The organism is Micromonospora sp. BRA006-A, assembly GCF_033433935.1.
In the GTDB taxonomy this organism is placed as follows: Bacteria; Actinomycetota; Actinomycetes; order Mycobacteriales; family Micromonosporaceae; genus Micromonospora; species Micromonospora aurantiaca.
Map to the genome: position 1 here is coordinate 2,837,603 of NZ_JANCLW010000001.1, position 115,343 is coordinate 2,952,945.

Consider the following 115,343-nt stretch of genomic DNA (forward strand, 5'->3'; position numbering starts at 1 on the left):
ATCGCCGGCATCGCCGGGGACGGCGGCATGGTCTCGGTCGCCACCACCGCCGACGAGGCCACCGCGACGATCGCCCGCTGGGCCGGCCGCATCGCCCTGGCCGCCGTCAACGGACCCACCTCCGTCGTGGTCTCCGGCGACGGCGTCGCCCTCGACGAGCTCGTCGCCCACTACGAGTCCCGCGAGGTGCGGGTACGCCGCGTCCCCGTGGACTACGCCTCCCACTCCGCCCACGTCGAGCAACTGCGCGAACAGCTCCTGGAACTGCTCGCCGGACTGCGGCCCCGCACCGGCGAGGTCCGGTTCCGCTCCACCGTCGAGGGGGACTGGCTCGACACCGCTGCCCTCGACGCCGACTACTGGTACCGCAACCTGCGGCAGACCGTCCGCTTCGACGAGGCGGTACGCAGCCTCGTCGCCGCCGGCTACCAGACCTTCGTCGAGGTCAGCGCCCACCCCGTGCTGACGATGGCCGCGCAGGAGAGCGTCGAGCTGGCCGCCGCCGACCCGGACGCGGTCACCGTCACCGGCAGCCTGCGCCGGGGCGAGGGCGGCCTCGGCCGCTTCCTGCGCGCCCTGGCCGAGGTCTGGGCCGGAGGTACGGCCGTGGACTGGCGGCCCGCCTTCGCCGGCCTCGCCGGGCGTCGCCTCGACCTGCCCACGTACCCGTTCCAGCGGCAGCTCTACTGGCCGCAGCCGTCCGCCGCGCCCGCCCCGGCCGCCGGCGTCGCCGGTCCGGTGCAGGACGACGAGGTCGACGCCCGGTTCTGGGCGGCCGTCGAGGCGGAGGATCTGACCGCACTCACGGCCGAACTCTCCGCCACGACCGAGCCGAGGCCCGTCCCGGAGACGGCGTTCGCCGACGTGCTGCCGGTGCTCGCCGCCTGGCGTCGCCGGCACCGCGACCAGGCCACCGTGGACTCGTGGCGGTACCGGGACAGTTGGACGCCCGTCGCCCCCGACGCCTCCGGCGAGCCGGCCGTCACCGGCACCTGGTGGCTGCTCACCGGCCCCGACGACACCGGCGCGGCCGAGGCCGACTTCTGCGCCGAGGCGTTGCGGCGCCACGGCGGCACCGTCGTACCGCTGGGGCTGGACGCCGACCGCACGGACCGCGCGGCGCTCGCCGCCCGGCTGCGCGACCTCGCCGACGGCGGCCCTCGCCCCGCCGGGATCGTGTCGCTGCTGCCGCTCGACGAGACGCCCGCCCCGGCGCACCAGTCGGTGCCGGTCGGTTTCGCCGGCACCGTCACCCTCGTGCAGGCGCTCGGCGACGCCGGCGTCCGCGCGCCCCTGTGGTGCCTCACCCGGGGCGCCGTCGCGACCGGCCCAGCCGACCCGCTGCCGCACCCGCTCCAGCAGCTCACCTGGGGCTTCGGCCGGGTCGCCGCGCTGGAGCACCCGGACCGCTGGGGCGGCCTCGTCGACCTGCCCGACGAGCTCGACGATGCGGCCGGCCGCCGGCTCGTGCGCGTCCTCGCCGGTGCCGACGGGGAGGACCAGGTCGCGCTGCGGTGGGCCGGCGCGTTCGGCCGGCGACTGCTGCACGCCCCGCTCGGCGACACGCCCGCCCCGCGCGCCTGGCGGCCCTCCGGCACCGCCCTGGTCACCGGCGGCACCGGCGCGCTCGGCGGGCACATGGCCCGCTGGCTCGCCGCCAACGGCGCCGCCCACCTGGTGCTGGTCAGCCGGCGCGGCCGGCAGGCCGAGGGCATCGCCGACCTCGAGGCCGAGCTGGTCGCACTGGGCGCCCGGGTCACCGTCGCCGCCTGCGACGCCGCCGACCGCTCGGCGCTCGCCGCCGTCCTCGCCGACCTGCCGTCCGAGCACCCGCTGACCACAGTCGTGCACACCGCAGCCGTGCTCGACGACTCGGTGATCAACTCGCTGACGCTGGACCAGGTCGACTACGCGCTCAGCGCGAAGGTCACCGCCGCACTGAACCTGCACGAGCTGACCCGCGAGCTGGACCTCGACGCGTTCATCCTGTTCTCGTCGATGGCAGGCACCGTCGGCAGCTCCGGCGTGGGCAACTACGCCCCCGGCAACGCGTTCCTCAACGCCCTCGCCGAGCACCGGCGCGCCCTCGGCCTGCCCGCCACCTCCATCGGCTGGGGCGCCTGGGGCGGCGGCGGCATGGCCGACGGCGAGTTCGGCCGGATGCTGCACCGCCACGGCGCACCCGAGATGCCCCCGCGCCTCGCCGTCGCGGCCCTGCACCAGGCCGTCGAGCACGACGAGACCTTCCTGACCATCTCGAACATCGCCTGGGACCGGTTCTTCGTCGCGTTCACCGCCACCCGGCCCGGCCCGCTGATCTCGGAGATCCCCGAGGCGCAGCGGTTGCAGGCCACCAAGGGCCTGGCCGAGACGAAGGAGACCGACGAGGCCGGCCCGGCCGGCGCGTTCACCCGGATGAGCGCCGCCGAGCGCCAGCAGGCGCTGCTCGACCTGGTCCGCGACCAGGCGGCCGCAGTCCTCAAGTACGCCGACGGCCAGGCCGTCGACCCGCACCACGCGTTCCGCGACCTCGGCTTCGACTCGGTGACCGCGGTGGAACTGCGCAACCGGCTCGCCACCGCCACCTCGCTGCGGCTGCCGGTGACCCTGGTCTTCGACTACCCGTCGCCGACCGCGCTCGCTCGGCACCTGCACGAGGAACTGGGCGGGGAGGCCGCCGTGGCCGTCGAGGCCGCCCCGGTGGCGTTCGGCGACGGCGAGCCGGTGGCCATCGTGGCCATGTCCTGCCGCTTCCCCGGCGGGGCCAACGATCCCGAGCGGTTCTGGCAGATGCTGCACGCCGGCCGCGACGCCGTGTCGGACCTCCCCGGCGATCGGGGTTGGGACGTCGAGCGCCTCTACGACCCCGACCCCTATTCCACCGGCACCTCCTACGTCCGCAGCGGCGCCTTCCTCTACGAGGCGGCGGAGTTTGATGCCGGTTTCTTCGGGATTTCCCCCCGCGAGGCGTTGGCCATGGATCCGCAGCAGCGGTTGTTGCTGGAGGTTTCGTGGGAGGCGGTCGAGCGGGCAGGGGTTGAGCCTGGGGTTCTGCGGGGTTCGCGAACAGGGGTGTTCGTGGGCACGAATGGTCAGGACTATGGGGCCCTGCTGATGGTGGCGGGGGACGAGGTGGAGGGCTTCGCGGGGACGGGCAACGCCGCGAGTGTGGTGTCGGGTCGGGTGGCGTACGCGTTGGGGTTGGAGGGGCCGGCGGTGTCGGTGGACACGGCGTGTTCGTCGTCGCTTGTGGCGTTGCACCTGGCGGTGCAGTCGCTGCGGCGTGGCGAGTGCGATCTGGCCCTGGCCGGCGGCGTGACCGTGATGGCGACGCCCGGGCTGTTCGTGGAGTTCTCCCGGCAGCGGGGCCTGGCGGCCGACGGCCGCTGCAAGGCGTTCGCGGCGGCTGCGGACGGCACGGGCTGGGGCGAGGGCGTGGGTGTGCTGCTGGTGGAGCGGTTGTCGGACGCGCGGCGCAACGGTCACGAGGTGCTGGCGATCGTGCGGGGCAGCGCCGTCAACCAGGACGGCGCCTCGAACGGGTTGACCGCCCCGAACGGCCCGTCGCAGCAGCGGGTGATCCGCCAGGCGCTGGCGTCGGCCCGCCTCACCACGGCCGACGTGGACGTGGTCGAGGCGCACGGCACGGGCACGACGCTTGGTGACCCGATCGAGGCGCAGGCCCTGCTCGCCACGTACGGGCAGGAGCGCGACGAGCCGCTGCTGCTCGGCTCCGTGAAGTCGAACATCGGCCACACCCAGGCCGCCGCCGGCGTCGCCGGTGTGATCAAGATGGTGCTGGCGATGCGCGAGGGCGTGGTCCCCGCGACGCTGCACGTGGACGAGCCGTCCCCGCACATCGACTGGACCTCCGGCGCCGTCGAGCTGGCCACGGAGTCGCGGCCGTGGCCGGCGGTGGAGCGGCCGCGCCGGGCGGCGGTGTCGTCGTTCGGCATGTCCGGCACCAACGCCCACGTGATCATCGAGCAAGCCGACGAGCCGCAGGCCGTGGCTGCCGCTCCGGCCGAGCAGGGCCCCGGGCTCGTGGCCTCCGACGTCGTGGTGTGGCCGCTGTCGGGACGGTCGAAGGGTGCCCTGACCGGCCAGGCGGCTCGCCTGGCGGAGTACGTGCGCGAGCACGGCGAGGTGGACGCGGCGGCGGTGGGCTGGTCCCTCGCCGCCACCCGGTCGACGTTCGACCAGCGGGCGGTCGTGGTCGGGTCGAGCGCGGAGGAGTTGCTGGCGGGGCTGGACGCTTTGGCGTCTGGGTCGCCGGCCGGCAACGTCGTCGCGGCGGCGGCTCTGTCGCATGGCGCGGGTGCGGTGTTCGTGTTCCCGGGTCAGGGTGCGCAGTCGGCGCGGATGGCGGCCGGTCTGGTGGGTCGTGCGCCGGTGTTCGACGCGCGGCTGGCGGAGTGTCAGCGGGCCCTGGCTCCGTACCTCGATGTGGACCTGGTGTCGGTGTTGACCGGTGACGACGAGTCGTGGCTGGCGCGGGTGGAGGTCGTGCAGCCGGTGCTGTGGGCTGTGGGTATGGCCTTGGCGGCGGTGTGGCAGTACGCCGGGGTCACCCCGGCTGCGGTGGTCGGCCATTCGCAGGGTGAGATCGGCGCGGCGTGTGTGGCGGGGATCCTGTCGCTGGAGGACGCGGCGAAGGCCGTGGCGTTGCGGTCGCGGGCGCTGACGGTGCTGCGGGGCACGGGGACGATGGCGTCGGTGGACCTGTCGGCGGAGGCGGTGGCCGAGCGGCTGCCGGCGTTCCCGGGTGTCGGGGTGGCGGCGGTCAACGGCCCGTCCACCGTCGTGGTGTCGGGTCCGCCGCAGCCGGTCGATCCTGGACGACGCCGGCGTGACCGGGCACACGCTGGGCAGCCTGCGCCGCGGTGACGACGATCCGATGCGGCTGCTGACGAACCTCGCGACCGCCCACACGATCGGCCTGCCCGTCGACCTGACGGCCGTCCTCGCCGAGACCGACGTGGTGGCACTGCCCACGTACGCCTTCGAACGCAGCCGCTTCTGGCCGACCGCGGCGACCCGGCAGGACGGTGGCGAGGAGACCCCGAGCGGCGTCGACTCCGCGTTCTGGGCGGCCGTCGAGAGCGAGGACCTGGCCGCGCTCGCGGAACTCACCGAGCAGGACGCGACGGAATCCCTGGAACGGCTGGGCGCGGCCCTGCCCGTGCTCGCCTCCTGGCGACGCCGGCAGCGCAACCGCTCCGCCCTGGACGACCTGCGCTACCGCAGCGTCTGGCAGCCGTACACCGGGACGCCCGTCAGCTTCCTCCCCGGTGCATGGTGGGTGATCGCCGACGCACGGCACCCGGAGGAGGGCGAGGCCGCCGTCGCCGAGCTGTCCCGCCGGGGCGCCGACGTCCGGCTGGTGTCGCTGCCGGAGAACCTGACCGACCGTGCCGCCCTCACCGCGCACCTGAGCGGTGTCACCCGTACCGCCGACGGCGGGCCGGCCCCGGTCGACGGGGTGCTGTCCCTGCTCGCCCTCGCCGACGGCCCGGTCGACGACACCCAGCCGGTGCCGCCGTTCCTCGCCCGGTCGCTCGCGCTGATCCAGGCGCTCGGCGACCTCGACGTCGCCGCGCCGCTGTGGTGCGTCACCCGGGGTGCCGCCGGCACCACCCGGAGCGGCACGCCCAGCCGGCCGGAGCAGTCGCTGCTCTGGGGCCTCGGCCGGGTCGTGGCCCTCGAACACCCCGAGCGGTGGGGCGGCCTGGTCGACGTACCGGCCACCCTGGACGACCACGGCTGGGACCTGCTCTGCGCCGCCCTCACCGGACTCGACGGCGAGGACCAGCTCGCGGTCGACGGCGCCACCATCCTGGTCCGCCGGCTGGTGCGGGCACCCGGCGGCGAGGCGCCCGCCGACGACGCCGGTTACCCGGGCACGACGCTGGTCACCGGCGGCACCGGTGCGCTCGGCGCGGAGGTGGCCCGCTGGCTGGCCGCCCGGGGCGCCGAGCACCTGATGCTCGTCAGCCGCCGTGGCGCGGACGCCCCCGGCGCCGCCGAACTCGTCCGCGAGCTGACCGGGGCGGGCACCCGGGTGACCGTCGCAGCCTGCGACGTGGCCGACCGGGCCGCGCTGGCCAAGCTGCTCGACGAGGTACCCGCCGACGCGCCGCTGACCAGCGTCGTGCACGCGGCCGGCGTCCTCGAGGACGGGGTGCTCGACGGGCTCACCCCCGACCGGCTCGCCACCGTCCTGCGCCCCAAGGTGCTCGGCGCCCTGCACCTGCACGAGCTGACCGTCGGGCGGGAACTGCGCGCGTTCGTGCTGTTCTCCGCGATGGCCGGCCAGCTCGGCGCCGCCGGTCAGGGCAGCTACGCCGCCGCCAACGCCTACCTCGACGCCCTCGCCGAGCAGCGGCACCGCCAGGGCCTGCCGGCCACCTCGGTCGCCTGGGGCCCCTGGACGGCCGGCGGGATGGCCGCCACCGACCAGGCCGTGGAGGAGCGCCGCCGGCGTACCGGCGTGGCCCGCCTCGACACCGCGCCCGCGCTCACGGCGCTCGCCCAGTGCGTCGCGCGGGGCGAGCCGGCGACGATGGTGACCGATATCGACTGGGCCCGCTACGTGCCCGGCTTCGTCGCCGTGCGGCCCAGCCCGCTCATCGCGGGTGTGGCCGAGGCACGGCGGGCCGTCGCCGAGCGGGCCGAGGACACCGGCGTCTCCGCGGAGTCCCTGGCCGCCCTGCTCGCCGGGCAGACCGACGCCGAACGACGCAAGACCCTGCTGGAGCTGGTACGCGGGCAGGCCGCCGCGGTGCTCGGGCACGCCTCGATGGACGCCGTCGAGCCGGACCGGGCGTTCCGCGAACTCGGCTTCGACTCGCTGACCGCCGTGGAGCTGCGTAACCGGCTCACCGCGGCGACCGGCGTGCGGCTGCCCGCCACCGTGGTCTTCGACTACCCGACCGCCGCCGGGCTGGCCGAATACGTGCGGGCCGCGATCGTCGACGGCGGCGTGGCCGGGGTCGCACCGGTCTTCGGTGAGCTGGACAGGTTGGAAGCGGCACTCTCCGGCTCGGCGCCGGACCGCAGCGCCCGAATCCGGATCACCGAACGGCTGCGGGCGCTGCTGGCCTCCCTCAACGAGGCCGACGCCCCGGCGGACGGCGACACCGTCGCCGAGAAGCTCCAGGACGCGACGCCGGACGAGGTCTTCGACTTCATCGACCGCGAGCTGGGGATGTCCTGACGTGATCGCTGCTGCGACGACGGGTCAACACAAGGAGTGCGCGGTCCATGGCTGACGAGGCGAAGCTTCTCGACTACCTCAAGCGGGTCACCGCTGACCTGCACCAGGTGCGCCAGCGCCTGCGCGAGGTGGAGGCCGGTGAACAGGAACCGGTCGCCATCGTCTCCATGAGCTGCCGCTTCCCGGGCGGGGTGCGCTCGCCCGAGGACCTGTGGGAGGTGGTCGCGTCCGGCCGGGACGTGGTCACCGACTTCCCCGAGGACCGCGGCTGGGACCTCGGGTCGCTCTACGACAGCGACCCCGAGCAGAGCGGCACGTCGTACACGCGGCAGGGCGGCTTCGTCCACGACCTGGCCGACTTCGACCCGGGCTTCTTCGCGATCTCCCCCCGCGAGGCGCTGGCGATGGACCCGCAGCAGCGCTGGCTGCTGGAGACCTCGTGGGAGGCCCTGGAGCGGGCCGGCATCGACCCGCACTCGCTGCGCGGCAGCCGCACCGGCGTCTTCGCCGGCAGCACCGGCCAGGACTACGGCACCGTGCTGATGGGTGCCGCGCAGGGCCTGGAGGGGCACCTGATGACCGGCAACGCCGGCAGCGTGGTCTCCGGCCGGATCGCCTACACCTTCGGGCTGGAGGGCCCGGCGGTCACCATCGACACCGCCTGCTCGTCCTCGCTGGTCGCCCTGCACCTGGCGGGGCAGGCGCTGCGGCAGCGGGAGTGCACCCTGGCGATCGTCGCCGGGGTCACCGCCATGTGCACCCCGGCCGCCTTCGTCGAGTTCTCCCGGCAGCGCGGCCTCGCCGCCGACGGCCGCTGCAAGGCGTTCGCCGCCGCCGCCGACGGGACCGGCTGGTCCGAGGGCGTCGGCGTCCTGGTGCTGGAGCGGCTGTCGGACGCGCAGCGCAACGGCCACCCCGTCCTCGCCGTGGTGCGGGGTAGCGCCGTCAACCAGGACGGCGCCTCCAACGGCCTGAGCGCCCCGAACGGGCCTTCGCAGCAGCGGGTGATCCAGCAGGCGCTGGCCAACGCCGGCCTCGCCACCGGCGGCGTGGACGTGGTGGAGGCGCACGGCACCGGCACCCGGCTCGGCGACCCGATCGAGGCGCAGGCGCTGCTCGCCACGTACGGGCAGGACCGGGGGGACTCGGCACCGCTGCTGCTCGGGTCGGTCAAGTCGAACATCGGGCACGCCCAGGCCGCCGCCGGTGTCGCCGGTGTGATCAAGATGGTCATGGCGATGCGGCACGGCGTCGTACCGCCCACCCTGCACGTGGACGAGCCGACGCCCGAGGTGGACTGGTCGGCCGGCGAGGTGTCGCTGGTGACCGAGGCGACGCCGTGGCCGGCGGTGGACCGGCCGCGCCGCTCGGCGGTCTCTTCGTTCGGGGTGTCCGGCACGAACGCCCACACCATCCTGGAGCAGGCCCCGGCACCGCAGCCGGCCCCGTCGGCCGCCGCCGCGCTGCTGGTCGAGCGGCCGGTCGTGCCGGTGCCGGTGTCGGCCCGGGACGCGGCCGGCCTCGCCGCGCAGGCGGGCCGCTGGGCGGCCCGGATCGCCGCCGACGAGACCCTGCGGCCCCTGGACGTGGCCTTCTCGTCGGTCACCTCCCGGTCCACCCTGGACCACCGCGCCGTGGTCCACGCCACCGGCCGCGAGGACCTGCTGGCCGGGCTGAGCGCCCTCGCCGCCGGTCAGCCGTCCGGCGCGGTCGTCGCCGGGCAGGCCGGCGGCCGGGGCTCGCTCGCGGTGCTCTTCTCCGGCCAGGGCGCGCAGCGCGCCGGCATGGGCCGGGAGTTGTACGCGGGCTTCCCGGTGTTCGCCGCCACGCTGGACGAGGTGTGCGTGTACCTGGACGCGCTGCTGCCGCGTCCGCTGCGGGAGGTGCTGTTCGCGCCGGAGGGTTCCGCCGAGGCGGCCCTGCTGGACCGGACGGTGTTCACGCAGGCGGGGTTGTTCGCCGTCGAGGTGGCGTTGTTCCGCCTCGTCGAGTCGTTCGGCATCGCGCCGGAGTTCGTGGGCGGTCACTCGATCGGTGAGGTGACGGCCGCGTACGTGGCCGGGGTGCTGTCGCTGGAGCACGCGTGTGCGCTGGTGGCGGCGCGGGGCCGGTTGATGCAGGCGCTGCCCGCCGGGGGTGGGATGCTGGCCGTCGCGGCCACCGAGGCCGACGTGGCGGCGGCGTTGGACGGGCTGGCCGGCGTGGGGATCGCGGCGGTCAACGGTCCGCAGGCCGTCGTGGTCTCCGGTGCCGTCGAGGCCCTCGACGAGGTGGAGCGGGTCTGGCGTGAGCGGGGCGTGCGTACGCGCCGGCTGACCGTCAGCCACGCGTTCCACAGTCCGCTGATGGAGCCGATGCTCGCCGAGTTCCGCGCCGTCCTCGACGGGTTGACGTTCTCCGCGCCGTCGCTGCCGGTGGTGTCGAACGTGACCGGTGCGCTGGCCGACGCCGACGAGATCTGCACGCCCGACTACTGGGTGCGCCACGTCCGCGAGGCCGTCCGCTTCGCCGACGGGGTCGCCGCGCTGCGCGCCGCTGGGGCGGACACCTTCCTGGAGGTCGGGCCGCGTAGCGTGCTGACCGCGATGGTCGGCGATGTCCTGCCGGGCGGGGACGCCGTGCTGGCCGTCGCCGCGCAGCGCGCGGACCGGCCCGAGGTGCACGGGCTGCTGGGCGGGCTGGCCGAGTTGCACGTGCGCGGGGTGGCGGTCGACTGGCGGCGGTGGTTCGCCGAGACCGGCGCGCGGCGGGTGGACCTGCCCACGTACGCCTTCCAGCACCAGCGCTACTGGCCCGAGGCGGGCGCCGGGTGGACCGGCGACGTCACCGCCGTCGGCCTGCGCCCCGCGCAACACCCCCTGCTCGGGGCCGCCGTCGGCGTCGCGCACGCCGAGGGGTTCCTGTTCACCGGCCGGCTGGCCGGCGTACCCACCCGTGGATCTGTGACCACGTCGTCTTCGACACCGTGCTGCTGCCCGGCACGGGCTTCGTCGAACTCGCCCTCCAGGCCGGCGCGCACGTCGGCGCGGACCACGTCCGCGAACTCACCCTGGAGTCGCCGTTGATCCTGCCGGAGACCGGGGGCGTCGACATCCAGCTCTGGATCGGCCCGGCCGACGAGACCGGCTGCCGGTCCGTGTCGCTGCACTCCGCTCAGGACGGCGAGCCGGCCGAGGGCGCGGGCGAGCGGACCTGGACTCGCAACGCCAGCGGCGTGCTGGCCAGCGGCCCCGCCGCCCCGAGCGGCCCCGCCGGCTGGTCCGACCTGACCACCTGGCCGCCGCCGGGCGCCACCGAGGTCGGCACCGACGACCTCTACCTGAACCTCTCCGCCCAGGGCTACGACTACGGTCCGTCCTTCATCGCCCTGCGCTCCGCGTGGCGGCGCGGCGACGACCTCTTCGCCGAGCTGGCGCTGCCCGAGGCCCCCGCCGCCGAGGCCGGCGGGTACGGCCTGCACCCGGCCCTGCTCGACGCGGCGCTGCACACCCTCGGCCTGACCACGCCGGCCGGAGAGCCTTCTGGGGCGGGCATGCCCCCGGGGTACGGCCGGCTGCCGTTCTCCTGGAACGACGTCGCCCTGCACGGCGCCGGGGCCGCGGCGGCCCGCGTCCGGGTCTCGCACACCGGCCCCGACAGCATCTCGCTGCTGCTCACCGACGTCACCGGCGCGCCCGTCATCTCCGTCGGCTCCCTGGTTCTGCGGCCGGTCTCCGCCGACCAGCTCCGCACCGCCTCCGGCGGCGGCACCGAGTCGCTCTTCCAGGTCGAGTGGGCGCCGCTCGCGCTGCCCGCCGGCCCGTCCACTGTCGACTGGGCGGTCATCGGCGACGCCGCGGCGCTCACCGACGCGGTCGCGGCCACCGGCACGGCCGTGGCGGCGTACCCCGACCTGACGGCCCTGGCCACGGCGATGGACGACGGGACGGACGCGCCCGGCGTGCTGGTCCTGCCGTTGCTCGACCCGCCCGCGTCGGCGGACGTGCCGCGCGCCGTCGCCGAGGCGACCCACCGGGTGCTCGCCGTGCTCCAGCAGTTCCTCGCCGAGGAGCGCTACGCGGCGTCCCGGCTGGTGGTGCTGACCTCGGGCGCGGTCGCCACCGACCGGGACACCGACCTGACCGACCTGGCCGGCGCCGCCGTGATCGGCCTGCTGCGCTCCGCCCAGTCGGAGAACCCCGACCGGTTCGTGCTTGTCGACGTCGACGACGTGGCCCGCTGCGCCGCCGCGCTCGTCCCGGCCGTCGCGACCGACGAACCGCAGGTCGTGATCCGCGCGGGCGTCGCCGCCGGCGCCCGGCTCACCCGGGTCCCCGCCCCGGCCGAGCCGCCGGCCGCCCCGTTCGACTCCGACGGCACCGTCCTGATCACCGGCGCCACCGGCACCCTCGGCCGGCTGATGAGCCGGCACCTGGTCAGCACGTACGGCGTCCGGCACCTCATCCTGACCAGCCGGCGCGGCCGCGCCGCCGGGGGCGTCGCGGAGCTCTGCGCCGAGCTGGAGGCGCTCGGCGTGAGCGTCACCGTCGCCGCCTGCGACGTCGCCGACCGCGCCGCCGTGGCCGAGCTGCTGGCCGGCATCCCGGCGGAGCACCCCCTCACCGCCGTCGTCCACGCCGCCGGCGTCCGCGACGACGGCGTCATCTCCTCCCTCACCCCCGAGCGGATGGACGGCGTGCTGCGGCCCAAGGTCGACGCCGCGTGGCACCTGCACGAGCTGACCGCCGACCTCGGCCTGAAGGCGTTCGTCTCGTACTCCTCGCTGGCCGCCACCGCAGGCGGCCCGGGCCAGGGCAACTACGCCGCCGCCAACGCGTTCCTCGACGGGCTGGCCCAGCACCGCAAGGCGCGCGGCCTCGCCGCGCTCACCCTCGCCTGGGGCCTCTGGGCCGACCGTAGCGGCATGACCACCGAGCTGGACGACGTCCACCTCAACCGGATCTCCCGCTCCGGCGTCGCCGCCATGGAGGCCGAGGAGGGGCTCGCGCTCTTCGACGCGGCCTGCCGCACCACCGACGCCGCGCTCGTCCCGGCCCGGCTGGACCTCGCCGCAATGAAGGTGCAGTTCGCCGGCGGGAGCATCCCGCCGCTGTACCGGGCGCTGATCCGCACGCCCGCGCGCGCCGCCGCGGCCACCACCGGCGCGTCCCTGGTGCAGCAGCTCGCCGGGCTGGGCGACGCCGAGCGGGCCGCCGCGCTGGTCGAGATCGTCCGCGGGCAGGCCGCCGCCGTGCTCGGCTACCCCGACCCGGCGGCCATCGAGCCGCGCCGGGCGTTCAGCGAGTTCGGCTTCGACTCGCTGACCGCCGTCGAGATGCGCAACCGGCTCAACAACGCCTTCGGGATGCGGCTGCCGGCCACCCTCGTCTTCGACTACCCGACCCCGCACGACCTGGCGGGCTTCCTGGGCACGGAGATCGCCGGCACCCCGGTCCCCGTGCGACCCGCGACGACCACCGTGCCGGTCGGCGACGACGAGCCCCTCGCGATCATCGGCATGGCCTGCCGGCTGCCCGGCGGCGTGTGGTCGCCCGACGACCTGTGGCGGCTGGTGGTCGACGGCGTCGACGCGATCAGCGACCTGCCGACCGACCGTGGCTGGGACCTCGACAGCCTCTACAGCCCCGACCCCGACGCCCCCGGCACCTTCTACGCCCGCGGCGGCGGCTTCCTCAGCGGCGTCGACCGGTTCGACCCCGGCTTCTTCGGCATCTCGCCCCGCGAGGCCCTGGCCATGGACCCGCAGCAGCGGCTGCTGCTGGAAACCACCTGGGAGTCCTTCGAGTCCGCCGGCATCGACCCGGCCGACGTACGGGGCAGCAGCACCGGCGTCTTCGTCGGCACCAGCGGGCAGGACTACGGCTCGCTGCTCGCGTACTCGCCGGAGGCCGCCGAGGGCTACATGCTGACCGGGATGACCAGCAGCGTCATCTCCGGCCGGGTGGCGTACACGTTCGGGCTGGAGGGGCCCGCGGTGTCGCTGGACACGGCCTGCTCCTCGTCGCTGGTGGCACTGCACTGGGCCGGCCAGGCGCTGCGGCGTGGCGAGTGCGACATGGCCCTCGCCGGTGGCGTGATGGTGATGGCCACCCCGACCGCCTTCGTCGAGTTCTCCCGGCAGCGCGGCCTGGCCGCCGACGGCCGGTGCAAGTCGTTCGCCGCGTCCGCCGACGGCACCGGCTGGTCCGAGGGCGTGGGCATGCTGCTCGTGCAGCGGCTCTCCGACGCGCGCCGGCAGGGCCGCACCGTGTACGCGGTGGTGCGCGGCTCGGCGATCAACTCCGACGGCGCCTCCAACGGGCTGACCGCCCCGAACGGCCCGTCGCAGCAGCGGGTGATCCGGCAGGCGCTGGCGTCGGCGCGGCTCTCCGCGGCCGACGTGGACGTGGTCGAGGCGCACGGCACCGGCACCACGCTCGGTGACCCGATCGAGGCGCAGGCCCTGCTGGCCACGTACGGGCGGGAGCGGCCCGCCGGCCGGCCGCTGCTGCTCGGCTCGATCAAGTCGAACATCGGCCACGCCCAGGCCGCCGCCGGGGTGGCCGGTGTGATCAAGATGGTGCAGGCCATCCGGCACGGCCTCGTCCCGGCGACGCTGCACGTGGACGAGCCGTCCCCGCACATCGACTGGACCTCCGGCGCCGTCGAGCTGGCCACGGAGTCGCGGCCGTGGCCGGCGGTGGACCGGCCGCGCCGGGCGGCGGTGTCGTCGTTCGGCATCTCCGGCACGAACGCCCACGTGATCATCGAACAGGGTGACGAGCCGGTCGACGCCGCACGCGTGGACACACGGCCCGGCCTCGTGGATTCCGGCGTCGTGGCATGGCCGCTGTCGGGGCGGTCGAGGGAAGCCCTGACCGGCCAGGCGGCCCGGCTGGCCCGGCACGTGCGCGAGCACGGCGAGGTCGATGCGGCGGCGGTGGGCTGGTCCCTCGCCGCCACCCGGTCGACGTTCGACCACCGGGCGGCAGTGGTCGGGTCGAGCACGGAGGAGTTGCTGGCGGGGCTGGACGCTCTGGCGTCGGGGTCGCCGGCCGGCAATGTGGTCGCGGCGACGTCGACGTCGCACGGTGCGGGCCCGGTGTTCGTGTTCCCGGGTCAGGGCGCGCAGTCGGCGCGGATGGCGGCGGGCCTGGTGGGTCGTACGCCGGTCTTCGACGCGCGGTTGGCGGAGTGCCAGCGGGCGTTGGCGCCGTATCTGGACGTGGACCTCGTGTCGGTGTTGACCGGTGACGACGAGTCGTGGCTGGAGCGGGTGGAGGTCGTGCAGCCGGTGCTGTGGGCCGTCGGCGTCGCCCTCGCCGCCGTGTGGCAGCACGCGGGTGTGGTTCCGGCGGCGGTGATCGGTCACTCGCAGGGTGAGATCGGCGCGGCGTGTGTGGCGGGGATCCTGTCGCTGGGGGACGCGGCGAAGGCCGTGGCGTTGCGCTCCCGGGCCCTGACCGCGCTGCGGGGCACCGGGACGATGGCGTCGGTCGACCTCCGCGCGGACGCGGTGACGGAGCGGCTGCCGGGCTTCCCCGGGGTGGGCGTCGCGGCGGTGAACGGTCCGTCGACGGTGGTGGTGTCGGGCCCGCCGCAGCCGGTCGCCGACCTGGTGGAGGCGTGTCAGGCCGACGGGGTGCGGGCGCGGTTGATCCCGGTGGACTACGCGTCGCATTCGGCGGCGGTGCAGGAGGTCGCGGAGCGGTTGCGCGCGGACCTGGCCGACATGACGCCGCGACAGGGCGACGTCCGGCTGGTGTCGACGCTGACGGGGGACTGGGTGGATCCGTCTTCGATGTCGGCGGACTACTGGTACGACAACCTGCGGCAGACCGTCCAGTTCGAGGCCGCCGTCCGGGTGGCCGTCGAGGCGGGTCACACGACGTTCGTGGAGATCTCCCCGCATCCGGTGTTGACGATGCCGGTCACGGCGATCCTGGACGACGCCGGCGTGACCGGGCACACGCTGGGCAGCCTGCGCCGCGGTGACGACGATCCGATGCGGTTGCTGACGAACCTCGCGACCGCCCACGCGATCGGCCTGCCCGTCGACCTGACGGCCGTCCTCGCCGAGACCGACCCTGTCGCCCTGCCCACGTACGCCTTCGACCACCAGCGGTACTGGGTCGAGCCGCCGGCGCACCGGGCGCAGGACGTCAGCTCCGCCGGTCTCCAGGACGCGGGGCACCCGCTGCTCAGCGCCACGCTGACGTTCCCCGACAGCGAGCGGATGGTCTTCACCGGGCGGCTGTCGGTGCGTACCCACCCGTGGCTCGGCGAGCACCGGGTGATGGACAACATCCTGCTGCCCGGCACCGCCTTCGTGGAACTCGCCACGTACGCCGGTGCGCAGGCCGGCTGCCCGACGGTGGAGGAGTTGACGCTGCTCGCCCCGCTCGTCCTGCCCGAACTCGGCGCGCTCCAGGTGCAGCTGACGGTCGGCGACCGCGACGACGACGGGCGGCGCACCGTCCAGCTCTACTCCCGGCCCTACCGGGACGGCTCCGACGAGATCCTCGCCGACGTCGCCTGGACCTGCCACGCCACCGGCCTGCTCGGCCCGCAGCCGGCCGACGCCGCGCCCGCCTTCGACCTGGGGGTGTGGCCGCCGCCCGGCGCGACGCGCGTCGAGTCCGACGACTTCTACTCCGGCATCGAGGCGACCGTCTTCGGGTACGGGCCGGCGTTCCGGGGTCTGCGTGCCGCGTGGATCCGCGACGACGAGGTCTTCGCCGAGGTCGAGCTGCCCGCCGGCCACCACGCCGAGGCCGGCCGCTTCGGCGTGCACCCGGCGCTGCTGGACGGCGCGCTGCAGGCCATGTCGATCGGCGGCTTCCTCGGCCGGATGGGCGACGGCGCCGACGCCGGCGTGCCCCGTCTGCCGTTCGCCTGGACCGGGGTCTCCCTGCTCGCCGCCGGGGCCACCGCCCTGCGCGTGCGCGTCGCCGCGGCCGGCGAGGTCGGCGTCTCCTTCCAGGTGGCCGACGCCACCGGCGCCCCGGTGCTGCACGTCGACTCGCTGATCATGCGCCGTGTCTCCGGGGACTCCCTCGGCGCGGCCCGCTCCGGCCGGCACCAGTCGCTGTTCCAGGTGGACTGGCCCGTGCTGCCGGTGCCCACCGGCCCCGTGCCGGCGGCCATCCGCTGGGTGGCGCTCGGCGACGACCTGGTGCTCAGCGCGGCCTGCGAGGCGGCCGGTGCCCGGGTGCGTACCGACGTCGGGCTCGACACCCTCGGCGACCTGCTCGCCGGGGGTGAGCCGGCGCCCGAGCTGGTGATCGTCCCGGTCGGCGACGCCGGGAACCCGTCGGACCCGGAGCTCGCCGCGCAGGCGCGCGCCACCACGCACCGTACGCTCGCCGCGTTGCGGACCTGGCTCGCCGACGACCGGTTCGCCGATTCGCGGCTGGTGCTCGTCACCCGGGACGCGGTCGCGGCGGGGGAGCGGGAGCCGGTGAACCTGCGCCAGGCCCCGGTCTGGGGCCTGCTGCGCGCCGCCCAGCTCGAACACCCGGGCCGGTGCCAGCTCGTCGACCTCGACGACGCCCCGGACAGCGCCGCCGCACTGGCCGCCGCCATCGCCTCCGGCGAGCCGCAGCTCGCCGTGCGCGACGGGCAGGTCCGCACCCCACGGCTCGGCCGGGTTCCGGCCGGTGTCGAGCCGCTGCCCGGCGGGATCGACCCGGCCGGCACCGTGCTGATCACCGGCGGCACGGGCGTGCTGGGCCGCATCCTGGCCCGCCACCTCGCCACCAGCCACGGCGTACGGCACCTGCTGCTGGCCGGGCGGCGCGGCGCGGCGGCCGAGGGGATCGGCGACCTCGTCGGCGAACTCGCCGGCACCGGTACGGAGGTGACCGTCGCGGCCTGCGACGCCGCCGACCCCGAGGCCCTGTCGGCGCTGCTGGCCGGGGTGCCGGCAGCGCACCCGCTCACCGCCGTGGTGCACGCCGCCGGCGTCCTCGACGACGGCGTGCTGGAGTCGATGACCCCCGAACGGGTGGACGCGGTCGCCGTGCCGAAGATCGACGCCGCCTGGCACCTGCACCGCCTCACAGCCGACGCGAACCTCGCGGCCTTCGTCCTGTTCTCGTCGGCGGCGGCCACGCTGGGCAGCGCCGGCCAGTCCAACTACGCGGCGTCGAACGCCTTCCTCGACGCCCTCGCGGCGCACCGCCGGGCACGCGGCCTCGCCGGCATCTCGCTCGCCTGGGGCCTGTGGTCGCAGGCCAGCGGCATGACGGGCCACCTCGGCGACGACGACGTGCGGCGGATGGCCGAGCAGGGCGCCACCGGCCTGTCCACCGAGCAGGCGCTGGATCTCTTCGACGCCGCGTGGCGGCTCGACGCGGCAACCGTCCTGCCGATGCGCCTGGACGTCGGGACGCTGCGCGGGCAGGCGGAGACCGGCACCCTCGCGCCCATGCTCCGGGCCCTGGTCCGGGTGCCGCTGCGACGCTCCATGGACGCCACCGGTGCCCGCTCCGGCGGGGTGCAGCTCGGCCGGCGGCTCGCCGGACTGGCCGCCCCGGAGCGGCTCAAGGTGGTGCTCGACGTGGTACGCGCGAACATCGCCGCCGTCCTCGGCCACGCCGGCTCGGACGCGGTCGACCCGAACCGGCTCTTCACCGACCTGGGCTTCGACTCGCTCACCGCCGTCGACCTGCGCAACCGGCTCAACAGCCTGTCCGGCCTGCGGCTGCCGGCGACGCTCGTGTTCGACTACCCGACGCCGACGGCGCTCGCCGAGAAGCTGACGAGCGAGATCGCCGCCGACGCGGCGCCCTCCACCCAGCCGCTCTTCCAGGGCATCGACACGGTGGAGAGCCTGCTCACCGCCATCCCGCTCGACCCGGCGGCCCGCGCCCGGTTCACCGCCCGGATGCAGGACCTGCTCGCCAAGGCGTCCGACCTGGCGGCCGGACCCGCCGTCGAACCGGACCGGCCAGACCTCGACTCGGCCAGCGACGACGAGATCTTCGACTTCATCAGCAAAGAGTTTGGAATCTCCTGAGATGACCAACCTTCGGACCGAGGCAGGGGCCACCCGATGAGCGACGACAAGCTGCGGTACTTCCTGAAGCGGGTGACAGCCGACCTGCACGACACCAAGCGCAAGCTGCAGACCGTCGAGGCCCGCGACCAGGAGCCGCTGGCCATCGTCTCGATGAGCTGCCGCTTCCCGGGTGGCGTGCGGTCGCCGGAGGACCTGTGGGAGCTTGTCGCCGACGGCCGGGACGCGCTCACCGAGTTCCCGGAAGACCGGGGCTGGGACCTGGAGGCGCTCTACGACCCCGACCCGAACAAGCCGGGCAAGAGCTACACCCGCATCGGCGGGTTCCTCGACGGCGCCGGTGACTTCGACCCGTCCCTGTTCGGGATCTCGCCGCGTGAGGCCCTCGCCATGGACCCGCAGCAGCGGCTGCTGCTGGAGACGTCCTGGGAGGCCGTCGAGCGGGCCGGCATCGACCCGCTGTCGCTGCGCGGCAGCTCCACCGGTGTCTTCGTCGGGCTGAGCACCTCGAACTACGGCATGGGTCTGCCGAACGTGCCCGAGGGCGTCGACATGTACATCGGCACCGGCAACACCACGAGCGTGGCGTCCGGCCGGATCTCGTTCACCCTCGGCCTCAACGGCCCGGCCGTCACCGTGGACACCGCCTGCTCCTCCTCGCTGGTGGCCCTGCACCTCGCCGTGAACGCCCTGCGCCGCGGCGAGTGCGACCTGGCCATCGCCGGTGGCGTCACCGTCATGGTCACCCCCGGCGTGTTCGTCGTCTTCTCCCGGCAGCGCGGCATGTCCGTCGACGGCCGGTGCCGGGCCTTCGCGGCCGGCGCGGACGGCACCGGCTGGGGCGAGGGCGGCGGCGTGCTCGTCGTGGAGCGGCTGGCCGACGCCGAACGCAACGGCCACCCGGTCCTCGCCGTGATCCGGGGCAGCGCCCTCAACCAGGACGGCGCCTCCAACGGGCTCACCGCCCCCAACGGCCCCTCTCAGCAGCGGGTCATCCGCCAGGCCCTCGCCAACGCCCGGCTCGGCTCCGCCGACGTCGACATGGTCGAGGCGCACGGCACCGGCACCACCCTCGGCGACCCGATCGAGGCGCAGGCGCTCATCGCCACGTACGGGCAGGACCGCCCGGCGGACCGTCCGCTGTGGCTGGGCTCGGTGAAGTCGAACATCGGCCACACCCAGAGCGCCGCCGGCGTCGCCGGGCTGGTCAAGATGGTGATGGCGCTGCGTAACGGCGTCATGCCGGAGACCCTGCACATCGACGAGCCGTCCCCGCACGTGGACTGGACGGCCGGGGCGGTCTCCCTGCTCACCGAGTCCAAGCCGTGGCCGGAACTGGACCGCCCCCGCCGCGGCGGCGTCTCCTCCTTCGGGGTCAGCGGCACCAACGCCCACGTCATCCTGGAGGAGTACCGCCCGCGCGTCGCCGAGGCGGCGACCGTCGACGGCGGGCAGGCGGACGGGAGCGGCGCCGTCGAGCCCGCGCGCCGGCCGGGCCTGGTCGCCTCGGACGTGACCCTCTGGCCGGTGTCGGCCCGGTCGAGGACCGCCCTGGGCGGGCAGGCGGCCCGGCTCGCGGACTTCCTGCGCAGGCGCGGCGAGATCGATCCGGCGGCGGTCGGCTGGTCGCTGGCCACCACCCGCTCGACGTTCGACCACCGTGCCGCCGTCGTCGGGTCGACCGCCGACGAGCTGCTGGCCGGGCTGGACGCCCTCGCCGCCGGCCAGCCGGCAGGGAACCTCGTCACCGGTACGGTCACCAGCGCCGGCGCAGGTCCCGTCTTCGTGTTCCCGGGTCAGGGGGCGCAGTCGGCGCGGATGGCGGCCGGGCTCGTCGGTCGTACGCCGGTGTTCGACGCGAAGCTGGCCGAGTGCCGGCGGGCCCTGGCGCCGTACCTCGACGTGGACCTCGTCGCGGTGTTGACCGGTGACGACGAGTCGTGGCTGGAGCAGGTCGAGGTCGTGCAGCCCGTGCTGTGGGCCGTCGGCATCGCCCTGGCGGCCGTGTGGCGCGCGGCGGGCGTCGTCCCGGACGCGGTGATCGGCCACTCCCAGGGCGAGATCGGCGCGGCCTGTGTCGCCGGGATCCTGAGCCTGGAGGACGCCGCGAAGGCAGTGGCGTTGCGGTCGCGGGCGCTGACGGTGCTGCGGGGGACCGGGACGATGGCGTCGATCGACCTGTCGGCCGACGCGGTCACCGAGCGCCTGGGGGAGTTCCCGGGCGTCGGTGTCGCGGCCGTCAACGGGCCGTCGACCGTCGTGGTGTCCGGCCCGCCGCAGCCCGTGGCCGACCTCGTGCAGGCGTGCCAGGCGCAGGGCGTCCGCGCCCGGCTGATCCCCGTGGACTACGCGTCGCACTCCGAGGCCGTGCAGCAGGTGGCCGAGCAGCTTCGCGCGGATCTGGCCGGTGTCAGTCCGCGGGCCGGTCATACCCGGCTGGTCTCCACTCTCACCGGGGACTGGGTCGACCCGGCGGTGATGACCGCTGACTACTGGTACGACAATCTGCGGCAGACTGTGCTCTTCGACGCGGCCGTGCGGACGGCTGTGGCTGCGGGGTACACCACGTTCGTCGAGATCAGTCCGCATCCGGTGCTGGCGATGCCGGTGACTGCGATTCTTGACGACGCCGGTGTGAGTGGGCACACCATCGGTAGTCTGCGTCGTGGTGACGACGACGTGACCCGGTTGCTGACCAACCTGGCCACCGCGTACACCGTCGGCCTGCCCGTCGACCTGACGACGGTGCTTCCGGCCGCGGCGACCGTCGACCTGCCCACCTACGCCTTCGACCACCACCGGTACTGGCTCGACGGCAGCGGCGGCCCCGACCTGGAGAGCCTGCTGTCGGGCATGAGCGGCGACCCGGGCGACGCGGGCTTCTGGGCCGCGGTCGAGAGCGGGGACGTCACGGCCCTCGCCGAGACCATCGCCACCGAGGAGACCCCGGCACACGAGGTGCTCGACGCGCTGCTGCCGGCGCTGCCGATGCTCACCGCCTGGCGCCGGCAGCGGCGCCGGCAGGCCGACATCGACAGTTGGCGCTACCAGGACACCTGGAAGCCCCTGACCGGCGTCGCCAACCGGGGCATGGACGGCACCTGGGTCGTGGTCATGCCGACCGGCGACATCATCGAGCCCTGGCAGGACGCCTGCGTCGAGGCGATCGCGGCGGCCGGCGCGACGCTCGTGCCGGTGGCCGTCTCCACGCCCGACGTCGACCGCGACCAGTTCGGCAAGCTGCTGCAGGAGGCGCTCGCCGCCGCACCGGGCGGTGACGCCACCGCCGACGTCGCCGGCGTGGTCTCGCTGCTCGCCTTCGACGAGCTGGCCCACCCGCTGTACCCCTCCGTGCCCGGCGGCTTCGCCGCCACCGTCGCGCTCTTCCAGGCCCTCGGCGACATCGGCCTGCACGCGCCGATGTGGAGCGTCACCTCCGGCGCCGCGTCGGTAGGCATGGCCGACCTGCTGCGCGCCCCGGCGCAGTCGCTGGTCTGGGGCTTCGGCCGGGTCGCCGCGCTGGAGCACCCGCAGCGCTGGGGTGGCCTCGTGGACCTGCCCGAGGCCGTGGAGGACCGCTGTGCCGACCTGCTCGTCGCCGCCCTCACCACCGCCGGGGACGAGGACCAGATCGCGGTACGCCCGAGTGGCCTGCTCGCCCGCCGGCTCACCCGCGTCCCGCTCGGCGACAGTCAGCCCGCCAACCCGTGGCAGCCGTACGGCACGGCGCTCGTCACCGGCGGCACCGGCGCGCTCGGTGGGCACGCCGCCCGCTGGCTGGCCCGCAGCGGTGTGGAGAACATCGTCGTCGTCAGCCGGCGGGGCATGGCCGCGCCCGGCGCGCAGCAGCTCGTCGACGACCTCACCGCGCTGGGCGCCCAGGCCACAGTGGTCGAGTGCGACGCCTCCGACCGTGACGCCCTGGCCGAGCTGATCGAGGCGATCCCCGCCGAGTACCCGCTCACCGCGGTCGTGCACGCCTCCGCGGTCCTCGACGACGCCATGATCAACGACATCCGGCCCGAGCAGATCGAACGGGTGCTGCAGGCCAAGGTCGACGTCGCGTACAACCTGCACGAGCTGACCCTCGACCACGAGCTGTCCGCTTTCGTCATGTTCTCGTCCTTCGCCGGCAGCGTGGCCAGCTCCGGCGTCGGCAACTACGCCCCGAGCAACGCGTTCCTCGACGCGCTCGCCCAGCACCGCCGGGGCCTCGGCCTCACCGCCACCTCCGTCGCCTGGGGGGCGTGGGCCGGCGGCGGCATGGCCGACGGGCCGCTCGGCGAGCTGCTGCACCGCCACGGCGTACCCGAGATGACCCCGGAGGCGGCGATCACCGCGCTGCACCAGGCCGTGGACCATGGAGAGGCGTTCCTCACCATCGCCGACATCGCCTGGGAACGGTTCTCCGTCGCGTTCACCGCCACCCGGCCCGGTCCGCTGATCAGCGACCTGCCGGACGTCCGGCGGCTCGCCGCCGCCGAGGCGATGGGCAGCGTGGAGGCCGGCGACGGCCCGGAGTCGTTGCGGGAGCGGCTCGCCGGGCTGCCCGCCGCCGAGCGGTTCGCCGTGCTGCTCGGCCTGGTCCGTGGCCAGGTCGCCGCCGTGCTCAACTACCCGTCCGCCGACTCCGTGGACGAGCATCGGGCGTTCCGGGAGCTGGGCTTCGACTCCGTCACCGCCGTCGAGCTGCGTAACCGGCTCGGCGCGGCCACCGCCGTGGCCCTCCCGGTCACCCTGGTCTTCGACTACCCGACCCCGACGACCCTGGCGGAGTACCTCTACGCCGAGGTCGCCCACGACGACGTGGTCACCCCGAACGCGCTCCTCGACGATCTGGACCGGATCGCCGAGGGCCTCGACGTGGTCGCCCGGGACGAGGCGGCCCGGGTGCGGGCCACCGTACGCCTGCAGGCGATGCTCTCCCGGCTCGGCCAGGACAGCGGTGGCGCCGACATCGGCAGGCACCTCGACGACGCCACCGACGACGAACTGTTCGCGATGGTGGACAAGGACCTCGGCATCTCCTGACCCAGCTTCAGCTCTCTCCCGTCTCTTTCGAGGAAGCGGCACTCCGATGGCCAACGAAGACAAGCTCCGCGACTACCTCAAGCGGGTCATGGCTGATCTCCACGACACCCGCCGCCGACTCAGCGAGGCCCAGTCCCAGGAACTGGAGCCGGTGGCGATCGTGGCGATGAGCTGCCGGTTGCCGGGCGGGGTGCGCAACCCCGACGACCTGTGGGAGCTGTTGCGGGACGGCCGGGACGCCGTCGCGCCCTTCCCCGACGACCGGGGCTGGGACCTGGAGCGCCTCTACCACCCCGACCCCGACCACCCGGGCACCTCGTACGCCCGGGAGGGCGGGTTCGTCGACGGGGCCGGCGACTTCGACTCCGCCTTCTTCGGCATCTCGCCGCGCGAGGCGCTGACCATGGACCCCCAGCAGCGGCTGCTGCTGGAGACCTCCTGGGAGGCGGTAGAGGCCGCCGGTATCGACCCCGCCTCGCTGCGCGGCAGCCGGACCGGGGTGTTCGTCGGCACCAACGGGCAGGACTACGGCACCCTGCTGATGATGTCGCCCGACGGCGACGAAGGGCACTCGATGACCGGGGGCGCGGCGGCCGTCGCGTCGGGCCGGGTGTCGTACGCCCTCGGGCTCGAAGGACCGGCCGTATCCATCGACACGGCCTGCTCGTCGTCGCTGGTGGCGCTGCACCTCGCCGTGCAGGCGCTGCGGGCAGGGGAGTGCGACCTGGCGCTGGCCGGCGGGGTGACCGTGATGGCCACCCCGGGCCTCTACATCGGATCCAGCCGGCAGCGCGCACTCTCCACCGACGGGCGTTGCCGGTCGTTCGCCGCCGCCGCCGACGGCGCCGGGTTCTCCGAGGGGGTCGGCTGGCTGCTGGTCGAGCGGCTGTCGGACGCCCGCCGCAACGGCCACCGCGTCCTGGCTGTGGTCCGCGGCACCGCCGTCAACCAGGACGGCGCGTCGAACGGGCTGACCGCGCCCAACGGGCCGGCCCAGCAGCGGGTCATCAGCCAGGCCCTCACCTCCGCCCGGCTCTCCACCGCCGACGTCGACGTGGTGGAGGCGCACGGCACCGGCACCAGGCTGGGCGACCCGATCGAGGCGCAGGCGCTCATCGCCACGTACGGGCAGGACCGTGACGAGGCCCCGCCACTGCTGCTCGGCTCGGTGAAGTCGAACATCGGCCATGCCCAGGCCGCCGCGGGCGTGGCCGGCGTGATCAAGCTGGTGCTCGCCATCCGGCACGGCCTCGTGCCGGCGACGCTGCACGTCGACGCGCCGTCGCCGCACGTCGACTGGACGGCCGGTGCGGTGGAACTGGTGACGGAGGCCCGCCCGTGGCCCGAGACGGGCCGGGTACGCCGGGGCGCCGTCTCCTCGTTCGGCATCTCCGGCACCAACGCTCACGTGATCATCGAGCAGTCGGCTGAGCCGGTCGAGTCGGGTGCGTGTGGGCGTGGGGCGGGGTTGGTCGCAACGGATGTGGTGGCTTGGCCGGTGTCGGCGCGGTCGGGGACGGCGTTGGCCGGTCAGGTCGTCCGGCTTGCGCGGCACGTGCGTGAGCGGGGTGGGATCGATCCGGTGGGGGTGGGCTGGTCGTTGGCGGCTACCCGGTCGGCGTTCGATCATCGCGTCGTTGTCGTCGGGTCGTCCGTCGAGGGGTTGCTTGCCGGGCTGGATGCCTTCGCCGCCGGTCAGCCGGCGGGGAACGTGGTCACGGGGGTGGCGTCGAGTCCGGGTGCGGGTCCGGTCTTCGTGTTTCCGGGTCAGGGTGCGCAGTCGGCGCGGATGGCGGCGGGGCTGGTGGGTCGTACGCCGGTGTTCGACGAGTGTCTGGCGGAGTGCCGGCGGGCGTTGGCGCCGTATCTCGATGTGGATCTCGTGTCGGTGCTCACGGGCGAGGACGAGTCGTGGCTGGACCGGGTCGAGGTGGTGCAGCCGGTGCTGTGGGCCGTCGGTGTCGCTCTGGCGGCGGTGTGGCGTGCGGCGGGTGTGGCCCCGGACGCGGTGATCGGTCACTCACAGGGTGAGATCGGTGCGGCGTGTGTGGCGGGCATTCTGAGCCTGGAGGACGCGGCGAGGACGGTGGCGTTGCGGTCGCGTGCGCTGGCGGTGCTGCGGGGTACCGGGACGATGGCGTCGGTGGACCTGTCGGCCGAGGCGGTGGCCGAGCGGCTGCCCGCGTTCCCGGGTGTCGGGGTCGCGGCGGTCAACGGCCCGTCCACCGTCGTGGTGTCGGGTCCGCCGGAGCACGTCACCGGCCTTGTGCAGGCGTGCGGGGCCGAGGGTGTTCGTGCCCGGCTGATCCCCGTGGACTACGCGTCGCATTCGCCCGCGGTGCAGGAGGTCGCCGAGCAGCTTCGGGCGGACCTGGCCGGTGTCAGTCCGCGGGCCGGTCATACCCGGCTCGTGTCCACTCTCACCGGGGACTGGGTGGATCCGGCGGTGATGACCGCTGACTACTGGTACGACAACCTGCGACGGACTGTGCTCTTCGACGCGGCCGTGCGGACGGCTGTGGCTGCCGGGCACACCACGTTCGTCGAGATCAGCCCGCATCCGGTGCTGACGATGCCGGTCACCGCGATCCTCGACGACGCCGGTGTGAGCGGGCACACCATCGGCAGTCTGCGTCGTGGTGACGACGACGCGACCCGGCTGCTGACCAACCTCGCCACCGCGTATGCCGTCGGCCTGCCCGTCGACCTGACGAGGGTGCTGCCCGCCGCGGCCACCGTCGACCTGCCCACGTACGCCTTCGACCACCACCGGTACTGGCCCGCGCCGCCGCTCTTCCTCACCGCGGCCGACGCCGCCCCGGACATCGACCGCTGGCGCTACCGGGTCACCTGGCGGGCCCTGCCCGACCTGCCGCTGACCTGGCTCGCCGGCACCTGGCTCGTGCCGGTGCCCGCGGCGCTGGGCGACGACCCGCTGGTCACCGACGTGCTGTCGGCCCTCGGCAACTTCGGCGCGGACGTCGTCCCGGTGGAGCTGGAGGTCACACACGATTCGGCGGCGCTGGCCGAGCGGCTGAGCGCCGCGCTCACCGGCCCGGACGGACCCGTCGCCGTGCTCTCGCTGCTGGGTCTGGACGAGCGGGCGCACCCGGAGCACCCGGCCACCTCGCTGGCCGTCTCGGGCACCGCCCTGCTGGTGCAGGCGCTCGGGCTGCTCGGCGTCGAGGCGCCGCTGTGGTGCGCCACCCGGGGAGCCGTCGTGGCCTGTGCCGACGACCCGGCGCCGCGCCCCGCCGCCGCCTCCGTCTGGGGCCTCGGCCGTGCCGTCGCCCTGGAACACCCCGCCCGCTGGGGCGGCCTGCTCGACCTGCCCGACGTGCTCGACGCGCAGGCCGGCGCGCTGCTCTGCGCGGCGCTCGGCGCCAGCGGTGGCGAAGACGCCTTCGGCGACGACGGCGCGGAGCAGTCCGGCCGGGGCGAGGACCAGCTCGCCGTCCGTGCCTCCGGCGTCTTCGTCCGCCGCCTCACCCGGATCACCGAACCCGAGCCGGTCGACTCCGGCGACGCGGACGACACCCGGCGGATGCGCGGCACCGTGCTGATCACCGGTGGCACCGGCGGACTGGGCGGGCATCTGGCCCGCTGGGCGGGCCGCTCCGGCGCCGCGCACGTCCTGCTGGCCAGCCGGCGCGGCCCGGACGCCCCGGGCGCCGCCGAGCTGGAGGCGGAGCTGACCGGCCTCGGCGTACGGGTCACAGTGGCCCGCTGCGACGTCGCCGACCGGGCACAGGTGGCCGACCTGCTCGCCGCCGTCCCCGCCGACGCCCCGCTGAGCACCGTGCTGCACACCGCCGCCGTCCTCGACGACGGCATCGTCGACACCGTCACCGCGCAGCGCCTGCACACCGTCGCCGCGTCGAAGTGCGTCGCCGCGCTGCACCTGGACGAGCTGACCCGCGACCTCGACCTGGACGCCTTCGTGCTCTTCTCCTCGGTGGCCGGAACCACCGGCAACGCCGGGCAGGGCGCGTACGGGGCGGCCAACGCCTTCCTCGACGCCCTCGCCGAGCGGCGCCGGGCCGAGGGACTGCCGGCCCTCTCGGTGGCCTGGGGCGCCTGGCGCGGGGCCGGCCTGCCCGCCGAGAACGAACGCGCCCAGGAGCGGCTGCGCCGGGGCGGCATGATCGGCATGGACCCGGAACTGGCCGTCGAGGCCCTCGCCCGGGCGCTGCGCCGCGACGAGCCCACCACAGTCGTCGCCGACATCGACTGGGCCCGTTTCGCCCCCGCGTTCACCCTGGTGCGGCCCAGCCCGCTGATCGGCGACCTCGCCGAGGCCCAGGAGGCGACGCAGCCGGCCGGGCAGGAGACCGCCGAGGAGGAGACGGGCGTACCATCGGCCCTCGCCCGGCGGCTCGCCGCGCTCGCGCCGGGGGAGCGCGCCGCGACACTGCTGGAGCTGGTGCGGCAGTGCGCGGCGACGGCCCTCGGCTACGGCGCCGCCGACGACATCCCGGCCACCCAGCCCTTCCGCGACCTCGGCCTGGATTCGCTGACGGCAGTCGACATGCGCAACTTCCTGGCCGCCGCCACCGACCTGCGGCTGCCCGCGACGCTCGCCTTCGACTATCCGAACCCGACGGTGCTCGCCGCGCATCTCGGCGAACTGCTCACCGGGATCGTGCCCGACGTGTCCACCCCCGCCCCGGCCGCCGCGGCCGAGGACGACGACCCGATCGCCATCGTGGCGATGAGCTGCCGCCTGCCGGGTGGGGCGGACACCCCGGAGCAGCTGTGGCAGCTCCTCGCCGCCGGCGGCGACGCCATCGGGGAGTTCCCCACCGACCGGGGCTGGGACCTGGACCGGCTCTTCGACTCCGACCCGGACAAGGAGGGCACCAGCTACGCCCGGGAGGGTGGCTTCGTCACCGGCGCCACCGACTTCGACGCCGGCTTCTTCGGCATCAGCCCCCGCGAGGCCCTCGCCATGGACCCGCAGCAGCGGCTGCTGCTGGAGGCGTCCTGGGAGGCGGTCGAGCGGGCCGGGATCGACCCGCACACGCTGCGCGGTAGCGCCACCGGCGTCTTCGTCGGCACCAACTACCAGGACTACCGCAACCTGATGTTCAGCGCCGAGGGCGCCGAGGGGCACCTGATGACCGGCAATGCCGGCAGCGTCCTGTCGGGCCGGGTGTCGTACACCCTCGGGCTGGAGGGGCCGGCCGTCTCGGTGGACACCGCCTGCTCGTCGTCGCTGGTCGCGCTGCACTGGGCCTGCCAGGCGCTGCGCCGCTCGGAGTGCTCACTCGCCCTGGTCGGCGGCGTCACCGTCATGTCCACCCCCGGGGTGTTCGTCGGCTTCAGCCGGCAGCGGGGCCTCGCCCCGGACAGCCGGGTCAAGGCGTTCGCCTCCGCCGCCGACGGCACCGGCTGGGGCGAGGGCCTCGGCTTGCTGCTCGTCGAGCGGCTCTCCGACGCCCGCCGCAACGGTCACCCGGTGCTCGCGGTCATCCGGGGCAGCGCCGTCAACCAGGACGGCGCTTCCAACGGCCTCACCGCCCCGAACGGGCCGTCGCAGCAGCGGGTGATCCGGCAGGCGCTCGCCAACGCCGGCCTCGCCCCGGCCGACGTGGACGCCGTCGAGGCGCACGGCACCGGCACGAAGCTCGGCGACCCGATCGAGGCGCAGGCCCTGCTCGCCACGTACGGCCGGGAGCGGCCCGCCGAGCAGCCGCTCTGGCTCGGCTCGATCAAGTCGAACATCGGTCACACCCAGGCCGCCGCCGGTGTCGCCGGGATCATCAAGATGGTGCTGGCGCTGCGGCACGGCTACCTGCCGCAGACCCTGCACGTGGACGAGCCGACCGACCAGGTGGACTGGAGCGTCGGTGCGGTCGAACTGCTCGGCGAGGGCCGCCCTTGGCCGGTCACCGACCACCCGCGCCGCGCCGCCGTCTCCTCGTTCGGCATCAGCGGCACCAACGCGCACACCATCCTGGAGCAGGCCCCGGAGCCGGTCGAAGCCGAGCAGCCGACTGGTGACCCGGCGCGGCTGCCGGTGGTGCCGGTGCTGCTGTCGGGCCGTTCGGGGTTCGCGCTGGCCGCCCAGGCGCAGCGCTGGTCCGAGCAGCTCACCGGGCTGGAGGCGCCACGTACGGTCGACGTCGGCTGGTCGTCGGCCGTCGCCCGGGCAGCCCTGGAACACCGGGCCGTCGTGCTGGCCACCGACCGGATCGCGCTGGGCGCCGGGCTGCGCGCCCTCGGCGCCGGCGAGGACGCGCCGCTGGTGGTCACCGGCGTGGCGGTGCCCCGGCCGAAGGTGGCGTACCTGTTCTCGGGGCAGGGCGCCCAGCGGGCCGGGATGGGTCGCGAGCTGGCCGAGGCGTTCCCCGTCTTCGCCGCCGCCCTGGACGAGGCCTGCGCCGCCCTCGACGCGCACCTGCCCCGCCCGCTCAGGCCACTGCTCTTCGCCGAGCCCGGCACGCCCGAGGCCGAGGCGCTGGACCGCACCGAATTCACCCAGCCGGCGCTGTTCGCCGTGGAGGTGGCGCTGTTCCGGCTGTTCGAGGCGTGGGGGGTCCGCCCCGACGCCGTCGCCGGGCACTCGATCGGCGAGATCGCGGCCGCCCACGCCGCCGGTGTGCTCTCCCTGGCCGACGCCGCCGAGCTGGTCGCCGCCCGGGGCCGGCTGATGCAGGCGCTGCCGGCCGGCGGGGCGATGCTCGCCGTCGCCGCCACCGAGGCCGAGGTGACCGCCACGATCGGTGAGCGGGCCGACCGGGTCTCCGTCGCCGCCGTCAACGGCCCCGCCGCGGTCGTGGTGTCCGGGGCCGGCGACGCCGTCGAGGAACTGGCCGCCCAGTGGGCCGCCCGGGGTGTCCGGGTCCGGCGCCTGGCGGTCAGCCACGCGTTCCACAGTCCGCTGATGGATCCGGTGCTCGACGACCTCGCCGCCGTCGCCGGACGGCTGCGGTACGCGGCTCCGAGCATCCCGATGGTCTCCACCGTCACCGGCGCGCCGGTCGACGCGGCGGAGATCGGCACGCCCGGTTACTGGGTGCGCCACGCCCGCGAGGCGGTACGCTTCGCCGACGCCGTCGTGGCACTGCGCGAGCGCAACGTCACCGGCTACGTCGAGATCGGCCCGGACGGGGTGCTCACCGCCCTCGCCCAGGCCGTCCTGGCCGAGGCCCCGGCCGGCGGCCGGGCCCCACTGGTGGTGCCCGCCCTGCGCCGGGACCGCGCCGAGCCGAGCACCCTGCTGCGCGCGCTCGCCGCGCTGCACACCCACGGCGTCTCCCCGGACTGGTCCGTCCTCTACGCCGGTACCGGCGCCCAGCGGGTCGAACTGCCCACCTACGCGTTCGACCGGCAGCGCTACTGGCCGGAGCCGCCGCCCTGGGGCGCCCTCGTGGCCGCCGACGAGGCCACCGAGGTCGAGCGCCGCTTCTGGGCCGCGGTCGAGGCCGAGGATCTGGAGTCGCTGGCCCGCGACCTCGACGTGCACCGCGACCAGCCGTTCGGCACCGTGCTGCCCGCCCTGTCGGCGTGGCGCCGTCGCGGCCGGGAGCAGGCCCTGGTCGACGGCACCCGCTACCGGACGGTCTGGGAGCCCATCGCGGAGACCTCGCAGGAGCAGGACCCCGGCCGGTGGCTGGTGCTGCTGCCCGCCGACCGGGCGGACGACCCCGACCTGCACTCCTGCACCTGGGCCCTGGGTGCCGAGGTGAGCATCGTGCCCGTGGACACCGCCGCCGACTCCGAGGAGCTGTGCGGCGGGTTCGCCGACGTGCTCGCCGAGGCGCTCGGCGCGGGCGACGGGCCGCTGTCGATCCTGTCCTTCCTCGGCCTGGACGACGCCCCGCACGCCGAGCACCCGGCGCTGCCGCGCGGCCTCGCCGCGACCGTGCACCTGCTCCAGCAGCTCGTCGACCTCGACGCCTCGGTCCGGCTCTGGTGCGTCACCCAGGGCGCCGTCGGCCTCGGCGACGGCGACGCCCCGGCCAACCCGCGGCAGGCGATGCTGTGGGGCCTGGGCCGGGTGGCCGCGCTGGAGCAGCCCGCCCGCTGGGCCGGGCTGGTCGACCTGCCCACTGACCTGGAGCCGTGGACGGCGATGCGTCTCGGCGGCATCCTCACCGGCGGCGGCGTGGAGGACCAGCTCGCCGTCCGCGAGTCCGGGGTGCTGGTGCGGCGGCTCGTACCGGCCACCACCACCGACGGGGAGCTCACGCCGTGGCAGCCCCGGGGCACGGTGCTGATCACCGGAGGCGCCGGTGCGCTCGGTGGGCACGTGGCCCGCTGGGTGGCCGCCGAGGGCGCGCAACGGGTGGTGCTGACCAGCCGGCGGGGGACCGGCACCCCGGGCGCCGCCGAGCTGATCTCCGAGCTGGCCGGGCTCGGCGTGGACTGCCGGGTGGTCCGCTGCGACGCCGCCGACCGCGCCGCCGTGGCCGACCTCCTGGCCGATCTCCGGCGGGAGGGGCCGCCGCTGCGCGCGGTGGTGCACGCCGCGGGGGTCAGCGAGGTGGTGCCGCTGGCCGACACCACCCTGGAGGATCTGGCGTACGTCATCGCCCCGAAGGTCTGCGGCGCCGAACACCTCGACGAGCTGCTCGGCGACGCCGAACTGGACGCGTTCGTGCTCTTCTCGTCCATCTCGGCGGTGTGGGGCAGCGGCGGACAGGGCGCGTACGCGGCCGGTAACGCCTACCTGGACGCGCTCGCCGAGCGGCGACGCGGCCGGGGCCGGGCGGCCACCTCCATCGCCTGGGGACCGTGGACCGAGTCGGGCATGTACACCGAGGGTGCGGCGGAGCAGCTGCGTCGCCGTGGCCTCCAGGTGATGCCACCCGGTGTGGCGATGGCCGGGCTGCGGCATGCCCTGGCGGTCGGCGACAGCTGCGTCACAGTCGCCGACGTCGACTGGGCCACCTTCCAGCCCCTGTTCACCTCGCTGCGGCCCAGTCCGCTGCTGGCCGACCTGCCGGCCGTACGCGGGCTGGCCGCCACCCCCGCCGAGGCGCCGGACGCGGTCGCGCCCGGCGCCCGGGACCTGCTCGCCGGGCTGCGGGCGCTGCCCGACGACGAGCGGCGGGCCGCACTGCTGGAGATGGTGCGGGTCGACGCGGCGAAGGTGCTCGGCCACCCCTCCGCCGACGCGATCGAGACCGACCGGGGCTTCCTGGACCTCGGCTTCGACTCGCTCACGGCCGTGGAACTACGCAACCTGCTCACCGCGGCGACCGGGCACGACCTGCCCACCACCGTCGTCTTCGACTACCCCACCCCGGACGGCCTGGCCGGCCACCTGTACGAGCAGCTCTTCGCGGGCGGCGAGGGGGACGACGGCGACGGCGGCGACGAGGAGTCGGTGCGCCGGGCCCTCGCCGCGATCCCGCTCGACGAGCTGCGGCAGGCGGGCCTGCTCGACCAGTTGCTCCAGCTGGCCCGTACGAGTGCCGGCACGCCGGCCGTGGCGCCCGCTGCCCCGGTCACGTCGTCCGCACCCGAGACCCAGATCCGCGAGCTCGACGTCGCCGGCCTGGTCCGGATGGCCCTGGAAGGCTCCGACTCGTGACCCGGCCGGCCCTGAGGAGCGCCCGATGACTGTTTCCCTGGACGAGGTCGTCGGCGCGCTGCGTGCGTCCCTGCTCGACAACCAGAAGCTCAAGCAGCAGAACCAGCAGCTCACCGCCGCGCTCGGCGAACCGGTAGCGATCATCGGCATGAGCTGCCGGTTCCCCGGCGGCGTCAGGTCACCCGAGCAGCTCTGGGACCTGGTGGCCGCCGGCGGCGACGCGATGTCGGCGTTCCCGGACGACCGGGGCTGGAACCTGGGCGCGCTCTACGACCCGGACCCCGACCCCGACAGCCGGGGCACGTCGTACGTGCGTGAGGGCGGGTTCCTCTACTCCGCCGGGGACTTCGACCCGGCGTTCTTCGGCATCAGCCCCCGCGAGGCACTCGCCATGGACCCGCAGCAGCGGCTGCTGCTGGAGACCGCCTGGGAGGCGTTCGAGCGGGCCGGCATCGACCCCACCCGGCTGCGCGGCGCGCCGACCGGCGTCTACGCGGCCACCAGCAGTCAGGGTGACTACGCGGCTCTGCTCACCGGGGTCACCGGCGGCGTCGAGGGCTACCTCGGCACCGGCAGCGCCGCAGCCGTGGCGAGCGGCCGGATCTCGTACGCCCTCGGACTGGAGGGGCCGGCGGTCACCGTGGACACCGCGTGCAGCTCGTCGCTGGTCGCGCTGCACCTCGCCTGCCAGGCGCTGCGGCTGGGCGAATGCACGATGGCGCTGGTCGGCGGGGTGTCGGTGATGGCCACCCCGACCGTCTTCGTGGAGTTCTCCCGGCAGCGGGGCCTGTCCACCGACGGCCGGTGCAAGTCGTTCGCCGCCGCCGCCGACGGCACCGGCTGGTCCGAGGGGGCCGGCATGCTGCTCGTCGAGCGGCTCTCCGACGCCCGCCGCAACGGCCATCCGGTCCTCGCCGTGCTGCGCGGCAGTGCCGTCAACCAGGACGGTGCGAGCAGCGGGCTGACCGCCCCGAACGGCCCGTCGCAGCGCCGCGTGATCCGGCAGGCTCTCGCGAACGCGGGGCTGAGTGCCGACCAGGTGGACGTGGTCGAGGCGCATGGCACGGGTACCACTCTGGGTGATCCGATCGAGGCGCAGGCCCTGATCGCCACGTATGGGCAGGGTCGGTCCGCGGACCGGCCGCTCTGGCTCGGCTCGATCAAGTCGAACATCGGGCACACGCAGGCGGCGGCGGGTGTGGCCGGGGTGATGAAGATGGTGCTGGCGATGCGGCACGGTGTGCTGCCGCCCACGTTGCACGTGGACGAGCCCACCCCGCACGTCGACTGGTCGGCCGGGGCGGTGTCCCTGCTGACCGGCACGCAGCCCTGGCCGGAGACCGGGCAGCCACGCCGGGCCGGGGTCTCCGCGTTCGGGATCAGCGGCACCAACGCACACGTCGTCATCGAGCAGGCCGTCGCGACGGACACCGACGACGTCGGGTCGGCCGGTACGCCCGCCCCGCCGGCACCGTGGATCGTCTCGGCCCGCTCCGCGCCGGCCCTGGCCGGGCAGGCGCGGCGGCTGCTGGCGCATCTGGCCGATCACCCCGACCTGACCGCCGCCGACGTGGCGTACTCGCTGGTCACCACCCGGGCGGCCCTGCCGTACCGGGCAGCGGTGATCGGCGGGGACCGCGACGAGCTGCGGGCCGGCCTGCACGCGGTCGCCGAGGAGCGCGACACCCCCGGCGTGGTGCGCGGCGTGGCCCGCCGGGCCGGCAAGGTCGCGTTCCTCTTCACCGGGCAGGGTGCCCAGCGCCCCGGCATGGGCGCCGAGCTGTGCCGCCGGTTCCCGGTCTTCGCCGCCGCCTTCGACGAGGTGGCCGGGGAGCTGAACCGGCACTTGAGCCGGCCGCTGCGGGAGGTGGTCTTCGCCGGGGCCGACTCGCCCGACGCGGATCTGCTGGACCGTACCGAGTTCACCCAGCCGGCGCTGTTCGCCTACGAGGTCGCCGCATACCGGCTGGTCACCGCCTGGGGGCTACGCCCGCAGTTCCTGCTCGGCCACTCGGTCGGCGAGCTGGCCGCGGCGCACGTCGCCGGGGTGCTGTCGCTGGCCGACGCGGCGACCCTGGTGGCCGCCCGGGCCCGGCTCATGCAGCAGTTGCCGCCCGGCGGGGCGATGCTGGCGGTACAGGCGTCCGAGGCGGAGGTGGTCCCGCTGCTCGACGAGCGGGTGTCCCTGGCCGCCGTGAACGGCCCCCGGTCGGTGGTGCTCTCCGGCGACGAGGAGGCCGTGCTCGCGGCCGGGCGGCGGCTGTCCGCCGAGGACCGGCGATCCCGCCGGCTGCGGGTCAGCCACGCCTTCCACTCCGCCCGGATGGACGCCATGCTGGCCGACTTCCGGATCGTCGCGGAGAAGGTCGCGTGGCACCCGCCGAACCTTCCGATCGTCTCCGACCGCACCGGCGAGCCGCTCACCGCCGCCCAGGCCACGGACCCGGGCTACTGGGTCGACCACGTCCGGGACACCGTCCGCTTCCACGCCGGCGTCGCCACCCTCGCCGCCGGCGGCGTCGGAACCTTCGTGGAACTCGGCCCCGACAGCGCGCTGACCGTGCTGGCCCGGGAGTGCCTGCCCGACATGGAACCGGCGGCCTTCGTGCCGCTCGCCCGCCGGGACCAGCCGGAGGCGAACACGCTGCTCGCCGCGCTGGCCGCGGTCGACCTGCGCGGTGCCGGGGTCGACTGGGCGGCTCCCTTCGACGGCAGCGACGCCGCGCGCGTCGAACTGCCCACCTACGCCTTCCACCGCGAGCGCTTCTGGCCGGACCCACCCACAGTGGATCTCATCCCGCCCGCCGCGACCGGAGAGGACGAGGAGTTCTGGGCGGCCGTGGCGCAGGGACGACCCGCCGAGCTGGCCGCCGCGCTCGGCCTGCCCGCCGACCGGCAGGACGCGCTCGTCGACGTGCTGCCCGCCCTCGCCTCCTACCGGGACCGGCGGCGTCGCGGATCGGAGCTGGACGGGCTGCGCTACCGCGCCGACTGGGAACGCGTCGACCTGTCCCCCGCCCGTACCACGCCGACCGGCCGATGCCTGCTGGTGGCCGGGGCCGGCACCGACGCCACCGCGGTGCTCACCGTGCTGCGCGCCGAGGGCCTGAACCCGACGCTGGTCACCGTGGGCGACGACCTGGACGCCGTGGCCCGGGCCTCGCTCGCCGACGGCACCTGGTCGGTCGTGGTCTCGCTGCTGGCGGCGGAGGACCCGGCGGCCGGCACGGGGACCGGCGCGCTCGTCGGGACGGCCGCGCTGGTGCGGGCCCTCGCCGCTGCGGGGAACGGCGCGCCGATGTGGACCGTGACCCGGGGCGCGGTGGCCGTCGACGCGCACGACGCCGCTCCCGGCGTGGCCGGGGCGTACCTCTGGGGCCTGGGCCGGGTGCTGGCGCTGGAGCAGCCGCGCCTGTGGGGCGGGCTGGTCGACCTGCCGGCGGAGCCGGACGACGTCGCGTTCGCCGCGCTCGCCCGGGTCGTCGCGTCCGGCGGCGACGAGGACCAGGTGGCGGTACGCGCCGGCGGGGTGTATGCCCGGCGGCTCCGCCGGGCCCCGGCCGGCGCCACCGATACGGACTGGCGGCCCCGCGGCGCGGTCCTGGTGCACGGGTCCGCGCAGGTGCGTACCCCGCACCTGCTGCGCTGGCTCGCCGAGCGCGGCGCGTCGCACCTCGTCCTCGTGGGGCCGGTGGCGGACGCCGACCCGCCCGGCCCGGACGTCACAGTCACCGCCGTCGACGACCTGGACGGGCTGCCCGAGGCGCTGGACCGGCTGGCCGCCACCGGCAGCGAGATCCGTACCGTCCTGCACGTCGCCGACTCCGACGGGGCCGGCGACCCGGTGGGGGTGCTGGACCCGCACGACCTGGCCGACGCCGTGGCCGCCCGTACCACCGCCGTGGAACTGCTCGGGCGGGCCTGCGCCGGCCTACCGATCGACGAGTTCGTCGTCTTCACCTCGACGGCCGCCGTCTGGGGCAGCGGGGGAGCGGCGGTCGCCGCCGCCGTGGGCGCCGGGCTGGCGGCGCTGGCCGCGGGCTGGCGTGCCGCCGGCCGCCCGGCCACCGTCGTCGCATGGGTGCCCTGGAGGGACGAGGTCACCGATGCGGCGCAGTTGCGCCGCCGGGGGGTCCGGCCGCTGCCCGCCGACGTGGCCCTGTCCGCGCTGGGGCAGGCCCTGGTCCGCGGCGACGACCAACTGGCCGTGGCCGACCTCGACTGGCCCGCGTTCGTGCCGGCCTTCACCGCCGTACGGCCCAGCGCGCTGCTGCGCGGCGTGCCCGAGGCGACGGCCGCTGCCGAGCCGGAGGCCGGTGATGCCGCGGCGACCGATCCCGCTCGCGCGCTGCGCGAGCGGCTGGCCGGCGTCCCGGCCGGCGACCGGCACCGGATCCTGCTGGACCTGGTCCGGGCGCGGGTGGCCACCGTCCTCGGGCACGCCTCACCCAACGCGGTCGAGGCCGACCGGGACTTCCTGGAACTCGGCTTCGACTCGCTGACCGCACTGGAGCTGCGCGACGCGCTGCGCCAGGAGACCGGGGCGGAGCTGTCGGCGACCCTGCTCTTCGACCACCCCACGCCTACGGCGCTGGCCGTTCACCTGCTCGGCCGGCTCCTCGGCGCGGAGGCGGCCGGGGACGGCGCGGACGATGCCGGTGGACCTGCCGGGGAGAGTGCCGGCGGCGGACTGCTCGGCGGGTTGTTCAACCAGCCGAAGGCGCGCGAGGACCCGGCCGGGTATGCCGAACTGCTGGTCAAGCTCGCCCAGTTCCGCCCCAGCTTCCGCGAGCCGGCGCAGCTCACCCGCCCGGCCGGAATCCTCCGGCTGGCCGAGGGCGGCGCCCGGGCGCAGTTGGTGTGCTGCTGCACGATGTCGTTGCTGTCCGGCGCGCACGAGTACGCCCGGCTGGCCGCCGGCTTCCGGGGCGTACGTGACGTGTGGGCCCTGCCCAACCCCGGGTTCGGCGTGGGCGAGGAGCTTCCCGCCGACCTCGACGCGCTGCTGCGGGTGCACGCCGACACGGTGCTGCGTACCGTCGGTGCCGGCCCGTTCGTGGTGGCCGGTCACTCCGGTGGTGCGATGGTGGCCAACCTGCTCGCCGGGGAGCTGGAACGCCAGGGCCGCCCGCCGGACGCGGTGGTGCTCATGGACACCTACCCGGCCGACAGCGAGGTGCTCGGCGGGTGGGTGCCGCAGCTTCTCGACGGGATGATCGACCGGGACACCGCGTACACGCCGATGGACGACTGGCGGACGACGGCGTGGGCGGGCTACCTGCCGCTGTTCCTGGACTGGCAGCCGACCGAGATGGCGGCGGCGACCCTGCTGGTGCGGGCCACCGAGCCGCTGGGGGAGTGGGGCGGCGAACCGGACGGCTGGCGGTCGCGCTGGCCCTACCCGCACGAGGCCGTCGACGCGGCCGGCGACCACTTCAGCATGGTCGCCGACCGGGGGCCGGAACTCGCCGGCACGGTCCAGCGCTGGCTGGCCGCGCGGGGCCTGTGACCGGTTCGCCCCTGGCGTGCCCCTAGCGCCCCCTATCGGCACACATACATCTATCGGACCGACGTTCCAGGACGGAGCATGACGACGTGGACGAGGCAGTGGTGGTCACGGAGCTGGTCAAGCGGTACCAGCCCAACATGCCACCGGCGGTGGACGGGCTGAGTTTCTCCGTCGCCGCCGGTGAGGTCTTCGGCCTGCTCGGGCCGAACGGTGCGGGCAAGACGACGACGATCGGGGTGCTGACCACACGGGTGCGGGCCACCTCGGGCCGAGCCCGGGTGTGCGGCGCGGACGTGATCGGCTCGCCCGCCGCCGCCCGGCAGTTGCTGGCGGTCGTACCGCAGCGGGTGAACCTGGACCGGGCGCTGACCGTCCGGCAGAACCTGCTGTTCCACGCGGCCTACCACCGGGTGCCCCGGGCGCAGCGCATCCGGCGGGCGGACGAGTTGCTGGACCAGATGGGGCTCAAGGACTTCGCGAACCACCGTACCGACTTCCTGTCGGGCGGCCTCGCCCAGCGGACGATGATCGCCCGCGCGTTGATGCACTCGCCCCGGGTGCTCTTCCTCGACGAGCCGTCGGCGGGCCTCGACCCGCAGTCCCGGCTCTTCGTGCACGACCGGATCGCCGAGCTGAAACGGGACGGCGTGACGGTGGTGGTCACCACACACGACATGGACGAGGCGGAGAAGCTCTGCGACCGGGTCGGCATCGTCGACCACGGAAAGCTGCTCACCATGGACACGCCGTCCGCGCTGACCCGTACGCTGCCGGGCAGCAGCACCCTGACCCTCGTGGTGACCCCCGGCGCCTCCGCCGAGGAGGTGCGGGCCGCGCTCGATGCGATCCCCGACGTGGAGCAGGTGGAACACTTCAAGATGACCGCCAAGGTGCCCGTCGCCGCGCCGGCGTTTCCCGGCATGCCGGCGATGCCGATGCCCGCCCCGGTCCCGGACGCGCCCGCCGACTCGGACGCCCCCCTGTCCTTCCGGGTCTACACCAGCGGTCAGCCGGCCAACGCCATCCCGATGGCGATGAAGATCCTCGCCGACCTGGGTTGCGAGGTTCGTGACCTCAACATCGGCCAGCCCAGTCTGGAAGATGTCTTCATCCACCTGACCGGAAGGGAACTTCGGTGAGCGTCACCGCCCCCGCCCCCCCGTCCGCGCCGTCACCGCCCGCGGCGCCGCCGCCGGTGCGCGCGCTGGACCAGCTCGCCACCTTCCGCGCGGTGCTCTCGCGGGACCTGTTCGTCACCGGCCGGGAGCTGGTCGGCTTCCTGCTCCAGGTCTTCATCCAGCCGCTGTTCATGCTGCTGATCTTCGGTAAGGTGCTCAGCGACCTGGGCTACGCCAGCGACGACTTCTCCAACGTGCTGCTGCCCGGCGTCATCGCGCTGAACGCCTTCCTGATCGGCCTGGAGAACACCGCGCTGCCGATGATGATGGACTTCTCCTTCACCCGGGAGATCGAGGACCGCCTCCTGGCGCCTATGGCGACCCCGCTGGTGGCGCTGGAGAAGATCGTTTTCGGGGGCATCCGTGGCCTGATCGCCGGTGTGGTGCTGATCCCGGTCGGCATGCTCATGCTCGGCGTCACCTGGCCCTGGGCGGTGGTGCTCAAGGTGGTCGGGGTGTTGGCGATCGGCGCGCTGGTCGGCGCGGCGGTCGGTCTCGCCTTCGGCACCCTGGTGCCCACGCAGCACATCCAGATCATGTTCACCGTGGTGATGACCCCGATCATGTTCACCGGTGCCACCCAGTTCCCGCTGCTCGGCCTGGACTCGCTGCGCTGGTATCAGATGATCTGTTCGCTGAACCCGCTGACCTACATCAGCGAGGCGACCCGGTCGCTCGTCGGCCCGCCGGGGGTCGAGTCGCTGCCGCTCTGGCTGTGCATGTGTGTCCTCACCGGGGTCTTCGTGGCGTTCTCGGCGATCGGCATGCGTGGCTTCATGCGTCGCGCCATGGACTGACCGCCCGAGCGGTCCGCCGAGGGCCCGAACCGCACCTGCGGTTCGGGCCCTCGCCTTCGCCCCGTGTCGCAGGGGCCGGTGGTCACCGCGCCCCTGCGACAGCCGTCAGGACGTGGCGCTCTGTGTCTCGTCGGCCAGCGTCTCGGCGTACACGACGAGCCGGGACGGCAGGTCGGTCCGGCGCTTCACGTCGAGCTTGCGGTAGACCCGGGTCAGGTGCTGCTCGACAGTGCTCACCGTGATGAAGAGCTTGCTGGAGATCTGGCGGTTGGTGTGGCCGTGTGCGGCCAGCGCGGCAACGCGCCGCTCGGCGTCGCTCAGCCCGTCGTCCGGTTCCTGGAGTTCGGCGGCGGCCGGGTACGCCGGCAGTCCACTGCCCGGCTCCCGGCGGATCAGCCGCTGAGCCAGCACCGACGCCCCGCAGTCCTGCGCGAGCTGGTAGGCGCGGCGGACGAGCAGCCGGGCGCGGGCGGAGTCTCCGGCGCGCTGTAGCGTCTGACCGGTGTCGCCGAGGGCGCGGACGAGCTCCAACCGGTCGCCGCTGGACTGGAGCAGGTTGACCGCCTCGGAGAGCAGCTTGCGCCGGTGGTCCTGGGCGGCGGTGGTGGCGAGCAGGCGCAGCGTACGGCCCCGGGTCCGGTCGTCGACCCCGTGCGGCACCCGCAGTTGCTCCTGCAGGAGCTGCATGGCCTGCGTCTTGTTGCCGACGCTGAGCTGCACCCGGGCCAGCTCCAGCCGCCACGGCACCAGTCCGGCCGCGTCGATCCCCCACGTGCGCATCAGCTCGCCGCAGCGCCGCAGGTCGGTGGTGGCGGCGTGCGGCCGGCGTACGGCCAGGTGGTGCCGGCCGCGTGCGGCCAGGTAGTGCAGGCCCAACGGGGTGCGGAACATGCCGGGCGGGGTCGGGTGGGCCAGCCACCGGTCGGCCTCGGCGAACCGGCCCGACTCCGTCGCGGACGCGATCAGGGTGGACAGCGGTCCGGCGATCGCCACTCCCCAGGCGGGGGCTGGCATGTCCTCCAGGGCCGCGCCGGCGTGGTGCTCGGCACCGGGCAGATCGCCGACGCGCAGGGCCGCCTCCGCCCGGATCGCCCGGATCACCGCCCGCCAGCCCGGCGCGTGCTGAACCACCGGCCGGTCGAGCAGCACGTCGCCCCAGACCGTGGCCCGGTCCGACCGGCCGGCCCAGAGCAGCGCCAGCAGGGGCGCGGTCAGCAGGCCGAGGGCGCCGTCGTCCGTGTGGTGGCGCTGCAGGATCTGCTCGGCGGTCTGCACCGTGTCGTTGTCGGCGGTCGGCGTCAGCGCGGTGCCGAGCACCGTGACCGCCTGCAGGAGCGGGCTGACGGTGGTCGGGGCGCTGGCCGCGCGGCTCCAGGTGGCCGGGGCCTGCCGTACGCTCGCCAGGTGGTCCGGGTGGGAGAGGGAGACCAGAAGCTGCATGATCCGCAGGCGGCCGGGCGGGGTGGCCGGAGCCTGCTCCTCGTCCGCCGAGAAGCCGCTGACGGCCTCGGCAGCCTCGTCGACGCGGCCCTGCCAGAGCAGGTACGGCACGGCGGAGAGGCTCGCATCGGTGGACCAGCCGGCGGCCCGCGCCGTCTGCACCAGCTCCGTCAGCTGCCCGTTCACCGTCAACGGGTTGAGCTGCCAGCGGGCATTCACCAGCATCTCGGTGGTGGCGGTGCGTTGCCGCTCGTCGACCGGCGCGCTGGCGAGCAGCCGCAGGCAGGCTGCCGCCACGTCGGGCCGGCCGGACGAGAGCGCCTGACCGGCGGCGTCCTGGAGCACCGGCACCCGCCAGCCGGCCACCGTCGCACCGGCGGCCACGAGGTGCTCGGCCACCACGCTCGCCTCGGCGCCGCGGTCGTGCAGCACCTCGGCGGCCCGCTGGTGCAGGCCGCGCCGCTCGTCGGCCGACATGTCAGCGAGGATCGAGTGCAGGATACGCGAGTGGCGTAGCTGGTCGGACTCCATCAGACCCGAGGTACGCAACACCCGCACCGCCGGGACCGTGGTCGCGGGCATCACGTCGAGGAGGTGGCCGAGCAGTTCGGTCGACGCGGGCCGGTCGAGCACGGCGAGCGCCTGGGCCACCCGGCGTACCCCGGGCTCGTGGCGGTAGAGGCACCCGAGCACGGCCTGGTCGAACGCGTCACCGACGGACGGAAGGTCGTGGTCGCTGCCCTCGCCACCGGCCCGTTCGTCGAGCAGTGCCCGGGTGAGCAGTGGATTGCCTCCGGTCATCCGTACGTAGTGTTCCGCGGTCCTGCGGGTGTCGGCGTCGTCGACGGCGCCCTCGACCAGCCGGGCGACGGCGTCGACGGTCAGTGGTGGCAGGCCGATCCGGGAGAAGTGCGGCTGGCTGAGCAGCTCGGCGCGGAACAGCGGGTGCGGCGGGCGCAGCGTCGACGCCTCCGCGAACACGACCATGATCCGGGCGTGGCGCAGCCGTCGGGTCACGTAGAGCAGGCAGTGCAGCGAGGCCGGGTCCGCGTGGTGCACGTCGTCGACGAGGAGGACCAGGGGCCCGTTGGCCGTCAGGTCGATCAGGGTGGTGAAGAGGCCGTGCAGCAGGGGTGCCCAGGCCTGGTCTCCATCGGAGGCCTCGCCGCCGACTTCGGGCAACGGCACCGCGGAGGTGGCGTCGCGCAGCAGCTTCTCGACGTGGGCGGCGGCCTCCGGGGCGAGTCGTGCACTGTGGAACAGCTGCCCGACGACTCCCAGGTGGAGACCGCGCTCCGCCCGCGAGCCGGTCGCGCTCATCACCTGCCCGCGGGAGCCGGCCGTCCACTCGCCGAACGACTCCAGTAGGCTGGTCTTGCCGCTGCCCACGGCACCGGTGACCAGCGCGACGTGTCCGCGCTGCTGCTCTTCGCACGCGCGGAACACGCGCCGCAGACGGGTGATCTGTTCCTCTTGCTGAACCAACACCTGCGCGTAAGCCCTCCTTGTACGCGGCGCGGGCCTGGAAACGCCGGTGCGGCCCGACACCGCCACCCCTGCCGGAGACAGCCGCCCCTCCGCCCGCGTCTCGACGGGTAGGGGTGGAGCGCGCCGGGCGGCCACGCCGGGTGGACCTGAAATCCTTCGTCGGACCGGTCTTCTCGCCGTACGGTCCGTGTGTCGAGGCGAGTCTGGCACCGGCATGATGGTGCGACAACGGGCGTGAGACCCCACCGTTTCGCACCCAAACCTGCGGCCCCCGGAAGGCATCTAGGGGTTGCGCGATTCGGGGTGAGGGGTGTTGGAGCCGATCGGCCCGGGGAAGGCGACACGCCGGTGAGCGGCAGGTGTCGGGCGTACAGCTTGATGGTGCCACACTGCGACTCCCGGCGCGCGCCTGGCGGTACCCGCAGTGGTGGTGAGCGAACTCTTCGCGACGGTCGGCGAGGGCGACGGTCGCGTGACGCCCGGCGGCTGTTCCGTGCGGAAGCCCGACCGGGATCAGCGCGGCCGAGGGCCGGACGGACGGCCGCCCGGGGGGTCCGTGCCCCGCGTCAGCGGATCCAGCACCGTCGTACCGGGGCGGTCGAACCGCAGCCGTCCGGCGAGTTCGCTGCGCGAGTTGACGTCCAGCTTCCGGTAGATGCGCGTCATTCGCTGTTCGATCGCGCTGACCGTCAGGAAGAGCTTCTCGGCGATCTCACGATTGGTGTGACCCTGGGCGGCCAGGGTGGCCATCCTGGATTCGGTGTCCGTCAGGCCCTGGACCACGACCGCCGCACCCGTCCGGCTGCCGGTGGCACCGTCTCTGGTGGACAGGTCGCTGGGCCACAACGTCGGGATGCCGCACTCCTCCGCGAGAGCCCGGGCCGACCGGGTCGCGGCGCGGGCCTGCCGTCGGTCGCCGGCCTGCTCGTAGGCGTGACCGAGATCGGCAAGGTTGTGCGCCAGTTCCATCCGGTCGCCGCACTGCCGCAGTAGCCGTACGGCGCTGCGCAGGTGCGGGATCCGTTCCTGTCCCTCCTCGGTCGCGGCCAGAACCCGCAGGGCCGCGGCCCGGTACCGGACATGGACGGGCCGCAGCCGGGCCAACTCGTCGCGCACCAGCTTGCGCGCCTGCTGACGGCGGCCCATCCGGAGCAGTGCCCGAGCCGACTCGGTGCGCCACGGCACCAGGCCCGAGAAGTCCAGCTGCCACCGCTGCATCAGCTGCCCGCAGAGCTGGAAGTCGGCCAGCGCGGCCTCGGGGCTTCCCGCGGCGAGGGCGTGCGTCCCGCGGGCGTGCAGGTAGTGCAGCCCGAGCGGGGTCTCGAAGATCGCCGGCGGCACCGGCACCTGAAGGCAGGCGGCCGCCGTGTCGAGCTGGTCCATGAAGGTCAGGGCCCGTATCCGGACGGCGAGGGGTATCCCGATCACCACCCCCCAGCCTTTCGGCGAGAGCTGCCCCAGTGCCTCGTCGGCCAGCTTGCCGGCGCGGGGGAGGTCGCCGAGCCGGCCGGCGACGGCGGCCCGCAGGGCGGTGAGCGTGGCCGAGGGGGTGGGGTGGTGCGGGGTGGCGAGGTGGCGGTCCAGCCGGTCGCACCAGTCGTCGGCCAGGTCGAGCTGGTCGGCGTAGATCATGGCGATGAGGGCGCAGATGACCCTCCACATGTGCGATTCGTCGTCCGGCCCGGTGGTCGACAGTGTCCGCTCGGCCTCCTCGACCACGCCCGCGTCACCCCGGGCCAGCACGCCGGACAGCAGGATGACTCCGCTGAGCCCGTGCTTGACCCGGGCCAGCGTGAGCGGATCCCGCGCGGCCACGGCGGGCGCGGGCCGGTCGACCATGACCCCGGGATAGAGCGTCGAGATCCAGCCGGTGATGATGAGCAGCTCGGCCACGGACTGCGGATCGGCGGGATCCGACCGCTCGCTCAGGTGCCTGACCAGGTCGACGGCCTCGTCGATCTCACCGTGCCAGAGGAGGTACTGGATGGGACCGGCGGCCTGTTGGCTGCCGAGGTGCCCGGCCCGGATGGCGGTGGCGACGCTGACCAGGTGGGGGATCGTGGCCTGCGGGTCGAGTCGCCACTCGGCGCGCGCCAGCGCGGAGCGGATCCGCGCCCGCAGACACTCGCCGACGCCACTGCGGTGCGCCCGGCGCAGGTACCGCAGGGCGGTCTCCACCTCGCCGTCGAGCAGCGCCTGCTCGCCGGCGTCCAGCAGGGTCTGCGCCATCCAGGCTTCGGCCAGCTCGCCGATGTCCACCAGGTGCGGCGCGATTCGGGCCGGGGGCGCGCCGTCGTCGTGCAGCAGGCGCGCTGCTCCCAGATGCAGCCGTACGCGTTCCTCGGCGGTCATCCCGTCGATCACGGCCTGGGTCACCGCCGGATGGCGCAACCCCTGTTCGTCGATCAGCCCCGCGCTGGTCGACTTGTCGACAGCGCCCAGCGCAGGGTGCAACCGGGCGTCGACGAGATGCGGCAGCAGGCTGCCGTGCAGCGGCTCGCCGGTCACGGCGAGCACCCGGGCGGCGTTGAGCACCAGGCGGTCGCAGCGGTACAGGCAGCTCAGCACGGCCTCCCGGAACGACTCGCCGACCGCCGGGGCGTCGGTGGACCGTGGCGCGGCTGCCTGGTCATCGGCGAGCGCATGCACCAGGAGCGGATTCCCGCCGCTGATCCGGTGGCTCTCCTCGGCGATGCTGCGGGCGAGCGGGATGTCGAGCCGCTGGGCGAGCAGCTGGAACGTCCCCTCGGCGGTGAGCAGCGGCAGGCGGATGCGGTGCAGCGTCGCCGGTTGCAGCATCTCGGCGTGCACGTCCGCCTGCCACGGCCGGGTGCGTGGCGCCTCCGTCAGGACCATCAGCACGGGTAGGCCGGGCAGCCGCCGGGCCACGTAATCGAGACAGCGCAGCGACGGCACGTCCGCGTGGTGGATGTCGTCCACCACGATGACCAGCGGCCCCCGCGAGGTCAGTTCGAGCAGGGCACGCCCGATGGCGGCGGTGAGCCGGGCGTTCTCCGCGTCCGCCGGATCGGCGTCGCTCCATGCGAGGGCGCCCGCGTCAAGCAGCCGGGCGAGGCGGGCCCGGATGTCGGGGGCGTCCGCGGCGCACGACGGCACCGCGCGGACGAGCTGCCGGACGACCTCCAGCGGTACGCTGCGCTCCGCGCGGGAGGCGCTCGCGCCGATGACCCGTGCTCCGGCGTCGCAGGCGCGCCGGGCGAAGGTCTGTGAGAGCGCGGTCTTGCCGGAGCCGACCGGGCCGGTCAGCACGGTCACCGGCCGGTCGGTCGGCGAGGTGCCGCCGCGGAGCAGGTCTGCGAGTCGGCGCTCCAGCAGGCCGAGCTGGCTTGAACGCTCGGTCAGCTCCATCACCGCCCCCTCCGGGGGAGGGCCGCGTGCCCGGTGCGGCCCGACAGCTCGACCAAATTGGAGACCGGCAATTCTTGACCCATTCCGTTGTCGGCAAGTATCGACGGGTGTCGAGCTTTGCCGGTGCGCCATCGACCGACTTGACCGGTTGGCTGCTGCGAGCCGTGTTCCCGTGTGCGTCGGCGATAATTCCCCAGCTTCCTCGGGGTCGAAACTTCCTATCGACCTCCTTGATGGTGGGAGTATGGCAGTTGGGCAATTGGGCGGCAAGCCGAGTCGTGTAAAGGATGAGCAAACATGGGTTACTTGTCTCGGGTGACCCGACCGGGGGTGGCGACGGAAAGTCGCCGGCTGGTCCCGTACCGTGACAGAGCGCTCCCATGAGCCGATGGTTCCGCTTATCCGGCCCGCCTGCTGATTGGCGAATGGGCTTTTCCGTGCTAATCCGGCGTCCGGGCGTTGCCGGTCGGTCTCGCCGAGGTGTTCGAAGCCGCCCGCGGTTGCGGCGTGCGGAGACGTCGAGCTGGGCGTCAGCGTCGTTGAACTCGGCGTTCGTGACCCCGCCCGTGCCGATCACGGCGCGGGCGGGCGTGGTGCCGGAAGCTGGTGTGGAGGTGTCGTCCGCCCCCGGGGTGGGGCTGTGGGGTCTGGTCGGGCCTCCGGCAATTGCCGGAGGCGCTCGATTGTTGCGATGTAAGGCATCGATGCCGGAACTGCGGTCGATGCCTGTCCGATCCTGCCGGCGGTCGAGGCTTGGTGTGCGTCGGCAGGCCACGATTCGGACGTTTGGGAGATTCTGCGATTATGTATGAAAAGGAATTATGCATCCGAGTGTCCTGTTGGTTGCGTAGGTCTGCGGTACCATTCGGCCTGAAGGCTGATCTCATGCGGCACGCGTCAATGCGATAAAGTCGTGACGGCGAGCTGCCGGGCATTGAGAAAGACGTTTTCCGATCGATTTTCGCTCGCTGAGGACAAATGCGGTCTCGGCATTGTTCGCCGAGCCGGAGTGAGCGCTCGGGCCGGCCGTTGTGTCCGGACGGACGGGATCCGGTCCTAGCTGGCCAGTAGGCCCGGACAGGGGGATTCGGACTCGGCGGCTAGGGGTTGTGCCCGACGATAGCCCGGCCCTAATTTCGGGGCACCCGGTCTCCACCGTCTGGATAGCCGGACATGGGGCCGTGCAGGCCCGAGACCTGAAGGGTTCTGTGGCCGTCGTGATGTCCCAGCTGCCGCCGCGACTCGTTGCGGCCCCGCGCAGGGGATAGCGGAGATGACACTGCTGCCGGTGCTGCGTGGATTCGGTGCGGATCGGGCCGACACGGTCACGGTGGCCGGAAGAGCCCTCTCCAGCGAGGCCCTGCTGGGCTGCGTCACCGCCGTCGCTGATCGGATCAGGGGCGCGACCGCGGTCGCGGTCGACGGCACACCGACGCTGGAAGCGGTGGTCGGAATGCTCGGCGCCCTCCTCGCCGGGGCGCCGCTCGTACCGCTGCCTCCCGGCGCCGACGAACGCGAACGCCGCCGTATCCTGCGGCAGTCCGGAGCGACGGTGATCCTCGGCCGTGCCCCGTCCGGGGCCGACGGCCTGTCCACGATCCCGGTCGACCTGCGAGAACACGCCTCGACGCGGCATCCCGAGCCCGCCCCGGGCAGCGACGCCGTCATCCTCTACACCGGTGGCGCATCAGGGCCGCCACGAGGGGTGCGCATCTCGCGCCGCGCCATCGCCGCCGACCTCGACCTTCTGGCCCGTGCTTGGCACTGGAGCGAGGAGGACGTGGTCGTCCAGGGCACCCCGCTGTTCCGGGCGTACGGTCTGGTCGTCGGCCTGCTCGGCGCGCTGCGGGCCGGTAGCCGTTTCGTCCACCTCGATGACGCCGGCACCGCCGGGCCGGTCGGCTCCGTGCACCTGGCGTCGCCCGACCAGTGGGCGAGGATAGCGCTGGACGGCCACCGGGCCCGGCCGCTGTCCGCGGCGCGGATCCTCGTTTCCGCGGACGGCCCGCTGGCCCGCGCCGTGGCCGAGCGGCTTCGACTGCTCACCTCGCACCGGCCGGTGCAGGCCTACGGCACCACCGAGACGCTCGTCGCGCTGACCGGGCGGGCCGGCGACCGTACGGTTCCGGGCGCTGTCGGCACCCCCCTGCCCGGCGTCGAGACGCGCGTGCTGGACCGCGAGGACCAGCCGGTGCCGGCCGACGGCCAGTCGGCGGGCGAGCTGAGCGTCTGCGGGCCGACGCTGTTCAGCGGGTACGTCGGCGGGCGGAGCCTCGCCGCCGGTCGCTGGCACGCCACCGGGGACCTGGCCAGCGTGGCCCCCGACGGCACGTACCGGATCATCGGGCGGTGCGGGCTCGACGTGGTGCACAGCCGGGGCCGGCGGATGCCCGCCGGGCAGATCGAGGAGGCGTTGCTGAGCCACCCCGGCGTGCGCGACGCCGCCGTCGTCGGCACGCCGCACCACGCGCTCGGCGAGCAGGTCACCGCCTACGTCGTCGCCGAGGGGGTGACCGCGCAGGTGCTCATCGACCACGTCGGCCGGTACCTCTCGGCGGGCCAGCGCCCCCGGCGGGTGCACTTCGTCGACGAGCTGCCGCGCAGCGCCTTCGGGCGGATCAGGAAGTCCCTGCTGATCGCCGGCGGCTGAGCCGGCCGGACAGCGGGCGGCGGTGACCCGCCCCCGCCACGGTCAGCCCTCCACCCAGCCGTGCCGCCGGGCCAGCTCCAGCATCCTCGCACGTACCGCCACGATCTGCGCTCCGGTCAGGTCCGGCACGGAGGTCACCAGCGCCTCGGTGGTCTCCGCGGAGAAGGCCCGCTCGGAGAGGACGTCGCACAGGCCCTCGTCGTCCTCCGCGCCGCCCGTGGCCTGCCCGCTGTCCCTGCTGCGCCCGCCGCCGACCGTGATGCCGGCCCGGGCGGACAGCCCGGCACCGGCCGTCGGGACGCGATCCGCACCCGGGGCGACGCCGGACACCCGCACCAGCACGGCCTTGGGGCCGCGCTCGGTCTCCACCGCGTCGTACTCGACCGGGACGCCGGGCGTCAGTGCCCACTTGTCGCCGTCGAGCATGTTCGCGTGCACGAACACGTCGTCGCTGCCGTCGTCCGGGGCGATGAACCCGTAGCCCCGCACCTCGTCGAACCGCACCACTTTGCCAGTAAGCATCGCCATTCCCGCGTCCATCCGCCCCAAATCCAGGTGCCCCGCCCGCAGGACCGGGACGGCGCCCAGAGTGGCACCCGTTCCGTGCAGGCCGGCACCCGTACCCGACCCCTATGGTGCACCTGTCGCCGAGGCCCGCCGAGGCGAGGGGTGCCGCAGCGCCTACCATCGGCCAACGTGATCGAGCAGATCCTGCCCCCCACCGTGGCGGTGTCCGAGGCCTTCACCGATCCCGCCGGCGTGACCCTGTTCCCCGAGGAGGAGGCGCTGGTGGCACGGTCGGTGGAGAAACGCCGCCGGGAGTTCACCACCGTGCGGCACTGCGCCCGGCTGGCCCTCGGCGAGCTGGGCCTCGCCCCGGCGCCGATCGTCTCCGGCGCACGTGGTGCCCCGCTCTGGCCGGACGGCGTGGTCGGCAGTATGACGCACTGCGATGGCTACCGGGCGGCGGTCGTCGGCCGTAGGGCGGCGTTCGCCAGCCTCGGGGTGGACGCCGAGCCGCACGCCCCGCTGCCCGACGGGGTGCTTGGAGCGATCGCCCTGCCGGCCGAACGGTCGCGCACCGTCACGCTGGGCGCGGTCCGCCCCGCCGTCTGCTGGGACCGCCTGTTGTTCAGCGCCAAGGAGGCGGTGTACAAGGCGTGGTTCCCGCTCACCGGCCAGTGGCTGGACTTCTCCGAGGCGGACATCGTGTTCGACCCGGCCGGCACGTTCGAGGCCCGGCTGCTGGTGCCCGGTCCGGTGTTCGGCGGGGCCGAGGTGCGGGCGTTCGCGGGCAGGTTCCTGGTCGAGCGGGGGCTGGTGGTCACCGCGATCAGCGTCCCGGCGGTCGCGTCCTAATCGTCTGCGCTGAGCCGCGTCTTCTGCACCTTGCCCAGGGCGTTGCGGGGCAGGGCGTCGACCAGGCGCACCTCGCGTGGTCGCTTGTGCGCCGAAAGGTGCCGGGCCACGAAGTCGATCAGCTCGGCCTCGCCCACCCCGTCGCCCACCACGTACGCGGTGACCTGCTGACCGAGGTCGGGGTGCGGGGTGCCCACCACGGCCGCCTCACGGACCCCCGGGTGCGTCAGCAGCGCGTCCTCCACCTCGCCGGCGCCGATCCGGTAGCCACCGCTCTTGATCAGGTCGGTCGACGCCCGGCCGACGATCCGGTGCCAGCCGTCCGGGTCGACGGTGGCGACGTCCCCGGTGCGGAACCAACCGTCCGGGGTACGGCTCGCCGCGTCGGCGTCCGGACGGTTGAGGTAGCCGTCGAACAGCGTGGGGCCGGTGACCTGGAGCTCGCCCATCGTCGCCCCGTCGGCCGGGAGCGGGGTGCCGTCGTCGCCGGCCAGCCGCGTACGGACCCCGGGCAGCGCCAGCCCGACGGTGCCGGGCCGGCGTGGGCCGTCCGTCCGGGCGCTCACAGTGATCAGGGTCTCGGTCATCCCGTACCGCTCGACGACCCGGTGACCGGTGAGGGTGGCGAGGTCGGCGAAGACCGCCGCTGGCAGCGCCGCGCTGCCCGAGACCAGCAGCCGCGCCGGACGCAGCGCCCGGGCCGCGTCCGGGTCGGCGGCGATTCGGGACCACACCGTCGGCACCCCGAAGTACATCGTGCCGTTGGCGGCGGCGTACCGGTCGGGGCGGGGGCGGCCCACGTGGTGCAGCCGGCCGCCCAGCCGCAGTGGTCCGAGCACGCCGAGCACGAGTCCGTGCACGTGGAACAGCGGCAGGCCGTGCACCAGCAGGTCGTCCGGCGTCCATGCCCAGGCGTCGGCCAGCCCGTCGAGGCAGGCGGCGATCGCGCGGCGGGAGATCACGGCGCCCTTCGGGGCGCCGGTGGTGCCGCTGGTGTAGAGGATCACCGCGGTGCGGGCCGGATCCGGCTCGGGGTGGACGGTGTCCGACCGGCGGGTCAGGTCGACGGGTACGACGGGCCGGCCGGCGTCACCGACGGTGCGTTCCGCGCCGGCCGGGGCCAGCAGCGCCGTCGCGCCCGAGTCGCGCAGGATGTGATCGCGCTCCATCGGCCCGGCGTCCGGCGGGATCGGCACGACCGCCGCCCCGGCCGTCAGCGCGCCCACCACGCCGACCACTGTCTCCAGGGTGGCGGTGGCCTCGATCGCCACCCGGTCGACGCCGCGCAGCTCGTCGGCCACCGCCGTGGCAAGGCGGCGAAGCTCCACCCAGGACGCCGCCCGGCCGTCGACCCGGATCGCGTCCGGGTGCTCGTCGGTGCCCTTCGTCAGCCAGCCCAGCAGCGGCATGGTGCGATCCTCTCAGCGGCCCGGTCCGAGCCCTGCCGGGGGCCGCGACGCAGGTAGGGTCGTGGGGTACCGCCGGATCCGGGTGGGCGAGTGCGCCGCGCCGGTGGGCCGGAAGAACGGTCCTGACCGTAGTCGGGGGTCTCCGCGGCCTGCCACCCCTACCGGCCGTGGCGGTCGTGCGGGCGGGGAGGTGACATCGGTGGTCGCGAGGGCGACGGCGGCACCCGACGGTGTCCGGGCGGTGGTGTTCGACCTCGACGGGGTGCTGGTCGACAGCCTCGCCGTGGCCAGAGAGGCGTTCGCCCTCGCCTACGCCGAGGTGGTCGGCGACGGCATGGCCCCGGTCGAGGAGTACTGCCGCCACCCGGGCCGGTACCTGCCGGAGGTGCTGGAGCTGATGGGTCTGCCAGCGGCGCTCGCCGAGCCGTTCGTGCGGCAGAGCAACCGCCTTGCACACCGGGTCAGCCCGGTCGTCGGCGCGGCGGAGCTGCTGCGCACCCTGCGTCGGCGGGGGATCGGGCTCGCCGTGGCCACCGGCCGCAGCGGCGTACGCGCCCGGGACCTGCTCGGCCGGCTCGACCTGTTGCCGCTCGTCGACCACGTGGTGGGCTCGGACGAGGTGCCCCGCCCGAAGCCCGCGCCCGACATCGTACGGCGGGCGCTGCACCTGCTCGGGGCCCGGCCGGAGGAGGCGCTGATGGTCGGCGACGCGCCCAGCGACCTGGCCAGCGCGCGGGCGTCCGGGGTGACGGCGGTGGCCGCGCTGTGGGGCGAGTCCGACGAGGAGACGCTGCGCACGGCCGGCCCGGACGTCGTTCTGACCCGGCTCGACGAGCTGCTGCCGCTCTGCCCGGCACGGCGGTGACGAGCCACACCGGACCCGTGGACGAGAAAGCCGCCCGGAGCCGCCGCCCGCCCGGACGGACGCCCGGACACCTGGCGTGACCGGGCGACACCCCTGTCGCCGGGCGGCACCCCTGTGGAGGATGGTTTCCCGCATCGACACCCCCGTTTCGTCACCTGATCAGTTGATCGGCGCATCGGTTGCGCGGATGATGTCGGGCGTCGGTCGGCCCGGGTCCGGCCCGTCGCCGCGATCAGCCGAGGGGTCGGCCTTCCCGACGGCGAACCGCACATGAAGGAGGACCACCCCAGATGCCGGTCATCGAGGTCGATCATCTGCAGAAGCGGTACGGCGAGAAGGTCGCGGTCGACGACGTTTCCTTCACCGTCGAGCAGGGCGAGATCTTCGGCGTCCTCGGCCCGAACGGCGCCGGCAAGACGACCACTGTCGAGTGCGTGCAGGGGTTGCGCCGTCCCGACGGCGGGACCGTCCGGGTGTTCGGGCTGGACCCGGTGCGCGACCGCACCGAGGTGCGCCAGCGCGTCGGCGCCCAGCTCCAGGAGAGCCAGCTGCCGGACAAGGTGCGGGTGCGGGAGGCGCTGGACCTGTACCGGTCCTTCTACCGCAACCGGGCCGACATCGACGAGCTGCTGACCGACCTCGGCCTGGCCGAGCAGCGCAACACCTACTTCCAGAAGCTCTCCGGCGGGCAGAAGCAGCGACTGTCGGTGGCCCTGGCGCTGGTGGGCAGGCCGGAGATCGCCATCCTCGACGAGCTGACCACGGGCCTCGACCCGCAGGGCCGCCGGGACACCTGGGATCTCGTCGAGCGGATTCGCGACCGCGGCGTCACCGTCGTGCTGGTCACCCACTTCATGGAGGAGGCGCAACGACTCTGTGACCGGATCGCGATCATCGACAAGGGGCGGATGGTGGCCATCGACAGCCCCGCTGGACTGCTCGCCCGGGTCGGCAGCGAGCACCGGGTGCACTTCCGCCCGGCGGAGCCGGTCGAGGACGCCCTGCTGCTCGCCGCGCCCGACGTGACCGGGGTCAGCCGCTACGGGGCGGAGGTGACGGTGACCGGCACGAAGGACGTGCTCCAGTCGGTCCTGGCAGTGCTCAACGGGCGCGGGACGACCTACACGGACTTGCGGGTCGAGCAGCCCACCCTCGACGACGCCTTCGTCGCCCTGACCGGCCGCGGCGGCCGCGCCGCCGCACAGTCCCCGACCGACGGGAGGTCGTCGTGAGCGCCCTGTCCAAGCTGATCGCCGTCGAGACGAAGCTGTTCCTCCGGGAGCCCGTGTCGTTGTTCTTCGTCTTCGCCCTGCCGATCGGCCTGATGCTCGTCTTCGGCCTGCCGCAGCGTGCCGGTACCGCCGCCGACACCGGCCAGCACGCCGAGCAGACGTTCCTGCCGTCGCTCGCGCTGGCTCTCACCATCGGCATGCTCGCGCTCTTCACCCTGCCGATGGCGCTGGGCATCTACCGGGAACGCCGGATCCTGCGCCGTCTGGCGACCACCCCGGTGCAGCCCGCGCTGCTGCTGGTCGCCCAGGTCGTGGTCAACCTCGTGATGGGCGTGCTCGGTGCGGTGGTCACCTCGATCGCCGTGCGGTTCCTGCTGGACCAGCCGGCGCCGGCCAACATGCCCGGGTTCGTGCTGGCCTTCCTCCTCGGGGTCGCGTGCCTGTTCGCCGTCGGCCTGCTGATCGCGGCGCTGGCGCCGTCGGCCAGGGCGGCACAGTCGATCGGCCCCGCGCTGTTCTTCCCGCTGCTCTTCCTGGCCGGCGCCTGGCTGCCCCGCGACCGGATGCCGGGTGCCCTGGCGGCCGTGGCCGACTACTCGCCGCTCGGCGCGACTGTCGACACCATCGGCGCTGCGTGGGCGGGGGCCGACCCCGAGCTGCCGCAGCTGATCGCCCTGGCCGTCACGGCCGCCGTCGCCGCCCTGGGGGCGACGCGGTTCTTCCGCTGGGAGTGAGCCCGCCTCCCGACCGGGCTGGTCCGGGCATCGTCGCTGCCCAGGGCCGTTTCTAGGGGTGCGCTAAGGGTGCTCACGAAATGTGATCTGCACTACGTTCGGAGCTGAACGGGTGGCCGCTCACCGGACAAGGACGTTCGACCGCGGAGCGTCCGTTCACCCGGCAACGGGTGTCGTTGGACCTGTGTGGACCGAGCCGCGTCGCCCCTGCGGCGGCTCGTGGGGTGTGCGGAATGCGACGGAGGTCGTGCCATGAAGGACGTTTCGCAAGCTGATCCGGTCGCCCGGGACGCCGCCGGCGTCATCGATGTCGTCCTGGAGGGCGGCCCGGCCGGCCTGCCGGCCGATCTGCGCAGCCGTCGGGTGTCCAGGGCCGAGAGGAAGATCAAGATCCTGTACTACGGCGGGTACGAGCACTTCGAGCGGGGCACCGCCGCCACGACGGTCGAGCCGGTGGTCTTCCGCTGGACCGGCCGGACCCGGATCGCCGAGTAGCGAAGGGACGCAGCAGTCTCATGCGGGCACAGGACAAGCGGACGGGACCGCACCTGACGGTCAGCGACACGAGCGAGGCGATCGCCTTCTACACGGACGTCTTCGACGCCGTGGCCATCCAACGGGAGTGCCTGCTCGACGGGCATGTCGTGCACGCGGAACTGGCCGTCGGCGGTCATCGCCTGATCGTGAGCGAGTGGTGGGAGGCGGGCGACCCGTCGGTGGCCGCGAACCGTGACGAGGTGTTGACCATCGAGCGGACGGACCCCGAGTCGGTGCTGCGGCGGGCGGTGGCCGCGGGCGCCCATGTCGAGCCGCCGGCTGCCCCGTCGCACCAGGTCACGTTGCGCGACCCTGCCGGCCTCTGCTGGACCGTCGTCGGCCCGCAGCGGACGGGGTAGGGCGAGTCCCGGCGTACCCGGGACAGGCCGCGGGAATCCGTGCGTACGGCGCGGGTTCCCGCGGCCTGTCCGGCGGGACGTCGCCGGAGTCCGCGCGGTGCGCGGCACCTGGGTGCTCCTCCGGTCTCCTGGTCAGCCGCGCGGCGGTCCCGCCGACAGCCCGGCTTCCGCCGTCAGGTCCTGAGTCGTACGCGGGCCGGCGGGGGCGACGATCTGCGGTGCCGGGTCGGCTGCGCGCTGCCGGTCGACGGCGAGCAGACCGTGAGGGTGGGTGCGGTGACGTCGTCGCCGCGTAGGTGGTGTGGTGTGACGGGGTTGGCGCCGGCGCCTTGCATCGGGACGAAGCCGCAGACGAGGCATTGGTGGCGACGAGGTGTACGCCGTCGTGGACGAGGGTGAGGCAGCGGGTGTGGCCTCGCATCCGCAGCGGCGTGACGAGGACGCCGTCGGGGGGCGAGCCGGTCGGTCCAGGCGGGTGGGATGTCGCTGGTCTCGACGGTGACGATGATGGCGTCGTACGGGGCGGCCGCCGCCCATCCTTCGTCCGCGTCGGCGTGCACCGCCGCAACGTGCGGGTAGCCGGCGGGGTCGAGGGCGGTGCGGGCGTGGGCGATGAGCGAGAATGGGTCGGTTCGAACTCTGCGTAATCCTGGAAGGACCCCTTCCCTTGGCCGGTGGACTCGTAGCCCTGCTGGATGACGTGGCGGTGCTGGCCCGAGCCGCTGCCGCGTCGATCGATGACATCGGGGCGGCCGCCGCGAAGGCCGGCGCCAAGGCTGCGGGCGTCGTCGTCGACGATGCTGCCGTCACGCCGCAGTACGTACGGAGCCTGGCGGCCGAGCGTGAGTTGCCGATCATCAAGCGCATCGCCCTGGGGTCGCTGCGCAACAAGTTCTTCATCATCCTGCCGGCAGTGCTGCTGCTCAGTCAGTTCGTGCCCTGGCTGCTCACTCCGATCCTCATGCTCGGCGGCGCCTACCTCTGTTACGAAGGTGCGGAGAAGGTGTGGGCCAAGATCGCCCATCACGATGCCCACGGCGCGGGCGAGGAGAAGGTGCAGGACGAGACGACACTGGTGTCCGGGGCGGTACGAACCGACCTGATCCTCTCGGCGGAGATCATGGTCATCACCCTCAACGAGGTGATCGATGAGGCGTTCTGGTCCCGCCTGGTGATCCTGGCTGCCGTCGCCGTCGTCATAACCGTTCTGGTGTACGGCGTGGTGGCCCTGATCGTGAAGATGGACGACGCCGGGCTGCGCCTGTCGCAACGTTCCGGCGCCGTCGCCACGTTCGGCCGCGGTCTGGTGAGGGCGATGCCGGTAGTCCTCACCGTGCTGACGGTAGTCGGCACCGCGGCGATGCTGTGGGTGGGCGGGCACATCCTGCTGCTCGGCACGAACGAGCTCAACCTGCACTTCCTGTACGAGGCCGTGCACCACGTGGAGGTCGCCGCCCACGACGCCACGGGTGTTCTCGGCGGGCTCGTCGGCTGGCTCGTCAACACGGTGGCCAGCGCGATCCTCGGACTGATCGTCGGAGCGCTGGTCGTGCTGGTCATGACTCTCACGCTCCACCGCCGCAGGTCCAAGCCTGCGGCTGCGACTGCGGCGGCCACGCCTCGTCCCGACGGCATCATCCCCGCGCCGCCGAACCGTGCAGCTCAGCGGCGCGACGCTCCTGCGGACCGAGCGCCGCGCGGTTGACCGCAAAATCATCGCAAACCCGACCACGGGGCCAGGCGCTCTGGTGCCGAACCGCGCTGGGTACTCCAGCCGCACATGGTGGAGTCAGAGCCTTCGCTGGTGGTGGGCCCGTCTTGGCGCGGTACTGGTGTCGTCGTCGCCATCGTGACCCAACGACTCAAAGACTGCGACCTCGGCCGCGTCCCCGCAGCCACCTGGACCAAAGCTGGAACTGACCGTGGCCGCGGTCGGGGGAGTGCCGGTCACCTTGGCCGAGGCTCCCCACAGCTCAGTCGACAGACCGAGGCGGTACCCGACCTGGAGCCGGACTGCCCCTTCCGTCCTTAGGGTGGTGGGAGCCGCCCCTGCAGCGGGCCGGCCGTCCGTCCCTCGTTCACGCCACGGGAGAGACACCATGACCTCCACGTTTGCCCGACGGTTGACGGGCGCGGTCGGCCAGGTCGCGTTGGGCGCGATGCTGCTCGTTGCCGGCATCGCCCACCTGACAGTCGCGCGCCAGGAGTTCTTGGCGCAGGTGCCCTCCTGGCTCCCGCTCGACGCCGACTTCGTCGTCGTCGCCTCCGGAGTTGTCGAGATCTGTCTCGGGCTGGCCATGCTCGCGGCTTGGAGACAGCCTGTACGCGGCCTCACCGGAGCGGTCGTAGCCGCCTTCTTCGTCGCGGTCTTCCCGGGCAACATCGCTCAGTTCACCGAAGGGCGTGACGGATTCGGCCTGGACACCGACGCGGCACGGGCGGTCCGCCTGCTCTTCCAGCCGCTGCTCGTACTCTGGGCGCTCGCCGCCACCGACGCGGTTTCCGCGCTCCGCTCACTGCGCCGTAGCCCCTGACACACGAACCGAATCCAACGGCATCCGTTGCACTCGGACGCCGGGAGTGGCTTCCGCCTGTGCTGACACCGCTGTGTCCGTCCTGGCGGGGGACTCGGTGAGTTCTGGCGGCCCTCGTCCCCCGCCAGCCCGACGAACAGCTCGTCGAGGCACTGGTGCCAACCCCGCTGCTCGTCGCGGTACCGGAGCCGGCGCCGCTGCCGGCCCTGCCCGCGCCCGTCGCCCGCTGTGGTGATGGCGTGCTGTTCGACGTGGGCCGCCCGGACGCCGCTGGCCGGGTCACCGCTCGTGGGCTGCTGCGGGCGTTGGGCCGGAGACCGGGCCTCATGCTGCACGTCGACGTCGTGACCGGCGCAATTCTGATCACCCTTGCCGCCGATGGCGCGCACGGCGCGCCGGCGATCTCATCGCCGCCGCCCGCGCCTTCTACAACCGGGCCATCGCCGACGGCTACCTCACCGCCGTGGACAGCCCTGCCCACCGAATCCGCAAACCCCGCCGGCTGCCCGACACCCGCCGTGCCCTCACCCGCACTGGCTGACCGAGCATCCGACGGCTGCCGCCTCGGCGGGCAGGGTGGTGGCGACGGTGGCGGCGACCAGTCCCACGGTGACCGCCACCGTCACCGCCTTGACCTTTCAGGGCGCGCGCATGGTGGTCCCTCCCGTGCTGACGAGGTGGTCGATGTCGGTCATCGGGCCAGCCCGATCGTGCGACCGCTCCAGCTCTTCGGGCTGGTGGCAGCGACGCCGCCGACCTGGGCGAACGGCAGCGCCGTGGTCGGTACGGCCTCCCGCTGGATCAGATACGCCGTGCCGGCCTGGGCGGGGACGGCGATCGTGGCGCCGGTCTGGCCGCTCAGCACGGTGGTCCCCGATCCGGTGACGACCGACACCCGCTGGCCGGGCCACGGGTTGCGGACGGTGACGGTGCCGGTCGCGCCCGCGTCGACGGCCACCGTGACCAGGTCGCCGCCGCGAATCTGCACGTACGCCTTGCCCCTGTGCGGGATGTGGACGGTGGCGTCGACGTCCCAGCCGCTGGGCCAGCCGGGCGCGACGCGCACGGTGCCGTCGTAGCTCTGCACCACGCCTTCGCCGACGGCGGCGGCAGTGACCCCGAGCTGCTCCAGGTAGGGGGTCTCGGGCTGCTGGTTCCAACTCGCCATGCCGCTGGGGAAGACCTGGTACTTGGCGATGTTAGCGCTTAGCGCGGTGCGCATCTCGTCACCCAGGCCCAGCCGGGCGGCGTGCAGCGCGTCGTAGCTCCAGATGCTCTCCGTGACGTAGCTGCGGTGGGCGAAGGTGCGCTTGGCCAGTTCCGACTGGTTGCCGGTGTCACCGATGAGGTTGTAGGGCCACACCGGTTCCAGCCCGAGGTTCTCCACGTTGTGCTTGGTCGCGGTGGGCTGCGCCGACAGCGCGAGCATGGTGGTGCCCGCCGCGTCCGCGGACGGGCCGAGGACCTGGGTCTGGGTGGCGTGGTCGGTCCGCGGCAGCGGACGGATCTTCGGGATCGCCGCCCGCAGTCGGGTGACCAGGTCCGCGTCGACGCCCAGGGTCTGCGCGGCGGACACCACCACGGGGAAGAGGGCCTGCATGGCGGCGACGTCGGTGATCGGGTCGTTCACCGCCCACTGGGTCTCGTGGGCGTTGGAGGTGGTGTGCAGCAGGCCGTCGGAGCCGGTCCTGGCGTGCGAGAGCAGGAACCGGGCCGCGCCACTCATCACCGGGTAGTTGGCCGACAGGAACGACCGGTCGTCGGTGGCGAGGTAGGTCTGCCAGATCCACAGACCGATCTCCGCGCCGGTGGTGACGGTCTGCGAGTTGTACGAGGGTGCGATGGTCGAGTCGCACGACTCGTTGCCGGGGAACCAGGTGCCGTTGCCGTTGAACCGCATCGTCTCCGGCACGCAGAGGCCCTGCCGCCCGGGGTAGTGCGCGCTCGTCCACGCGGCGATGGCCGACACGTTGTTCCGGTACAGGTTGAAGATCGGCACGTTCTGGGCGAAGGCGCCGGCGCTCAGGTTAGCCTGCACGAACATGCGCAGGTTCCAGAACCAGTAGCCCGCCGGGTACCAGGGCTGGTGGTCCTGGCCGAAGCTGAACAGGTTGGCCACGCCGGCCTGGGTGCCCGGGATGGAGTCGCGGTTGCTCGCGGCGATGTTGTACAGGTACAGCGTCCGCATGTTCTCGACGTACTCGCCGGACCCGTCGGCCGACGTGATCTTGATGAGCCCGACCGAGCCCCAGTAGTTGTGCCACCAGGTCAGATGGGCGGCGGCCAGGTCCGTCGAGCTCCGGGTGAGGTCGCCACCGATCAGGTTGGTAGCGGTGGTGAGGGCGTTGCCGCCGGTCCAGCGGGGCGAGGCCACGATGACCCAGTACGAGCCGTCGGCCTTGGGCTGGAAGCTCACCTGGCCGGTCCGTGAGTCCGGGGTCGACGCGGTGACGTTGCGTCCGGCCGCGCCGACCGCGGCCAGCGAGCCGAAGGTCTGCCCGGAGGTGCCCCCGCCGCAGCAGTCGCTCCACGTCTCCGACAGCGCGGCGACCGATCCGGACGCCTGCGCGGTGGGGTTGCGCGGGCTCCACAACTTCACCTGCGCGCTCTGCGTGCTGTTCGGGTCCGCGCCGGTGACGTCGACGACGAGCTGGGCGGCGTCCGCGCGCACGTACGCGGTCATCGTCATGCCGCCGCCGGACGCGCGCATCGTGCCGTCGTGGAGATCCAGCGAACCCCGGTAGTCGGCGGCGCCGGTCAGCCGGCTCAACCCGGGAATGACCACCCAGCCGGGCGACTTGCGGTCGGGCAGCGTGTCGTTGCGGTTGAGCTGGGCGGTGAACCCGTTCGCCGCCCAGGCTGCCACGCCCAGCGACCCGTTGCCGAGCGGCACGGACTCGCTGGCTTTGGTGTTGGGCCGGTTGAGCACGACGGTGGACCGGCGTACCACGTCGGGGGTGTCGACGACGAAGCGGCCGGCCTGCCACGCGGTGGTGCGGGCGGCCGGGGTGGGGTTCACGTCGCCGACGCGGACGAGTCGCCACTGCTGGTTGGTCCGGTCCGCGTCGCTGTTCTGGACCACCTTGCCGCCGTTGGCGGTGGAGCTGCCCTGCACCTCGACGGCCTTGCCGCTGTGCCGGTTGATCAACCGGGTCTGGCCGTCGCTGGAGTCGGCCAGCCGGAACTGCTGGTTGGCGGTGTTGCGGTCGGTCCACTGCACGATGTCCGTGCCGTCGGACGTCGACCAGCCGGCGTTGTCGAGGACCTTGCCGGAGTGGCGGTTGAGCAGCCGGTAGAAGCCGCCACCGGAGTCCAGGAACCGCCACTGCTGGTTGTTGCTGTCACCCCGGGTCCACTGCACCACGGCCGCGCCGTCGGTGGTGGCGTAGTTGTAGTCGTCCATCGCCTTGCCGCTGTTGCGGTTCACCAGCACGTACCATCCGTTCAGGTCGTCGGCCGCCGCCGATGCTCCGGTCGGGCCCAACCCCACCAGAAGCCCGGCCGCCACGAGCGTCGCGACCGCGCCGGCCAGCACGCGGCGCAGTCGATGCCGGGTCCGGCCCCGGTCGCCTCTACCCACCATGACGTTCCTCCTTGTCGAGTTCCGCGAGATCCGGCCGGCCGCGCCGGTGGGGCCGGCTTCGGTGACGTCGTCGTCCGGGCACGGTGTGGCCACCCGGGGATCCGGGGCGGCCACACCGTGCCGTCCGGGCCGCTCAGGCCACGGATGGGAGCGGGATCAGGCGCCGGTCGGACGCGACGCCGGACCGGTACGTCACATCGGGTTCCAGCCGTCGCTGCCGGCCAGGTACCTCTGCGGGGTGTAGTTGGCGGCCTGCGCGTCGCTGAGCTGGGGACGGTTGCCGTTGACGGTCGCGCCGGGGCCGGTGTTCCGGTATTCGAAGAAGCGGGCGTTCTGCCAGGTGGAGTCGCCCATGTTGGTCCACGGCTGGCTGGTCTTGATGGCGCTGCTGAGGGTCGACTCGCGGTAGAGCACCTGGGCGCCCTGACGCCAGGGGCGGCCCAGGTTGGTGTTGTTGCTGCCGGAGCCGGTGATGGTGGACCGGTAGAACAGGAAGCCGTAGGTCTTGGCGCTGTCGGTGCTGGCGGCGGTCATGGTGCCGCCGGACGAGCGCTTCTCGTGGATGGTGGAGGCGTTGAAGACGATCGTGCCGCCGCCGAAGATGAAGTCGGTGGAGCCCTCGATGTACGAGTTGACCACGTAGGCGCGGGTGCGGTCGTTGACCAGGAACGTGTCCTGGTCGCCGAGGAGCCGCACGTTGCGCAGCACCGCCCGGTCGGCGTTGAGGTGCAGCGCCACGGCCTGGTCACCGGTCTCGTAGGTGTTCTCGTCGTAGTCGTTGGAGATGGTCAGGTTCTCCGCGACGAAGTTCGCCCCGTCGACGAACATGCTGGCGCTGCCCGAGGTGCCGCTGGTGTGGGCGGAGTTGTTGTAGACGATCGTGGTGTTCGACGGGGACGAGCCGAGGCCCTGGAAGGTGATGTTCGGCTTGTTCGACGGCACGCGCACCACCTGCCGGTAGGTGCCGGGCTTGATGGTGATGACCCGCCGGGTGGTGTTGTTCGCGGGCACCGCGTCCACGGCCTCCTGCACCGTGCGGTAGGTGCCGCTGCCGTCCGCGGCCACCGTCGGCCTGCCGTTCGGCGGCGGGGTGGTGGTGGGCGGGTTGGTGGGGGTGCTGCCGATCGCGTTGAAGCGCCACTGCATGCGGGCGATGTCGGAGCAGGGTTCCTGGACGATGGGGTTGTTGCCGGCGGTGGAGCCGTCCTTGTTGGAGACGCAGAGGTTGTTGAAGTTGCTGCGGATGAGGAACTTGTCGCCGATCTGCCAGCAGCAACGGTCTCGGGGTCGAGGCGTCGCCACCSKGARCGTTGCTGCTGGCGGCGGGTTCGGATGAGGGCGGCGAGGTGGTTCAGGCTGCGGGTGGACAACGGAATCGCGGCAGGGTAAGACAGCACAGCGAGGCTCCCGGTTGGGGCATCTGATCTTGGTCGATTGCTGTCTTACCGGGAGCCTCGTCCTACCTGGACACCGGCCTCCCACACCGCCCGTGACCTGCGCCGTCACGATGAAAATGGCTCGGTGTGCATCGTTCTCTCCTGGCGACGATCCTTGGTTGCTCGGGTGGCTGCCGAGCCGTTCGAGGATGCCGGACACGTCTGGGGCTTGTACCGGCTTGGCGATGTAGTAGGTGCCGGTGACCTCCTCGCTGGAGTGCCCGAGTTGCGCTGCCGCGCTCTTGGTATCGATCTCCTCCTTGATGAGGGTGGCGACGGTCTTTCGGAAGGTGTGCGGGGTGACCCAGTCGAGGTCGGCTTCGGCGCGGGCCTGGCGCCACTGACGGCGGACGTTGTTGGGGGGAGAGCCAGGTGCCTCGTCGGGAAGCGAAGATCGCGTCGTGGGGGTTGTCCGCGGCAGTGAGTTTGCGGGCCATGAGCATGCCGACCGCGAACCGGGGGAGGACGACCCTCCGTTAGCCGGCGTCGCTCTTGGTCCAGGGCTGTCGGAAGAAGCCCTGGCTCTTGATGAAGACCAGCGTTCCGCAGATCGTCAGGGTTGGTCGTTCGGCGGCGAGGTCCAGGTCCTCCCGGCGGAGGGCCAGGATCTCGCCGATACGGGCGCCGGTGGCGAGCATGAGGTCGACGACGTCGGCCAGGTCGCCGCTGTGCCGAGGCCCGGGCTTACCAGGGATCGGTCGCTGCCAGTCGCGGATCGCCGTACGGACGGCTTGGAGTTGCTCGGCGGACAGGACGACGACGGTGCGGCGGGGTTTGCGGAGTCGGCCGGTGTCGCGGACCGGGTTGGTGGGATGACGCCGTGGCGTACGGCCAGAGCGAACATCTGACTGAGTACGACCTTCACGCCTTTGGCGGCTGAAGGGCGGTCCTTGGCGATGTCGCGCAGGAACCGGTCCAGGCGTCCGACGCTGGCTTCCCGGATTCGGAGGTTGCCGAGGGCTGGCAGGATCGAGGTGCGGACGCTGGTCGCGTATCGGTGGATGGTCTGTCGCGCGATGCGCTCCTCGGCGGTGATCTCTTCGACCCACAGTTCGGCGAGGGCGCTGATGCGCGTTCCGCGGGTGATCTCGTCGTCGGTGGGGGTGGCACGGTCGCGGAGTTTGACCTTCATGGCCCGTTCGGCGGCCGGGCCTGTGGTGTCGGTGGCCTCGATGTCGCGAGTGATGCCGTCGTAGTCGCGGAACCGGGCGCGTGCCCGGAATCTCTTCGGACCGAGTTTCTCGATCCGGATTTTTCCGGAGGTGCCGATGGCCAGTTCAGGTCGGGCCATGGTTCACCGCTCCGCGTCGGTGTGGTCTTCGAGCCAGCGCTCGACCTCGCTGCGCCGGTAGCGCAGGGTGTTGCCGACGCGGATGGCGCGAGGGCCCTTGCCTCGGCTGTGCCAGGCGTAGAGGGTGTTCTTGGGCTTGCCCAACCAGGCCGCGAGGTCGTCGATGGTCAGGAGCGGGTCTGGCCGCCATTCGGAGGCGGCGGGGCCGTTCATCGCCCGTCCAGGACGTCGGTCGAACCGGGCTGCCAGCGCCGCGTCGTGCGGTTGGCAGTCGGCCGGCGTGCGTCGGCACCTGGTCTGAATTCCGGGCCGGTTCGGGGTCGGGGCGGGCATGGATCATGCTTCCTTTCGTTGGCCCGGCGCTGCTGGGGCTCCAGGCGGCCCAGCGTGAGTCACCCACAGATAGCAATCCACCGCCGTCCGTCTTGAAGCATCGCAACTCGCAGGTATCGAATTTGCCGCTGGGCGAGCGCGTTCCGTCGGCCTGGCCCCCGCACCCGAGCCGCTTCCGGTCCGACACCGCCTTTGTGCAGCAGCTCCGTTCATCGGCTCAGTCAGTACCCGTGGATCGAGTTCGCAGGCCGATGACTCCCGCTCATGGCCGATGAGGGCGCAATCGGTTGTTACGGTCGGCTGGGTGGGCAGGTCGACCTTGCTCGTCGCCGCGAGCGCTGTACTGGAGCCGGTGCTGGACCGTGCGACGCCGTACCACCTGCCGCACAGCACCCAGGTCGCCGGCTACGCGGTGATCTACGGCGGCGACGACAGGTACGTGGGGAACCTCTTCCTGGGCGGCGACCCGGACGCGGCCTACGGCGCGGGCGCGGAGGGCGAGGGGCCGCCGCTGGCCGGCACCGCCGGATACGACGGGCATCCGGCGTCGTTCGCCGAGTACCTGGCCCGCCTCGCCGCCCAGCCGCCGAGCGACCAGCAGAAGTACGTCGAGGTGAGACAACCGGTGTACGTCCGCGCGAACACCTACGCCGCCGGCGCCCGGCCGTTCGAGGGTGAGCACGAGCCACTGGTGCTGGGCGCCGCGTCGGCGGCAGTCGTAGCCGAGGGCGACGCGGTCTGGCTCGTCACCGATTTGCCCGAGGCGTTCGACGAGGCCCGCATCGGTGTGGTCACCGGCCGGGACCTGGAACGGGTCCGGTGCGCCGACGCGGAGTTCGAGGAAACGGACGGCAGCCCCGCCGTCATGGACGTCGACCTCACGGGCGAACTCCGGCAGCCGGACCGGGACGGCGCCGTCGGCCCGATCGCGGGCCTCGCGTCCGGGGCACACCGTACGCGCGTGTTCTGACGACGACGGACCCGCGCGGACGGGGAGGCGGACGGTGGCGCCGGCCGGCGCCACCGTCCGCAGCGAACTCAGCCGCGTGCGGCCCAGTCACCCAGGGCCCAGTCGCGGACCTCGGGCATGTCCTCCAGGTGCTCCACCACGTACGCCTCGTGGCGGTCGAGCTGACTGCGGCACCACGCCTTGAGGTCCGCCGCACCGCGCGGCAGACGCTTGGCGTTGTTGATGGCGTCCATCACGAGGTGGTACCGCGACGCCTTGTTGCGCACCGTCATGTCGAACGGGGTGGTGGTCGTGCCCTGCTCGATGAAGCCGCGCACGCGGAACCGGTCCGCGTCCGGGCGGCCGTGGACGAGCTGGTGGATCGCGCCGGGGTAGCCGTGGAAGGAGAAGACCACGTCGACGTCGTCGGTGAACAGCTCGGTGAACAGGGTCTCGCTCATCCCGTGCGGATGGTCCTTGGGCCGGACCAGGGCCATCAGGTCGACCACGTTGACGACGCGCACCTTCAGACCGGGCAGCCGGTCGCGCAGGATCTGCGCCGCCGCGACAGTCTCCATGGTGACGACGTCGCCGGCGCAGGCGAGGACGATGTCGGGGTCGCTGGTGCCGTCGTCGGTGCCGGCCCACTCCCAGATCCCCGCGCCGCGGGCGCAGTGCTCGATCGCCTCGTCCATGGAGAGGTACTGCAACTGCGGCTGCTTGTCGATGACGATCAGGTTGATGTACGACCGCGACCGGAAGCAGTGGTCGGCCACCGACAGCAGGGTGTTGGCGTCCGGCGGCAGGTAGACCCGGGCGACGTCGCCGCGCTGGGTGAGCACCACCTGGATCAGGCCCGGGCCCTGGTGGGAGAAGCCGTTGTGGTCGTTGCGCCACGCCGTCGAGGTCAGCAGCACGTTGAGGCTCGGCACCTTCGCGCGCCACGGCAGGTGCTTGGCCTCCTGCAGCCACTTGCCGTGCTGCACCGTCTGCGAGGCGCTGACCATGGCGAACGCCTCGTAGGTGGCGAACATGCCGTGCCGGCCGGTCAGGTTGTAGCCCTCCAGCCAACCGTGGCAGTTGTGCTCGCTGAGCACCTCCATGACCCGGCCGTCGCGGCTGATCGCCACGTCCTCCGGTGTCACCCGCTCCATGAAGGCGCGGTCGGAGACGTCGAAGACGCCGCCGAGGCGGTTGCTGTTCGTCTCGTCCGGACAGAACAACCGGAACCGGTCGGCGTTGCGGGCGTAGATGTCGCGCATCATCTCGCCCAGCTTGCGCGTCGACTCGGCCCGCTGCTGCGCCGGCTGAGGCACCTCGATCGCGTAGGAACGGAAGTCCGGCAGGTCCAGATCCCGGGTGAGCAGCCCGCCGTTCGCGTGCGGGCTGGCGCTCATCCGCAGGTCGCCGTCGGGGGCCTGGTCCCGGACCAGCGCCACGGGCGCGCCGGAGGAGTCGAACAGCTCCTCCGGACGGTACGACCTGAGCCAGCGCTCCAGCAGCGCGAGGTGCTCCGGATTGTCCTTGACGCCGGACAGCGGCACCTGGTGGGAGCGCCACGTCCCGGTGACGGTGACCCCGTCGACGGTGTCCGGCCCGGTCCAGCCCTTCGGCGACCGCAGGATGATCAGCGGCCAGGTCGGACGCGTACCGTCCCAAGAGCCGTCACGGGCGGCGGTCTGGATGTCGCGGATCCTCGTCCAGGCGGTGGCCAGGGCGGCGGCGAAGCGGTGGTGCATGCCGGGCAGGTCGGAGCCCTCGACCTCGATGACGTCGTAACCGTGGCCCCGCAGCAGGTGGCGTACCTCCTCGGGGTTCTTGCGCCCCAGCACGGTGGGGCCGGAGATCTTGGCGTCGTTGAGGTGCAGGATCGGCAGGACCGCGCCGTCGCGCTCCGGGTTGAGGAAGGACACGCCCTTCCAGGAGCCCTCAAGGGGCCCGGTCTCGGCCTCGCCGTCGCCCACCACCGCGATGGCCAGCAGGTCCGGGTTGTCCATGACCGCGCCGAACGCGTGGACCAGGACGTAGCCCAGCTCACCGCCCTCGTGAATGGAACCCGGGGTGGTCACCGACACGTGCGACGGGATACCGCCCGGGCTGGAGAACTGCCGGAACAGGCGCAGCATCCCGGCCTCGTCCTGGCTGACGTCCGGGTAGATCTCGCTGTAGGTGCCCTCCAGGTAGCCGGCGGCCACCAGTGCCGGCCCGCCGTGACCCGGACCGGCCAGGTAGATGGCCTGCTGGCCGGTGTGCCGGATCAGCCGGGAGACGTGCGCGTAGATCAGCGACAGGCCGGGGCTGGTTCCCCAGTGGCCGAGCAGGCGCGGCTTGATGTGCTCGGCCGACAAGGGCTCGCGCAGCAGTGGGTTGCCCTGCAGGTAGATCTGACCGATGGTGAGGTAGTTGTTCGCCCGCCACCACGCGTCCAGACGGGCGAGTTCGGTGTCGTCGAGTTCGGCGAGCGTACGGAGTTCGGATTCGACCGCGGTCACCGTGCTTCCTTCCACTGATCTCGTCTTGTCCGGACCCAGCCTAGGCCCGGCGGCGCCCTGCCACGGGGGGCCGCAGACCGGAAGCCGAGGGACCTTCGGCCCTCGCCGGCGACCGCCGCGCACCGCCGGGCCCTCCTGAGCGAAGCGGCAGTCACCGCCGGATCAGCCGGCGGTCGCCGGTCCGTAGTACGCGGCACGCATCAGTTCCTGCATGTCGTCGAGCATCGGCATCCGCGGGTTCGCCGGCGCGCACTGGTCCTCGTACGCGTTCAGCGCCTGCTGCGGCAGCGCCGCGAGGAAGGCCCGCTCGTCCACGCCGACTGCCGCGAAGGACGGCTCGATGCCGACCTCGTCGCGCAGGCGCTCGATCGCCGTGGCCAGAGCTTCGACCGCTTCGGCGTCGGTCGCCGCGGGGAGCCCGAGGGTACGGGCGATGTCGGCGAAGCGTTGCGGCGCCCGGTAGGTCTCGTACCTGGGCCAGCCGGTGAGCTTGCTCGGCACGGTGCCGTTGTACCTGATGACGTGCGGGAGCAGGATCGCGTTGGTGCGCCCGTGTGCGACGTGGAAGGTGGCACCCAGGGTGTGCGACATGGCGTGCACGATGCCGAGGAAGGCGCTGCCGAACGCCATGCCGGCGATCGTCCCGGCGTTGTGCATCTTCTCGCGGGCCGCGGGGTCGGCGGCGCCCTGGTGGACGGCCCGGGCGAGGTTGCCGAAGATGAGCCGGACGGCGTGCAGGGCCAGCCCGTCGGTGAAGTCGTTGGCGTAGACGGACACGTACGACTCGATCGCGTGGGTGAGCGCGTCGAAGCCGCTGTCCGCGGTGACCACCGCCGGCAGGTCGGCGGCCAGGACCGGGTCGACGATCGCCACGCTCGGTGTGAGGGCGTAGTCGGCGAGCGGGTACTTCTTGCCGGACTCGGTGTCGGTGATGACCGCGAACGGGGTGACCTCGGCTCCGGTGCCGGAGGTGGTCGGGATGCAGACGAGCTGGGCCAGCGCGCCGAGGGTGGGGAACTTGAAGGCGCGTTTGCGGATGTCGAAGAACTTCTCTCGCAGATCGGCGAAGACCACCTCGGGGTGCTCGTAGCGCAGCCACATCACCTTGGCGGCGTCCATCGCCGACCCCCCGCCGAGCGCGATGATGGTGTCCGGGCGGAACGAGCGCATCGACTCGGCGCCCCGGTCGACGGTACGCACGCTGGGCTCCGGCTCGACGTCGTCGATGATCTGCAGGGCCACCTGCTCGCGGCGGCGGTGCAGCACGGACAGCACGCGGTCCACGTACCCCAGTCTGGTCATGGTGTGGTCGGTCACCACGGTGACCCGGTGCACGCCGGGCATGTCGGCGAGGTAGCGGATCGCGTTCGGCTCGAAGTAGATCTTCGGCGGAACCTTGAACCACTGCAGGTTGTTCGTCCGCCGGGCCACCCTCTTGATGTTGATGAGGTCGACCGCCGTGACGTTGTGCGACACCGAGTTGTGGCCGTAGCTTCCGCAGCCCAGCGTCAGCGACGGCAGGAAGGCGTTGTACATGTCGCCGATGCCGCCCTGGGAGGCCGGTGCGTTCCAGATGATCCGGACGGCCTTGACCCGGCGGCCGTACGCCTCGGCCAGGTCGGCGTCCCGCGTGTGGATGACGGCGCTGTGACCCAGACCGTCGAACTCGACCATCTGCTCGGCGTACCGGAAGGCCTGGTCGTGGCCGGTGGCGGGCAGCAGTGCGAGCACCGGGCAGAGCTTCTCCCGGGTCAGCGGCTCGGCCGGGCCGACCCGGTCGACCGGGACCAGGATGATCGCGGTGTTCGGGTCGACCGGGAAACCGGCGTGTTCGGCGATCCAGGTCACCGGCTGCCCGACCACGTCCGGGTTGAGCTTCCCGGAGCCGAAGAGCAGCTTCTCCAGCAGCGACTTCTCCTCCGGCGTCGCGATGTGGGCGTGCAGTCGCCGGAACTCGGCGAGGGCGGCCGGCCGGATCGCGTCGTCGATGATGACGGCCTGCTCGGAGGCGCAGATCATGCCGTTGTCGAACGCCTTGGACAGCACCACGTCGTTCACCGCGCGGGCCACGTCGGCCGACGCCTCCAGGTACGCGGGGACGTTGCCGGCGCCGACGCCGAGCGCCGGTTTGCCGGTGGAGTAGGCGGCCCGGACCATCGCGTTGCCGCCGGTCGCCAGGACCACCGAGACGGCGGGATGCCGCATCAGCTCGTTCGTCGCGTCCACCGACGGCTCGTCGATCCACTGGATGCAGTGCTCCGGCGCGCCGGCGGCGACGGCGGCGTCGCGGACCGTGCGGGCCGCCTCCGCGCTGCACCGCTGCGCCGCCGGGTGGAAGGCGAAGATCACCGGGTTGCGGGTCTTGAGGGCCAGCAGCGCCTTGAAGATGGTGGTCGAGGTCGGGTTCGTCACGGGCGTCACCGCGGCCACCACGCCCACCGGCTCGGCGATCTGGGTGATGCCCGTGATGTCGTCCTGCGCGATCACCCCGACGGTACGGATGTCGGCCATGTGGTTGGTGACGTGTTCGCAGGCGAAGATGTTCTTCACCGCCTTGTCCTCGAACACGCCACGGCCGGTCTCCTCGACCGCCAGCATCGCGAGTTCGGCGTGCCGGCCGAGCGCGGCCACCGACGCCTTCTTCACGATCTCGTCGATCTGTTCCTGGCCGTAGGAGTCGTAGCGGGCCAGCGCCGTGAGACCGTTCTCCACCAGGGTTCCGATCATGCTTCCGCCCTCCATCGGTCCGTCACCTCGAAACTAGATCGGTGGTGACCGATGCAGCTATGGCCGGTGGACCCGCGAGGACGGGACCACCGGCCCGCGCTTGGACCGCTGGATCTGCTCGTAGACGTGGGTCCGCAGTTCGGTGAACCGGGGCAGGGCCCGGGTGGTGAGCTGGTCGCGTTCCCGGGGGAGGTCGATGACGAGGTCCTCCCGCACCCGGGTCGGTGAGTTCGACAGGACGAGCACACGCTGACCCAGATACACCGACTCGTCGATGTCGTGCGTCACGAAGACGGTGGAGATCCCCCGGGTCAGGTGCAGTTCGCGGACGAGATCCTCCAGGTCGGCGCGGGTCTGCGCGTCCACAGCGGCGAACGGCTCGTCCATGATGAGCACGTCCGGCTGGTACGCGATGGCGCGCGCGATCGCCACCCGCTGCTGCATCCCGCCGGAGAGCTGCCACGGATGGCTGCGCGCCGACTGCGGCAGCCCGACCGCGTCGAGGGCGTCGGCGACCGTCCGGGCGCGTTCGGCGCGGGAGAGCTTCTTGTGGCGGAGCGGAAGCTCCACGTTGCCGCGGACCGTCAGCCACGGGTAGAGGCTGCGGCCGTACTCCTGGAAGACCACCGCCATCGCCGGGCTCGGCCCGGTCACCGGCGACCCCTCCATCTCGACGAGGCCGCTGGTGGGACGGAGCAGCCCGGCGAGGCATTTCAGGAGGGTGGTCTTCCCACAGCCTGACGGACCGACGACGCACAGCAGCTCGCCGGGATCCATGGTGAAGCTGATGTCCCCGATCGCCTCGACCTCGCCCCGGCCGGAGGCGTAGACCTTCCGCAGGTGCTCGACCCGCAGCAGAGGGCTTCCGTCAGGCACGGGTGACCTCCTTCATTCCGTGGTACCAGCGCAGGACGCGGCGTTCGACGACACCGAAGACCACGGCGAGGGCGACGCCGATGAGGCCGAGCAGCAGGATCCCGCTCCACATCTCGGCGATGAGGTAGTTCCGCTGGAAGTAGGCGATCCGGTAACCGAGGCCGGCCGACGACGCGAACATCTCCGAGATGACCATGAGGATCAGGGCCACCGAGAGCGCCTGCCGTACGCCGGTCATGATGCGCGGGCTCGCCGCCGGGAGGATCAGCCGCCACAGCCGGTCCCACCGGGAGATCCGGAACGAGGACGCGGTCTCCATCATCACGCTGTCTGTGGCCCGGACGCCTTCGATCGTGTTCAGCAGGATCGGCCAGATCGCCCCGGACACGATGACGACGACCTTCATGGTGTCGGTGATGCCGAGCAGCAGCATCGCGACCGGGATCAGTACGGGTGGCGGAATCGCGCGGAAGAACTCCAGCAGCGGTTCGAGGATCTCGCGTAGCGGGCGGAACCGGCCGATGACGACGCCGGCGGCGACGCCGAGCAGGATCGACGCGAACAGTCCGAGCAGGAGCCGGTACAGGCTGGGCAGGACGTCGTCGACGAAAGCCGGGCCGACCCAGGTCTGCCGGAACGCGTCGAGGAGCGTGCCGGGGCCGACGAGGAACCGGTTCGCCGACCGGGTGGACCAGACGGCCCAGAGCGCCACGGTCAGGACGGGAAGCCCGACCGCGAACAGGACGTTCTCGGCGACCCGGACGCCCAGGCCGCGCGGGCGGGCCCGGCCCGCGCCGACGGCGGTCATCGGGTCGCCTCGTCTGCGAGCACCGACTGGTGCCAGGCCAGCGAGCGCCGTTCGACGAAGCGGAACACGACGTTCACCAGCAGCCCGAGCATCCCGGTGACCACGACGAGGCCGTACAGGCCGACCGCGTCCCCGGCGGAGCGGGACAGTTCGATCATGCGCCCGAGGCCGGGGTTGCCGATCACCATCTCGGCGGTGACGGCCAGGATGAGCGCGACCGCCGCGCCGAGACGCAGGCCGGTCATCAGGTACGGCAGGGCGGTCGGCAGGATGAGGTACCGCAGACGTTCGGCGCGGGTGAGGCCGAAACTGCGCGCGGTGTCCCGGGCGACGGTGTCGACGTCGGCGATGCCGTAGATCACCTGCACGAACACCTGCCAGAACGCCGCGTAGACGATGATGACGAGCGCGGCGCGCATCTGCAGGCCGAACATCAGCACGGCGAGGGGGATCAGCGCGACCGACGGCACCGGCCGCAGGAACTCGACAGTCGTGTGCGTCGCGCGGCGCAGGAACGGCACCATCCCGACCACTGTCCCCAGCGCGACCGCGGCGAGCGTCGCCACCGTCAGGCCGATCGCCCACGACGTCATGGTGAGCCGGACCCGCCGCCAGAACGCCAGGTCGCGGACCTCCTGCGCCAACCGCCCGAACACGTCCGTGGCGTACGGCAGGTAGTGCGGGTCGACAAGTCCCAGGGCCGGGATCAGTTGCCAGACGACGAGGAACCCCAGCAGGCCCGCGGCGCCCAGCAGGATCTTGCGCATCGGCCGGCTACTGCTGCTGGATGAGGCGGTCGAAGTCGGGTCGCCGGTCGAGGACGCGGTACTTCTGGGCGAGCGTCGCCAGTTGTTCCAGGCCGGCCCGGTCGAGCTCCCACCCGAACGCCGGGAGCCGCACCGAGTCCGCCACCGCCTCCGGCAGTTCGAGATTGTCCTTGATGGCTTGACGCAGATCCTTCTCGTTCGCCGGATCCTTGGCCCAGGTGAGCGTCTTCTTCATCGCCGACGAGAAGTCCGCGACCAGGGCGGCGTCGGAGTCCTTCAGCTCGCTCGACGTGATCGTCGTCAGGGTGGCGAGCCCGGGGACGGTGGCCTGGTACGGGGCGACCACGAGGACGTCGCCGCGTTCGCGCAGCTGGGTGATGAACGGCTCGGTCACCCAGGCGGCGTCGATGTTGCCGGCGGCGAGCTGGGCCGCCGCGTCCGGGAAGGCGACCTCGACGAACTTGACCTTCGCCGGATCGCCGCCGTCCTTCTCGACCGCCGCCATGATCGTGACGTCGCCGGCGGCGCCCAGGCTGTTCACCGACACCTTGCGCCCGGCGAGCTGGGCGGGCCGGGTGATGCCCGACTTCGCCGACGCCACCACGGCGTTGATGTCGTCACCGTCGGCGTAGGACGACGCGTAGTTCCCGATGATCACCACGCCGAGGTTCTGCAGGTCGGCGCGGAACGGGCCGAACGGCTGACCGATGGCGAAGTCGATGTCGCCGTTGAGCAGCGCCGGGATGGCCTGTGCGCCGCCCTGCGCGGGCACGACCTCCACGTCGAGCCCCTGCTCCCGGAAGATGCCCGCCTTGATGCCGCCCCACAGCGCGGCGGTCTCGCTGATCGGCAACGCGGCCACGCGGACCTTGCGCAGGTCGCCGCTCGCCCCGGGGGACGGATCGGTGGCGTCGGAGTCCGTGCAACCGGTCAGGGCGATCGCGACGCCGGCGAGAACAGCGAGGGCGGTGACCTTCTTCATGGACGACCCCTTCCGTGCGAAGCGCTGGTGCATCCGGAGGATTGGGGGCCGGTGAGGTGAGGTGAACCATCCGACCGCGTCGATCAGCGTCATGCAGAGGTGATTGATTGTCAAGAATTCCGATAAAGCGAATCGCATTGCGAGACGAGTGCTCGGAACGCGATGGGAATACGTCTTGACGCGTGACGATTTTGTGACCAAACTGTGCGGTTGGTGGCACGGTGGCGGAGGGAGCGACGACTTGGCGATCGTGATCGTGGGCGCGGGGATCGGTGGCCTCACCACCGCTCTCAGCCTGCACCGGGCCGGCTTCCGTGAGATCACCGTCTACGAGCGGGCCGACGTGTTGCGCCCACTCGGCGTCGGGATCAATCTGCTTCCGCACGCCGTCCGGGAGCTGACCGAATTGGGCCTCGGCGACCGCGTGGAAAGGCTGGGCGCCGCCCCCGGCACGCTTGCCTACTACAACCGGCACGGTCAGCAGATCTGGAGCGAACCGCGCGGACTGGACGCCGGATATCGCTGGCCGCAGCTATCCGTGCACCGCGGCCGGTTCCAGATGGAACTGCTCGACGTGGTGCGGGAACGGCTGGGGCCCGACGCGGTGCGCACCGGGCACCGGCTCGCCGGCGTCCGCGACGGCGTCGCGCACTTCGAGACGGCGGCGGGGGAGGTGAGCGTCGCGGGCGACCTGATCGTCGGCGCGGACGGCATCCACTCCGCGTTGCGCGGGCAACACCATCCCGGCGAAGGGCCGCCGCTCTGGAACGGGCTGACGCTGTGGCGGGGCACGGCACGGGCACCCGGCTTCCTGGACGGGCGAACCATGATCATGGCGGGGGACGCGGAACAGAAGTTCGTCGCGTACCCGATCGGTGCCGGCCTGGTCAACGTCGTCGCCGAGCGGCGCGGGCCCGGTTTCGCCGGGCCCAACGCGGACTGGAACCGGACGGTCGACCCCGCGCCGGTCGTCTCCCTCTTCGCGGACTGGCGTTTCCCGTGGCTCGACGTGCCGGCACTGCTCGCCGCCGCCGACGAGATCCTCGAATACCCCATGGTGGACCGCGACCCGATCGACACCTGGACCCACGGGAACACGACGCTGCTCGGGGATGCGGCGCACCCGATGTATCCGAACGGTTCCAACGGGGCGTCGCAGGCGATCCTCGACGCGCGTACCCTCGCCTTCCACCTCGCCACCGCGCCGACGGTGCGGGCGGCGCTCGACGCCTACGAGGCGGACCGGCGGCCGGCGACCACCGCGCTCGTGCTGAGCAACAGGCGGCAGGGCCCGGAGCAGGTGATGGTGCTCGCCCACGAACGCGCGCCCGACGGGTTCGACCACGTCCACGACGTCATCCCGCCGGAGGAACTCACCGAGATCGCCACCGGCTACAAGAAGGCGGCCGGCTTCCTGCCCGCCGACCTCAACGAACGGGCCTCCCTGACGCCGACCGTCTTCTCCGGTGTCCTGCCGTGACCGGCCCGGAGACGACCGGGCTGGACTCGGCGCGACTGGCGTCGGTGATCTCGCCGCTTCGCCGTACGCTGCTCGCCGCCGCCCGCGCCGCCGAGCACCTGCCGGAGATCCCGGACGCGCAGATCGAGATCGTGCGGGCCCTGCCCCGAGGCACCGTGTCCGGTCCCGGCGAGCTGGCCGAACGACTGCGCCTGAGCCGCTCGACGGTCAGCAACCTGCTGACCACGATGGAGGGCAACGGTCTCGTCGAGCGACGCCCCCGTCCCGGCAACCACCGCCACGTCGACGTCCTCGCCACCCCGAAGGCCCTCGACCTGTTCGACCGCTTCGACCTCGCGAGCGGAGACCTGGTCGCCCGCGCCGCGGCCACCCTGTCGGCGGAGGACCGCGCGGCACTCGCCGCCGCGGTGCCCGCGCTGGAACGCCTCCGCGACGCCCTCGCGCAGACCAAGGACACCCCATGAGTACGCGCCGACGCGTCGTCCGCCGCGCCGAGCAGCCGGGTGGGGCCCGGTGAGCGGCCCGCCGGTTCCCGGTCTGGAGGCCGCGTTCGAGGTGGAGGTCCGGCTCGGCGCGCTGGAGGACCACGGGGTGACCCGCGCGGGCCACCGCCGCGTGGTGCCCGTCGTCGGCGGCCGGGTCACCGGCCTGTTCGAGGCCGGCATCCTTCCCGGCGGCGCCGACTGGCAACTGGTCCGCCCGGACGGCGCGATCGAGATCGACACCCGCTACTCGGCGCGCACCGCCGACGGCGGTCACGTCTACCTCCGCACGTTCGGCGTCCGCAGCGGCCGCCCGGAGGTCCTCGAGGCGTTGCTGCGCGGCGACGCGGTCGACCCCGCCGAGTACTACTTCCGGCTGGGCGTACGACTGGAGACGTCGGTGCCCGCGCTGGCCGTGCTGGAGCAGTGCGTCTTCGTCGCGTCGGCGATCCGTGAGGCCGACCGGGTGCGCTACACCGCCTACCGCGTCACGTAGTCGTTCCCGGGTGGCGCGTTGTGCGCGTTCGCCCTCCCCGTGCCCGGCCGCCGTGATATCCCATCTACTATGCGCCTGTAGTAGACGCTGGTGCCGGGGTGGACGCCACGCGCCGGGCCGGACGTACGGAGGGGATGGGATGGGACGCGCTCACCCGCTGCTGCGGCTGGCGCTGTTCGTCGCCGTGACGTTCGGGGTCTTCGGCATGCACACCTTCGGCCACCCGGCCGGAACCGACGCCGCCCACGCGAGCGCCGTACACGGGAGCACCGGCCACGCCGCCGACGCCGCCCGCGAGATCGCCGCGCCCGACGCCGCCCACGGAGACGACGGCCCGCCCGGGCACCGCGACGGGACGCACGTGTTCACCGTGTGCCTGGCGGTGCTGGGCGGCGCGCTCGTCCTCGGCGCCCTGTCCCTGCTGTGGCGGCCCCGCCGCGGCACCGGCACGCCGGCCGGCCCTCGGTCACGCGGGCCCCGCCCGGACCGGGGTCCACCCCGCCGGCCCATCGGGCTGCTCCTGCGAGCCGTCACGGTCCTGCGCACGTGAGCAGAGCACGGTCCGGCGTCCCGCCCGGACCCGACGACTCCGTTCCGGCACACCTCACGACAAGGACCACGTACCGATGAAACCGACCATCCTGCGCCGCGCCGCCCTCGCGGGCGTTGCCCTGTCCGCCCTGCTCACCACCGCCGCCTGCGGCGGCGCGGACGACACCGGCGGTATGACGCACGGCGCCGGCAGCAGTTCCGCGGCGGGCGCCTCGGCCTCGGCCGACGCCACAGTCAACGACGCGGACGTGATGTTCGCCCAGATGATGATCCCGCACCACCAGCAGGCGGTGACGATGGCCGACCTGGCCCCGACGCGCGCGAGCGACAGCGAACTGAAGGACCTGGCCGTGAAGATCAAGGCGGCGCAGGATCCGGAGATCACCACCATGAAGGGGTGGCTCACGGCCTGGGGTAAGCCCACGGACCTGCCCGGCGACCACAGCATGCCCGGCATGAGCGCCACGCCCGGGCACGGCATGCCGGGGATGGACGCGGGGATGCCCGGCATGATGTCCGAGCAGCAGATGAAGGACCTCGCCGCGGCCAAGGGCCCCGCGTTCGACAAGATGTTCGCCGAGATGATGATCGCCCACCACAAGGGCGCCATCGACATGGCCCGGACCGAGCAGGCCGACGGGAGCAACCCCGAGGCCAAGGCGCTGGCCGCCAAGATCGCCTCGGATCAGGCCGCCGAGGTGCAGACCCTGCAGAAGATCCTCGACCGCCTGTAGACGGCCGGGTGCGGCCGGTCCCGGCCCCGGCGTCGGGACCGGCCGCACCGCCACGACACCTGACGTACCCTGGCCGGCACGAAGGGAGAGCACGTGGCGGAACTGGGCAGACTCGAATCGGCGGTGATGGACGTCCTGTGGCGTGCCCCCGAGCCCGTGCTCGTGCGTGACGTCCTCGACGCGGTGACCACCGACCGGGTCCTGGCGTACACGACGGTGCTCACCGTGCTGGACAACCTGCACCGCAAGGGCTGGGCCGTACGCGAGAAGGACGGCAAGGCCTACCGCTACCGGGCCGCCGGCACCCGCGAGGAGATCATCGCGCGGACACTGCGCCGGGTCGTCGAGACGAGCACCCACCCCGACCTGGTGCTCCTGCACTTCGCCCGGTCCGCCTCCGACCACGAGCTGCACATCCTGCGGCAGGTCCTCGACGAGCGGGAGTCCGAGGCGTGAGCCTCGCGCTCGCCCTCGTCGCCGGCGCGGCGGTAGTCGCCTGGTGTGGGCCCGCCGCGTTGCGGCTGTGCTTCCGGCACGTCGCCGACCCCGTCGCGATGCTGCTGGGCTGGCTCGGCCTGATCGTCGCGGTGATCGGCACCTTCGTCCTCGCCACTGTGATGCTCCTCGCCCCCGGCAGCACCCGGCAGTGGGCGCTGCACGACCTCGCCCGCATCTGCTGGCACTGGGCGCAACCCAGCCGGCCGCCCGCCGTCGACGAGATCGTCGGGGCGACCGGAGCGCTGCTCCTGCTGGCCGTGCTCGCCCGGTTCACGGTGACGTGCACCCGGCGGGCGATGCGCGCCCGCCGCGCCCGCCGCGCCCACGCCGACCTGCTCGCGCTCGCCGGCCGCCCGCCGGAACGCGGCGAGGCGCCGGTGCTGTGGATCCCGCACCCGACCCCGATGGCCTACAGCCTCGGCGGGTCCGGCGGACTGACGGTCCTGGCCAGCGCCGCCGGTGACCTGCCGGCGGACCAGCTCGCCGCGGTGCTCAGCCACGAGCGGGCACACCTGCGGGAACGTCACCATCTCCTGGTGGCCGCCGTGGAAGGGCTCGCCGCCGCCGTACCGTGGCTGCCCCTGACCCGCCAGGCGCCCGCAGCAGTGCGCCTGCTCGTCGAACTGCGCGCCGACGCCGCCGCCGTCCGCGAATGCGGCCCGACCGCCGTACGCGACGCGTTGCTGACCTTCGCCGGCGCGCCGCACCCGCCGCCCGCGCTGTCGATGGCCGGCGCCGACGTGGCCATCCGGCTGCAGCGCCTCCAGGGACGCCGCCCGCATCGCCGCAACCTGCCCGCCCGCGCCCTGCTCGCCTCGACCGCCCTGGCGGCACCCCTGGGCGCCGGCGTGGTCACCGGCATCCTGTTCTGCCTGTAGACGCCGGGACCGCCACGGCGGCGCGGGCCCGGGGTCTACATGCCGGTGTTGACCAGGACGGCGGTGGCCAGCAGGACGGCGACCATCAGCACCGCCTCCGCCAGCACGGTGCGGCGCAGGCGACGCATGCCCTCCGGGGTGGGTTCGTCCAGCCGGGGCACCACCCGCCTGCTGTTGTAGAGCCCGACGACGGCCACCACCGTCACCAGCGCGACCTTGACCAGGAGTACCCGCCCCCACCCGGTGCTCACCAGGTGACCGGGCCGGTCCAGGATCGCCAGCGTCAACGCGGCACCCGCGACGCCGGTGAGCGTCACCGCCGCGGTGGCCGGGACGGAGAACCGCACCGCCATCTCGGCGGCGCCCGTCGGCACACCGAGGCGCGCACGCCCCAGCAGCAGCGCCGCCAGGAGCAGAACCCCGCCGACCCACACCGCCGCGGCGACGGTGTGCGCCACGTCCGCCGCCACGACGATCGCCCGTGGCCCGGCGGTGACGGTGTGCCCGTCGAACAGGAACGAACCGAGCAGCAGCGCCACCGTGACGCCGAGGAGCACCGGCCGGACCGCCCGCGCGCGTACCCGCTGGACCTCGTCGCCGCTCACGGCGCCGGTGGGCGGCACGACCAGGGGGCGAGGGGCGGTCGGGATCGCGGCGACCGTCACCACGGCGTGCCGGCCGACGGCGTGCCGGCCCCGGATCAGCGCCGCCTCCAGGGAACCGGCCACGAGCAGCCCGGCCGCGCCGGCGAACCGCAGACCCAGTCCGGCGGCGACCGGCGTACGGCCGAGCGCGGTCAGCGCCTGCACGCTGACCGCCGAGGCGACACCGCCCCCGCCGAACACGGCCGCCAGCGCCGCCAGTTCGAGCAGCACGCCGGCCACCACAGCCAGCCCGGCGATGCGGACCCAGACCTGGACCAGCCGGATGTCGCTGCGCGTACCCACCAGTGTGGTCAGCGCGAAGACGAGACCACCCACGCCGAGCAGGATCGCCCCGTAGGACAGCCAGCGCCCCGCCGTGCCGACGAACCGCACCGGACCCTGGTCGGCGTCGGCGGTGTGACCCACCGCGTGCCCGCCGGAGTGGGCCGGCGGCGACGCCGACGGAACGGCCGGTCCACCGTGACCGGTGTGCCCGTGCGAACCGGCCGTGGGCCGAGGGGCGGCGGTCGCGCCCGGTGGCGCGGCGGCCGGGACCACGGTGAACGTGACGTCGCCGGTCAGCGGATGGGCGTCCGGAGCGGCCACGCTCCAGCGCAGCGTGAACTTCCCGTCGGTCAACGCGGCGGAGGGGTGGACCAGCCACGTACGGCCCCCGTCGGGGGTGTGAGTGGTCACCGGAACGGCAGCACCCTCGCGGGAGAGCGTGAAGCCGGCCGCGGTGGGCGTGCCGGGGGCGCTGAACGTCAGCCGGATCTCCTCGACCGCGCCGTCCACGCGTGCGCCGTCGGCCGGTACGACCTTGAGCAGCTTGAAGTGCGCGGCGGCGGGCGACGCGAACCCGAGCACCACGAACACGGCGGGACAGCACGCCAGCCACACGAGCAGCAGCCACCGTGCCGCGCCGTGCGCCGGCGACCGATGACGCCGCGGGAGAGGCACCGCTGATCCCCTTCGTCAGGGAGACATGGACCCGGCGCCCATCGCTCCGACCTGATGCGGTCGCCATCCTAGGGGAACTACTAAGAGTTGGTAGTAGAGCGTCGGCCTGATCACCGTCGTTACCGAGCGGCGCGGGTCCGGTTTCGCCGGGCCGAACGCGGACCGGCACCCGCCACGTCGTTGTCCCCGGAGGCGGACGGAACCCCGGGCTTCAGAACTGCACTCCCGAGTAGATCCGCGGCACGATCAGCGCGTACGCGAGGACGAGCGCGGCGACGGTGACCACCGGAGTGCCGACGAGCACCACGGCCGATGCCACGCGGACCCGGGTTCGCAGCCCTCTGTGCATGCCGGGGGTCTGCGTCAGCACCACCAGCGCAGTGACCCACGTGGCGAGGCCGACCGTGGCGACGATGCCGAGCCACGACAGCAGCACCATGACGTTGGTCCCGAAGCGGTCACCCGCGTCGCTGCCGTACTGCAGCAGGTACGGCCGGTTCCGCAGCCCGACCCAGAGGTTGACGCCCGCGAACGCGGTGAGGGCGACGGACCACAGGGCGGCGAATCCGACGGCGGTGCCCCGCAGCCGGGTGCGGGTACGCTGCGCTGCCTCGTCGAGTACGGCCATGCACGGATGCTAGGCCATCGGTGGTTCACCTGATCGGCGTGCGCTCCAGGGCACGCTTGTCCGGCTTGCCGCTTGGTGCCACCGGAATCCGGTCGATCCACCGGATCGTCCGCGGGACCGACGGTTCCCCCAGCGCCTCCGCCACCAGCGCGCGCAGCCGCCCGGCATCAGGCACGTGACCGGCGGCGGGCACCACGTACGCGTGCACCGCCTCCCCGGTCGCGTCGTCGGGACGGCCGACGACGTACGCCTCGGCGACTGTGGGATCGGCGGCGAGGATCCGCTCGATGGGGCCCGCGTACACCAGGTTGGCCTGCACGATGCCGACGTCCCGGATCCGGCCCAGCAGGTGCAGGTAGCCGTCGCTGTCGAGCCGGGCCAGGTCGCGGGTGCGGACCCAGCCGTCCACGAACACCTCGGCGCTCTCGGCCGGGTCGTTCCAGTACGAGGCGGCCTGCGCCGGTGTGCGGACGAACAGTTCGCGCTCGGTGGCGGGACGGCCCTCGCCGTCCCGGATGGACAGTTCGGTCACCGGGGGAGGCCGGCCGACCGAGGCGAGTGCGACCGGGTGCGCCACCATGTCGGCGGGCGTCACCATCGTGATCATGCCGGTCTCGGTCTGGCCGTAGCCCTGGAAGACGACGGGCCCGAGCACGTCGAGCGCCTCGGCGAGCCGGCCCGGTGCGAGCGGGGAACCGGAGACCAGCAGGGCCCGCAGGCTGCTCAGGTCGGCCGGATCGGTGCGCTGGTCCCGCACGAGCTGGTACAGCTTGCCCACGGTGACCACGCTCGCGGTGGCCCGGTGCCGGGCGATCATGCCGGGGAGACCGGCCACCCGGGCCACCGAGATCACCACCGTCGCGCGCAACGGCACGACCTACCACGTGCGCACCGAGGCCCGCGGCGACACCGTCGTCCAGGCGGTGTTCGACGCCCGGTTCCAGATGTCCGACCGCCGGCACCTCCTGCTCGCGTTCAGCCTCGCGGCGGTGGCCGGGCTGCTCGCCGCCATGCTGACCGGTGTGCTCGTCAGCCGCTGGGCCGTCGCGCCCCTCGCGGAAGCGCTGACCCGGCAGCGGCGCTTCGTCGCGGACGCCAGCCACGAACTGCGAACCCCGATCGCCCAGGTGCACACCCGCGCCCAACTGCTCGCGCGCCGGGCGCGCCGTGACGGCGCCGCCAAGAACCTGGACGACCTGGAAAGGATCGTCGGCACCACCCGCAGGCTCGGCGAGATCGTCGACGACCTGCTGCTCTCGGCCCGGCTCGCCGCCGCGCCCGCCGACCGGGAACCGGATCCGCCGGTCGACCTCACCTCGCTGGTCGGCGCGACGGTCGCCGCCGAGGGCGACCGCGCGCCGCCGAGCGCCGGGTCACCCTCACCCTGGACACCCCCGGCGACCCGCTGCCGGTGCCGGGCGTCGAGTCGGCCCCTGCGCCGGGTCGTCGGCGAACTGCTCGCGAACGCGCTGGCCCACACGCCGGCGGGAGGCCGGATCGACGTGACGCTGCGGGCCGCCGGCGACGCCGCCGAGTTCGTCATCGCCGACACCGGGAAGGGCTTCGACCAGGCCGACGCCCGGCGGATCTTCGACCGGTTCCACAGGGGCGCGGGTGCCGGGGACCGCCGGTTCGGCCTGGGTCTGGCGCTGCTCCAGGAGGTCGTCACGAGCCACCACGGCACGATCGAGGCCGAGGGCCGTCCGGGGCGGGGAGCCCGATTCACCGTACGTCTTCCGATGAACCGTTCGCCGAGCGCCACGAGTAGGGCCGCGCGGATCAGGAACCTCCGGGTGTGGCAGCTCGGCGCCGGCACGTGAGAGCCGGGTCGTGGAGCGCGTCCTCCGTCCCGCCGGGCCCGCCGGCCGTCCCGCTCGCAGGACCGTTCCCCCGCTAGTCTGGGGCATGATCGAAGCCGGTAGCCGTGCGCGCACCCAGCCACCCCCACCGGCCGTCGTCTTCGAGGCGCTCACCGAGCCCGACCGTGACCCGGCGCGTCCGTGGCTGCGGCTGCTCGACGACGAGCAGCCGCCTCGGATCCTCCACGCCGAGCATCCGCGTGTGGTCGTCTGGTCGTCGCTGTGGACCGGGCGACCGGATGCGCAGGTGCGTTTCGACCTGGTGCCCGACGGCGGAGGAGGCACCCGGCTGCGCTGGACGCTGCTCGTCGCCGAGCCCCTGCCCGACCCGTCGCTCCTGGGGCACCTGCGCAAGCGCCTCAACCAGCTGATCAACGCGAACCTGCGCTACACGTTCGGTCAGTAGGTGGAACGCGGCTGTTCGATGGCAGACGGTGAGGCGCCGCCGGACCCCGGAACTCCGGCGGCCGCTAATCGGTTGGCGTGCGCGCCGGGGACTGCCTAGATTGCCGATCATGCATGAGATCGACGGGTGTGCCGGATGAGCAGCCGCCTCCGCGAGATCGCCCGGCAGACGGTAGCGATCGCCGAAGCGGGGCGATACCGCAACGACGCCGGCGAGGACATCGCGATCGACGCGGCCGTACGCGCCGCGGTCGACGGCACCCGTGAGCACCTGCCGGACGAGGTCCTCCACCTCGACGGTGCGACGCCCGGCGCCGGCGACGTGGAGGTGACGCACGAGTCGACGTTGCAGGCGGCCCGCCGGCTCGGGCCCGGGGCGGCGTGTCTGGTGTTCGCGTCGGCGAAGAACCCGGGCGGCGGGTTCCTGGGCGGCGCGAAGGCGCAGGAGGAGAGCATCGCCCGCTCGTCCGCGCTGTACCCCTGTCTGCTCGCGGCACCCGACTTCTACGCCTTCCACAGGGGGCAGCGGGATCTGCGGTACAGCGACCGGGTCGTCTACTCCCCGGGCGTGCCGGTGTTCCGCGACGACAAGGGAGACCTGCTCGACCGGGCGTACACCACGTCCTTCCTGACCGCGGCGGCGCCGAACCTGGGCGCGATCGTGCGCAACCAGCCGGAGCACGCCGCGGACGTGCCGGCGGTGCTGGCGCGGCGGGCCCGCCGCGTGCTGGAGGTCGCTGCCGCGCACGGGCATCGCACGGTGGTGCTGGGCGCGTGGGGGTGCGGGGTGTTCCGGAACGACCCGCTGACGGTGGCCGGTGCGTTCGCCGACGCGCTCCGGGTGGTCGACCGGTTCGACCTCGTGGTGTTCGCCGTGCGTGACGGGCTGCCGGGTACCCCGGTGTACCGCACGTTCGCGGAACGCTTCTCGGTAGGTTCGTCGTATGAGTGACGACACCTTCCGGTCGGTGGAGATCGAGCGCACCAGCGTGGGCAGATACGTGGCGCGCAACGCCCGTGGGGGCGAACTGTCGATGGGTACGGGGGAGGACGCGACCTTCACGCCGGTGGAACTGCTGCTGGCGGCCCTCGGCGGCTGCACCGCTGTGGACGTCGACCACGTGACCAGCCGTCGCGCCGAACCGACCCGGTTCGCCGTCACGGTGAGCGGCGACAAGATCCGCGACCCGGAGACCGGGAACCGGATGGAGAACCTCACCGTCACGTTCGCGGTGACGTTCCCGGACGGCGCGGACGGTGACCGGGCCCGCGAGATGCTGCCTCGCTCGCTGCGGCAGTCGCACGACCGGCTCTGCACCGTGTCCCGCACCGTGGAGCTGGGCACGCCCGTCTCCATCGTCGACGCGACTGCCGACCCGGGCTCGACCGGACCGCGGTAGCTGCCGGAGGCGCCCGCCGCAGGGCGATCGATGCCTCCATTACCTTGACACTCGTCTATGTTAACGAGAACATTGCCGTAACCCGGCGGTAATGCCGTTGCCATGAGCGTCACGGGCGAGGCGAGCCGCCACAGCCGGCCGGAGGCGGCCGAGCGCAGGAGGTTTCGGTGACAGGGACCGCTCGGACGAGGCGTACGGCCGGGGTCGTGGTCGCGGCGGCGGCCGTCCTCGCCGCGGGGGTGGTGGCCGGGATGCCCCCGGCGTCGGCGGCGACAGTCGACACGTCCGCGTCGTACGTCTTCGTGAACCGGCACAGCGGCAAGGCGATGGACCTGTACGACTGGTCGACGGCGGAGAACGCGCCGGTGAACCAGTGGGCGCACAACGACCTCGCCGTGCAGCAGTGGCAGTTCGTGGACGCCGGCAGCGGGTTCTACAAGGTGCGGTCCCGGCACAGCGGGAAGGTGCTGGAGTTGCCGAGCGGCGGCGACGGCACCCAGCTCGTGCAGAGCACCGACCGGTCGTCGGCCACCCAGCAGTTCCGGTTGCAGGACTCCGCGGGCGGGTTCGTGCGGTTCGTGAACCGGCAGTGGGGCAAGGTCGTCGACGTGTGGCAGTGGTCGACCGCCGACGGTGGGCGGCTGGCCGGCTACACCGACCTGGACGGCGCCAACCAGCAGTGGCAGATGATCCGGCTGGGCGGCGGCACACCCACCACACCGGCACCCACGACCCCGGCACCGACCACCCCGGCGCCCGCCTACCCGCAGCCCGGCCGGGTGACCGGGGACATCGGCGTCCACGACCCGACGGTGGTCAAACGACCCGACGGCACCTACCTCGTCGCGCACACCGGTGACGGCGTCGCGCTGAAGACCTCCGCCGACCGGATCGCCTTCCGTGACGCGGGTGCCGTCTTCCCCGGCGGCGCGCCGTGGACGACCGCGTACACCGGGGGAGCGCGCAACCTGTGGGCGCCGGACCTGTCGTACCGCAACGGGCGCTACTACCTGTACTACTCGGCGTCGGCGTTCGGTTCCAACCGCTCGGCGATCTTCCTCGCGACCAGCGCCACCGGCAACGCCGGGAGCTGGACCCACGAGGGGGTGGTCGTCGAGTCGTGGACCACCGACCAGTTCAACGCCATCGACCCGAACCTCACCGTCGACGACCAGGGCCGCTGGTGGCTCACCTTCGGCTCGTTCTGGTCCGGCATCAAGATGATCCCGATCGACCCGGCCACCGGACGCCGGCTCGGCAGCACCATGCACAGCTTGGCCGCCTACGGCCCCGGCATCGAGGCGCCCGTCCTGGTCAAGCGGGGTGCCTGGTACTACCTGTACGTCTCGTTCGACAGATGCTGCCAGGGTGCCGCCAGCACGTACCGGATCATGGTCGGTCGTTCGGCGAGCCCCACCGGGCCGTTCGTGGACCGCGCGGGCCGGGACATGCTCTCCGGCGGCGGCACGCAGATCCTGGCCTCGCACGGCGGCGTGCACGGCCCCGGCCACCAGGCGGTCCTCGCCGACACCGACGGCGACGTCCTCTTCTACCACTACTACGCCGACGACGGCGCGTCGCTGCTCGGCGTCAACCGCATCGGCTACGACGCCGCCGCCTGGCCCTACGTGTACTGATCCGGCCGGCGCCCCGACAACCGCTGCGCCGTACCCGGCGTACCCCTTCTCGGAGGTCGAACGATGCTCAACCCCGCAGTGACGTCGCCGCTCGGCGCCCGCCGGGGCCGGCGGGCCGGCCTGGCATCGGCCCTGGTGGCGGCGCTGGCCGCCGTGATCGGCGTCGCCGTCGTGGCCGCGCCGTCGGCGCAGGCGGCCACCATCGACACCAGCGCCTGGTACGTGCTGGTGAACCGCAACAGCGGCAAGGTCCTCGACGTCCGGGACACCTCGACCAGCGACGGCGCGGCGATCCAGCAGTGGTCCCGCAACGACGGCGAGTGGCAGCAGTTCCAGTTCGTCTCCTCCGGCAGCGGCTACTACCGCCTGCGGGCCCGCCACAGCGGCAAGGTGGTCGACCTGTGGGAGTGGAACGTCGCGGACGGCGCGGAGTACCGGCAGTGGCCCGATCTCAACGGCACCAACCAGCAGTTCCAGGTGCGCGACTCGGACGGCGGCTACATCCGGCTGATCAACAGGCACTCCGGCAAGGCGCTGGAGGTCTGGGAGAGGTCGACCGCCGACGGCGCCCGGGTCAGCCAGTACGCCGATCTCAACGGCACCAACCAGCAGTGGCAGATGGTCCGGGTGGGCGCCGGCGGCACACCGACGACCGCGCCGCCGTCCACCGGATGCGGCAGCGGCTCCTACCAGGCCGAGGCCGTGCTCAACGGCGGCACCTGGACGGCCCGCAACGGATCGTCGACCGTGTACTCCGGTGCGGACATGCTGTCGGCTATGCAGGCCGCGGTGAACTCGCTGCCGGCCGGCCGGACCGCCAAGCAGCGGGTGGTGGTGCGCGGCTCCGGGTCGATGAGCGCGGGGGCGCGGTTGTCGCTGCCGTCGTACACGACGCTCGCGGTCTGCGGCACGATAGACGTGACCGGCTCCGGGTCGGGTGACTACGCGCCCGTCTACTCGCGCGGGACCACCGACGTCGAGGTGCAGAACCTGACCCTCACCGGCGCGCCGCTGTACGGGATCTTCATGCGCAACGTGAACAACCTGACGCTCGGCCAGATCGACATGCGGCTGTCCGGCGGCCTGGGGATCCGGATCGACAACCACGGCGGTGACCGGGCGGTCAAGGTGCGCAACGTGCGCATCGACACCGTGTACGTGTCGGGGACCGGCGCGCACGGCGTGGAGACGTACGGCGTGGACGGCCTGACCATCGGCACCGTCACCGCGCGCAACACCGGCTACTCCGGCCTGCTGCTCAACGACACGATCAACGCCACGGTGGGCACCGTCGACGCGCAGGGCGCCGGCACCGGGACCGGGTACGCGGCGTTCCGGATGGCCAACCGCAACGGCCGGATCGGCAGCTCGTACCCGACGAACATCCGGGTCGGCACGGTGATCGCGTCCGGCGGTGGCCGGGGGATCTTCTGCGTCTCGGAGTCCGGCGGCGCGGTCATCGACCGGGTGACCATCTCGAACACCGGCAACAACTCGATCCTGGTGGAGAACTGCTACAACGTCACCATCGCCGGGGTGTCCGGCACGGTGACCGGCGGTGGTGAGGTGCGGATCGCCTCGCGGACCGAGTTCCCGATCTCCTCCGGCATCCGCTTCCAGAACCTGACGGTCACCAACACGAACATCACCCAGAACCCGTGCGGCGGCGCGAACAACACGATCAGCAACGTCACGCGCGTCAACTCGACGCTGACCTGGTGCTGACGATCCGGCTGGCCCGCCGGCCGGTGGTCGGTGGGTCAGCCGGTCAGCCGGTCAGTCGCGCGGCAGCACGCCCAGGAGGGTCGCGGTCAGGGCCAAGGTCAGAGAGTCCGCCATCTCCAGGTGCAGGCGGGCCAGGTCGGGCTCGGCCCGGTAGGCCGCCGCGAGGCTCGGCGGCGGTGTGCTGTACGCCGACAGCGCGCCGGCCAGCACCATGGTCTGGAGGCTGAACAGCGTCGCGTTCCCGCCCAGCTCGGGCAGGTGTTTGCGCACCAGGTCGGTCATGGTGGCCAGGCGGTCCAGGGAGGCGCGCTTGTAACGCGCCACCACCTCGACGGAGACGTTGTGCTCCAGGACGCTGCCCTGCGCGCCGAAGAGGTCGCACATCACCGACCGGTGGGCGAGTGAGCGGCTGACGATCCCCGCGACGGCGGTCGCCCGCTCGGCCATCGGCAGGCCCGCGTCGACGCCGTCGGCCAGCTCGTCGGCCAGATCCGTGAGCCACTCCCGTAGGTAGCGGTCCAGCAGCTCCAGCAGCACCGCCTCGCGGGACTCGAAGTAGCGCAGCACGTTCGGCTTCGCCAGGCCGACCCGGCGGCTCAGCTCGTTCAGGGTGACGGCGGCGACAGGCATCTCGTCGAGCATCGCCGACGCCACGTCGAGGATCGCCCGCCGGCGGATCTCCCGCTGCTCCTCGGTCCGGGCCCGCTGGAAAGTCACGCCCGCCAGCCTAACTTAGGTACCTCCGGTACGTTGACAACGTACCGGAGGTACCTTAATGTCTGCGGCGCAAGATACTTCCGGTACTTTAGGTGGAGGCGTGGCATGGGCGAGACGTGGACGACGGCGGACATCCCGGATCAGCGCGGGCGGGTGGCGGTGGTGACCGGGGCCAACACCGGACTGGGGTACGAGACGGCGAAGGCACTCGCCGAGCGCGGCGCCTCGGTCGTGCTCGCCGTCCGCGACGTCGGGAAGGGCGAACGGGCCGCGGCCGGCCTGACCGGCGACGTGAGCGTGCAGGAGCTGGACCTGACCTCGCTCGACTCCGTCCGCGCCGCCGCGGCGGCGCTGCGGTCCCGGTTCGACCGGATCGACCTGCTCATCAACAACGCCGGGGTGATGTACACCCCGAAGCGGACCACCCGGGACGGCTTCGAACTCCAGTTCGGCACCAACCATCTCGGCCACTTCGCGCTCACCGGGCTGCTGCTGGACCTGATGCTGCCGGTGCCCGGCTCGCGCGTGGTGACGGTCAGCAGCGTCGGCCACCGCATCCGGGCCGCGATCCACTTCGACGACCTGCACTTCGAACGCTCGTACGGCCGGGTCGCCGCCTACGGGCAGTCCAAGCTGGCCAACCTGATGTTCACGTACGAGATGCAACGCCGGCTCGCCGCGCACGGCACCACCGTCGCGGTGGCCGCGCACCCCGGCATGTCCAGCACCGAACTCGCCCGCAACACCCCGGCGGCCCTGCGGCTCCCGCTCACCTGGCTCGCGCCGCTGATCACCCAGACGCCCGCGATGGGCGCGCTGCCGACCCTGCGGGCCGCCACCGACCCCGCCGTGCTCGGCGGCCAGTACTACGGCCCCGGCGGACGGTACGAGGTGAAGGGCCACCCCCGGCTGGTCACCTCCAGCCCGCAGTCGTACGAGGTGGCCGTCCAGCAGCGGCTCTGGTCCGTCTCCGAGAACCTGACCGGGGTGCGGTTCCCGGTCCGGCCCGGGCAGCGTCCGGTTACGGCGGGGCCCTCCGGCGTGCAGTGACCCCGGCGCTCTGTTCCGCGTTCGGCAGCGCGGGACGGGCGTCTTTGTGACGCTTCGATCGTGGAGATACCCGGCGGCGACAGAGGCGTCGAGCTGCGCGTCCACGGGGTGTCCGGCGCGTCGGCGGAGACGATCGTCGACCATCCCATCGTGGCACGCGTGGCCGGCGACGGGCACGCCGGGTTCTACCGGGTCCGGGAAGGGCTCGGTACGGCCGGTGGCGCGACGGCCGGGGTGGTGGTGGAGGCGTACCGCTGGGGAACCCTGACCGCCGGGGTGGCGGTGCGTACGGCGTCGATGCTGGTGCTGCTGCCGTTCATGCTGAGCAACCTGGCGGTGTGGATGCGTTCCACGCCGGTGGACCGCTACGGCCTGCTCGGCGGGCTGTGCCGCCTGCTGGCCGGGTCGCTGACCGTGGCGTTCACGCTGGCGCTGGTCGGCGTCACCATGAACCTGACCGGCTGGCAGTGCGTCCCGTACGCCGAGTGCCGGGAGGGGAGACCGTACCTGTCGTGGCTGGTGGCGTTGCCGATCGGCCCGCGCCTGGCCGTGCTGGCACTGGTCCCGCTGCTGGCGCTGCGGGTGTTCTGGGCCGTCGGGAAGCGGTCGGCCGCCGCTTTCGAGGGCTTCGGATCGGCCCCGTCGCGCGGGCGGTTCCTGGAGTCGACCGGGAGTCTCGCCGCCCCCGGGGTCTGGCACGACGAGCGGATGACCTCGTGGCTACGCCAGATCCACGTGGGTCTCGGTGCCGGCACCGTCGGCGTCAGCCTCGTCGTCGCGGTGTCGCACGGCCAGTGGAGCGCCGTCGCCGTCGGGATGCTCGGCCTCGCCGCCGGTCTCGTGGTCCTCTGCGCCGGGCTGCTGACAGTGACCGTCCCCGCCGGGTGGGCCGGGCCGTTGCGCCGCGTGGTCTGGATCCTGGTCGCGGTGGCCACCGTGTCGAGCCTGGGGTACGCCGTGTCCCGGCGGGGGGTTCCCGTGCCGGCCGGACAGATGCCCGGCTACGAGGGCGCCGTCGCCGGTCTGGTCGCGGCGCAGGGGCTGATGCTGGTCCTGATCGCCGCGGTGACGCTCGTGCGCCGGCGCGCCCGGCCGGCCGGTTCCCGCGCGCTGCTCCGCGGGCTCGGCACACCGCTGGTCGCCGCCATGTCGGTCACCGTCGCCTCCGCCTACACGGCCACGCTCGTGTTCCGGACGGCGGACCAGCTCGACCGGGGCCGCATCCCCGACCCGATCCGGAACAACCCACCCGCCCTGGGACCGCTGGAACCCCCCGTCGGGTACTGGTGGGCGGCGCTGGCCGGGCTCGCCGCCCTGCTGGTCGTCAGCGCGGCGATCGCCGTCACCCTGCCGGTGGCGCGCCGCCGGCGGCGGGCGTACGCGCGACGCGTGGTCGAACACGACTATCCGGGCGCGCCCGCCGAGGCGACGCCGCGACTCGACGCCGTCCGCTCGACGATCGCCCGGTCCTTCGTGACCGACGAACTGGGGCCGACATTCGTGGCGTTCTTCGTGATCTCGTCGGTCGGGCTCGCCACCGTCGCGCTCGACCTGATCGGGATCGGCCCCACCCAGCTCGTCGCCCGACTCGGCCGCCGGCACGACACGCTCGCCGTGCTGACCGCGTACGTGACGGACGTCGGTATCTGGGCCATCAGTCTGCTCGTCATCGGGCTGCTGATCCTGGGCTACCGGGCGTACCGGTCGCCGGAGACCCGCCGGCTCGTCGGCGTACTGTGGGATCTGGGCACGTTCTGGCCGCGTACGGTGCACCCGTTCGCGCCACCGTGCTACGCCGCCCGCGCCGTGCCGGAGCTGGCTCGGCGGGTCACCGCGCTCGCCGCACAGGGCCCGGTGGTGATCTCCGGACACAGCCACGGCTCCGTGCTGGCCGCCGCCACCGTCCTGCAACTGCCGCCGGAGGCCCTGCCCCACGTCGCGTTGCTGACCCACGGCAGCCCGCTGCACCGCATCTACGCCCGCCTCTACCCGGCGTATCTCGGTGAGCAGGCGCTGCGCGACGTCGGCGACCGGGTCGGCTGGCGCTGGCGCAACCTGTGGCGCGACACCGATCCGATCGGCGGCCCGATCTTCGCCGACCCGGGTCTGCGGGCCCCCCTGCCCCCGGCCGCCGGCGCGGTCGACGTCCGGCTGCGGGACCCGCGCAGCGTCGTCGTGGAGACGCCGGACACCGTGCCGCCGCCTGTCGAACGCCACTGGCGCTACCACACCGAGCCGGAATACCGGGAGGCCGTGCGGGAACTCGTCGACGGAATCCGGGCCGGTGCCCCCGGCTGACGCGCCCCGCGTGCCGGCGCCGGCCACCGCGACGGCCGGCGGCCCGCCGATGAACGGTGGCGTCAGCCGTGACCGCGCACCAGGGGCAGGAACACGTCGTCCACGATCTCGACCAGCACCTCGTCGGGGACGGAGGGGACGCCGCGCATCGCGTACTCGGCGCGCAGCAGCATCATCGGTACCGTCGCCACCCGGTGACGGACTGCTGCCGCCGGCGCCTCGCCCCGGGCCGCGGCCCGTTCCAGCATCCCGATCCACGCACGGTCCATGGTGTCGGCGCCGGATCGTTCGCGCATGAGCGTGAGCAGCTCCGGATCGTCGGCCGCGGCGGCGAGCAGGCCGCGCAGGACGGCCCCGTGCGGCGACGACCACGTCTCGTTCGCCAGCCGGAGCATCTCGAGCGCGTCGCCTCGCAGCGTGCCCGTGTCCGGATTCGGCATGGCCGCGTCGGACAGGTGGCGGTACGCCGCGACGCCCAGCGCCGCCCGGTGCGGCCACCGGCGGTAGATGGCGTTCTTGTTGGTCCCGGCGCGCGCGGCCACCCGGTCCATCGTCATCCCCGCGTATCCGGACTCGCGCAGTTCCTCCGCCGCGGCCCGCAGGATCGCCTGTGCCAGTTCTTCGCCCCGTCGTCTCCTGCCCATGTCTTGCAGGGTACGCGTCGTACCTTATAGGGTACGGCGCGTACCCTAAAGGTTGGGAGTCCTCGATGCGCGTCTTCGGCATGAACTACGACACCGGCTTCGTCAGCGCCGGGTCCACCACCCATGAGCCCTTCGACGCCGACGTCGTGCGCAGCGACCTGCGTGTCATCCGCGACGAGCTGCGCTGCGACGCGGTCCGCGTCACCGGCGGCGTGCAGGACCGGCTGGAGCTGACCGCGCGGCTGGCGGCCGAGGCGGGGTTGGAGGTGTGGTACTGCCCGTTCACCAACGGCCTGGACCGCGACGGCCTCATGGCGTTCCTGCTCGACGGCGCCGAGCGGGCCGAGCGGCTGCGGCGTGACGGCGCCCCGGTCGTCTATCTCACCGGTTCCGAGATCTCCCTGTTCACCGACGGCTTCCTGCCCGGTCGTGACCTGACCGAGCGGATGGCGGTGTTCACCGATCCGATGCGGATGCGGGAGGCGGTCCCAGCAGCGCGGACCGCGGTGCGTGACTTCCTCGCGGAAGCGGTGCCCGCGGTGCGGGAGCGCTTCGGCGGCCCCGTCGGGTACGCCTCGATCCCGCTAGAGGACGTCGACTGGACGGCCTTCGACATCATCGCCAGCGACGCCGGCTACCGTGACGCGACCAACTCCGCGGTGTTCCCGCAGTCCCTGGCGGCGGCCGTGGGGCAGGGCAAGCCGTACGCGGCGACCGAGTTCGGCTGCTGCACGTACCGTGGCGCGGCCGACGTCGCGGGCGCGACGGAGCCCGTGGTCTACGACGAGCACGGCCGTGCGGCGAAGCTCACCGCGGAGCTGGAGCGCGACGAGGAGGGCCAGGCACGCTACCTCGTCGACCTGCTGCGCGACTACGAGGCCGGCGGGGCGGAGGCGGCGTTCGTGTACACGTTCGCGAACCGGCACCTGCCGACCACCGGCGACCCCGGGCACGACTACGACCTGGCGTCACGCGGGATCGTGCGCGTGCTGCCGGACGGCTCGTGGACGCCCAAGGCCGCCTTCCACGCCCTGGCCGAGTACGGCCGCCTCCGTGCGCTGAGCCGGCCCGAATTCGGTGGTGGTGATCGCGGCGGACGGGCAAGGTAGGACTGCACACCGGCGGCGGGCGCCGCCACCACGACCAGGACCGGGAGAGACCATGCGAGCAGCTACCACGCTTCGGACCCCTGCCCGTCCTACCGTGGAGCTCCGCCTTGGCCCTGTTGAACCTCGGAATCGTCGCGCATGTTGACGCCGGAAAGACCAGCCTGACCGAACGCCTGCTCTACGAGGCGGGCGCGGTGGCCGAGCCGGGCAGCGTCGACGCCGGCACGACCCGGACCGACTCGATGGAACTGGAACGCCGCCGCGGCATCACCATCCGGGCGGCCGTCACGTCGATCACCATCGGCGACCTGAGCATCAACCTGCTGGACACCCCCGGCCACCCCGACTTCATCGCGGAGGTCGAGCGCTCCCTGGCCGTCCTCGACGCCGCCGTGCTCGTGGTGTCGAGCGTGGAGGGCGTCCAGCCGCAGACAGTCGCCATCTGGCGGGCGTTGCGCCGCATCGGCGTACCGACCGTGTTCTTCTTCAACAAGGTCGACCGCGGCGGCGCCGACGTCGACCGGGTGACCGCCCAGGTACGGCAGCGGCTCGGTTCGCGGCCGGTCCTGCTAGGCACTGTCACCGGCCAGGGCACACGCGAGGCCCGGGTGCACGCCGTGGGCCTCGACGCCGAGCCGGTGGTGGCCGAGGTGGCGGAGGTCGACGACGCGGTGGCCGCGCGCTGGCTGGCCGACCGGCCGGTCCGCGTACGCGACGTCCGCCGGGCGCTGCGCCGCGCGGTGCGCCGCGCCGACCTGGTCCCGGCGGTGTGCGGCTCGGCCATCACCGGCGCCGGGGTACGCCGGCTGTGCGACGTCCTGGCCGACCTGCTGCCGTACGGCGAGGCGCGGGACGGACCGCCGGCGGGCACCGTCTTCGCCGTCGACCGCGACGGGCACGGCCGGCGTGTCTGGCTGCGGTTGTGGTCCGGGCGCCTGCGGGTACGGGACCGGGTGCGGCTCGGCGACGGCCGTCCGGAGCCGGTGACCGAGATCGCCGTCATCGAGCCCGCCGGCGTGCTGGTGCGCCGGTCGGTCTCCGCCGGGCAGATCGCGGCGGTACGCGGCGTGTCCGCCCGGATCGGCCAGCACATCGGTGACCCGCCACGGCGGCACGACTACCGGTTCCCGCCACCGACCCGGCAGGCGGTCGTCGAGCCGGTCGACCCGGCGCAGCGGTTGGCGATGTTCGCCGGCCTGGCCGAACTGGCCGACGAGGATCCGCTGGTGGACCTGCGCCTCGACGAGCAGCAGGCGGAGGCGGTGATCCGCCTGCACGGCGAGGTCCAGAAGGAGGTCCTCGCCGCCCTGATGGAGGACCGCTACGGCGTCCGGGTGCGGTTCTCCGGCACGCTCACCGCCTGCATCGAACGGGTCGCCGGCACGGGTACCGCCGAGGAGCGGGTACGGGAACGCGGCAACCCGTACCTGGCCGGGCTGGGGTTGCGCATCGAGGCCGCACCGGCCGGGCACGGCATCGGGTTCCGGCCCGGGATCGAGCCGGGCCGGCTACCCCCGGCGTTCGTCGCGGCCACCGAGGAGGGCGTACGGGCCGCGCTGCGGCAGGGCCGGCGCGGCTGGCCGGTCACCGACTGCACCGTCACCATGACGGCGTCCCGCTACTGGCCCCGGCAGAGCCGCCCGCACCAGAAGTTCGACAAGTCGATCTCGACGGTGGCGGCGGACTTCCGCAACCTCGCCCCGGTCGTGGTCGCCGCAGCGTTGCGGCAGGCCGGTACGCGGGTGTGCCAGCCGATCGAACGGTTCGACGTCAACCTGCCGCGGCACGCGGTGGAGACGGCGCTGGCGCTGCTCGGCCGGCTCGGCGCGGTAGTCCACGACACCGCCGTCGCGGGCGGCTACCTGGAGGTGAGCGGCACCCTGCCGTCCGCCCGGGTGCCGCGCGTCGTCGCCGCCCTGCCCGACCTCACCGGCGGCGAGGCGGTCCTGACCACCACCTTCGACCACTACGCGCCGGTCACCGGCGAGGAGCCGCCGGTACTGCCCCGGCGCGGGCCCGACCCGGACGACCGGGAGGCGTGGTTCCGGGCGGTACCGAGGTAGGCCGCGCCGGGCGGCGACGGCGGCGCTCCGGGGATAGGATCACCGGCGCCCGCCGCCGCCCGTCCCCGTTGGAGCCCCGCTGTCCCCGCAGCCGGCCACCCACCTCGCCCGGCGAGTCCGCCGGGTGCTGGCAGTGGTGTGCCTGCTCGTCGTGGCCGGGCTGCCGGCTGGATCCTCGGACGCCGGCGCCACCGGCTCGGGAACGCTGCGGGTGCTGCAGATGAACCTGTGCAACAGCGGCCGGGCCGGCTGCTACACCGGCCGGGCCGTCCCGCGGGCCGCCGACGTGATCGCCGCCGAGGCGCCCGACGTGGTCACGCTCAACGAGATCTGCCGCGACGACGTGGTGAGGCTGGAGCGGACGCTGCGGGCCGCCCGCGCCGGCGGCACCGTGGTGTCCGCGTTCCAGGCCGCCGGTGACCGTCCCTCCGGCGGTCCCACTCGATGCAACAACGGCGAGCCGTACGGGATCGGGCTGCTGACCCGCCTCGACGGCCGGGACGCGCGGTCGTCCGTGCACCGGGGCACCTATCCGGCGCAGGACCTCGCCGACCCGGAGGAGCGGGTGTGGCTCTGCGTCCGGGGCGACGGGCTGCACGCCTGCACCACGCACCTGGCGAACACCAGCGGCCGGGTGGCGCTGGCGCAGTGCGGGCAGTTGCTCGGCGCGGTGGTGCCGGGGACCCGGGGCGGCGCCGGGAGCGCGCCGACGGTCCTCGGCGGTGACCTCAACCTGCGCGCCGGTGGCACGCCGGACGTGCGCTCGTGCGTGCCGGTCGGCTACCGGCGGATCGACGACGGTGCCCGGCAGCAGATCATGGCGTCCGGCGGCGTGACGATCTGCTGCCGCCGCGCGGTGGACATGCGCGGGACGACTGACCATCCGGCGCTGGTGGCGACCATGATCCGCTCGTGGCCGGAGCCGCCGCCCGGACCGTACTGACCGGGACGGGGCACGACCCCGGCGCAATCGGTCCGCCCGCCCGTGCAACGTCCCGGGCGGGCGTCACCGTTCTACCTCCGTCACGAGGAGGCAGTCGATTGAAAGCCGAAGACGAACAAGCGTTCCGCGAGTTCGTGACGTCACAGATGGCGTCGCTGCGCAAGCTGGCGTACATGACCTGCGGCGACTGGCACACCGCGGAGGACGCCGTGGCGAACGCGCTGGTCAAGCTCTATCCGCGCTGGCGGAAGCTGGAACGGCCCGATCTCTACGTCAAGACCATGGTCTACCGGGCCGCGATCGACGAGACCCGGCGGCCCTGGCGGCGCGAACGGTCGGCCGGCGACGCGATGCCGGACGTCAGGGTGTGCGACACGGCGGCGGTGACCGACGAGCGGATGCGCCTGCGGGCGGCGCTCGAAGCCGTGCCCGCGCGGCAGCGGGCCGCCGTGGTGCTGCGGCACTACCTGGACCTCAGCCTGGAGGACACCGCCGCCGTCCTCGACTGCACGGTGGGCACGGCCAAGAGCCAGGTCTCCCGTGGGCTGGCGAAGCTGCGCGAGTCACTCGGCGGCGAACACCTCAATCTCACCGGCACCTCGATAGGGGAGTGGACGAATGCAGTTGCGTGAACTGGTGGACGCCGTGACCGGCGACGAGCCGCCGATGAGCCGTACCGTCGACGACATCGTCGCGGCCGGGAGGCGCGCCGAACGGCGCCGCCGGACCCGGTTCGCGACCGTCGGGGCGGGCCTCGTCGCGGTGGCGGTCGCCGGCGCTGTCACGCTGCCGACGCTCGGCGCGAAGCGCACCGCCGGGGACACCCCGGCGCTGTCCGCGGCGTCGCGTCCGGCCGGCGCCGCGTGGCCGGACGCCGCGCCGTTCACCTTCACCTTCCAGGGGTACGACGCCGGCACGCTGCACGTGCAGGACCCGATCGTCGCGTCCACCGCGTACCAGATCGCCTCCGTCTACTCCGACCGCCACACCTCCAACGACAAGCCCGTCGGCGAGGACGAGGCCGAGGCGCGTGGCGGCACGATCGAGCAGAAGAAGACGGCCGCCGACGCGAAGCCGACGCTGTGGGCCTACCTGACCGTCTACCGGCCCGGCGCTTTCGACCCGGCTGCGATCAAGGACGGGCAGAACGTCACCGTGGCCGGGCGCAAGGCGGTCCGGGCGACGCTGCCGTTCGGCCTCGACCCCCGCAACCCGCTGGATCCGGGCAACAAACTGTTCGCCTGGGAGTACGCCGACAACGCCTGGGCGGCCGTCACGTCGATCTCCGGCGACGCGGCGACGCCGAGCTTCGACGACCTGGGCGGCCTGGTCACGGGCCTGAAGCCGGCCCGGTCGAGGCCGGCTCCACTGCCGTTCACTGTGGGCTACGTGCCGCGGGGTTACGTGCCGCTGCAGATCGGCACGCACGCCATGCCCGGCCTGAGCGGCATCGCCGCCGCCCGCGGCGGTGACTACGGCGGCGCGACCTACACCCGGCCGGCCCTGCCCGCCTCGGGCCTGACCGCACCGTTCGACTCGGTCGAGGGCGCGATCAGGGACGGGTTCCACATCTTCGTCACGCCGAGCACCAGCGCGAACCAGTCACCGGAGCCCGGTGCGGCGAAGTGCTATTCGGGGGCGGCCCGCAGAGGCGGCTTCTGCAACATCTGGAGCGCCGACGGCAGTGTCGTCGTCCAGGTCAGCTCCGAGGGCGTCGGCGGCCAGCTGCCCCAGGCCGAGCTGCGGCGGATCGCCGAGGGCATCTCCGTCGCGGACGTGCGGGACGAGTCGACCTGGACGCCGGCCGCGGAGGCCCTGACGCCCTGACGGTCGATCCCGGTGACGGTGGGAGCGGACCGCCCGCTCCCACCGTCACCGCGTGCTCTACAAGAACCGCCAGCGCTGATGCGCGGCCCCGGTGTCGTCGGCGAGGACCGCCTGCGCGCCCTGGGCGCCGGAGCCGCCGCTGAGCCCGAGCACCCGGCCCCCGTTCGCGCACTGGATCCGGAACCAGCCGCCTCCGCCGTGCCGCAGCCGCCACCTGTGGTCGGCGGTGCCGTTGTCGGCCCACTGGACGATCCGGGCGCCCGCCGTTGTCGAACCACCCTCGACGCCGAGCACCTTGCCGCTGTTGCCGTTGCGCAGCCGCAGGTAGCCGCCGGTGTCCACGAGCGCGGTCCAGAGGTGGTCGGCGGTGCCTGTGTCGCCCCACTGGATGACCGGCCCGCCGTCGGCGGTGGACATGTTCTGCACGCCGAGCACCAGCCCGCTGCCGAGGTTCTGGATCCGCCGCGCGCCGTTTGGCAGGAACCGCCACTGGTTGTCCGGGCTGCCGTTGTCCGGATCCTGCACGGCGAACGCGCCCTGGGTGGTCGAACCACCGGAGATGCCGAGCAGCTTGCCGGTGTGCACGTTGCGCAGCTTGTGGCTGCCGTCGCCGACGTCGGCGACTGTCCACAGGTGGTCGGCGGTGCCGTTGTCCGCCCACTGGAGGATCCGCGCGCCGTCGGCGGTGGACATGTTCTCCACCCCCAGCACCTTGCCGCTGTTGACGTTGCGCAGCCGCAGCGCCGACCCGTCGACGACGAGCTGCCAGTCGTGGTCGGCGGTGCCGGTGTCGCCCCACTGGAGCGCGAGCCCGCCGTCGGCTGTGGACATGTTCTGGATGCCGAGCACCAGCCCGCTCGCCGCGTTGGCGAGCCGGTAGCTCGCCTCCCCGCCGCCACCGCCCGCGCCGACCCGCCAGTAGACCGTGTAGTTGTGCCCGTGGGCGTCGTGGAACGGGCCGAGGTTGACGGTGGCGCCGTCGGCCCGGGCGGTGAACGCGAGGCTGCCCGTGCCGGTACGGGTGACCGAGGCGGGATCCAGCGTGGGCAGGCCGCTCAACGTGGTGTTGCCGTAGTTGCCGGAGAGCACCACCGGCCCGTACGTGACGGCCTGCACCGCGGCGTCGTCGTTGGCGGGCACCGTGGCGACCCGCATCGGCAGCCGGACCGTGACCGTGTCGCCGGACGTCCAGGCCCGGGTCAGGACGGCGTAGCTGCCCGGCGTGGTGGCGATGCCCGCCGCGACGCCGTTGACGCTGACGCTCGCCCCGCTGGTCCACGCCGGGATCCGGATCCGCATCGTCCACGACCCGCCCACCGAGCCGGTGACGGTGAGCGTCGTGGTGTCGCCGACCGGGTATGACGTGGCCTGCGTGACGGTGATGCCGCGCTGGCTCCAGGTGAGCACCGACGGGACGAACAGGTTGACGGTCAGCGTGGTGCCGTTGTGGAAGTAGATCGCGTCCGCCAGGGTCGTGTTGGTCTCCAGTCCGGTGCCCTGGCAGCACCAGAACGAGGTGTAGTCGGTGCTCCAGGTGCCGCCGCCCCACGCCGGGCCGACGCCGCGCCGCCCGCCCGGGTTGAGCGGGGTGAAGTACGTGACGTGACCGTGCGCGTCGGCCGGGTTCTGCTGGCCGATCATGTGGTTGAGCAACGCGCGCTCGTAGAAGTCGGCGTACGCGACCCGGTCCGGGTCGAGCTGCCACAGCTCCCGGGTCAGCTTGAGCATGTTGTACGTGTTGCACGCCTCGCAGGTGTCGTTGCGCAGGTAGCCGGCGATCGCGTTCGGCGCGCGGAAGTGCTCGGCCTGGCTGTTGCCGCCGATGGCGTACGTGTGCGAGCCGACCGTGATGGCCCACGCGTTCGCGGCGATGTCCCGGTAGCGGGTGACGCCGGTGGCCTTGTACTCCCGGGCCGCGCCGATCCACTTGGGTACCTGCGTGTTGGCGTGCAGTCCGTTGAGCTGGTCGGAGTTCGCGGCGAGCGGGTTGAACACGGCGGCGTGGTCGAACCGCTGGGCGACAGTCAGCCACCGCCCGTCGCCGGTCTGCTGGTAGATGTCGGTCAGCACCGCGTTCATGCCGCCGAACTCGGTGCCGAGCATCGCCTGCATCTGGGCCGAGGTGAGCCGGCCGGTGCGCTGGTCGACCCAGCCGGCCAGCGCCAGAAGCACGTCCCGGGCCTGGGTGCTGCCGATCAGCCGCCACACGTCCAGCAGCCCGGCGAGCGTCTTGTGGATGCAGTAGTAGGGCACGTTGCCGTTGCTGAGCGTCCGGGCCTCAAGCGCGGTGAAGTCGGACTCCGGGAAGCCGGACAGATAGCCGGCGCTGAACCCGGCCGCGCCGTTGTTGGCCTGGCAGCGAGCCAGCTCGGCGACCATGGTGAGCGCCTTGTCCCGGCAGGTGGTGTCGCCGAGCACGGCCCACGCCTGCGCCCAGGCGGTCAGGAAGTGCCCCTGCATGTGGGTGCGGAACGGGAAGTTCGGCGCGTCCCAGCCGCCGTTGGCGGCGGCGCCGCCGGTGGACAGGCGGTGGTTGGCCCGGAAGTTGTAGAGCAGCCGGTTCACGTCGACGAAGCGCAGGTAGGCGACCGTCCGGTTCTGGTTGTCCTGCCAGCGGCCGGCGGTCAGCCGGACCTGGCCCGGGTCGAACGCGTACGCGGACACGCCGATGTCGGGGCGGGCGGGTGGCAGCGAGGCGTGTGCCGTACCGCCTGCGGAGACGGACCCGGCGGCGGCGCCGGCGGTGGCCGCGACGGCTGTCGCGGCGGTGGTGCGCAGGAGGAATCGGCGGTTCACCAGGGGAGCGGGCATGACGGCCTCCGTGGCGGGGGACGGTGGTGGTGGGGGCGCGCGGGGGACGCCGCGTTAGCGTTAACAATCTCCCTCAGCCTGGCGTTTGCATAGTCGTATGTCAATTGATTGGTGGCGTTAACGCGCTCAGCCGCGCGCCGCCCTCGGCACCGCTGTGGTCTCGCGTACCCGATCAGGATCAGCAGTACGGCCAGCAGCGGCAGCCCGTACGCCAGGAGGCCCAGCCGGCGACGAGGTGGCGCGGGCGAACGCCGCAGGGCGGGCCGATCGTCGTCGCGGCCCGCCCGGCTTCCCGGCGTCGCCCGCCCGGTAGCGGGTCAGCGGTTGCGGTAGTGGTTCACTGCCAGCGCCGCGCCGGACGCCAGCGCCAGCACGCCGAAGGCCGAACCGGCCCACGGGTTGTCCAGGACGTTCGACAGCGTCACGTTCGCCACCACGCCGACGACGAGCACCAGCCAGAGCAGCGGGCGCATCCGGGTGACGGGCGTCGTCGCGGCGGTGGTCTCGGCGGTGGTCTCGGCGGTACGGTCCAGGTCGTTCACGGCTGCCTCCTCGGGTGACGTCCTTGCACCTCGACGCTAGGCGCGCGGCCGGCCGGGAACGATCCCGCCAGCACGACGACCGGGGTACAGCAGGCTGTACCTTCCGCGCCCGGACCTGACGGACGGCGACAGCGGTGACCTATCGTGGCGGCCGGGGGTGGGCCGGGGATGGAGTACGTACGCGGGCGGTTCCGCGCCGCGGTGGACGCGCTGGAGCACCTCGTCGGCGGGCTGGGCACCGCTGTGCTGGCGCTCGGCCTGTTGCTCGGGACGGTCGTGGTGGCGGCGGCGTGCGTCGGCGGGGTCGGGCTGCTGCTCGTACCCGGGCTGCTCCAGGCCATGCGGTCGGTGGCCGACCGGGAACGCGCCCGGCTGTCCCGGTGGGGGCCGCCGGTCCCGGCGCCCGGCCCGGCGCCGGCCGGGGTGCGCCCGGCGCTGCGCGACCCGGTCGTCCGGCGGGAACTGCGCTGGGTGGCCGTCCACGGAACGCTCGGCTTCGGCGCCGGACTGATCGCGCTCGCGCTGCCGATCTACGCCGTGCAGGACATGACGTTCCCGCTGTGGTACCGGCTCGTGCCGCCGGACGCCGGTGCGCCGGGGATCGGCTGGTGGCGCATCGACGGGCTCGGCGACGCGCTCGCGGTCGGCGTGCTCGGCATCGGGTGGCTGGTGCTCGCGGTCGCGGCCGGGCCGGCCCTGGCGCGGATCCAGGCCCGGCCGGGCCGCCGGCTGCTGCCCCCGCCGCCCGGATTCGACCTGTCGTTGCGGGTCGCCGAACTCACCGCCACCCGGGCCGCCGCGCTCGACGCCCACGCGGTGGAACTGCGCCGGATCGAACGGTCGCTGCACGACGGCACGCAGAACCGGCTGGTCGCGGTGAACGTGCTGCTCGGAGCAGCGCGGCGGGCGGTACGCCGGGACCCGGCCCGCGCCGACGAGATCCTGGAACGCGCGCAGAACGCGGCCGAGCAGGCGCTCGGCGAGCTGCGTACGGTGGTGCGCGGCATCCTGCCGCCGGTGCTCGGCGACCGGGGCCTGGCCGGGGCGCTCGACGGACTCGCCGCGGAGTGCGCGGTGCCGTGCCGCCTGTCGGTGGACGTCGACGTGCGCTGCGCGGCGTCGGTCGAGGCCACCGCGTACTTCGTGGTGGCCGAGGCGCTCACGAACGTGGTCCGGCACAGCGGCGCGAGCGCGGTGGACGTCGCCGTACGCCGGGAGGGGGACCGGCTGCTCGTGACAGTCACCGACGACGGGCGCGGGGACGCCGACGAGACGCGCGGCTCCGGGCTGACCGGCATCCGCCGCCGGGTCGAGGCGTACGACGGGCGGATGACGCTGACGAGTCCACCGGGAGGACCGACGAGGATGCACGTGGAGCTGCCATGCGGATCGTGATCGCCGAGGACGACGCGCTGCTACGCGAAGGGCTGGCGCTGCTGCTGCGCGCCGAGGACCTGGACGTGGTGGCCACCGCCGGCACACCGGGGGAGTTCCTGGCCGCCGTGGACGAGCACCGGCCGGACGTGGCGATCGTCGACGTGCGGATGCCGCCCACCCACACCGACGAGGGGATCGTCGCCGCGGTCGAGGCGCGCCGCCGCCGGCCGGGCCTCGCGGTGCTGGTCCTGTCCGCGTACGTCGAGCAGGCGTTCGCCACCGAGCTGTTCTCGGTCGGCGCCTCCGGGCTCGGCTACCTGCTCAAGGAGCGGGTGGGCCGGGTCGAGGAGTTCCTCGCCGCGCTGCACCGCGTCGCGGACGGCGGCAGCGTGATCGACCCCGAGGTGGTCGGGCAGCTGCTCGCCCGCAACCGGCGGCCGGACACCGCGCTGGCCGAGCTGTCGCCGCGTGAGCACGAGGTGCTGGCGCTGATGGCCGAAGGGCTGGGCAACGGCGCGATCGCGGAACGGCTGTTCGTCACCGACGGCGCGGTGCACAAGCACATCCGCAGCATCTTCGCGAAGCTGAGCCTGCCGCCTGACGACCGCGCCGACCGCCGGGTCACCGCCGTGCTGCGCTACCTCGACGGCCGGCGGTAGACGCACGCACGCGCGCCGCCTCGCGGGGGAGGCGGCGCGCGTGCGGTGAACCGGGGATCAGCGGCCGGTGCCGCACAGGGCCGCGTCGACGGTGCTGGTGACCGCCTCCAGCATCTCCATGCTCGTCGGCAGCCCGGTCACCGCGACCACCGCGCTGCGCCCGTCGGTGGTGGACAGGTTGCGCGTCTCGAAGCCCTGGATGTCACCGCCGTGCCCCCAGGCGTGACCGCCGCAGGGCAGCTCGTGCCGGGCGATGCCCAGGCCGTACTCCCAGACGCCGCTGGGCTCGAAGTCGGGCGCCGGCACGGTACGCGTCAGGGCCGCCTGCTGGGCCGGCTCGAGCAGCTTGCCCGCCAGCAGCGCCTCGAAGAACGTGCGCAGGTCCGACGGCGTCGAGACGAGCTGGCCCGCGGCCCAGCCCAGCGACGGGTCCATCCGGGTCACGTCGACCCACGGCGCGCCCGGTTCCACCGCCACGTATCCGCGCGGCAGCCGGCCGGACAGCTCCTGCTCGCCGGTCTGCGGCCAGTACGTGTCGCGCAGCCGCAGCGGCTCGATGATCCGCCGGGTGATCTCCTCGCCGACCGGGCGCTGGGTGACCCGCTCGACGATCAGCCCGGCCAGGACGAAGTTGGTGTTGCTGTACTCCCACCTCTCACCCGGCGGGAAGTGCCGCGACTGGGTGAGCGCCTCGTCCAGCAGCCGGCGCGGATCGAAGTAGTCGCTGCGCCGGTCCACCAGGTCCTGCGCCTCGCTGAACACCACGTCGTCGTAGTCGGGCAGGCCGCTGGTCTGCTGCAGCAACTGGCGTACGGTGATCCGCCGCCCGTCGTTGCCGTTGGCGCGCACCAAGCCTGGCAGGTAGCGCTCGACGGTGGCGTCCAGGTCGACGCGGCCCTCGCCGACGAGCTGGAGGACGACCACGGCGGTGAACGTCTTGGTGTTGCTGCCGATCCGCACCCGGGCGTCGCGGGGGATACCGGCGCCGGTGCGCAGGTCGCCGACCCCGGCGGTGTAGTCGCGCACCCGGCCGTCGCGGCGTACGGAGGCCAGCGCCCCGGGGAAGCCGTGCTCGGCGACCAGGCCGTCCAGTCGCTGCTGGACCGCGTCGGCGGCCGGACGCCGGGCGTCGGTGGTGGCGGCGGACGCGGCGGGCACACCCAGCGCGGTGACGGTGAGCAGGGCCGCGGCGCCGACGGCGACCGGGAAGGTACGGCGGGTCATGGGAACTCCTCGACGGAGGTGAACGGGTACGTCCTCGAGCCTCGCCAGAACCGGCCCCGCGCTCCATACCGCCAGCTACCGAACCGGGATAGCGCTGGCACTACTTGATGGCGCCGGTTCCGCCGGTTAGGCTCCGCCCAGCGTCGCGTGCCGGTGGCAGACCGTGTCAGGCATGGAGGCGCCGGATCGAAGGGAGCACGACGATGACACTCGTCGTCCCTTCGCCCTCGCCACGTGGCTGAGGGCGAACAGACCAGGCTGGTGGCCTGGAGCCGGGAGATGCGCGCCGTCCACGAGCGGCTGCGCGAGGCGCTGGCGGTGACCCGGCGGGCGCTCGCCGACGGTGAGCCGGCTCGCCCGGCGACACGTGAGCTGCTGTTGTTCTGCCACGGGTTCTGCGCGGCGCTGACCGCGCATCACGAGGGCGAGGGCCACAGCCTCTTCCCGGCGATCGCCGCGCGGCATCCGGAGCTGCGCGGCACGCTGGACCGGCTGCGGCAGGACCACTCGATGATCGGATACCTGCTGACCGGGCTGAGCGCGGCGGTGGCCCGCGACGCACCGCCCGGGGAACTGGCCCGGCACCTGGAGGGCGTGGCGGCGATCATGGAGTCGCACTTCCGGTACGAGGAACGGCAGCTGCTCACCGTGCTGGAGACTCTCTCGCTGGATGCCGACCCGGGCGACGTGTTCGGGCCGTTGTGACCGCCGTCGCGGCCCGGCGGATGCGCACCGCCGGGCCGCGACAGTGGCCTGTCAGTTCAGGCCGCAGGTGGCGAACCCGTCCAGGTTCGGCCGCTGCGCGCCGACCCGGTTGAACGCGATCTCGATGCGGTCGAGCGCCGCGACGCGCTTGCTGCGCAGCGGGCCGAGGATGGCGTTGTCGATGAACGCCGGTCCGCCCTCGGGGCGTACCGCGAGCCGGGCGAGGCGGGCGTCGGCCTCGGCGATCTGCTTGTCCAGCGTGGCCAGTTCGGCCTGCACCTGGCCCGCGGCCGCGGCCGGGACGGCGGGCAGTGCCACCCGGGGACAGTTCACGGTCCGCGCCGCGCCGCCGGCGTTACCGTTCTGGCCGCCCGCGTTGCCGTTCTGACCCCCGGCATTGCCGTTGCCGTTCTGACCGTTGCCGTTCTGACCGTTGCCGTTCTGCCCGCCGGCGTTGCCGTTGCCGTTCTGGCCGGCACCGTTCTGGCCGGCACCGCCGTTGACGGCGCTCGGCACGCCCGGGGCGTTGAGCGAGCAGGCCGCCAGCGCGTCCAGGTCCGGCCGCTGCGCGCCGATCCGGTTGAAGGCGATCTCGATGCGGTCGAGCACGGCGACGCGCTTGCTGCGCAGCGGGCCGAGGATGGCGTTGTCGATGAACGCCGGGCCGCCCTCGGGGCGTACCGCCTGCCGGGCCAGCCGCTCGTTCTGCCGGGCGATCTCCTGGTCCAGGTTGGCCAGTTCCCGTTCCACCTGGGCCGACGCCGCAGCGGGGACGGCGGGCAGCTTGTCGCGTACGGTCGGGCAGTTCACGGTCTGCGCGGAAGCGGTGGTGGCCGGGCGGTTGTTCTCGCCCGCCGACGCCAGTTGCAGTCCGCCGGCGAACAACAGCGCCGCGAGGGCGCCCACCCCGCCGAGCTTCAGGACCGCGGTCTTGCGCGTACCCCTGGCCATGCACCTCTCCTCTGGTTGACCGGGAGGGCCGGCGCGGCGGGTGCCGCCCCGCCTCCACGGTGCGAAGTGACGACTGGAGGAATCGTGCTCGTGCCCGCTCCGGCATCGCGGTTCCGGCCGATGTTCCGGTCGGCAGTGGATACGGACGGCGCGGCGGGATCGTTCAGTGCGGGCCGAGGTTTGACCACATCGACGTCCGTCGTTAGGCTGCGCTGAAAGCGCTTACTGTGCGGGAGACGTGAGCGTTCGTGGCACGGACGTCCGGGTATCAAGGCCCGCCCCGACACCGACCGGGCATCGGTGCCGGCGTGGGCACGGCACCACCACCCGCAGGAGACCAGCATGATCAACCGACACCGCCGTACGGTGTTGTGGACGTCCGCCGCGGCGACTGCCGCGCTCGCCGCGTCCGGCCTGGCCGTCGGCGCGACCGCCGCGCAGGCGGCCGCCGGCTGCCGCGTCGACTACGCCGTCACCGCGCAGTGGGGCGGCGGATTCACCGCCAACGTCAACCTGACGAACCTCGGCGACCCGCTCAACGGCTGGGCCGTCACCTGGACCTTCGCCGCCGGTCAGACCGTCGCCCAAGCCTGGGGCGCCGAGATCACCGCCAGCGGCGCCTCGGTGCGGGCCGCCAACGTCAGCTACAACGGCAGCCTGGGCACCAACGCGAGCACGTCGTTCGGCTTCAACGGCACCTGGAACAACAGCAGCAACCCGGTCCCGGCCTCGTTCGCCGTCAACGGTGTCACCTGCACCGGCGGCGTCACGCCCACCACCGGTGCGCCGCCGACCAGCGCCCCGCCGCCGAGTACGCCGCCGCCCAGCAGCCCGCCCCCGAGCACCCCTCCGCCGACCACGCCGCCGCCGGCCGGTGGCGCGATCTACGCCGCGCCGAACGGCACCGCCGGGGCCGCCGGCACCCAGGCCAGCCCCACCACGATCGCCGCGGCGATCACCCGGGTCGGCGCGGGCGGCACGATCTACCTGCGCGGCGGCACGTACAACCTGTCCCAGACGGTCACCGTCGCCGCCGGCAACAACGGCACGTCGAGCGCCCGCAAGAACCTGTACGCCTACCCGGGCGAGACGCCGATCCTGAACTTCTCGGCGATGAGCGAGGACCCGGCCAACCGGGGACTGGCGCTCAACGCCTCGTACTGGCACGTGCGCGGGCTCGTGGTGGAGCGGGCCGGTGACAACGGCATCTTCGTCGGCGGCAGCAACAACATCATCGAGCGCACGGTGACCCGCTTCAACCGCGACACCGGGCTGCAACTGTCCCGGATCGCCTCCAGTACGCCCCGCGACCAGTGGCCGGCCAACAACCTGATGGTCAGCGTGGAGTCGCACGACAACGCCGACTCCGACGGCGAGGACGCCGACGGCTTCGCGGCCAAGCTCACAGTGGGCGGCGGGAACGTCTTCCGGTACGCGGTGTCGCACCACAACATCGACGACGGATGGGACCTCTACACCAAGTCCGACACCGGCGCGATCGGCACGGTGACCATCGAGGACTCGCTCGCGTACAGCAACGGCACGCTGAGCAACGGCACGCAGAACGGCAACGGCGACCGCAACGGCTTCAAGCTCGGCGGCGAGGACATCGCCGTCAACCACACCGTCCGGCGCACCATCGCGTACCGCAACGGCAAGCACGGGTTCACGTACAACCGGAACCCGGGCACGATGACGATCTCGAACAACCTGAGCATCGACAACACGGAACGCAACTTCTCGTTCGACGCCGGCACCTCGGTGTTCCGGAACAACACGTCCTGCCGCTTCGCCGGCAGTGGCTCCAACGACAAGACGGTCGGCAACGTGGACGGCTCGAACCAGTTCTGGTCCGGCAGCAACGGCTCCCGCTGCGCCACGTACTCCGGCGCCCTGGCCTGGTCCTTTGCCGGCGACGGTCGCCTGACGGTGACCCTAGGCGGCCGCCAGGTCTCGCTCTGACCCCCGCCACCCCACGCGGTTGATCATGAGGTTGGCGGCCGGATCGGAGATCGGCGACGCCGTCAACCTCATGATCGACCGGGGCAGGGGTGGGATGGGGGAGGGAGATCGGACCGAAGGACCGGCTTGACAGGATGATCGAGTCTTAGGTTAGCCTAACCTGCGTGACGAGCGGAACGATGCGGGCCGACGGCCTGCGCGGCAGTGAGCTGCGGCTGGGCTACCACGGCACGACGGTGGTGCACGACGCCGCCATCACGCTGCGGCCCGCGGCGGTGACGGCGCTGGTCGGCCCCAACGGCAGCGGCAAGTCGACGCTGCTGCGCGGACTGGCCCGCCTGCACCCGCTGGAGCACGGCGAGATCGTGCTCGCCGACGGCACACCGGCCCGGACGCTGTCCGCCCGGGACTTCGCCCGCCGGGTCACGCTGCTCGCGCAGAGCCGGCCCACCCCCAGCGGGGTGACGGTACGGGACGTGGTCGGGTACGGCCGGCACCCGTACCGGCAGCGGTGGCGCGCGAACGACCTCGACGGACCGGCCGCGATCGACCGCGCCATGCGGGTGACAGGCGTCGACGGCATGGCCGGACGGCCCGTCGACGAACTCTCCGGCGGCGAGCTGCAACGGGTCTGGCTGGCCACCTGCCTGGCCCAGGACACCGCGATCCTGCTGCTGGACGAGCCGACCACGTTCCTGGACCTGCGCTACCAGGTGGAGATCCTCGACCTGATGCGCGACCTCGCCGACACCGCCGGCGTCGCCGTCGGTGTGGTGCTGCACGACCTCAACCAGGCGGCCGCCGTCGCCGACCAGGTCGTGCTCCTGCACGAAGGCCGGGTACGCGGTACCGGCACCCCGCACGAGGTGTTCACCGAGGCGGCGCTCACCGAGGCGTACGGCATCCGCGTCGAGGTGAGCGTCGACCCGGTCACCAACCTGCTCTCCACACGTCCCGTCGGCCGGCACACGACCCGCGTCTCCGCCTGACCGACTCCTGCACACAGAAGAGAAACCCGATGCTGCGTACCCGAATGACCCTGCTCGTCGCCGCCGCGGCGAGCGCGCTGCTGATCGCCGGCTGCGGCACCACCGAGGAGCCCGCCGCCGCACCGTCCCCCTCCGACGCCGCGTCCACCGGCCCGGTCACCGTCACCGACAGCCGGGGCAAGACCATCACGCTGAAGAGCCCCGCCACCAAGGTCGTCGGCCTGGAGTGGGGCGAGGTGGAGATGCTCGTCGGCCTCGGCGTGATGCCGGTCGGCGTGGCCGACCCCAAGGGGTACGCCACCTGGGTGACCGCCGCCCCGCTCGACGCGAGCGTCAAGGACGTCGGCACCCGGGGTGAGCCGAGCGTCGACTCCATCGTCGCCCTCCAGCCGGACCTCGTGGTGATGGAGGCCGAGCGCGGCTCCGCCGTCGTCACCCAGCTGGAGAAGTACGTCCCGGTGCTGGTCACCAAGGGCAGCGACGCCTCCGACAACATCGGCCGGATGCGTACGGACCTGAAGATGATCGCCACCGCGACCGGCCGCACCGCGCAGGCGGACAAGCTGCTCGCCGACTTCGACGCCGCCATCGCCGAGGGCAAGAAGAAGATCGCCGACGCCGGCGCGGCCGGCAAGCAGTTCGCCATCGCCGACGGCTGGAAGGAAGGCAGCACCGTCTCGATCCGGATGTTCGGCCAGGGCGCGCTCGTCTCCCAGCTCGGCATCCAGCTCGGCCTCAAGAACGCCTGGACCGGCAAGACCGACGAGATGTGGGGCCTGGGCCAGACCGACGTCGAGGGCATGACCGTCCTCAAGGGCCAGGACGTGCACTTCTTCTACAACGCCTCGGACGGCACCGACGTGTTCGCCGACGGCCTCGCCGGCAACGCGATCTGGCGTTCCCTGCCGTTCGTCCAGCAGAACAAGCTGCACAAGATGCCCAACGGCATCTGGACCTTCGGCGGCACGCTGTCCGCCAAGCAGTACATCGACGAGCTGGTCAAGGTCTACACGGCTTGAGCGCGATGACCGCCCCCGCCCCGCCGGGGCCGGCCACCCGGCCGGCCCCGGTCGGGCCGCCGCCCGCCCGGCGCAGCCGGGTAGCCGGCGCGTTCGCCCTCGCCGCCGCGCTGCTCGTCGCGATCACCGCGGTGCACCTCACCCAGGGCACCTCCTCGGTGGGGGCGCTGGACCTGCTGCGGCTGCTCACCGGCGGCGACGACGAGACCGCCCGGGTGCTCGTCGCCTCCCGCCTGCCCCGGCTGCTCACCGGCCTGGCCGTCGGCGTCGCGCTCGGCTTCGCCGGCGCGGCGTTGCAGTCGACCACCCGCAACCCGCTCGCCTCGCCGGACACGCTCGCCGTCAACGCGGGCGCGCACCTGGCGATCGTCTCCACCGCCGCGTTCGGGATCGCGCTGCCCGCGCTGCCCGCGGGCGGGCTGGCGTTCTGCGGCGGACTCGCCGCCGCCTCCCTGGTCATGCTGCTCTCGGCCGGCGGCCAGGCCGCCACCACCCGGCTCATCCTCGCCGGCTCGGCCACCGCGATGGCGCTGGCCTCGCTGACCATGCTGCTCATGCTGCTGTTCGAGCAGGCCACCATCGGCCTGTTCGCCTGGGGCAACGGTTCGCTCGTGCAGGGCGACCTGGTCGCGTTCACCCAGCTCGCCCCCGTGATCGGGGTCGCCGCGCTGGTGCTCGTGGCCCTCGGGCACCGGCTGGACCTGCTCGCCCTCGGCGACGACACCGCCACCGTGCTCGGGCTCAACGTGCGCCGTACCCGGCTGACGGTCGTGCTGCTCGCCGTGCTGCTCTCCGCCGCGGCGGTCACCCTGGCCGGTCCGATCGGCTTCGTCGGCCTCGGCGCGCCGGTGATCGTCCGCCTGCTCGGCCGGTGGGTGCCCGAGGTGCACCGGCACCGCATCCTGATGCCGCTGTCCGGCATCGTCGGCGTGGTCATCGTGCTCGGCTCCGACGTGCTGCTGCGTGCCGTGCTCGGCGGGCAGGCCGGAGTCGACGTGCCGACCGGCGTGGTGACCACGCTCTTCGGCGCGGTGCTGCTGGTCTGGCTGGCCCGCCGCCACCGCGACGCCGGACCGACCCGGCAGGCGCCGGGCGGCCACGCCGCCGTCCGCTCCCGCGGATTCGTCGCCACCGTCGTCGCGGTCTGCACGGTGGTCGTCACCGCCGCGCTGGTGCTCGGCATGCTCGCCGGCGACACCTGGGTGCTGCTCGGCGACATCGTCAACTGGGTGCAGGGCCGCACCGGACCGGCGTACACCTTCGTGCTGGACGCCCGGTGGCCGCGCGTCACCGCGGCGCTGCTGGCCGGCGCCGCGCTGGCCCTGGCCGGCACCACGGTGCAGGCGGTGTGCCGCAACCCGCTCGCCGAACCGGGCATCCTCGGCATCACCGGCGGCGCCGGCATCGGCGCGGTGTCGCTGCTGACGTTCGCGCCGATGGCCGGCGTGCTCGCCCTGTCCGGCGCCGCCGGTCTCGGCGCGGTCGTCGCGTTCGCGCTGGTCTACGGCCTGGCCCGGCGGGGGGGACTGAACTCCGACCGGCTGGTGCTGATCGGGTTCGCGGTCTGGCAGGGCGGTACGGCGATCATCACGTTCATCGTGGTGTCGTCCGACCCGTGGAACACCGGCAAGGCGCTGACCTGGCTGTCCGGCTCCACCTACGGACGTACCGCGCCGCAGGTGCTGCCGGTGGCGATCGCGCTGCTGATCGCGCTGCCGGTGGTCGCCGCCGTGCGCCGCGAGCTGGACCTGCTCGCGCTCGACGACGACACGCCCCGGGTGCTCGGCGTCCGGCTGGAACGCGCCCGGCTGGTCGCGCTCGGCCTGGCGGCGCTGCTCACCGCCACCGCCGTGTCGGCGGTCGGCGTGATCGGCTTCGTCGGCCTGGTCGCGCCGCACGCGGCCCGGGCGCTCGTCGGTGGGCGGCACACCCGCGTCCTGCCGGTCGCGGTGCTGCTCGGCGCCACCCTGGTCAGCCTCGCCGACACGCTCGGCCGCAGCGTCATCGCCCCCGCCCAGGTCCCCGCCGGTCTGGTCACCGCCATGATCGGCACCCCGTACTTCGTCTGGCTGCTGTGGCGTTCCCGCGCCGCGGCAGCCGCCCGTTGACCCGTTCACCGACGCACCCCCCACCGGCCGTGAGAGGAATGACGCATGACCAGCACCCTGGCCGTCGCGCCCTGGCGAGTCTTCACCGTCGAGGTTCGCGCGCTACGCCGGCTCGGCCCGTCCTTCCTGCGGGTGACGCTGACCGGCCCGGACCTGGACCGGTTCGCAGACAACGGGTACGACCAGCGGATCAAGCTGGCCCTGCCGCCGGTCGACGGCGCGCCGGGGGAGCTGCCCGACGGGCCGGACTGGTTCCCGCGGTGGCGTGAGCTGCCGGAAGCGCTGCGCAGCCCGATCCGCACCTACACCGTCCGGGCCGTCCGGCCGGAGGCGTACGAGGTGGACGTGGACATGGCGCTGCACGGCGACGGTGGCCCGGCCACCCGGTGGGCGCGGCGGGCGCGTCTCGGCGACCGGATCGCCGTCGTCGGCCCGGACGCCGGCTGGGACGGCCCGCACGGCGGGGTCGAGTTCCAGCCGCCGGCCGGCGCGACGCTGCTGCTCGCAGGCGACGAGACCGCCGCGCCGGCGATCTGCGCGATCCTGGAGCGGCTGCCCGCCGAGGCGCGCGGGCACGCGCTCGTGGAGGTGCCGGAGACCGGCGACGAGCTGCCCTGCCGGGCCCCGGCCGGCGTCACCGTGACCTGGCTGCCCCGCGACGGCGCCCCGCACGGCAGCCGGCTCACCCCGGCCGTGACGAGCCTGGCCGGCCGGCTGGTGCCGGTACCCGTCGCGGTGGCCGCCGCGCCGCTGGCCGAGGTGGACGTGGACCGGGACATCCTCTGGGAGGTGCCGGAGCGGCCCGACGGGGCGGCGCTCTACGCCTGGCTGGCCGGGGAGGCGGCGGTGATCCGCGGCCTGCGCCGACACCTGGTCACCGAGCGGGGCATGGACCGGCGCGCGGTGGCGTTCATGGGTTACTGGCGGGCCGGTCGCGCGGAGAACTGATCGACTGTGAAGCGGGCCGGCGCATGGCGCGCCGGCCCGCTTCGTCATCGGCGCGGCGCGTACGGGGCGAGCGGGTTGACCAGCGTGCCGGCGAACTGCAACGCGGCCGACGGGTCGGACAGGTCCACCATCTGCTGGTTGTTGCGCAGCTGGAGCCGGTTGAGGCAGGACAGGGTGAACTCCGGCGCGAACAGGTCGTGCCGGCGCATCCGGTCGGCCAGGTGCGGCACCGTCGCGGCGTAGTCGGCGGCGCACTCGGCGACGGTGCGCCAGAACTCGTCCTGGTCGAGCACGCCCCGGGTGTGCAGGGCGGCGCTCAGGTGCCGCAGGAAGCAGTCGAAGACGTCGGTGAAGATGGACAGGATCTTCTCGTCCTCTGGTACGGCGGCCCGGATCCGCCGTACCCGCTCCGGCAGGTCCGCGTCCGGGTCCATCACCACGATCTCCTCGGCGATGTCCTTGAAGACGACCCGCTCGACGGCGCCGCCGTGCAGCACCAGGATGACGTTCTCGCCGTGCGGCATGAAC

General features: G+C 73.4%; 68 protein-coding genes and 5 pseudogenes (2 of these 73 running past the window's edge). 47 read left to right on the plus strand and 26 right to left on the minus strand.

Annotated elements, in window-relative coordinates; translation table 11 throughout:
- From NMK34_RS12930 to NMK34_RS12965, 8 genes and pseudogenes are all read left to right on the plus strand, one after another.
- Positions 1–4,887: the 3' portion of a type I polyketide synthase gene (locus NMK34_RS12930; RefSeq protein ID WP_318333570.1), read on the plus strand. Its footprint begins 6,576 nt before the window's first position; only the last 4,887 of its 11,463 coding nucleotides appear in the window; its start codon lies off the left edge, out of view; its stop codon occupies positions 4,885–4,887.
- Positions 4,850–7,216: an SDR family NAD(P)-dependent oxidoreductase gene (locus NMK34_RS12935; protein WP_318333571.1), complete on the plus strand. Its 2,367-nt coding sequence runs from the start codon at positions 4,850–4,852 to the stop codon at positions 7,214–7,216. The genes NMK34_RS12930 and NMK34_RS12935 overlap by 38 nt, the downstream gene beginning before the upstream one ends.
- 47 nt (positions 7,217–7,263) lie before the next feature.
- Positions 7,264–18,215, plus strand: a pseudogene (locus tag NMK34_RS12940) (type I polyketide synthase).
- Between the two features lie 36 nt (positions 18,216–18,251).
- Entirely contained in the window at positions 18,252–23,246 is a 4,995-nt protein-coding gene (locus tag NMK34_RS12945; protein WP_318333572.1) for a type I polyketide synthase, read from the plus strand.
- 46 nt (positions 23,247–23,292) lie between these two features.
- A complete protein-coding gene (locus tag NMK34_RS12950) occupies positions 23,293–32,787 on the plus strand; it encodes a type I polyketide synthase (protein ID WP_318333573.1) in 9,495 nt (3,164 codons plus the stop codon).
- Positions 32,788–32,812: 25 nt separating this feature from the next.
- Positions 32,813–38,296 (plus strand): annotated as a pseudogene (locus tag NMK34_RS12955) (type I polyketide synthase); the annotation flags it as partial.
- 86 nt (positions 38,297–38,382) lie between these two features.
- On the plus strand, positions 38,383–39,435 hold the full coding sequence (locus tag NMK34_RS12960) for an ABC transporter ATP-binding protein (protein ID WP_030498869.1): 1,053 nt from the start codon (positions 38,383–38,385) through the stop codon (positions 39,433–39,435).
- Positions 39,432–40,271, plus strand: a complete 840-nt coding sequence (locus NMK34_RS12965) for an ABC transporter permease (RefSeq protein WP_318333575.1) — start codon at positions 39,432–39,434, stop codon at positions 40,269–40,271. Before NMK34_RS12960 ends, NMK34_RS12965 begins: the two co-directional genes overlap by 4 nt.
- Before the next feature lie 105 nt (positions 40,272–40,376).
- On the opposite strand, the gene NMK34_RS12970 is transcribed toward NMK34_RS12965, so the two are convergent.
- On the minus strand, positions 40,377–43,199 hold the full coding sequence (locus NMK34_RS12970) for a helix-turn-helix transcriptional regulator (RefSeq protein WP_318333576.1): 2,823 nt from the start codon (positions 43,197–43,199) through the stop codon (positions 40,377–40,379).
- Positions 43,200–43,712: 513 nt separating this feature from the next.
- Positions 43,713–46,568, minus strand: a complete 2,856-nt coding sequence (locus NMK34_RS12975) for a helix-turn-helix transcriptional regulator (protein ID WP_318333577.1) — start codon at positions 46,566–46,568, stop codon at positions 43,713–43,715.
- Between the two features lie 1,273 nt (positions 46,569–47,841).
- On the opposite strand from NMK34_RS12975, the gene NMK34_RS12980 reads away from it, so the two are divergent.
- On the plus strand, positions 47,842–49,218 hold the full coding sequence (locus NMK34_RS12980) for an AMP-binding protein (RefSeq protein WP_318333578.1): 1,377 nt from the start codon (positions 47,842–47,844) through the stop codon (positions 49,216–49,218).
- A 42-nt stretch (positions 49,219–49,260) separates the two neighbouring features.
- On the opposite strand, the gene NMK34_RS12985 is transcribed toward NMK34_RS12980, so the two are convergent.
- Positions 49,261–49,758, minus strand: a complete 498-nt coding sequence (locus NMK34_RS12985; protein WP_318333579.1) for a cold shock domain-containing protein — start codon at positions 49,756–49,758, stop codon at positions 49,261–49,263.
- 156 nt (positions 49,759–49,914) lie between these two features.
- Here NMK34_RS12985 and NMK34_RS12990 point away from each other — a divergent pair, with 156 nt between their 5' ends.
- A complete protein-coding gene (locus tag NMK34_RS12990) occupies positions 49,915–50,577 on the plus strand; it encodes a 4'-phosphopantetheinyl transferase family protein (protein WP_318333580.1) in 663 nt (220 codons plus the stop codon).
- On the opposite strand, the gene NMK34_RS12995 is transcribed toward NMK34_RS12990, so the two are convergent.
- Positions 50,574–51,986 (minus strand): acyl-CoA synthetase, encoded by a 1,413-nt coding sequence (locus tag NMK34_RS12995; RefSeq protein ID WP_318333581.1) that lies wholly within the window; start codon positions 51,984–51,986, stop codon positions 50,574–50,576. The genes NMK34_RS12990 and NMK34_RS12995 overlap by 4 nt on opposite strands.
- A 199-nt stretch (positions 51,987–52,185) precedes the next feature.
- Here NMK34_RS12995 and NMK34_RS13000 point away from each other — a divergent pair, with 199 nt between their 5' ends.
- From NMK34_RS13000 to NMK34_RS13020, 5 genes are all read left to right on the plus strand, one after another.
- A complete protein-coding gene (locus NMK34_RS13000) occupies positions 52,186–52,851 on the plus strand; it encodes an HAD-IA family hydrolase (RefSeq protein WP_318333582.1) in 666 nt (221 codons plus the stop codon).
- Positions 52,852–53,141: 290 nt separating this feature from the next.
- On the plus strand, positions 53,142–54,083 hold the full coding sequence (locus NMK34_RS13005) for an ABC transporter ATP-binding protein (protein WP_043322824.1): 942 nt from the start codon (positions 53,142–53,144) through the stop codon (positions 54,081–54,083).
- Complete coding sequence (locus NMK34_RS13010) at positions 54,080–54,817, plus strand: ABC transporter permease (RefSeq protein WP_318333583.1); 738 nt, start codon at positions 54,080–54,082, stop codon at positions 54,815–54,817. Before NMK34_RS13005 ends, NMK34_RS13010 begins: the two co-directional genes overlap by 4 nt.
- Before the next feature lie 252 nt (positions 54,818–55,069).
- Positions 55,070–55,312, plus strand: a complete 243-nt coding sequence (locus tag NMK34_RS13015) for a DUF5988 family protein (protein ID WP_318333584.1) — start codon at positions 55,070–55,072, stop codon at positions 55,310–55,312.
- A gap of 20 nt (positions 55,313–55,332) precedes the next feature.
- Positions 55,333–55,713: a VOC family protein gene (locus NMK34_RS13020; protein ID WP_318333585.1), complete on the plus strand. Its 381-nt coding sequence runs from the start codon at positions 55,333–55,335 to the stop codon at positions 55,711–55,713.
- 173 nt (positions 55,714–55,886) lie between these two features.
- On the opposite strand, the gene NMK34_RS13025 is transcribed toward NMK34_RS13020, so the two are convergent.
- Entirely contained in the window at positions 55,887–56,273 is a 387-nt protein-coding gene (locus NMK34_RS13025) for a hypothetical protein (RefSeq protein WP_318333586.1), read from the minus strand.
- Between the two features lie 140 nt (positions 56,274–56,413).
- On the opposite strand from NMK34_RS13025, the gene NMK34_RS13030 reads away from it, so the two are divergent.
- Both NMK34_RS13030 and NMK34_RS13035 read left to right on the plus strand, forming a co-directional pair.
- The gene (locus NMK34_RS13030; RefSeq protein WP_412098875.1) at positions 56,414–57,418 is read left to right on the plus strand and encodes a DUF808 domain-containing protein; all 1,005 of its coding nucleotides are present in this window, start codon (positions 56,414–56,416) and stop codon (positions 57,416–57,418) included.
- 394 nt (positions 57,419–57,812) lie between these two features.
- Positions 57,813–58,247, plus strand: a complete 435-nt coding sequence (locus NMK34_RS13035) for a hypothetical protein (protein ID WP_318333588.1) — start codon at positions 57,813–57,815, stop codon at positions 58,245–58,247.
- A gap of 691 nt (positions 58,248–58,938) precedes the next feature.
- On the opposite strand, the gene NMK34_RS13040 is transcribed toward NMK34_RS13035, so the two are convergent.
- The 5 genes and pseudogenes from NMK34_RS13040 to NMK34_RS13060 form a co-directional block, all read right to left on the minus strand.
- Positions 58,939–61,830 carry an RICIN domain-containing protein gene (locus tag NMK34_RS13040; protein WP_318333589.1) on the minus strand — a complete coding sequence of 964 codons (2,892 nt, stop codon included), beginning with the start codon at positions 61,828–61,830 and terminating at the stop codon, positions 58,939–58,941.
- A 192-nt stretch (positions 61,831–62,022) separates the two neighbouring features.
- Positions 62,023–62,976 carry a pectinesterase family protein gene (locus NMK34_RS13045; protein ID WP_412098950.1) on the minus strand — a complete coding sequence of 318 codons (954 nt, stop codon included), beginning with the start codon at positions 62,974–62,976 and terminating at the stop codon, positions 62,023–62,025.
- Between the two features lie 137 nt (positions 62,977–63,113).
- A pseudogene (locus tag NMK34_RS13050) lies at positions 63,114–63,227 on the minus strand (IS5/IS1182 family transposase); the annotation flags it as partial.
- A 124-nt stretch (positions 63,228–63,351) separates the two neighbouring features.
- Positions 63,352–64,557, minus strand: a pseudogene (locus tag NMK34_RS13055) (tyrosine-type recombinase/integrase); the annotation flags it as partial.
- Between the two features lie 3 nt (positions 64,558–64,560).
- On the minus strand, positions 64,561–64,770 hold the full coding sequence (locus tag NMK34_RS13060) for a helix-turn-helix transcriptional regulator (RefSeq protein ID WP_030504821.1): 210 nt from the start codon (positions 64,768–64,770) through the stop codon (positions 64,561–64,563).
- Positions 64,771–65,194: 424 nt separating this feature from the next.
- Here NMK34_RS13060 and NMK34_RS13065 point away from each other — a divergent pair, with 424 nt between their 5' ends.
- The gene (locus NMK34_RS13065) at positions 65,195–65,860 is read left to right on the plus strand and encodes a hypothetical protein (protein ID WP_318333590.1); all 666 of its coding nucleotides are present in this window, start codon (positions 65,195–65,197) and stop codon (positions 65,858–65,860) included.
- 68 nt (positions 65,861–65,928) lie between these two features.
- Here the strand turns inward: NMK34_RS13065 and NMK34_RS13070 are convergent, their stop codons facing one another.
- From NMK34_RS13070 to NMK34_RS13095, 6 genes are all read right to left on the minus strand, one after another.
- Positions 65,929–68,331: a phosphoketolase family protein gene (locus tag NMK34_RS13070; protein WP_318333591.1), complete on the minus strand. Its 2,403-nt coding sequence runs from the start codon at positions 68,329–68,331 to the stop codon at positions 65,929–65,931.
- Positions 68,332–68,493: 162 nt separating this feature from the next.
- Positions 68,494–71,058, minus strand: a complete 2,565-nt coding sequence (gene adhE, locus NMK34_RS13075) for a bifunctional acetaldehyde-CoA/alcohol dehydrogenase (protein WP_318333592.1) — start codon at positions 71,056–71,058, stop codon at positions 68,494–68,496.
- Positions 71,059–71,115: 57 nt separating this feature from the next.
- The gene (locus NMK34_RS13080; RefSeq protein WP_318333593.1) at positions 71,116–71,934 is read right to left on the minus strand and encodes an ABC transporter ATP-binding protein; all 819 of its coding nucleotides are present in this window, start codon (positions 71,932–71,934) and stop codon (positions 71,116–71,118) included.
- Positions 71,927–72,742: an ABC transporter permease gene (locus NMK34_RS13085; protein ID WP_318333594.1), complete on the minus strand. Its 816-nt coding sequence runs from the start codon at positions 72,740–72,742 to the stop codon at positions 71,927–71,929. The genes NMK34_RS13080 and NMK34_RS13085 overlap by 8 nt, the downstream gene beginning before the upstream one ends.
- Positions 72,739–73,509, minus strand: coding sequence for an ABC transporter permease (locus NMK34_RS13090; RefSeq protein WP_318333595.1), 771 nt, complete (start codon positions 73,507–73,509; stop codon positions 72,739–72,741). The genes NMK34_RS13085 and NMK34_RS13090 overlap by 4 nt, the downstream gene beginning before the upstream one ends.
- A gap of 7 nt (positions 73,510–73,516) precedes the next feature.
- Positions 73,517–74,491: an ABC transporter substrate-binding protein gene (locus NMK34_RS13095; RefSeq protein WP_318333596.1), complete on the minus strand. Its 975-nt coding sequence runs from the start codon at positions 74,489–74,491 to the stop codon at positions 73,517–73,519.
- A 250-nt stretch (positions 74,492–74,741) separates the two neighbouring features.
- Here NMK34_RS13095 and NMK34_RS13100 point away from each other — a divergent pair, with 250 nt between their 5' ends.
- The 7 genes from NMK34_RS13100 (at position 74,742) to NMK34_RS13130 (ending at position 79,611) form a co-directional block, all read left to right on the plus strand.
- A complete protein-coding gene (locus NMK34_RS13100) occupies positions 74,742–75,971 on the plus strand; it encodes a flavin-dependent oxidoreductase (protein ID WP_318336336.1) in 1,230 nt (409 codons plus the stop codon).
- Positions 75,968–76,435, plus strand: coding sequence for a MarR family winged helix-turn-helix transcriptional regulator (locus tag NMK34_RS13105; protein WP_318333597.1), 468 nt, complete (start codon positions 75,968–75,970; stop codon positions 76,433–76,435). The genes NMK34_RS13100 and NMK34_RS13105 overlap by 4 nt, the downstream gene beginning before the upstream one ends.
- A 49-nt stretch (positions 76,436–76,484) precedes the next feature.
- Entirely contained in the window at positions 76,485–76,949 is a 465-nt protein-coding gene (locus NMK34_RS13110) for a DUF3237 family protein (protein WP_318333598.1), read from the plus strand.
- A gap of 139 nt (positions 76,950–77,088) precedes the next feature.
- Positions 77,089–77,499 (plus strand): DUF6153 family protein, encoded by a 411-nt coding sequence (locus NMK34_RS13115; protein ID WP_318333599.1) that lies wholly within the window; start codon positions 77,089–77,091, stop codon positions 77,497–77,499.
- 76 nt (positions 77,500–77,575) lie between these two features.
- Entirely contained in the window at positions 77,576–78,235 is a 660-nt protein-coding gene (locus NMK34_RS13120; protein WP_318333600.1) for a DUF305 domain-containing protein, read from the plus strand.
- Between the two features lie 93 nt (positions 78,236–78,328).
- Entirely contained in the window at positions 78,329–78,691 is a 363-nt protein-coding gene (locus NMK34_RS13125; RefSeq protein WP_318333601.1) for a BlaI/MecI/CopY family transcriptional regulator, read from the plus strand.
- Positions 78,688–79,611 (plus strand): M56 family metallopeptidase, encoded by a 924-nt coding sequence (locus NMK34_RS13130; protein WP_318333602.1) that lies wholly within the window; start codon positions 78,688–78,690, stop codon positions 79,609–79,611. Before NMK34_RS13125 ends, NMK34_RS13130 begins: the two co-directional genes overlap by 4 nt.
- 35 nt (positions 79,612–79,646) lie before the next feature.
- Here NMK34_RS13130 and NMK34_RS13135 read toward each other — a convergent pair whose 3' ends face one another.
- The 3 genes from NMK34_RS13135 to NMK34_RS13145 form a co-directional block, all read right to left on the minus strand.
- Positions 79,647–81,155: a CopD family protein gene (locus NMK34_RS13135; protein WP_412098951.1), complete on the minus strand. Its 1,509-nt coding sequence runs from the start codon at positions 81,153–81,155 to the stop codon at positions 79,647–79,649.
- Positions 81,156–81,426: 271 nt separating this feature from the next.
- Positions 81,427–81,843 (minus strand): hypothetical protein, encoded by a 417-nt coding sequence (locus NMK34_RS13140; RefSeq protein ID WP_318333604.1) that lies wholly within the window; start codon positions 81,841–81,843, stop codon positions 81,427–81,429.
- Positions 81,844–81,868: 25 nt separating this feature from the next.
- Complete coding sequence (locus tag NMK34_RS13145; protein WP_318333605.1) at positions 81,869–82,621, minus strand: fatty acid--CoA ligase family protein; 753 nt, start codon at positions 82,619–82,621, stop codon at positions 81,869–81,871.
- Position 82,622: 1 nt separating this feature from the next.
- Here NMK34_RS13145 and NMK34_RS13150 point away from each other — a divergent pair, with 1 nt between their 5' ends.
- The 6 genes from NMK34_RS13150 (at position 82,623) to NMK34_RS13175 (ending at position 88,869) form a co-directional block, all read left to right on the plus strand.
- Complete coding sequence (locus NMK34_RS13150; RefSeq protein ID WP_318333606.1) at positions 82,623–83,663, plus strand: HAMP domain-containing sensor histidine kinase; 1,041 nt, start codon at positions 82,623–82,625, stop codon at positions 83,661–83,663.
- An 85-nt stretch (positions 83,664–83,748) separates the two neighbouring features.
- The gene (locus NMK34_RS13155) at positions 83,749–84,108 is read left to right on the plus strand and encodes a hypothetical protein (protein ID WP_318333607.1); all 360 of its coding nucleotides are present in this window, start codon (positions 83,749–83,751) and stop codon (positions 84,106–84,108) included.
- A gap of 135 nt (positions 84,109–84,243) precedes the next feature.
- On the plus strand, positions 84,244–85,059 hold the full coding sequence (locus tag NMK34_RS13160; RefSeq protein WP_318333608.1) for a TIGR02452 family protein: 816 nt from the start codon (positions 84,244–84,246) through the stop codon (positions 85,057–85,059).
- The gene (locus tag NMK34_RS13165) at positions 85,052–85,507 is read left to right on the plus strand and encodes an OsmC family protein (RefSeq protein ID WP_318333609.1); all 456 of its coding nucleotides are present in this window, start codon (positions 85,052–85,054) and stop codon (positions 85,505–85,507) included. Before NMK34_RS13160 ends, NMK34_RS13165 begins: the two co-directional genes overlap by 8 nt.
- A gap of 167 nt (positions 85,508–85,674) precedes the next feature.
- Positions 85,675–87,144 carry a family 43 glycosylhydrolase gene (locus NMK34_RS13170; RefSeq protein ID WP_318333610.1) on the plus strand — a complete coding sequence of 490 codons (1,470 nt, stop codon included), beginning with the start codon at positions 85,675–85,677 and terminating at the stop codon, positions 87,142–87,144.
- Positions 87,145–87,207: 63 nt separating this feature from the next.
- The gene (locus tag NMK34_RS13175; protein WP_318333611.1) at positions 87,208–88,869 is read left to right on the plus strand and encodes an RICIN domain-containing protein; all 1,662 of its coding nucleotides are present in this window, start codon (positions 87,208–87,210) and stop codon (positions 88,867–88,869) included.
- A 51-nt stretch (positions 88,870–88,920) separates the two neighbouring features.
- Here the strand turns inward: NMK34_RS13175 and NMK34_RS13180 are convergent, their stop codons facing one another.
- Entirely contained in the window at positions 88,921–89,586 is a 666-nt protein-coding gene (locus tag NMK34_RS13180; RefSeq protein ID WP_318333612.1) for a TetR/AcrR family transcriptional regulator, read from the minus strand.
- Between the two features lie 105 nt (positions 89,587–89,691).
- Here NMK34_RS13180 and NMK34_RS13185 point away from each other — a divergent pair, with 105 nt between their 5' ends.
- Positions 89,692–90,636 carry an SDR family NAD(P)-dependent oxidoreductase gene (locus NMK34_RS13185; RefSeq protein WP_318333613.1) on the plus strand — a complete coding sequence of 315 codons (945 nt, stop codon included), beginning with the start codon at positions 89,692–89,694 and terminating at the stop codon, positions 90,634–90,636.
- Between the two features lie 60 nt (positions 90,637–90,696).
- Positions 90,697–92,934, plus strand: a complete 2,238-nt coding sequence (locus tag NMK34_RS13190) for a hypothetical protein (protein ID WP_318333614.1) — start codon at positions 90,697–90,699, stop codon at positions 92,932–92,934.
- 62 nt (positions 92,935–92,996) lie between these two features.
- On the opposite strand, the gene NMK34_RS13195 is transcribed toward NMK34_RS13190, so the two are convergent.
- Complete coding sequence (locus NMK34_RS13195; protein WP_318333615.1) at positions 92,997–93,578, minus strand: TetR/AcrR family transcriptional regulator; 582 nt, start codon at positions 93,576–93,578, stop codon at positions 92,997–92,999.
- A 65-nt stretch (positions 93,579–93,643) separates the two neighbouring features.
- Here NMK34_RS13195 and NMK34_RS13200 point away from each other — a divergent pair, with 65 nt between their 5' ends.
- The 5 genes from NMK34_RS13200 to NMK34_RS13220 all read left to right on the plus strand — a co-directional run bounded on the left by NMK34_RS13200 (position 93,644) and on the right by NMK34_RS13220 (position 99,520).
- Positions 93,644–94,687 carry a hypothetical protein gene (locus tag NMK34_RS13200; RefSeq protein ID WP_318333616.1) on the plus strand — a complete coding sequence of 348 codons (1,044 nt, stop codon included), beginning with the start codon at positions 93,644–93,646 and terminating at the stop codon, positions 94,685–94,687.
- 107 nt (positions 94,688–94,794) lie between these two features.
- A complete protein-coding gene (locus tag NMK34_RS13205; protein WP_318333617.1) occupies positions 94,795–96,750 on the plus strand; it encodes a translation factor GTPase family protein in 1,956 nt (651 codons plus the stop codon).
- 124 nt (positions 96,751–96,874) lie between these two features.
- Positions 96,875–97,693, plus strand: a complete 819-nt coding sequence (locus tag NMK34_RS13210; RefSeq protein WP_318333618.1) for an endonuclease/exonuclease/phosphatase family protein — start codon at positions 96,875–96,877, stop codon at positions 97,691–97,693.
- 98 nt (positions 97,694–97,791) lie between these two features.
- Positions 97,792–98,325, plus strand: coding sequence for a SigE family RNA polymerase sigma factor (locus NMK34_RS13215; RefSeq protein ID WP_318333619.1), 534 nt, complete (start codon positions 97,792–97,794; stop codon positions 98,323–98,325).
- A complete protein-coding gene (locus NMK34_RS13220; protein WP_318333620.1) occupies positions 98,312–99,520 on the plus strand; it encodes a hypothetical protein in 1,209 nt (402 codons plus the stop codon). Before NMK34_RS13215 ends, NMK34_RS13220 begins: the two co-directional genes overlap by 14 nt.
- 57 nt (positions 99,521–99,577) lie before the next feature.
- On the opposite strand, the gene NMK34_RS13225 is transcribed toward NMK34_RS13220, so the two are convergent.
- Positions 99,578–102,316, minus strand: coding sequence for a beta-L-arabinofuranosidase domain-containing protein (locus NMK34_RS13225; RefSeq protein WP_412098876.1), 2,739 nt, complete (start codon positions 102,314–102,316; stop codon positions 99,578–99,580).
- Here NMK34_RS13225 and NMK34_RS30915 point away from each other — a divergent pair.
- Positions 102,249–102,389: pseudogene (locus NMK34_RS30915) on the plus strand (hypothetical protein); the annotation flags it as partial. The gene NMK34_RS13225 and the pseudogene NMK34_RS30915 sit on opposite strands and share 68 nt — an antisense overlap.
- Before the next feature lie 259 nt (positions 102,390–102,648).
- Here the strand turns inward: NMK34_RS30915 and NMK34_RS13230 are convergent.
- Positions 102,649–102,873, minus strand: coding sequence for a hypothetical protein (locus NMK34_RS13230; protein ID WP_318333622.1), 225 nt, complete (start codon positions 102,871–102,873; stop codon positions 102,649–102,651).
- 168 nt (positions 102,874–103,041) lie between these two features.
- Here NMK34_RS13230 and NMK34_RS13235 point away from each other — a divergent pair, with 168 nt between their 5' ends.
- Positions 103,042–104,268, plus strand: a complete 1,227-nt coding sequence (locus NMK34_RS13235) for a sensor histidine kinase (RefSeq protein ID WP_318333623.1) — start codon at positions 103,042–103,044, stop codon at positions 104,266–104,268.
- Positions 104,256–104,909, plus strand: a complete 654-nt coding sequence (locus tag NMK34_RS13240) for a response regulator transcription factor (protein ID WP_194799918.1) — start codon at positions 104,256–104,258, stop codon at positions 104,907–104,909. The genes NMK34_RS13235 and NMK34_RS13240 overlap by 13 nt, the downstream gene beginning before the upstream one ends.
- A 57-nt stretch (positions 104,910–104,966) precedes the next feature.
- Here NMK34_RS13240 and NMK34_RS13245 read toward each other — a convergent pair whose 3' ends face one another.
- Positions 104,967–106,133 (minus strand): serine hydrolase domain-containing protein, encoded by a 1,167-nt coding sequence (locus tag NMK34_RS13245; protein ID WP_318333624.1) that lies wholly within the window; start codon positions 106,131–106,133, stop codon positions 104,967–104,969.
- 234 nt (positions 106,134–106,367) lie between these two features.
- Between NMK34_RS13245 and NMK34_RS13250 the strand changes: the two genes are divergently transcribed.
- Positions 106,368–106,838: a hemerythrin domain-containing protein gene (locus NMK34_RS13250; RefSeq protein ID WP_318333625.1), complete on the plus strand. Its 471-nt coding sequence runs from the start codon at positions 106,368–106,370 to the stop codon at positions 106,836–106,838.
- Positions 106,839–106,889: 51 nt separating this feature from the next.
- On the opposite strand, the gene NMK34_RS13255 is transcribed toward NMK34_RS13250, so the two are convergent.
- A complete protein-coding gene (locus NMK34_RS13255; protein WP_318333626.1) occupies positions 106,890–107,789 on the minus strand; it encodes a hypothetical protein in 900 nt (299 codons plus the stop codon).
- Positions 107,790–108,131: 342 nt separating this feature from the next.
- Here NMK34_RS13255 and NMK34_RS13260 point away from each other — a divergent pair, with 342 nt between their 5' ends.
- The 5 genes from NMK34_RS13260 to NMK34_RS13280 all read left to right on the plus strand — a co-directional run bounded on the left by NMK34_RS13260 (position 108,132) and on the right by NMK34_RS13280 (position 114,815).
- Positions 108,132–109,751: a cellulose-binding domain-containing protein gene (locus NMK34_RS13260; RefSeq protein ID WP_318333627.1), complete on the plus strand. Its 1,620-nt coding sequence runs from the start codon at positions 108,132–108,134 to the stop codon at positions 109,749–109,751.
- 179 nt (positions 109,752–109,930) lie between these two features.
- Positions 109,931–110,740, plus strand: a complete 810-nt coding sequence (locus tag NMK34_RS13265; RefSeq protein WP_135243898.1) for an ABC transporter ATP-binding protein — start codon at positions 109,931–109,933, stop codon at positions 110,738–110,740.
- Positions 110,741–110,769: 29 nt separating this feature from the next.
- Positions 110,770–111,759: an iron-siderophore ABC transporter substrate-binding protein gene (locus NMK34_RS13270; RefSeq protein ID WP_318333628.1), complete on the plus strand. Its 990-nt coding sequence runs from the start codon at positions 110,770–110,772 to the stop codon at positions 111,757–111,759.
- Between the two features lie 5 nt (positions 111,760–111,764).
- The gene (locus NMK34_RS13275; protein ID WP_318333629.1) at positions 111,765–113,867 is read left to right on the plus strand and encodes an iron ABC transporter permease; all 2,103 of its coding nucleotides are present in this window, start codon (positions 111,765–111,767) and stop codon (positions 113,865–113,867) included.
- A gap of 45 nt (positions 113,868–113,912) precedes the next feature.
- Complete coding sequence (locus NMK34_RS13280; protein ID WP_318333630.1) at positions 113,913–114,815, plus strand: siderophore-interacting protein; 903 nt, start codon at positions 113,913–113,915, stop codon at positions 114,813–114,815.
- A 44-nt stretch (positions 114,816–114,859) separates the two neighbouring features.
- Here the strand turns inward: NMK34_RS13280 and NMK34_RS13285 are convergent, their stop codons facing one another.
- Positions 114,860–115,343: the 3' portion of an IucA/IucC family siderophore biosynthesis protein gene (locus NMK34_RS13285; protein WP_318333631.1), read on the minus strand. It continues 1,301 nt past the right edge of the window; only the last 484 of its 1,785 coding nucleotides appear in the window; the start codon falls outside the window, past its right edge; its stop codon occupies positions 114,860–114,862.

Bases quoted from the DNA above. Each gene is read 5' to 3' on its own strand.
- NMK34_RS13245 (WP_318333624.1), bottom strand. From the start codon at position 106,133: ATGACCCGCCGTACCTTCCCGGTCGCCGTCGGCGCCGCGGCCCTGCTC.
- NMK34_RS13040 (WP_318333589.1), bottom strand. From the start codon at position 61,830: ATGGTGGGTAGAGGCGACCGGGGCCGGACCCGGCATCGACTGCGCCGC.
- NMK34_RS13060 (WP_030504821.1), bottom strand. From the start codon at position 64,770: ATGAACGGCCCCGCCGCCTCCGAATGGCGGCCAGACCCGCTCCTGACC.
- NMK34_RS13015 (WP_318333584.1), top strand. From the start codon at position 55,070: ATGAAGGACGTTTCGCAAGCTGATCCGGTCGCCCGGGACGCCGCCGGC.
- NMK34_RS13200 (WP_318333616.1), top strand. From the start codon at position 93,644: ATGCGCGTCTTCGGCATGAACTACGACACCGGCTTCGTCAGCGCCGGG.
- NMK34_RS13045 (WP_412098950.1), bottom strand. From the start codon at position 62,976: ATGCAGTGGCGCTTCAACGCGATCGGCAGCACCCCCACCAACCCGCCC.
- NMK34_RS13265 (WP_135243898.1), top strand. From the start codon at position 109,931: ATGCGGGCCGACGGCCTGCGCGGCAGTGAGCTGCGGCTGGGCTACCAC.
- NMK34_RS13255 (WP_318333626.1), bottom strand. From the start codon at position 107,789: ATGGCCAGGGGTACGCGCAAGACCGCGGTCCTGAAGCTCGGCGGGGTG.
- NMK34_RS13280 (WP_318333630.1), top strand. From the start codon at position 113,913: ATGACCAGCACCCTGGCCGTCGCGCCCTGGCGAGTCTTCACCGTCGAG.
- NMK34_RS12945 (WP_318333572.1), top strand. From the start codon at position 18,252: ATGAGCGACGACAAGCTGCGGTACTTCCTGAAGCGGGTGACAGCCGAC.
- NMK34_RS13120 (WP_318333600.1), top strand. From the start codon at position 77,576: ATGAAACCGACCATCCTGCGCCGCGCCGCCCTCGCGGGCGTTGCCCTG.
- NMK34_RS13140 (WP_318333604.1), bottom strand. From the start codon at position 81,843: ATGGCCGTACTCGACGAGGCAGCGCAGCGTACCCGCACCCGGCTGCGG.
- NMK34_RS13235 (WP_318333623.1), top strand. From the start codon at position 103,042: ATGGAGTACGTACGCGGGCGGTTCCGCGCCGCGGTGGACGCGCTGGAG.
- NMK34_RS13220 (WP_318333620.1), top strand. From the start codon at position 98,312: ATGCAGTTGCGTGAACTGGTGGACGCCGTGACCGGCGACGAGCCGCCG.
- NMK34_RS13020 (WP_318333585.1), top strand. From the start codon at position 55,333: ATGCGGGCACAGGACAAGCGGACGGGACCGCACCTGACGGTCAGCGAC.
- NMK34_RS13185 (WP_318333613.1), top strand. From the start codon at position 89,692: ATGGGCGAGACGTGGACGACGGCGGACATCCCGGATCAGCGCGGGCGG.
- NMK34_RS13095 (WP_318333596.1), bottom strand. From the start codon at position 74,491: ATGAAGAAGGTCACCGCCCTCGCTGTTCTCGCCGGCGTCGCGATCGCC.
- NMK34_RS13175 (WP_318333611.1), top strand. From the start codon at position 87,208: ATGCTCAACCCCGCAGTGACGTCGCCGCTCGGCGCCCGCCGGGGCCGG.
- NMK34_RS13275 (WP_318333629.1), top strand. From the start codon at position 111,765: ATGACCGCCCCCGCCCCGCCGGGGCCGGCCACCCGGCCGGCCCCGGTC.
- NMK34_RS12995 (WP_318333581.1), bottom strand. From the start codon at position 51,986: ATGCCGCTGCTGGGCTGGCTGACGAAGGGCACCGACGAGCACCCGGAC.
- NMK34_RS13240 (WP_194799918.1), top strand. From the start codon at position 104,256: ATGCGGATCGTGATCGCCGAGGACGACGCGCTGCTACGCGAAGGGCTG.
- NMK34_RS13260 (WP_318333627.1), top strand. From the start codon at position 108,132: ATGATCAACCGACACCGCCGTACGGTGTTGTGGACGTCCGCCGCGGCG.
- NMK34_RS13085 (WP_318333594.1), bottom strand. From the start codon at position 72,742: ATGACCGCCGTCGGCGCGGGCCGGGCCCGCCCGCGCGGCCTGGGCGTC.
- NMK34_RS13090 (WP_318333595.1), bottom strand. From the start codon at position 73,509: ATGCGCAAGATCCTGCTGGGCGCCGCGGGCCTGCTGGGGTTCCTCGTC.
- NMK34_RS13160 (WP_318333608.1), top strand. From the start codon at position 84,244: ATGAGCAGCCGCCTCCGCGAGATCGCCCGGCAGACGGTAGCGATCGCC.
- NMK34_RS13270 (WP_318333628.1), top strand. From the start codon at position 110,770: ATGCTGCGTACCCGAATGACCCTGCTCGTCGCCGCCGCGGCGAGCGCG.
- NMK34_RS12980 (WP_318333578.1), top strand. From the start codon at position 47,842: ATGACACTGCTGCCGGTGCTGCGTGGATTCGGTGCGGATCGGGCCGAC.
- NMK34_RS13035 (WP_318333588.1), top strand. From the start codon at position 57,813: ATGACCTCCACGTTTGCCCGACGGTTGACGGGCGCGGTCGGCCAGGTC.
- NMK34_RS12950 (WP_318333573.1), top strand. From the start codon at position 23,293: ATGGCCAACGAAGACAAGCTCCGCGACTACCTCAAGCGGGTCATGGCT.
- NMK34_RS13195 (WP_318333615.1), bottom strand. From the start codon at position 93,578: ATGGGCAGGAGACGACGGGGCGAAGAACTGGCACAGGCGATCCTGCGG.
- NMK34_RS13155 (WP_318333607.1), top strand. From the start codon at position 83,749: ATGATCGAAGCCGGTAGCCGTGCGCGCACCCAGCCACCCCCACCGGCC.
- NMK34_RS13165 (WP_318333609.1), top strand. From the start codon at position 85,052: ATGAGTGACGACACCTTCCGGTCGGTGGAGATCGAGCGCACCAGCGTG.
- NMK34_RS12985 (WP_318333579.1), bottom strand. From the start codon at position 49,758: ATGGACGCGGGAATGGCGATGCTTACTGGCAAAGTGGTGCGGTTCGAC.
- NMK34_RS12975 (WP_318333577.1), bottom strand. From the start codon at position 46,568: ATGGAGCTGACCGAGCGTTCAAGCCAGCTCGGCCTGCTGGAGCGCCGA.
- NMK34_RS13115 (WP_318333599.1), top strand. From the start codon at position 77,089: ATGGGACGCGCTCACCCGCTGCTGCGGCTGGCGCTGTTCGTCGCCGTG.
- NMK34_RS13005 (WP_043322824.1), top strand. From the start codon at position 53,142: ATGCCGGTCATCGAGGTCGATCATCTGCAGAAGCGGTACGGCGAGAAG.
- adhE (WP_318333592.1), bottom strand. From the start codon at position 71,058: ATGATCGGAACCCTGGTGGAGAACGGTCTCACGGCGCTGGCCCGCTAC.